This window comes from Labrenzia sp. ATLA3 (genome assembly GCF_057180185.1).
Map to the genome: position 1 here is coordinate 398,964 of NZ_JBXUKV010000003.1, position 111,334 is coordinate 510,297.

Below are 111,334 nucleotides of genomic sequence, written 5' to 3' on the forward strand. Positions count from 1 at the left end.
CCATAAGACGTATCGACATAGTCGATGAGGCCTTCATCGAGCGGCCAGGCGTTCACCTTGCCTTCCCAGTCGTCGACAATGGCATTGCCGAACCGGTAGGCTTCGGTCTGCTGATAGGGAACGCGCGCTTCCTTCCAGGCGGCGCGCGCCGCTTCCAGGTTTGCTTCGGTCGGCTCGGCCACCAGCTTGTCGATGGCGGTCTTGAGCGTCTTCGCCGTTGCCAGCGAGTCCGCATATTCTGCCTGTGCGATGTCGCCGTAGGTCGACAGGATATCGGAAGGCGTCGCGGCCAGTGCCGGTGTGACGAAAAGAGCGGAAGCCGCCAGAAGGCCAAGCTTGAAAGTATTCATAGATCCATCCCGTAAACTGTGCCGCCCCCGGTGCGCATGGACCTGCCCTGGGCGAAACCCGAATGATTTTGCGACGTGTAACCACGTCCAACATGGAGATGGAAAACATTTCATGAGGCAGAAAGTCAAGTTATAATTCCAAAAAAATCAATAGTTTAGAACAATTCCAAAAAGTTGACTTGGAAATGCCGGATTTTCTTCCCATGTCCGGAGGCCGAATGCCGACAACAACCCTTTGATGGAAAAGAGGGAATGGTATAGCAATAAAACGGGCCTGTTTGGGGGGCCATGCAACAGGAATGACAGACATGCTCAATGCGCTGAAAAGCTTTGTCCGGGAACTCACCTTAGGCGACAGCGGAGAAAAGACCTTCGCCGAAGACGACAAGCGTCTGGCCGCCGCGGCCCTGCTTTTTCACCTGATCGATATTGACGGCGTGATCGAGGAAAGCGAAAGCGCGAAGCTGCGCGAAATCCTTCGCAGCCATTATGATCTTTCAGACAAAGAGACCACCGAACTGATTGCCGCTGCCAAGCAGCGCGACGAGGAAGCGGTCGATCTTTACGGCTTTACCTCGGTACTGAAACGCACCACCGATGAGGAAGAGCGCCTCGGCATTGTCGAGATGATGTGGGAAATCGTTTATGCCGACGGCCACGTCCACGAGTTTGAGGACAACACCATCTGGCGGGTCGCCGAACTTCTGGGCGTCTCCACGCGCGACCGGATGAACTTGCGTCACAAGGTTGCCCAGACGGCTCCGGAAACCCACGAAGGCGACTGACCGCCCATGCTATAATCAGCAGGGATGCGTATTTATGCAGGATGATGAGGCAACGGGACTCGATTTTCACACCGACCTGCCTCATATTAAGTCCATGCTTTTTCAGTCCGATCCCTTGAAGAACCGACCGAAAGTTCTGATTGTCCTGCATCAGGAGCATTCCTCGCCCGGGCGGGTGGGTCTTGAGCTTGTAAAGCGCGGCTTCGCGCTCGACATTCGCAAGCCACGGTTCGGCGACCTGCTGCCCGACACGATGGAAAATCATGCCGGCGCCGTTATCTTCGGTGGCCCGATGAGTGCCAACGACCCGGATGCCTTCCTTCAAAAGGAAATCGACTGGATCGGCGTACCGCTTGCCGAAGGCAAACCCTTTCTCGGCATTTGCCTTGGCGCCCAGATGATGGTCAAGCATATGGGCGGCACGGTTTCCGGCCACCAGGAAAGTCTGGTGGAGATCGGTTACTACCCTCTGCAGCCGACCGAAGCCGGCAAATCCCTGATGGACTGGCCGAAAAAGGTTTATCAGTGGCATCGGGAAGGTTTTGACCTGCCCCGTGGTGCCGATCTGCTGGCGTCCGGACCGACTTACCCCAACCAGGCGATCCGCGTCGGCTCTTGCGCCTATGGTATCCAGTTTCACCCGGAACTGACCCACCAGATGATGGTCCGCTGGACGACCAAGGGCGCACCGCGCATGGAATTGCCCGGCGCACAGAAACGCCGAGATCATTTCGCCGGCCGCTTCGTCTACGATCCCGCCGTCAGAAAATGGCTCGACCGCTTTCTGAACCTCTGGATCGGCACGGCCGCCGCTCCGGTGCGCCATGATGTGATGAAGGCTGCGGAATAGCGCGCCTCGCTTGTACGGCCGACGACCTCCCGCTGCTGACAGCAGCCCTCCGCTTCGCATATCCGAATTTCACCTGAACCTGTCCGGAACAACCGATGACTGTTTTTGTCGCCCTGCTGCAGGCCGTGAATGTCGGCGGAACCGGCAAGCTGCCGATGGCGGACTTGCGGGCAATGGCCGAAAACATCGGCCTTCAGAACGCTGCCACCTATATCCAGAGCGGTAATCTCGTCTTCGAAACCGACATGACGGCGGTGGATGTTCTGGACCGGCTGACAGAAGCCCTTACCAGCTACTTCGGCAAGACGCCCGGCGTCGTTCTCAGAAGCCTCTCCGAGCTGGAAAGCCTTTACGCGCAAATGCCGTTTCCGGACGCAGAGCCAAACCGCGTTCTGGTGACCTTTCTTGCCAAAGACGCGCCGTCCGATGCGCTGGACGCCATGGTGGCACCTGATGGCGAGGAAGCCATCGTTCTTGGCCGTGAAATCATCGTCCATTATCCCAAAGGCTCCGGCCGCTCCAAACTGAAACTCCCCGCGCTGAAGCAGGGCACGGCCCGAAACCTCAACACCGTCCGCAAACTGCTGGATCTGGCACGGGAACGGGTGTGAGGCATGATATGGAACGCCCGGAAATTCTCATGCACGTTGCACGGCCCGAGGAAACGGAGCCTTTGGCGCGCATCGGCCTGGAGGCCTGGCTGCGCGGCATAGCGACCCTTGTCCCGCTGCACGTTCGACAGGAGATTGTCGATAACAACCCTTTCCTCCCTTTCCTGAAAACACTCGGCCCTGCAGCAATCGTCGCGACAATCAACGGCGACCCTGTCGGCATCGGCGCCTGCGAACACACAGACGACACTATTTCCGACATCTGGGTTGCTCCGGCGTTCGAAGGGCGCGGTGTTGGCTCTGCCCTGGTCAATGCGCTGGAAACAGAAATCCGCAGTCGCGGTCACACCGTCGCCCACATCCAGGTCGCCGCGCTCAACACCCGCGCCTTCAGGCTTTATCGTCACCTCGGATACCGGGAAGAGTCGCGGCAGATCAGTTTCGACCCGATCCTGAAGGTTGAACTCGAGAAGGTTGGACTGTCGAATCGGCTTTAGCCTTCGCTTGCCGAAATTCCGAACAACGTCCTCGACAAAATTCGAAGAAACTCCAGCGGCGCCTTGGGAAACGACGCGGCCGCATCCAAATCATCCTTGCCCGGTCGTCCTGGGTCCCGGGTCTGCGCTACGCTTCGCCCGGGATGACAAGTGGTATCTGCGGCCTTTCAAAGAGCGCGGCAAGAGATTGCCCAAATGCCGTCTCCCGCCACCTCCACCGTCATTCCGGACAAGTGCAGCATCGCTGCACGCCGATCCGGAATCCGGATATCAGCGTGAGCGCAGCGAACACCCGATTTAGAATAGGGCCGCGTTTGCAACACGGATCATGTTCGGGTTCCGGACCTGCGTTCGGCTGCAGCCTCACGTGTCCGGAATGACCGGCGAGAAGGAAACAAAAAACCGCCCGGAATGGCTCCGGGCGGCTTTTGGCCAATGCTATCGCCTGCGTCCTAGCTTTCGAAGACCACCAGAAGATCCTTGGCGTCGATCTGGGACCCCGTCGAAACCAGGACTTCCTTGATCTTGCCATCGCGTTCGGCGTGGAGCGCGGTTTCCATTTTCATGGCCTCGATGGAGACCAGCACATCGCCTGCGGTCACGTCCTGTCCGGCGGTGATCGCAACGGTGGAGATCACGCCCGGCATCGGCGCGCCGACATGGGCGGTGTTACCGTCCTCGGCCTTGCGCATCGTGGCAGCGCCGGTGGCGCCGTGGGCGCGGTCCGGCACCTTGATGATGCGCGGCTGGCCGTTGAGCTCGAAGAAGACCTTTTTCTCGCCCTTCACGTCGGTTTCGCCGATTGCCTGACAGCGGATCACCAGCGTCTTTCCCGCTTCCAGATCGACGGAGATCTCATCGCCCGGCTCCAGACCATAGAAGTAGACCGGGGTCGGCAAGACGGACGTCGGACCGTATTGCTGCTGGGCCTTGTCGAAGTCCGTGAACACCTTCGGATACATCAGATAGGAGGCAAGCTCGGTGTTGCTGACGTCCTGGCCGGTCTTCTCGGAAACAGCTTTGCGCTCCGCATCCAGATCGGCATCTTTCAGCAGCGAGCCGGGACGAACGGTAATCGGGGCCTCGCCCTTCAGCACCTTTTTCTGAAGCGCTTCCGGCCATCCGCCGGGAGACTGGCCGAGGTCGCCGTGAAGCATGTTGACGACGCTATCGGGGAACGCCACGTCCTTGGCCGGGTCCTTCACCTCTTCCACGCTCAGCCCCTGGCTGACCATCATCAGCGCCATGTCGCCAACAACCTTGGAGGACGGTGTCACCTTGACGATATCGCCGAACATCATGTTGACGTCGGCATAGGCCTGCGCCACCTCGTGCCAGCGGGTTTCCAGTCCGAGTGAACGGGCCTGTTCCTTGAGGTTGGTAAACTGGCCGCCCGGCATTTCGTGCAGATAGACCTCCGACGCACCGAAGCGCAGGTCGCTTTCGAAGGCCCGGTACTGGGTGCGCACGGCTTCCCAGTAGAACGAGATCTGGCGGATCGTCTTGGCGTCAAGACCGGTATCGCGCTCAGACCCGCGCAAGGCTTCCACGATCGAGCCGAGGCACGGCTGAGACGTCAGGCCGGACAGCGCGTCCATGGCCGCATCCACCGCATCGGCACCCGCTTCGACCGCCGCCAGAACAGTGGCCGCTGCAATGCCCGATGTATCGTGCGTGTGGAAATGGATCGGCAGGTCGACTTCCTGTTTCAACGTCCGGATCAGAACCCTGGCGGCTTCCGGCTTCAGGAGGCCGGCCATGTCCTTGAGGCCCAGGATATGCGCACCGGCAGCTTCCAGTTCCTTGGCAAGGCCGACATAGTACTTGAGGTCGTATTTCGGCCGGGCACTGTCCAGCATGTCGCCGGTGTAACACAGCACGCCTTCACAAAGCTTGCCCGCTTCCTGAACCGCGTCCATGGAAACGCGCATGTTCTCCACCCAGTTGAGGCAGTCGAACACGCGGAAGAGGTCAATGCCGTTTTCCGCAGCTTCCGCGACGAAATACTTGACCACATTGTCCGGATAGTTGGTGTAGCCGACACCGTTGGAGCCCCGCAGCAGCATCTGCAGCAGGATGTTCGGCGCCTTTTCGCGGATCTTGTGCAGGCGCTCCCACGGGCTTTCGGTCAGGAAGCGCATGGCGACGTCGAAGGTCGCCCCACCCCAGCATTCCAGCGAGAACAGGCTGGGCAGGCCGGCTGCATAGGCGTCTGCGATGTTGACGATGTCGTGGGTACGCATGCGGGTTGCCAGCAGCGACTGGTGCGCATCACGCATGGTCGTGTCGGTCACCAGCGTCCGTTTCTGGTCCTTCATCCAGCCGGCAAAGCCCTTCGGCCCCAGGTCGTCCAGCAACTGGCGTGTGCCGGAGGGCTTGTCATCGCCGAAAACCGGGATGACCGGCGCTGCCACATCCTTTGGCGGACGCGCGCGGTTCTTTGTTTCCGGGTGCCCGTTTACAGACACATCGGCGACATAGGTCAGGAGCTTGGTCGCCCGGTCCTGCCGCTTGGTCTGCTCGAACAGGGCAGGTGTCTCGTCGATGAAACGGGTCGTGTAGTTATTCGCCTGAAAGTCGGCGTGGGTGATGATGTTCTCCAGGAACACCAGGTTGGTGGCCACACCGCGGATACGGAACTCGCGCAAGGCGCGGTCCATGCGCTTGCGGGCATCTTCCGCTGTCGGGGCCCAGGCCGTGACCTTTTCCAGAAGCGGATCGTAGAAGCGGGTGATGACCGCACCGGAGTACGCCGTACCGCCGTCCAGACGGATGCCGAAGCCGGTCGCCCCGCGATAGGCAGTGATGCGGCCGTAATCCGGAATGAAGTTCTGCTCCGGGTCTTCGGTCGTGATACGGCACTGCAGGGCATGGCCGTGAAGTTGGATCTGGTCCTGGGAGGGAACGCCGCTTTCCGGCGTGCCGATTTTCTCGCCTTCGCAGATCTTGATCTGCGCCTGGACGATATCGATACCGGTGACCTCTTCCGTCACCGTGTGTTCCACCTGCACCCGAGGGTTCACCTCGATGAAGTAGACCTCACCGGTGTCGGCATCCATCAGAAATTCAACCGTTCCGGCACCGCGATAGTTCACCGCCCGGCCGATTTTCAGTCCGTATTCACAAAGCTCCGCCCGCTTTTCTGCCGACAGATACGGAGCGGGAGCGCGCTCGACCACTTTCTGGTGGCGGCGCTGAATGGAACAATCGCGCTCGAACAGATGAACCACGTTCTCGCCGTCGCCCAGGATCTGCACTTCGACGTGGCGTGCCCGCTGAACCAGCTTCTCCAGATAGATCTCGTCCTTGCCGAAAGCCGCCATGGCTTCGCGCTTGGCCGCCAGAACTTCCTTCGCCAGGGTCGCCTCGTCCGGAATGACCCGCATGCCGCGGCCGCCGCCGCCCCAGGACGCCTTGAGCATGACCGGATAGCCGATTTCGGCGGCCTTGCGCTTGATCTCTTCAACATCGTCCGGCAGCGGATCCGTTGCCGGCATCACCGGCACACCGGCCTCGATGGCCAGATTGCGGGCGGCAACCTTGTTGCCCAGACGGCGCATGGTTTCCGACTTCGGTCCGATGAAGGTGATGCCCGCTTCCTCGCAGGCATCCACGAACTCGGGGCTTTCGGACAAAAGGCCGTAACCCGGGTGAATGGCATCTGCGCCGGAGAGTTTGGCAACCCGGATAATCTCGTCGATGGAGAGGTAGGCTTCGATGGGGCCGAGCCCCTTGCCGACCTGATAGGCCTCGTCGGACTTGAACCGGTGCAATGCCAGTTTGTCCTGCTCGGCATAGATCGCAACGGTCTTCATGCCCAGTTCGTTGGCCGCACGGAACACCCGGATCGCGATTTCAGACCGGTTCGCAACGAGAATTTTTGTTATCGCCAAACGCCTTCTCCCCCATTTTTTGCGCAAAACAAAAGCCTGTTTCGGCAAGATTTCTACTTTGGTCGGAAGCTCTTGAAAAGAGCCGGACGCCATGTCCCGTTTTCAGCCTGGACAAAACTTTTGCGCCCGCACCCGTAACCGATGGAAAAGGAACATTAATTCGATTTAAATCCAGAGTCTTCCAACCTTTTCAAAAAATGTGCGGCGCAGCAATCGGACCGTCGAAACAGCGGCCGTTGCCAGCAAAAAACCCCTAACGGCAACCGCGAACCATTTCGGGACACATTCCTGTCAGACGCCACAAAAGCACCGACAGACGCGACGTCCGGTTAGACGGAAACCTTCAGCAAACCCACTAGATCTTGTGAGAACAAATCCGCAACCTGATTGAATCAGCGATTCGGACGGGATTCGTTCACCCTGTGTGCCCGGGTAAACGCCATGGGCCTGCAAGTGCGAGCGCGCATTTCCTGAAAATTAATCATTGACAGCGTTTCGACCCAAATCAGCACCGCACGGCCAAATCGACTCAACCTTTTGACCAGATTCAGGATTTGGTGTCTCGACCGACGCATGAAACCACATGTCGTAGGGAACAAATCCTGAATCGTCCGGAGTCGCCGATTCGGTTTCGGTTTGTTCCAGAGTCGTTCTCCACAACATTTTTCCAACCGTCAAAAACCCGGCCGCGGGCCAAAAGAATAAGGACATGCCCGCCCCGGCTGTGCTAGACACGCGGTACCAGATATAGGCGCCGCTCGTTTGCGCCGATCCGAAGAAAGCCGATCACAAGCCTCCCCATGCCCCGTCCCCAGACCCTGCCGCTGCCGCCGTCTGCCCGGTCCCGCACAGTGACGGCCGTGCTCGGACCGACCAACACCGGCAAGACCCACCTCGCTATCGAGCGCATGCTGGCCCAGCCTTCCGGGCTGATAGGGCTGCCGCTGCGCCTGCTCGCACGCGAAGTCTATAACCGTGTGGCGGACCGGGCCGGTCCGGACGCCGTTGCGCTGATCACCGGCGAGGAGAAGATCGTCCCGAAGAACCCGCGCTTCTGGGTGTCGACGGTTGAAGCCATGCCGCTGGACCTGAAGACGGATTTCGTCGCCATCGACGAGGTGCAACTTGCCGGGAACCTTGATCGCGGCCACGTCTTTACCGACCGCATCCTGAATGTGCGCGGCCAGTCGGAAACACTCCTGCTGGGTGCGGCGACCGCCCGCCCACTGCTGGAAAAGCTGCTACCCGGCCTCAACGTGGTTACACGGCCGCGCATGTCGGTGCTGGAATATGCGGGCTCCAAGAAAGTCTCACGCCTGCCGGCGCGCTCCGCCATCGTCGCCTTTTCATCGGATGAGGTCTATTCCATCGCGGAGCTCATCCGTCGCCAGCGCGGCGGTGCTGCCGTGGTGCTCGGCTCGCTGAGCCCACGCACCCGCAATGCGCAAGTGGAACTGTTCCAGAACGGCGATGTCGATCATCTGGTGGCGACCGACGCCATTGGCATGGGATTGAACCTCGACGTCCATCACATCGCCTTTGCCGGCAACCGCAAATACGACGGCTACCAGTACCGCCAGCTCACCGCTTCGGAGATGGGCCAGATCGCCGGACGGGCCGGCCGTCACACCAAGGACGGCACCTTCGGCGTGACCGGACGGGTCGATCCGCTGGACGACGATCTGGTCGAACAGATCGAAAGTCACCACTTCGAGAGCCTGAAAGTGCTGCAATGGCGCAACAGTGCGCTGGATTTTTCGTCGGCAAACACCTTGCGTGCCAGCCTCGACCTGGTGCCTCGGGAAGAGGGTCTCGCCAGGGCGCCCATCGGGGACGATATCACCGCTCTTGAACATTTATTGCGCGATCCCGCAATATCCGGCATGGCAAAGGGCGAAAAAGCGGTCGAATTGCTATGGGACGTGTGTCAGGTCCCCGACTATCGTAAGATCGCCCCGGCGAACCACGCAGAGTTGCTGAACACCATTTACACGCACCTGATGCAGGACAATGCGATTGCCAATGACTGGTTCTCGCGTCAATTGGCCTTCGCAGACCGCACAGATGGTGATATCGACACTCTCGCAAACCGGATTGCACATATCCGGACATGGACCTATGTCGCCAACCGTCCCGACTGGCTGGCCGATCCGGCTCACTGGCAGGGCGAGACGCGCGACATAGAAGACAAACTATCTGACGCCCTTCACGAGCGGCTCACGCAGCGGTTCGTGGATCGGCGTACAAGTGTATTGATGCGACGTTTGAGAGAGAACGCAATGCTGGAAGCGGAAATTACATCGAGCGGAGATGTGCTCGTGGAAGGTCAGCACATCGGAAATCTGCTTGGCTTCCGGTTTGCCCCTGACGCGGCAGCAGAAGGCCCGGACGGCAAGACCGTGCGTGCCGCCGCGCAAAAAGCCCTGACCACCGAAATCGAGTCCCGCGCGGACAAGCTCGGCAAGTCCGACAACTCCGATTTCGTGCTGACGTCCGAAGCCGTGATCCGCTGGCGCGGTGAACCCGTGGCAAAGCTTGTTGCCGGGGAAGAGGTGCTGGCACCGATTGTTCTGCTGCTGGCGGACGAACACCTGACCGGCCCGGCGCGCGACAACGTGCAGACGCGGCTGGACCTGTGGGTCAAGGCGCAGATCGATACACTGCTGAAACCGCTTGTGGACCTGAAAGCCGGCGAAGGGCTGGAAGGCCTTGCCCGCGGAATCGCGTTCCGCATCGTTGAAGGTCTCGGCATTCTGGAACGCCAGGAAGCCTCCGACGAAATCCGCCAGCTCGACCAGGACATGCGCGCCAGCCTGCGCAAGCACGGCATCCGCTTCGGCGCCTACACCGTGTTCGTGCCAGCCCTGCTGAAGCCGGCCCCGAGCCAGCTTCTGGCGCAGCTCTGGGCGCTGAAACACGGCTCGCTGGACATGAACGGCATGGCCGAGCTGCCGCAGCTCTCCGCCTCCGGCCGCACGTCCATCCCGGTAGACGAGACCATCGACAAGGCCCTTTACAAGGTTGTCGGTTTCCGTGTGTGCGGCCCGCGTGCCGTTCGCGTCGACATTCTGGAACGCCTGGCCGATCTGATCCGTCCGCTGATCGCCTGGAAGCCGCTTGATGCGGAAGTCAGCCCGCCGGAAGGCGCGGTTGCAACCGGAGGCGGCTTCACCGTCACCGTTGCCATGACCTCCCTGCTTGGATGCGCCGGCGAAGACTTTGCCGCCGTATTGAAGTCACTCGGCTACCGGTCCGAAACCAAGGAAGTGCAGCGGCCCGTCGCAGCCAAACCGGCGGCGGAAGCTGCCACGGAAACGCCGGCAGCAGAGACAGCTGCAACCGCAGAAGAGGCTCCTGCTGAAGCTGCTGCCCCCGCGGAGGCTGCCGCAGACGAGACGCCTGCTGCGGATGCAGTGGCCGAACCTGCCACGACGGAAAGCGCTGAAGCCCCCGCAGAAGAACCTGCCGCTGATGAAGCGCCTGCGACAGAGGCCGCAGAATCGGCTGACGGCGCGGCGGAAGCAACGGCCGAAGATGCACCCGCTGAAGCATCTGCGGACACCGCCACTGCGGAAGCAGCACCGGAAGCGAAGACAGACGGCGAAGCGGCCGAAGGCGAAGCAGAGCTGGAAACCGTGACCATCGAGATCTGGCGTCCGGGCCGGCACGACCGCCGTCCGCGCGGCCGTCAGGACCAGCGCCGCGGCGGTGACAATCGCCGGGGCCAGGGTCAAGGTCAGGGCCATGGCCCGAAAGGTGGTCAGGGCGAGAAGCGCCACGGCAAGGGCGGACCGAAAGGCGAGGGCCGGGGCCGCGGTGGTCATGGCGGCCAGAAGGGCTTTGACGGCGGCAACCGCCGCGACAAGGCCCCAAGGGACAAACCGATTGATCCGAACTCGCCCTTCGCGGCCCTGATGGCCCTGAAGGCGAACATGGACAACAAGGACAAGAAGTAATTCCTGCGCCTGACGACACTGCTGCCGGTGGCAGCCTGCGCATCGACAAGTGGCTCTGGTACGCCAGGGTCACAAAATCCCGTTCCCTTGCCCAGAAGCTGGCGACGTCCGGCCGTGTGCGGCTGAACAAGGACAAGATCGATTCCGCCAGCAAGACAGTGCGGACCGGCGATGTTCTGACAATTGGCCTTGAGCGCCGCATCCTCATTCTGAAGATCCTTGCCCTCGGCACCAGACGCGGCCCCTATGAAGAAGCCCGCAAGCTGTACGAGGACCTGTCGCCACCACCGCCGCCGAAGGATGCACCGCCGCCTCCAGCGCCCGCACGGCGCGACGCCGGTGCCGGCCGCCCGACCAAGCGTGAGCGGCGAAAAATAGACGCGTTCCGCAGCGGCGACTGACGCTGTTTCCCGCCAAAGGCGTGAAAACAGAAAAACTTTCTCTTTCCGGCCCGGACTGCGTCATCCAGAGCGCTTGCGCCCGTTTGACAAAAGCGATACCCAACATCTGCACCAGACGTTATACGTGCGCTTTCTTTGCAAGAGCGGCACGAAACTGACCGCCAGGGCCTTGCGCAAAACGGCTGCAGGCCGCCCGGCGCCGAATGAGGATAGCGATGACCTACGTCGTCACGGACAATTGCATCAAATGCAAATACACCGACTGTGTTGAAGTCTGCCCGGTAGACTGTTTCTACGAAGGCGAGAATTTCCTCGTCATCAACCCGGACGAATGTATCGACTGCGGTGTCTGCGAGCCGGAATGCCCGGCGGAGGCGATTTTGCCGGACACGGAGCCCGGCCTCGAAAAATGGATCGAGGTCAACGCCGAATACTCCGAGAAGTGGCCGAACATCACCGAGAAAAAAGATCCGTTGCCGGACGCTGAAGAATTTGACGGCAAGGAAAACAAGTTTGAAAAGTTCTTTTCGCCGAATCCTGCAGCTTGATTCGCGCAAACGGCTAGTGCGGCAGACTGCCGCAAGACAAACGAGAACTGCTTAAAACAGCGATTCTTCCATCATTTTCAGGCACCTGCCCGGGGCGATCGGGCAGGGCCATTGTGCTGTTTTAGCACCAGCAAAGCTCAGTACTTTAATTTTCCACAAAAGTGTGGTACACATGGAAGATAGTCGCCAACCACGAGAATAACCCCCAAAACGGAGTCTTCGAAAACTGTCCCGGACCTGAACAACCGGACAGGGCAAGCTCCACGCAGCTCATATGACTGATCAAGGTTCTAGAGTGGAAATCGTCGACTGACCAGCCCTGACACGCCGCATATCAACAGGCGTTCCATTGTGGATCGCACTGCGGGGTACGTGTCGCATAAGAACAGGGGACCGCACCGCGGTCCGTTTTCGGTCCGAACCCGGACCGCCAACTGCGCAGGAGAAAATACGAGTATGGCAACGAACACCAAAAAGACCGCGCAGCGCCAAGGTTTCAAAACAGGCGAGTACATTGTTTATCCGTCGCATGGCGTCGGCCAGATTACCGCCATTGAAGAGCAGAAGGTTGCAGGTCACTCTTTGGAGTTGCTCGTGATCGTTTTTGAACAGGACAAGATGACCCTTCGTGTCCCGGTGGCAAAGATTGCCTCCGTCGGCATGCGCAAGCTTGGCGACCCTGCGGCCGTCAAGAAGGCTCTTGAAACCGTTCGTGGCCGCCCGCGCGTGAAGCGGACGATGTGGAGCCGCCGCGCTCAGGAATATGAAGCCAAGATCAACTCCGGCGACCTGATCGCGATCTCTGAAGTGGTCCGCGATCTTTTCCGCTCCGACACGCAGCCGGAACAGTCCTACTCCGAACGCCAGCTCTACGAAGCTGCGCTCGACCGTATGGCCCGCGAAATCGCGGCAGTGAACAAATGTTCCGAAACCGAAGCGGTCAAGCAGATTGAGCAGAACCTGGCAAAATCTCCGAGCCGCATCAAGGCAGCTGAAGAAGCTGCAGCGGAAGAAGACGAGGACAAGGAAGAAGCCGCTTAAACCAGGCGCACCTTCCGAACGACGAAAACAACGAGGGCCCGGAGAAATCCGGGCCCTTTTTTCGCTTTAAAGCTGCATGTGATCACCTTGTTCACGCGAAAGTGTGCAAAAACTGTCCCAACGGAAACGATAAGTGATCTACCCTACGCTTCGGTACGTATTTCCCCCGATAACATATCGGAGCGTCGATCATGTCCCAGAGCGAAAAACGTCAACTGGTCAGAGCTGCAATGAAAGCGCCCTATCTCACGCGTGAGGAGGAACTGGAGCTGGCGATACGCTGGCGCCACCAAAGGGATGAAAAAGCGCTGGAGAAACTGTCTCTGTCGCACATGCGTCTCGTCATTGCCGTCGCCTCGCGCTTCCGCAACTTCGGTCTGTCACTGGGTGACCTGATCCAGGAAGGTCATGTGGGCCTGCTGGAGGCGGCCGCCAGATTCGAACCGGAACGGGAAGTCCGCTTTTCCACCTATGCCACGTGGTGGATCCGCGCCTCCATTCAGGATTACATCCTGCGCAACTGGTCGATCGTTCGCGGTGGCACCTCCTCCTCCCAGAAAGCTCTGTTCTTCAACTTGCGACGCTTGCGCGCAAAGCTCTCCGGCAATCAGACACCGCTTACCGACAGTGAACTCCACCAGAAGATCGCCGATGCCATCGGCGTCAAACAGTCCGACGTTGCGCTGATGAACGCCCGCCTGTCGGGCCCGGACACATCCCTGAACGCCCCGGTGGCCGACAGCGAAGGCTCCAGCGCCGACCGCCAGGACTTTCTCGTGTCCGACGCTCCGCTTCCGGACGAAATCGTGACGGTCAGCATCGATACCGAACGCCGCCAGCGCTGGCTCTCCTCCGCGCTGGAGGTTCTCAGCGAACGCGAACTGAAAATCGTGCGCGAACGGCGTCTGTCGGAAGATGGCGCCACACTGGAATCGCTTGGCGTGAAACTCGGCATTTCCAAGGAACGCGTGCGCCAGATCGAAAGCCGGGCCATGGAAAAACTGAAATCCGCCCTGTTGGCAGCACAGCCCGACCGGGCCGCCTACAGCACCTGACGACCTCCAACTCCTCCAAGTAACCTCTGACAGGCGGGCCTTTTGGTCCGCCTTTTTTTGAGGTGCACAAGCTGCCTGCCGGGCAGGACGTCAGTCGACGATCAGCTTGATGGCCGTGCCGGCCGGAATCGCCTGATTGGGGTTTAGGTCGTTCAGGATGGAGAAAAATTCCAGACGCCGTGACGGCTCGACACCGCTCATGCCGATGGCCAGTTTCCGCGGCGTGTCGCCCGGCTTGGAGTTGACGACCTTGATCCGGAGCGAACGCAGCCGGGCGCGCTCCGTGGGCGAAAGCTGCTTGAAGCTTTCCACCGTCTGGTGGAAATCACGGTCGAACGTGTCGTTGGGCGAACGGCTGGCGAAGATGAAGCGATACCCTGTCTTGCCGATCCGGACCACTGCAATGCGGAAGGACCAGCCCTGGGTGATGGCCGCCCCGGTCACCGCCGGCAGTCCGTTGATCGTCGTTTCGCGCACGCTTTCAGACAGAAGCCCGTTGATCCAGCCGGAGTTCATATACTCGCGCAGGCTGGAATAGCCGCTGACATCGGCACCGTCGAAGCGGATCGCCGTGCCGGAGCCATTGCTGGCCAGCACCGCTTCGGGCGTGTTTTCTAGAATGTAGCCGGATGGCACGGTGTAACTGATGCCAAGTGCCTTGTGCAGGAACGAACGGCCACGGACGAACCCTTCCAGCGGGTCATCACCGAACAACATGCCGTCAATCTGGCTGAGATAGCGGGTGCGGTCGCGCTCGCCGATGCCAGGGGCCCCGATCTGCCGGGCCGCGCGAATGGCGATCTGCAGCCGTTCCGGCGTAGAGGGGTGCGACGACAGGAAGTCCGGCGCAGCCGAGGCCGACTTGTCGGCGGACTGATACTGGGCAAAGGCCGCCATGGAACGCAGGAACCGGGCAGCGGCATAGGGATCGAACCCGGCTCTTGCCAGCGTCTTCACGCCAATATCGTCAGCCTCAAGCTCCTGCACCTGGCTGAAGCGGGCGAAGGAAAGCTGCGACGAGATGATTGCCTTGCGGGCTGCTTCGCTGTCCTGCACGACATCGGTCAGGATCTTGTTGGCAAGCTGCTTGGCTTCGGCGCGCTGCTGGCGTTTGATCGCGTGGTTGGCTGTCACATGGGCCATTTCGTGCGCCAGCACGGCGGCGACTTCCGACGTGTCGTTGGCAAGGGCCAGCAGCCCGCGCGTAACGTACAGATAGCCGCCCGGAAGTGCGAAGGCGTTGATGGCCGGGGAATTCAGGATGGTGATCTTGTAGCTTTGCGAGGGGTCTTCCGATGCCGCCACCAGCCGGCCGACAACGCTGGCAACAGCGCGCTCCGCCCCGGCGTCCTTGTAGACACCGCCATAGGTGGCCACCACGCGCGGATGTTCGCGCTCGCCGATATCGGCTGCAAGGTTGGGGCGCAGGGTACCCGGCGTCACCGTGCCGACGGTTGGGCCATCGCCAAGGAACTGGCAGGACGCCACCAGAAGCGCGGCCCCGCCTGCAACAAGGGTGCGCAGCCAGCCCCGGCGCAGGCCGCGCCGTGCGGGCAAACATGCCGGCTGACGGAAATCAGTTGCTGCTTTGGCCGTCACGTCCTGCCCTTTTGTCATTCAGTACCACCAGTTGCTCCGGATGCCGGAGCACCATAGACGGTCCGTCCCGGTCCTGGACGGAGCCGCGTATTTCGACAACCTGTCCTTCCAGGGTATCCAGCGTCCAGCCGGACCGCCCGAGGGCCGCGTTGACCTCATCCTCGTCCGAGGCCTTCAACGTAACCGTGAAATCCGTTTTCCAGTAATTGCCGAAGTTCAGATAACGGGTGCTGCGTGTTTTTCCAAGAGAAACAATTCGCCCTCTCGCAATAACATAGTGCCCGGAAGCGCCGCTGAAAGACTTCGGTGCGGCAGTGGAATAAACAAGACGCGGCGTGGTCTTCCCCCACAGGCCTTCCCGGGCCTGGCTGGCCTGTGCTTCTGCGGCCCGCAACGCATCCGCGCAGGCTGCACCTGCGTGATCCGGCGCGAAGATGGCAACACCGGCCCCCAAAAGCTCCGCCTGCAGAAGCGTGGTGCCGTCACCAGACACATCGAACACCCAACCGGGCGTCAGTCCCCAGCGGTTTTCCGGCCCTGCCGGTGCCGCCGTCAGTTCAAGGTCCGGTCGCCCTTCCAGATAGGCCTGCAAGCTGTCGTTGCCGTCATCCTGTCCGTCCGCCTGTTCTGACGCCGGCATCTGGATATCGCCTGCAAAAAAGCGCTCACCGGAAGCGGAGACAAACAGGGATTCCTCGCTGTCATATGTCACGGGAACAGCTTTTTCCGGCCCTCCGGCGCAGGCGGCCACCGTCTTCATCGGCTCCAACGGCGGCTGCGGTGCTTGCTCAGTGGCAAAGACTGTCGGTGCGGCCAAAGTGCTCGCAATACAGGCGCAAAACGCAACGCCCGCCGCGCGCAAGCTGTTCACCCGCACGGCCTTCATCCAACCAGCTGTCAGTCGCCCTCTCGGCACGTCCGATCCCTTCACCTGATGGCGCGAACGTCTCCCACGGCACCGCCTGCAAGCAGACGGGGCAAGATCCACCACCCGGCAGCATGCATGGCACCGGGCAAGGCTGAGAAAGCGGTCACGACGGACCAAACTGCTAAGCAGCGAATAAGGCAAGTCCAAGACAGGGGGATAAAACGGCAGTAAAAATAAGGAGACCAGCACGACGCTCCCCGCAGCGCAGCAGCGTTCCCCCTTGCCCCTGCCCGCACCTGAAACAATCCCCACCGGAGCCCACAGTCTGTTTCAGCCAGGGCTCGCCACGGACGTCAAATCGTGCTAATCGACCGCAATAAGGCCCCGTAGCTCAGCAGGATAGAGCATCAGATTCCTAATCTGAGGGTCGCGCGTTCGAATCGCGCCGGGGTCACCAGTTTTTCAAAAAGTCATCATGTGAGACGAAGACCGGCCGAGCATAGACCGCTCAAGGCCGGATAAAAGGCTGCGCGCAGGGAATGCAGCTGAAGCAACTTGTATAAAAACAGGTTCGCGCGCGCAGGCTTAAGGCGTCTGCGCTGCTAAAGTGTCGCTGGCCTTAGGGCGTGACCGGAGTGTACAGCGTCGTGACCGGGATGCCCGTGGCGACGGAACTGTCGGTCAGGGCCTGGCTTGGGTTCGTGGCCTTTGTAGCGGCGACGCCGGCGAGGATCATGGCGACGACGGCGATGCTCCAGAATTTCATGGCACTTCTCCCTAAAGTAAAAACCGCCTCTGCCAGTGCAGATTCAACTGCAGATGCGGGGCCTGTTCGGACCAGCGCACCCGGCCGGATGTGCCAGGGCGCACAAAAGCCGACCTTTTTGAAGAGTGGTGGATCCGGCGTCTGTTTCGGCAAACGCGGGAGGAAAACCCGCCACGATTCTAAATTCGACTTTCGTCTATATTAGACTTTAGGATGAGATCCGGCAATGCCGTAAAGTTACCTATGCGATAACCTTCTGACACTGCGACGTGTTCAGGCCGAAGGACCACTGAAACAGACGCCCGTTATGCACTGGCAAGGACAGGAAAGGCCTCAAACGGATGTTATGCGCTGCGCGGCTTGCGCCTTTGCGCTGCCAGTTCCCGCGTATAGGCTGACAGGGCGTCCAGGTGCTGCGCTGCCCCGGCGCTGTCTCGCGCTGCCAGCGCATCGGCCAGGGCCTGATGCAGGTCGGCAATCCGTTCGCGGTCGCGCAGCCGGTAAACCAGCATGTTCATGAGCGGCTGCATCGCCTCAAAGGCGGCAGACAACTGGAAGATCAGAATCGGGTTGTCCGTTGCTCTTGCGACGGCCGAGTGAAATGCGACGTCCGACGCGCAGAAATCCTCATCGCTCGTATCGTGATCTCTCTGGCGGGAAATTTCGCGGGCAAGCTCGGCAAGCTGTTCGTCGGTGCGTTTTTCCGCCGCCAGCGGCAGAGCGGCGGCTTCCAGTGCGAAGCGGGCCTCGATGGCGTCTTCCAGAGGAATGTTGTTCATGCCGATGAGAAGCCGCGTGGTCGTCATCAGGTTGTCCTGCGCCTCGGCCCAGGTCATCCGGTTGACGAAAGCCCCGCCGGAGGAGCCGCGTTCGCTGCGAATGAGGTTTTGCGCAGCAAGCCGTTTCAGCGCCTCGCGCACCGTTGAGCGCGATACGCCGAAGCGCTCAGCCAGGTCGGCTTCGCTCGGCAGGCGCTCTTCGCCCGCAAGACGGCCTTCCAGAATGGCATTGCGGATGGCATTGGCGATCTGGACCGAAAGGCCCTCTTTTTGAATCGTGTTGAATTCAATCGCCAACAGAACCTCCGCATTTTCGCCTGAACACCGGCAAACCTAAAGAGACGGCCCGACACGGTCAAACGAATTGTTTAAATGTCTGACAATTAAATGTTTGACTTTTACGAACCGCCCCCGCAGCCTAGGCGAAAATACATCGGGAGGATCGGGTGGACACCGTCGCGCGGCTCATGCCTGGCCACAGAGCGCTTTGGCTGACCTTTTACGCCGCCATTCTGGCGGCCTGGGCCGTGCTGTTCGCCATGCAGGCGGGGGCCTTGCGGGAAACGGCGGGCCTGCCGCTCACAGCGCCCTTCGGACAGCCGCTGGAGGCGTTCCTGTCGCTCTGCTCGGCGACGGCCGCCACGGCAGGCTTCAAAGCTGCCGTCCTCATGTGGGCCCTGATGACCCTGGCGATGATGGCGCCAACGGCCTTTCCCGCCTTTCGAACCTATGCGCAGCTCACGCAAACGGCCGACGCCGGCAGCCTGCCACTGGCTGCTCTGGTGGGCGGCTATCTGGCCGTCTGGCTTGGATTTTCCGTTCTGGCCGGAGCTCTTCAGGTCTGGCTGGCGGGGCAGACCCTGCTCGATCCGTCAGGCAAGTCCGTTTCCAGTTCGTTGAACGCAGCCCTGCTGCTGCTTGCGGGCGCCTATCAGTTCAGCCGGCTCAAGCAGGCCTGCCTCAGTTCCTGCCAGAACCCACTGACCTTCTTCTTCAGCCATTGGCAGCCGGGGCCCCGGGGCGGGCTGGTGCTTGGCCTCAGGCTTGGCGCCGTCTGCCTTGGCTGCTGCTGGGCCTTGATGCTGCTTGCCTTTGTCGCCGGCACCATGAACCTCGCCTTCATGGGGCTCGCCATGGTGCTGATGACGCTGGAAAAGCTTCCCGACATCGGCGCGAAACTAACCGCGCCCCTCGGCGTTTTCCTCATTCTGGCCGGACTGGTTGTTCTGGTTCTGCCGTTATTGCCAATAACCATATAGGGAGAAAACCATGTCTGGCTGGGCCATCCGCGGGGAGCTGATCCTCAACTGCAATTGCACCGTCTTCTGCCCCTGCGTGGTATCGCTCGGCCAGCATCCGCCCACTGAAGGCTATTGCCAGGCCTGGGCCGGGGTGCGCATCGACGAAGGCCATTACGAGGGTGAGGATCTGTCCGGCCTCAATGTTGGCCTGGTTCTGGAAATTCCCGGCCTGATGGCCCGTGGCAATTGGAAGGCCGCCGCCTATATCGACGAGCGCGCCAGCGAAGCGGCCTATGACGGCTTGATCAGGATCTTCTCCGGTCAGGCCAAGGGCACCACCGGCCTGTTCCGGGTTCTGGTCAGCGAGTTTCTGGGCGCCGAACGGGCCCCGGTCTCCTACACCAACGAAGGCAAGAAACGCCGCCTGATCGTCGGCAAGGCGATCAAGGGCGAGGTGGAGCCCGTGCGCGGTGCCAATCCCGACGAGGATATTGTCGTCAAGAACACCGAATACTGGATGGGTTCGGACATCACGGTGGCAACTGCCACGCAAGGGCGCGTGCGCGCTTACGGCAGGGTCTGGGATTTTGACGGCAGAAGTGCTGAAATCTGTCAGATCGACTGGTCCGGCCCGGCGGCGGAAGCCGCTGCCTGAAACCGCAGAGAAAAAGGAATATCTCATGACCTTCAAGGCACTGATTGTCGACAAGGACGAAGACGGCAAAACCCACGCCGCGATAGAGACCATCGACGTAAGCCGGTTGCCGGAAGCCGACGTTACCGTTGCCGTGGAATATTCCACGCTCAACTACAAGGACGGCCTGTGCCTTGGACCGGGCGGCGGTCTGGTCAGAAACTATCCGCATGTGCCCGGCATCGACTTTGCCGGCACGGTCGAGGAAAGCTCCGACGACTGGTACAAGCCGGGCGACAAGGTGGTGCTGACCGGCTGGCGCGTCGGCGAGGCCTGGTGGGGCGGCTATAGCCAGAAGGCGCGCGTCAAGGGCGAATGGCTGGTGCCCTTGCCCGAAGGCCTGACCACACGCAACGCCATGGCGATTGGTACAGCAGGCTTCACGGCCATGCTGGCGGTGATGGCGCTTGAGGAACACGGCCTGAAGCCGGAAAACGGCCCGGTGCTGGTCACCGGTGCGGCTGGTGGCGTCGGCTCCGTGGCAACCGCCATTCTGGCCAATCTTGGCTATGAAGTTGCCGCCGTCACCGGGCGGGAAAGCACCTGGGATTATCTGAAGTCCCTTGGCGCTGCCAGCGTGGTGCCGCGTGATGATGTGGCCGAAACGGTCAAGCGTCCGCTGGAAAGCGAAACCTGGGCAGGCTGCGTCGATGCCGTTGGCGGCCCGATGTTGGCGCGGGTTCTCGGCCAGATGAAATACGGCGCTTCGGTTGCCGCCGTCGGCCTTGCGGGCGGCGCCAATCTGCCGGCCACGGTCATTCCGTTCCTGCTGCGCGGTGTCAACCTTCTGGGCATCGACAGCGTCATGAAGCCTTATGACGGCCGCCTGAAAGCCTGGGAACGGCTGGCAAAGGACCTGCCGATGGACAAGCTGGAAGCGATGATCCATCCGGCAACCTTGGAAGACCTGCCGGCACTCGGCGCCGATATTCTGAAAGGCCAGGTCAAAGGCCGCGTCGTCGTCGATGTGAATGCCTGACACAGCTCGCGGCCCGGGTGGACAATGGGTCTGCCCGGGTTAGCATTTGGTGCGCCGCAGCCCGGTTTTGAAAAGTCGATCACCCCCGCACCTTCATTCGCCCTCCGGCCACGCACCTCCGTAGCTTCTGATTTGGTCGCGGGGCCACCCGGCCGATGCGTGGCTGAAACCACGATAAAGGCGCGGAAACCGGTTGCATTCGGGGGAAAGCTCCCATATAAGCGCCCGGTCCAGAGTCGTCCGGCTCGTCGTGGACTGGATTTCTGTGTTCTTGCACAGACCGTTTTCGACAACCAAGGGCATGCCGTGTCGGCTCTGAATGCACCAACAAAAGAGTATTCGTTCTGAACGGATGCACCAAGGAAAGGATGCAAAATGCCCAAGCTGAAGACGAAGTCCGGCGCCAAAAAGCGCTTCAAAGTGACCGCGACCGGCAAGGTGAAGACCGCGCAGGCCGGCAAGCGTCATGGCATGATCAAGCGCACGAACAAGTTCATCCGCAACGCCCGTGGCACCACCACGCTGAGCGATCAGGATGCAAAGATCGTGAAGCAGTTCCTGCCCTACGCTTAAAGCCAGCCCCGAAGGAGATCACCTAAATGTCACGCGTCAAACGGGGCGTTACCGCCCACGCTCGCCACAAAAAAGTAATCAAGGCAGCAAAAGGCTATTATGGCCGCCGCAAGAACACCATCCGCGTTGCCAAGCAGGCCGTCGAGAAGGCAGGACAATACGCCTATCGCGACCGCAAGGCCAAGAAGCGTAACTTCCGTTCGCTCTGGATCCAGCGCATCAACGCGGCAACCCGCCAGCACGGCATGACCTATGGCCGCTTCATCGACGGTCTGAACAAGGCCGGCATCGAAGTCGACCGCAAGGTTCTGTCCGACCTCGCCATCAACCAGCCGGATGCCTTCAAGGCCCTGGTTGATCAGGCACAGGGTGCTCTGGCCGCTTAAGGCTGACGTCCCTATCCGATCTGAAAAACGCGGTTCCTTCGAGCCGCGTTTTTTGTTGTCCGGCGCTTGCAGACCCATCCGGCAATCCAAAGCTGCAGATTCAGACCCTTCTCTTTTTTATTGCAAACGACGGAAATTGAAGCCTACCCTTTCACTTCTGGCGGGGCTGCCCGTTCGTCAGCCTTGCGGAACAAAAAAGGAGGGTTGGTTCCATGCAGTTTGTCGAGGCGATCTTCGCCCTTATCGGCGACCTGACATGGGGGTGGGCACTTATCCCATTTCTCGTTGTCATTGGCGTCTTTTTCTCGGTCGTTACCGGTTTCGTGCAACTCCGCTTCTTCTTGCGGATGTTCCGGGTGCTGTCTTCCAAGAACCAGTCCGGCGACCCCAATGCGATCTCAGCCCGTGAAGCGCTGCTTCTGTCCGTCGGCGGCCGGGTGGGCGGTGGCAACATTGCCGGGGTTGCGGTGGCCATTACGCTCGGTGGACCCGGCGCGGTTTTCTGGATGTGGGCCGTTGCCCTCGTCGGCATGGCAACCAGCCTGATCGAATGTTCCCTCGCCCAGCTTTACAAGCGGTCTACCGGTGACGGCACCTATCGCGGCGGTCCGGCCCGCACCATCATTCACGGCCTTGGTGCGGACTACCGCTGGCTCGCGGTGCTTTACGCCATCTGCCTGATGGCTTCCTTCGCCTTCGGCTTCAACGCCTTTCAGGGCAACACCGTGGCCGGTGCGGCGGAAGAAAGCCTCGGGATCGGCCGTCTCTGGACCGGCATAGGCCTGACGGTGATCACCGGCCTGATCGTCTTCGGCGGCATTCACCGCATTGCCAAGGTAGCGGACGTCATCGTGCCGATCATGGCCGTCGGCTATATCGGCATGGCGCTGCTGATCATCCTTCTGAACATTACCGAAGTGCCGAGTGTCATCGCAACAATCGTTTCGAACGCCTTCGGCCTGGAAGAAGTGGTCGGCGGGGGCATGGGCGCCGCGCTTGCGCAAGGGCTGCGGCGCGGGCTGTTCTCCAACGAGGCCGGCCTCGGCTCGGCTCCCAACGTCGCGGCGACGGCGGAAGTCCGCCATCCGATCAGCCAGGGCATCACCCAGTCATTCTCGGTCTTCATCGACACGATGATCATCTGTACCTGTACGGCGCTGATCATCCTGCTTGGCGATGTCTATGTGCCGGGCGCAGAAAATGTTGACGGTGTTGTTCTGACCCAGCAGTCGCTTGCCTTCCACCTGGGAGACTGGACGAGCTATTTCCTGACCGGTGCAGTGCTTCTCTTCGCCTTCAGCTCCATCATCTACAACTACTACCTCGGCGAGAATGCACTCAGCTCGATGACCTCCAGCACCATGGCACTGCATGTTCTCAGGGTTGCCGTCATGGGCGTTGTCTTCCTGGGGGCGACAGCGCCGAGCGCAACCTCGGTGTTCTTCTTCTCGGACCCGCTGATGGGGGTTCTGGCCGTGGTCAACCTGCTGGCGCTGATGATGCTGTTTCCAACGGCCAAGCGGATCCTGGACGACTTCAAGAGCCAGCTCCGGGAAGGCGTCGCCCGGCCTGTGCTGAACCCGGACAAGTTCGCGGATCTCGATATCGACCGCAGCGCCTGGACCGGCAAGGCACCGGACTGACAGGCCAAGAATATGATCCATCGGGAAGCGCGGCTGTCTGGCCGCGCTTCCCTTTTGAAGCCGGGTGTGGTCCCCTGCCTGTGTCGGCACAGCATCTGAAGGCAGCAGGATGCCCCTCACAGCGAAACAACATGGTGTCCTGAAGGGCATGATCGCAGCGGTGATCGTTGCGGCCACCGGGCTTGCCCTGGGCGCTTTTCAGTTTCCGCCAGAATGGCTGCCCGACGGCTCGCCACAGGCGCGCCTTGCCCTGGCCGCCAAATGCCTGCTTGCCTGCGTCTTCTGGCTGCTACTGTCGATCGGCATCTTGGCACGGCATCGCTTTTTTACCCCTGAAGACATCGATGGCAGCGGACTGACGTCTGGCACCACCAAGGCCAAGGTTCTACAGGCTGTACTGCAGAACACGCTGGAACAGACCGCCCTGGCCGCCTTTACCTATCTCGCCTTCGCGGCGCTGGCTCCGGCTGGCTATCTCGGCGCCTTGCCTGCCGCCGCTCTCCTGTTCTGGTGCGGGCGCGCACTGTTCTGGCGCGGCTACGCACAAGGGGCCGCTGCCAGATCCTTCGGCTTCGCACTCACCTTCTACTCAACCGTTCTGTTGTTTCTGGCAGCCCTGTTTTTCTCTTTTCCTTGACCCGGCGGATCCTTTTCCATGCATCAGGCGATCATTTACGACTGCGAATATCTGACCGCGCCCGGCGCCATGAGCCGGCAGTGGTGCGGCCCGCTGGATCCTGATCCGAACGTCGCCCAGATCGGCGCTGTAAAACTCTCCCTTCAGGACGGACATGATATTCTCGATACCTTCAAGGTGCTGATCAAACCGAGAGACAGGTTCGGCGCGCAGCCGACGGTGGACCCGTTTTTTACCGAACTGACCGGAATAACCCAGGCGGACATTGACCGTGAAGGCGTTGCACACAGCGACGCGCTGGCAAGATTTGCGGCCTTTTCCGATGGCGCGACTTTCTGGTCCTGGGGCAAGGATGAACTGACCCTTCTGGCCATCAGCTCCTATGTTGAAGGTGTTACCCCGCCGATCCCCGCCCATCGCTTCGGCAACGCGATCGGCCTCGTCTTGAATGCAGGCACTCCCGTTGCCGACATGAGCAGAATGACAAGCGGTCGGCTGTCGGAATATTTCGGCTTCTCGACGCCGGATGGGCGGCAGCACGACGCTCTCGATGACGCCATTTCGGTTGCCGTGAGCCTGCAGCATCTTCTGAGAACGCAAAAACTGAGTGCGGACGATTTCACTCTGCCATTGACGGTCCGGCCGCCGGAACTGCAGGCGCACCGCTCAGGCTGACTTTCACTCGCACCCCAGATCCGATTCCCCCGCGCGCTCAGGGATGCCCGCCGGCTGCAACTGGCTTGCCACGGTTACCACCGCTATCCCCGTTTCTCACTGAAAAGTGTCCGGTTTTGCGCCACCACGTTAACGATTATTAATGGGAAACGGCGGTTTTCTGCGGACAAAAAGTTAACAAGACGTTAACGTGGCACGGTGATTGCGACGTTTCAGGTGAGGCCGCCCAGCGCGTGCCATTCTGAAACAAAGAGGCGTTAAATCGTGCGAGTTAACCCGGTTTCATCTGCAGGTCGTGCCAAAGTGAGGCGTAAGCGTCCCTCCGTGGGAGAGACGGAATCCGAGCGTCAGGCTACCTATTCCGCGCAACTCCCCGTTCCAGTGGAACCGGAGCTTGAGCGCGAACAGATTACCTTCACCGAGCGCTACCGTCCGAACTCCATCTTTCTCGCCCACCTCATCGCGGCACGCGATGCAGAGCTTCACACAAGGTTGCGCAGGCAAACAGAACCTCTGACCGGCGTAAACTCCTATCGAGCCACCGCCGCGCTGCCACGCCTGCGGCCGGCCGGCCGGCTGCTCAAGACCGAGCGCTAGAGCAACCCGTTTTGTAATTCCAGATGTACCACTGGATACCTTCGGCCCGGGGCATAGCTCCGGGCATTTTTTTGAATTTGGCACCGCCAGCTTTAAGTGAGCGCGACTTGCCTTCTCGCTCGCCCCCTGCCTTCCCACCCGCTCTCTTTCCCATCAACCTCATCCTGAGGAGTGCGCTTGCGCGCGTCTCGAAGGATGGGCGGCAAATTCGGTCGCAGGTGGCCCATCCTTCGAGACAGCGCTTACGCGCTTCCTCAGGATGAGGGGAAGGAGGCTTGTCAGAGGGGAACTGCAGACACCCCGGATTGAAGCACCATGCCAAATGACGGCAGCCGGGAACAAAATCGGAATCCAGCCGTTATCCCTGAAGAGCAGCCAGCAAACAGCTCACTCGACAAGATGTGACGCGCGTCACGTTTTTCTGTTGCCGGGCACCCTATATTGGAGAACAGATCCGGACTCCCCGGACCTCCGAAAGACTGGCCACGGACTGGCCCACCCCGGAGACTGAAATGCAAATAAGACCCGTATCCGCCATCCATCCCATGCGCATCCGGCAGAAGCCGGTAACGGCACCTGCCGGGCAAAATGGGTCAGGGTCCGCCTCCTACGGCCTGTTCGGCGCATTGGATGCCGTCCCCGCACATATCGCTGCACAGGCCCCGGAGCGCGATGCCTATCACGGCGCACATGCAGAATACGCCACCCAGCTTCTGGCGGGTGACGTATATGATGAGGAAACCTGGCTGGAGCGCCGGCGGCACGTCGCGCAATATACATCCGCCGCCGACGATGGCGAAGAACGCGCCTATACCATTTCCCTGTCTGCCTGATCTGCCAGAAGGCACTCAGGCTTCAACACGCAGGAAACCGGCCAGGCCGGTTTTCTGGTGTTCGATCACGTGACAATGAAACGCCCAGTCGCCCGGATTGTCGGCGACGAGCGCCACTTCCATCGTTTCTTCTTCCAGAAGCAGCGCCGTATCCGTGATCAGCGGCGGCAGCTTTCGCTTGTTCGACCGCAGCAACTGAAACGACATTCCGTGAAGATGGATCGGGTGATCGTTCGGCGTCTCGTTTCTGAAACGCAGGATGTAGGACTTGCCATGGCGCAAGGTCGCCAGCGGATCGAACGGCCCCGGCACATCCCCACCCCAGGCAACCCGGTTGATCGACCAGAAGGTATAGCCAAGCGAACCGCAGATGCTTGCCTGCGGCGCATCCCCGCCCGGCGACCAGCCGAACACGAAATCCAGAACCTCGGCGTTGGCAAGATCCGCTACGGGCACAGGGTTCGGTGACAGGGATTTCAACTCGCGCAGGTCTCTGCCGGCGGACGCGCCTTTTGGCTGAAACGTTGCCAGCACCTTGTCCCCATTCGGTTTTTTCAGAACAAGCGTGGCGACCTGGTCTTCGCTGTCCGGCACACGCAGGGCAACGTCCGCGCGCTGGCCGGGTGCAAGCACGATTTCGTCCATCGCCACCGGTTGCGGCAACGGATTGCTGTCCAGCGCGATCACCAGAGCATCCGCACCGGAGATCTTGTAGGTGCCGACCCTTGTCAGGTCGGTGACAGCTAGACGCAGGCGCACGAGGCTGCCGGCGGCAAGCTCATAGACAGGTTGAGGCTGCCAGTTGACCGTCGAAACGGTGCCCAGCGTGCCACCCCTTGCCGCGTTCCGGGGCTTGTAGAAGGCGATAAACTGGCCGTCGCCTCCCAGCCGGAAATCGCGGATGTTGAGCGGCAAATCGCTGTCGAAACCCGCGTCTTCCTCGTCCTCCACCACGATCACGCCGGTCAGCCCCCGGGCAATCTGTTCCAACGTGTTGCAATGCGGGTGATACCAGAAGGTGCCCGCATCCGGTGGTGTGAACTCGTACCGGAAGGAGTTTCCGGCGTCGATCGGATATTGCGTCAGATAGGGAACGCCATCCATGTTGTTGGCGATTCTGAGCCCGTGCCAATGCACCGTCGATGCTTCATCAAGCGCGTTGTGAACGTCGATGGTGGTGGTCTGCCCTTTGCGAAATCGCAGGACAGGGGGCGCCCCACCGGGGTTGAAGCTCATCATGTCCGCGGTCACCGTTTCCGGCAGCACGGTATGACTGAGATTGGAAAGGGTCAGGCTGTGCTCGGCAGCCAGCGCCTGTCTGGCGCCAAGCCCGCCAGCCGCAAACGCGGTCAGCGCTCCGGCGCCGCCAAGCAGGATCTCCCGCCTCGAAAATCCGGGCATTTTGAAAACCTCATTTGATAGTCGGCGCGTCCAAGCGCACCAAACACCCGCGTGGCTGCAATCACAAGGTTCAAATTGACGCGGCCAGGTGGCCTGCCGACGACACCTCAATAGCCCGCGGCATGTCCATCCTTGCGCGGATCAGACCCCGCCGTGAGCAGATGCCGGGCCTTGTCGATCATGATCGCCTGAGATCCCCCGATCGGGCCGTTCGCAGTCACGACGGTATGGCCAAGGGCACGCAATCCGTCCAGCGTGGACGATGGCACGAGCCTTTCCGCCTGAAGCTCGTGGTTGGCGATATCGAAGAACATGCGCGGGAAATCGATGGCTGCCTGCACGTCCATGCCGTAATCGACGATGTTGGTCAGCACATGCGCATGGCCGCAGGCCTGGTAGTGGCCGCCCATCACACCGAAGGACAGGAACGGCGCGCCCTCCTTGAGCACCATCGCGGGAATGATCGTATGCATCGGCCGCTTGCCGCCGTCGATGGTATTGGCATGCCCGGGCTCAACCCGGAATGATTTGCCGCGGCAATGCAGCAACACACCGGTTTCCGGAGCGACGATGCCGCTGCCGAAATTGCTGAACAGCGAATTGATGAAGGACACCGCAAGACCATCCTTGTCGACAATCGTCAGATAGACCGTGTCGGTCTGCGGGGCCAGTGCGCTTGACGGAACGGAGGCCATCCGGCTGGTCGGTGAGACTTGCCGGGCAAGCTGATCGATATAGTCGGAACCGATCAGCCGTGTGTGACACACATCCATGTAACCCGGATCGGTGATGAACTGCTCCCGTACGCCATAGGCCAGACGCGCCGCTTCCATTTCCAGGTGGAAGCGTTCCGGGCCGAACGGATCGAGGGTTTCCAGGTCGAACCGCTCCAGAATGCCGAGCATGATCAACGCGACGACCCCCTGGCCGTTGGGCGGCAGTTCGGCCACCGTATGGCCCTTGTAGTCTCTCAAGACGGGCGATACGGCCGTCGTGTGGCAGGAGGCCAGATCGTCATGTGTCATCAGCCCGCCGCGAGACGCCAGCGCACTCACGATGTCATCGGCAATCGGGCCGGAGTAGAAGGCGTCTGCCCCGCCCTCTGCAACCGCCGACAGGGTGTCTGCAAGATGCGGATATTTGAGGATCGTGCCGGTTTTCGGCGCTTCACCCTTGATCAGGTAGCGCGCGGCCGAAATCTCGTCGGCCCGGAGCTTGTCAACCTCGCCCGCCCAGTCGCTGGCAACACGCGGCGCCACCGGAAAACCGTCCCGGGCATATTGAATGGCCCGTTTGAACAGGGACTTGAAGCTCTTGGTGCCATGGGCCTTCAGCAGCGTTTCCCAGGCTCGAACGGCGCCTGGAACGGTCACCGCGTGCGGCGAGCCGTCCGTGATCTCTTTCACGCCCAGTTCGGCCAGCTTTTGCGGCTTTGCGGCACGGGGAGCAGCGCCCGAGCCGTTGAACCCCGTCAGGCGGCCGTCCGGCTCCATGACGATGGCAAAACAGTCGCCACCGATACCGGTCATATGCGGTTCGACAACACATTGGACAGCAACCGCCGCGATGGCGGCATCAACTGCATTGCCGCCAGACTGAAGCACTTCCAGAGCCGCACTCGTCGCCAGGGGATGCGAGGTAGCGGCCGCAGCTTCTCGCGCAAAAACCGGGGACCGGCCCGGAGCCTGAAAATCACGCTTCACTGAATTTCTCCTGCCCGAAGTATGTTTCTTTCCGAATCGCACTAACAGCTTCTCGGGAATACCGGCTATGCCCCACTACAGCCTTCTGTTAGCAAATCGGTATCGCGGCCGGCACCTTAAGGAGAAGTAGGAAAATGCGCAAACTGACATTATCAACGGCAGAGACCATCATTTCAGCCGCGTTTGAAAAGGCGGCCGAGCTGTCCCTGAAGCCGCTGACCGTTGCTGTTCTCGATGCCGGTGGCCACGCAATCCTGCTCAAGCGCCAGGACGGATCCTCGATCATGCGTCCGCAGATTGCCACGGGCAAAGCCATTGGTGCGCTGGCGGTCGGCACCGGCACCCGGTGGCTGAATGCCAACGCGGAGTCCCGTCCGCATTTCGTCAATGCGCTGAACGGAGTATCTGGCGGAGCCATCGTTCCGGTGCCTGGCGGTGTTCTGGTGAAGAACGACGAAGGCGAAACCCTCGGTGCCGTCGGCATCACCGGAGACACCTCCGACAACGACGAAGCCTGCGCTGTGGCTGGTATTGCCGCCGTCGGCCTGGTCGCCGACTGCGGCTAGAAAAGCGCCTCCACTCAGCCTCATCCTGACAATTGACTGTGCGTTTCAGGATAAGGCTGGGTTGGTCGGTCTCTTCATTTCAGGCTGGGGGGCAATCGGCAGCCAGAACCTTGCGGTAGAGGCCCAAAGGCCCTGATTCCGGCTGCAGCGTTTCGACCAGCAGCCAACCCCGCTTGAGAACGAGCGAACGGGCAGTTGCCGTCGCAGTCAGAATTTCCGGAAACCCGAGCTGTTCTGCTTGTCTCTCGGCGGCGGCAATAAGCTCTCCGCCGATCCCGGCTTTCCGGAAATCGCGATGCACCAGCAGCGCGGTCAGCCAGACTCCGGGATAAAGGTCCGATCCTGGAGAGGTATCGCGAAGCGAAACCGTGCCCAACGGCCTGCCACCAGTGTCCAGCGCAACCAGACATCGCGGCAGCCGGGCAGCGGGCTGAAGGCATTGCTCCAGATCCTGCCGCGCTTCGCCTTGCCCATCAGGGCCATACCAGCCGGGCCATTCGTCGATGAACCAGGCTTCCAGAACGTCCAAAACCGCAGGTTCGTCGCCAAGCGCAACAATGGTGACGTTCCCAAAAGCGTGATCACGGCTCATGTCAGACGTCTTGAACGCCTCAGGGTTTTTCGCTGAGCTTGTTGATCTTCTTCTGCATGTCTTCCAGCTGGCGCTTCATCTCGTCGAGATCGCTGCCACCGGACTTTGCCGGTTTGGACGTGCTCGCCTGGTTGGAAGACGCAGCAGTTGCATCCGGGCTTCCGGCCGGAAAGGGCATGAACATCTTCATGGCCCGCTCGAACATTTCCGTGTTCCGCTTGACCTGATCCTCAATGGCCTCGAACGCCGTCGCGCCGAAAGCATCGCTCATTTGCGAGCGCAGCTTTTCCTGCTCCTTGGTGAGCGAGGTCATGGAATACTCCAGGAAGCTCGGCACGAGACCCTGCATGCTGTCGCCGTAAAAGCGGATCAGCTGACGCAGGAACGTGACCGGCAGAAGGTTCTGCCCCTTGCCTTCCTGTTCGAAAATGATCTGGGTCAGGACCGAGCGGGTGATGTCCTCACCGCTCTTTGCGTCATAGACGACAAAGTCCTCCTCCCCCTTCACCATCACCGCCAGGTCTTCAAGCGTGACATAGGTGCTGGTGCCGGTGTTATACAGCCGCCGGTTGGCGTATTTCTTGATGATTGTCGGCTCGTTGGTCTTGGCCATCCGTGAATTCCGCCTATCAGCCTTTTGGCTCGTTTCCCATTTGACGACAAGGCTTTCGCAGGCCTGTCATCTCCTCCGTGTTAGAGACTAAGCCAATCGTGTCGGATCGTGCCAGCCTTTTTATGTGCACTGACGAAAGGATGATGCCGCAAATGCGAAAACACGCCATCGATATGAAGTGTTACTGTTGACACAAATCCCACCACAGTTTCTAGTCCAAGCATAATAAGCTTCGACTGATGCCGTAACGGCACCAGTCCACTACGGTCAATTGACCACAAGTCTGGAGAGTATGATGAGCGCTTTCACCGATATCGTCATTGTCAGTGCGACCCGCACGCCCGTTGGGTCTTTCAATGGTGCTTTTGCCAATACCCCGGCGGATGACCTCGGTGCCATTGTTATGAAGGCAGCCATGGAAAAAGCCGGCGTCGACGGCGGTGACATCGACGAAGTCGTGTTCGGTCAGGTTCTGACGGCCGGTCAGGGCCAGAACCCGGCGCGCCAGGCAGCCATCAAGGCAGGCATCGCCGACAGCGCAACGGCCTGGACGCTCAACCAGGTCTGCGGTTCCGGCCTTCGCACCGTCGCCATTGCGGCGCAGCAGATCATTTCCGGCGACGCCACCATCATGATGGCAGGCGGCCAGGAAAACATGTCCTTGTCGCCGCACTGCGCTCACATGCGCTCCGGCTACAAGATGGGCGACTTCAAGATGATCGACACCATGATCAAGGACGGCCTGTGGGATGCCTTCAACGGCTACCATATGGGTCAGACCGCCGAGAACGTCGCCGAGAAGTGGCAGATCAACCGTGAGCAGCAGGACGAGTTCGCCGTTGCCTCCCAGAACAAGGCGGAAGCTGCACAGAAGGCCGGCAGGTTCAAGGATGAGATCACCCCGGTGACCGTCGTCGAACGCCGCTCGGAGCGTGTTGTGGAAGATGACGAATACATCCGCCACGGCGCGACGCTGGATAGTGTCACGAAGCTGCGCCCGGCCTTCGCCAAGGATGGGTCCGTGACCGCCGCCAACGCCTCCGGCATCAACGATGGCGCTGCCGCTATCCTGGTGATGAGCGCTGCCGAAGCCGAAAAGCGCGGCCTGACGCCGCTTGCCCGCATCGCCTCCTGGGCAACCGCAGGCGTCGACCCGGCCATCATGGGCTCCGGTCCGATCCCGGCATCGCGCAAGGCGCTTGAAAAAGCCGGCTGGTCCGCTGCCGATCTCGATCTCGTGGAAGCCAACGAAGCCTTTGCGGCCCAGGCCTGTGCGGTCAACAAGGACATGGGCTGGAACCCGGACATCGTCAACGTGAATGGTGGCGCGATTGCCATCGGCCACCCGATCGGCGCATCCGGCGCCCGCATCCTGACGACCCTGCTGCACGAAATGAACCGCCGCGACTCCAAGAAGGGCCTTGCAACCCTTTGCATCGGCGGCGGCATGGGTGTCGCAATGTGCCTGGAACGCTAATCGACCAGGAAAAATCATGGCCGGGTTACCCGGCCATGATCGGGAACAGCAAACACGACTGAATTGATCTCAAGGAGCCCTAAGGGCCCGGAATTGGAAGTCAGGAGGAACTGGAATGAGCAAGGTCGCATTGGTCACGGGTGGTACACGCGGTATCGGCGAAGCAATTTCGCAGGGATTGAAAGACGCAGGCTACACCGTGGCGGCCACATATGCCGGCAACACCGAAAAGGCAGAGGCTTTCAAGGCCGCAACCGGCATCCACGTCTTCAAGTGGGACGTCTCCGATCCTGACGCCTGCGCAGCAGGCATTGCCCAGGTGGAAAGCGAACTGGGTCCGGTGGAAGTGCTGGTCAACAATGCCGGCATCACCCGTGACGGCATGTTTCACAAGATGAGCTTCGAACAGTGGCGCGAAGTCCTGTCGACGAACCTCGATTCCATGTTCACCATGACCAAGCCGGTGATCAACGGCATGCGTGAACGCGCCTCGGGCCGCATCATCAACATCTCTTCCATCAACGGCCAGAAAGGCCAGATGGGCCAGGCGAACTATTCCGCCGCCAAGGCCGGCGTAATCGGTTTCACCAAGGCACTGGCACAGGAAAACGCCTTCAAGGGCATCACCGTCAACTGCGTCTGCCCGGGCTACATCAACACCGACATGGTTGCCGCCATGCCGGAAAAGGTGCTGCAGTCGATCATTTCCGGCATCCCGGTCGGCCGCCTTGGCCATCCGGAGGAAATCGCCCAGACGGTCGTCTACCTGGCGTCTGACGCAGCCGCCTTCATGACCGGCGCGGTGATGACCATCAACGGTGGCCAGTACATCGCCAACGGTTGAGGCTTCGGCAAAACCAGAACCACGGAAAGGCGCCCTCGGGCGCCTTTCTTTTTTGCTGTTTCAAGACCATTACTCTCCTTGATCCCGGACGAAACAGAGATGCTGGAGCCAGCCACGATTAGCCCTCTGATCGGGAACAAAGCCACGTTTATAATAGCTCCACTCCCAGGCTTTCTCTCGTGAAGCCAGGAAAAATTGCACCGGCAAACAGGCTTCCGACTTTCTATCCTCCGCGTAGTTCAGCCTGTCACCTCAGACGAACGAATTTCAGCGATCACGCGGCTATTCCAAAAAGCGCCCGTTACGGCGCCCGTTCATGGGTGCTTCCAGGAGTTTTCCGGAACCGGGCCCTTGAAGAATTTCCAGATCCGGCTCATCGGATTGGGGGCTGACTGTTCGTCCAGCCTTTGGGCACCGGTGACCTCCATCTCGAACGCCGCAACCATATCGACCTGACCGTCCAGGAGCGTGATTTCCTGGCGGGTTGTTTTCAGGGACAGGCGCCCGGTCAGCCGGACCGGTTCGTAGACGTATTCCGCCCGCCAGCCCGTCGACAGCCGGTAGCGGATCATCTGGTTGGGATCGGGCGCCGGCATGTGGCTGCACATGCCCTGTTCGGGAACCAGATAGCCGGCGACCACCTGATCGCTGCCGGGCTCCTGAACGGGGATCACGTAGCCGGTAATCTCAATGTCCTTTCCGGCCAGTGCCGAATTGCCGGCAAGCGCCGCTGCGGCCCGTTTTTTCGCAACCTCGAAGCGTTGCGACAACAACTGCTCCGTCGGCACTCCGGCAGCAGCAAGCAGCGCTTCTTCCTGCTGCAGACGCTGCTCCAGCGTCAAACGGTCCGCATCGGCCGCACCCAACTCGTCCAGCTGCTGGCGAAGCCGCAGCACCGTGCCGAGCGACCGCAGTTCCGAGCCGCTCAGCGCTGCATAAGGGTCCTCATAGCCTGCGGCCTTTGGATCCTTGAGCTGGTCCCAGCGGACAGGCATCGCCGCGAAGGCCGGCGCCGTAAACAGCAGCGCGGCGGCGAGGCACAGCATCCAGCGTTTCATATTCGCACTTCCCGGTTTCTCTGCACTGGCCCTGAAAATTTCCGGCTCTATTTTCCGAATCGGTCCGGGGTCCTTGACCCTGGCACCCTCCATCACCTATGTCCGGAATCAGACTTCCTGAACAGGATAACGTAAAAACATGGAATTCGAACACGCTCCGAACGACCCGACCCGCAAGGAACTCTCGCCGCTTCTGAAGCTGGCGCTGGAATTGGGACCGCTCGGCGTGTTCTTCCTGTTCAATGCCCGCGGCGAACAGATCGCCGCCGCCTTTCCCGTTCTGCAGGAAGTCGGCAAGCCGATTTTCCTGGCAACCGCAGCCTTCATGGTGGCCATCACCGTATCGCTGGTCGTGTCGCTGTGGCTGACGAAGCGGCTGCCGATCATGCCGCTCGTGTCCGGCGCGGTGGTTCTTGTCTTCGGCGCTCTGACGCTGTGGCTGCACGACGAACTTTTCATCAAGCTGAAGCCGACCATCGTCAACTGTCTGTTCGGCACGGTCCTGCTGGGCGGGTTGCTGTTCGGCAAGTCCCTGCTGGGCTACGTCTTCGACAGCGCATTCCACCTGACGGACGAGGGCTGGCGCAAGCTGACATTCCGCTGGGGCGTGTTCTTCTTCATTCTTGCCGCGATCAACGAGATCGTCTGGCGCAGTTTCTCGACCGATTTCTGGGTCAGCTTCAAGGTCTTCGGCATCATGCCGATCACCCTTATCTTCACCCTGACCCAGCTGCCATTGATCCAGAAACACGCGGTTGTCGACGACAACAAGGACGCCTGACCCTTCCGGTTTAGCGCTTCGCCTCTCAGTGCGGGCAAATGCGGCAGTCCGCTGCCCGCCGATCCGGAAACCGGATATCGGCGTGCGCGAAGCGACCCCATGTTCTGCAAGATTTCAGTGCGTCCAAGGCGCAAACCAGATCCGCATTCCGGATAAACGGTCGACTGCGTCTCACGTGTCCGGCATGACCGCGCAGCAGGTGACGTCCGCTTAGTGGATGTCCCCATGGCCGAAGGAAACGTCCCGCCGCGCACCGGTGATGGAGATCGAGAACCCGGCGATCACGTCGATCAGGGAAATCGCCATCAGGATGAAGAACAGCGACGTCGCCGCGGGCTGCACCACCAGAAACTCCACCAGATAGGCGACGAACACCAGCACCGAGAACATGTGGTCCAGCAAGGCTGTCGTGCCGATGCGGGTGGCCTTCAGAATTTCGATGAACAGAAACAAAAGTCCGACGGTGATGAGCAGATCGCTCGCCAGAAGCTCGAATGTCGCGCCGGAAACCATCTGAATGGTGATCACCGGCTGCGCCCAGAAACCAGGATCTCCCGCGCCTGCCGTGAAAGCAAGGGCGTTGTAGATCAGCAGCGAGAAGAGCGTGAAAGGAAGGGCGGAGAAAAGGCGCATGGACGGCTCCCGGTATCAAGGCCGCCCGAAGCGGGCGGAAATCGCAGCGAGCTGACACGATCTTGAAAGCCAATTCAAGGCGCAGAAAAGAAAAAGGCCGGCCCGTCGAAACAAGGCCAGCCTCAATCTTGTTTTGCCATGCGGCGATCCGATCCGGACGCAACCTGCATTCAAGAAGAATGCGGGTGTTATGCGTCGTCTTTCGCGGAAAGGATCTGACGGCCCCGGTACATGCCGGTCTTCAGGTCAACGTGATGCGGACGGCGCAGTTCGCCCGAATCCTTGTCCTCGACGTAAGTCGGCTGCTTGAGGGCGTCCGCGGAACGGCGAAAACCGCGCTTGGAGCGCGAGGTTTTTCTCTTTGGAACGGCCATTTTGTTTTTCTCCGTGGTCCATAACAGCGCGGCCCGGACCGGGTTAGCCCGGGGCGTGGCGTCACGCAGCGTGTTGGAATGCGCGGCGTTATACAGGCAACGCCAACGTTTTGCCACCCCATAGAGAAAAAATTCTTGGTCTCCATAGAACAGCCCGGATCAAAGCGCTATCCACCCCTGCTTATTTCCCCAGAACACAGCCGAAAATCGACCCTGCGCCCTTCACGCGCGCCAGATTCGTACCGGCCAGTCTGCGGTGTCCGGATCCGGGTTTAGCGGGGTTTCGGCCGCGCGGATTTGGCAAAGCTGTCGCCAATCTGGCAGCCTCGGTGCGCGTCAGGTCCTTGGCGCTCTTGCCGAACCAGGCCTGCGCAGCTGCTTCGGCGCCGAAAATACCCTCACCCCACTCGGCAATATTGAGGTAAATTTCCAGGATCCGCTTCTTGGACAGGATGGCATCCAGCATCAAGGCCAGCGGGAGCTCCAGCGCCTTGCGAATGTAGGACCGCTCGCCCCACAGAAACAGGTTCTTTGCGGTCTGCATGGTGATCGTGCTGGCTCCACGCGGTTTCTCGCCATCGCTCAGCGCTTCGACCTGATCCTGTAGCGCATCCCACTCGACACCATCATTTTCGCAAAAGCCGCTGTCTTCCGACGTGATCACCGAGCGAACGAGGTTCGGCGAGATCTGATCGAGCGGCACCCATTGCCGGTCGACCCACAGGAACTGGACGTACCGCCCGATCATCAGCGTCGAGACCGGCGGGACAACGGAATAGAGCACGGTAAGGACCGGCGGAAGCAGGACAAGAACCAGCAGCAACTGCAACAAGCGTCTGCGGATAACACCGAACATACCACGGCGGCGTCCGGACGGCCCTCCAGAGCCTGTCTTTCCTCCCGTTGCAGGTTTAACCCTTACCATTCAGTTCCCGCTCGTTATCGACAATGAAGTCGCGGACAATCGGAACGGCATCCCTCTCCTTCGACAGGAGGAGCTGGAAGACCATGTTGGAGCCGTGCAGGAACCCCAGTTCGACCGCACAGAGATAAAACTCCCACATACGGCAGAAAGTTTCGTCGTAAAGATCAGCGGCCATCGCCCTCTTGTTTTCGAAGCGAACGCGCCAGTCGCGAATGGTGTAGTAGTAGTGCAGTCGCAGGATTTCCGCATCGCAAACCCATAACCCGAGCCGTTCGGTAGACGCAAAGACTTCCGACAGCGCCGGAACGTAGCCCCCGGGAAAAATATACTTGCGAATAAACGGCCCCGTCGTGCCCGGAGGAGTCATGCGCCCGATGGAATGCACGACCGCATAGCCTTTTTCGGTCAGGCAATTGCGGATCTGGCCGAAATACTCATCGAGATGACCGATGCCGACATGTTCCATCATGCCGACCGAGATGATCCGGTCGAATTGGCCTTTGAATTCCCGGTAATCCTTCAGAACGAATGTCACCTGGTCCTGAAGACCGGCGGCACGCACCCGTTCCTCGGCAATTTTCACCTGCTCCGGCGAGACGTTGAGTGAGGTAACCTTTGCACCGGCCTGAGCCATGCGGATGGCGAGCGATCCCCAGCCGCCACCGATTTCCAGCACCTCCATCCCTGGTTTCAGGTCGAGCTTGGCGACCAGATGGTTCAGTTTGGCCGCCTGGGCTTGTTCCAGCGTGTCGTCCAGTGAGGTGTAATAGGCGCAGCTGTAGTTGAGGCCTTCATCCATGAACAGGCGGTAGAGGTCCGTCGAGAGGTCATAGTGATGCCGCGCCTGCGACTTTGCCCGCTCAACGCTGTTCTGCTGCTGGCGACGCCGCAAAAGCTTCCAGCCCTTGCGAAGCATACCCTGCACCGGGTTGGCCCCAAGCGGCGCCCTGTTGATGGAAAACAGGAACATGAAATCGTAGCAGGTCGATCCCTCCTCCATGGTCAGTGTGCCGTCCATATAGGCTTCGCCCGCGGCCAGCTCCGGATTGAGAAAGAGCGATCGGTAGAGCTTCTTGTCGTGCAGTCGGATGGTCACTGTCGGGCCATCCTCGCCCGATCCGAATTCGTGCACGGCGCCCGCAACATCGATCACACGCATACGCCCGCGTTTGATGAAGGACCGCAAAAGGCTCGACAGCAGTTTCATGAAAAATTCTCCAAAAGGGTCAGTTTAAAAAGATCGGCCAGGTCGCTCCGGCATTTTTTCAAATTCGAGCCTTGACGATACAGAGAATTGGTTTCAGGGAAACCCGGACTTTGAAAATGTTGCCGATCCGTCCCGGAGCCAATCGTGACCCTTGACCCAAACCAGCATCTGACTTTCCAGGCCAAGTTCGTGGAGGCCACGCTGGAAACGCTTCTGGCCGCCCAGGCTCTGCCGGCTGAAACCGTGCGCCCCCCACGACTGCTAGCCGCCATGCGCCATGGCGCGCTGAACGGCGGCAAGCGTCTGCGGCCGGTTCTGGTGATGGAGACGGCCAATCTGTTCGGACGGACAGATGACGGCATTCTGCAGGCTGCCTGTGCGCTGGAACTGATTCATTGTTATTCGCTGGTCCATGACGACCTGCCAGCCATGGACGACGACGATGTGCGCCGGGGCCAGCCAACCGTGCACAAGGCCTATGACGAGGCGACCGCTATCCTGGCCGGAGATGCGTTGCTGACGCTCGCCTTCGACGTGATCGCCGGCAAGGCTGTGCATACAGATGCAGCGGTGCGCCTGCGGCTCTCGCGCGAACTTGCCCGCGCTTCCGGCATCGGCGGCATGGCGGGCGGGCAGATGCTCGATCTGGAGTCGGAGCACCGCGAGCGCACCGAGGCGGAGATCCGCCAGCTGCAATCCATGAAAACCGGCGCGCTGCTGCGCTACGCCTGCCGGGCAGGCGCTATTCTGGCGGATGCACCGGAAGCGGATATCGACCGACTAACGCGTTTCGGCGAAGTGATCGGCCTTGCTTTCCAGCTGGCAGACGACCTTCTGGACGTGGAAGCCAGTGCGGAAACGATGGGCAAGGCCACCGGCAAGGATGCGGAAGCCGGCAAGGCAACGCTTGTAGGGCTCTGGGGCACTGACAGAACGCGTACTGAGCTTGGCCGGCTGGTCGAGGAAGCGGAAACGCTGCTCGCGCCCTATGGCAGCCGCGCGGCGATCCTGAGCGCCCTTGCTGGTTTTATCGTAAACCGAACGAATTGATCTGAACGCCAAGCGTCTGATAGCCCGCGACGTCGCAGGGCTGAAATCAATTGCAGGGACTATTGCCCGAATACGCCCTTCTCTGGACGTGTTCGGGCAAGCGCAACTACTCCGCAGGCGCGCCGGCCTTGTCCGTGGCATGACGGCCGAAGTCGGGCGCGTCGGTTTCCTGGCCGGCGTCGATGATCGAGCGGCGGATGCCCCGGGTGCGGGTGAACAGGTCGAACAGCATCTGGCCATCGCCCCAGCGGATCGCCCGCTGGAGAGCGGAAAGATCTTCAGAAAACCGCGCCAGCATTTCCAGGATCGCGTCCTTGTTGTGCAGGCAGACGTCCCGCCACATGGTCGGATCGGAGGCCGCCAGACGCGTGAAATCGCGGAAACCGGACGCCGAATACTTGATGACTTCCGACTTGGTGACCGTTTCCAGATCGTCTGCGGTGCCGACAATGTTGTAGGCAATCAGATGCGGCAGATGCGAAACGATGGCCAGCACCAGGTCGTGGTGTCTGGCGTCCATCGTGTCGACGTCCGAGCCGCAGGCACGCCAGAAGGCGCTGAGCTTTTCCAGAGCCTCGGGATCGGTGTCTTCTGACGGGGTCAGGATACACCAGCGCTGGTCGAACAGCGTCGGGAACCCGGCATCGGGCCCGGACTGCTCGGTCCCGGCAATCGGATGGCCCGGAATGAAATGCACGCCCTCGGGCACATGCGGATTGACCTGGTCGACGACGGACCCCTTGGTCGAGCCCACATCGGTCAGGATCGCGCCTTTCTTCAGCGCGGGTGCGATCCACTTGGCAATGGCCTCATTGGCCCCCACCGGTGCGCACAGGATCACCAGATCGGCCCCCTCCACAGCCACGGCGGCGTCGAGCGCATAACTGTCGCCCAGGTCCAGTTCTTTCGCCCTTTGCAGGGTATCCTCGGACCGGGTGGAAATTGCGATTTCCTTGACCAGGCCGCGCTGACGAGCGACCTGCGCAAGCGAGGAACCGATCAGGCCGATACCGATCAGGGCCATGCGCTCGAAAATGGGGGCAGCAGTCATGTGATTCTTATTTCTGTTCCAGAAAGTCCTTCAGGTGGCCAATGACGGCCCGGTTCGCTTCTTCGGAGCCAATGGTCATGCGGATCGAGTTCGGCAGTCCGTAATTGCCGACCATGCGCAGCACGCAGCCCCGTTCCAGCAGATAGGCGTCGGCATCCGCCGCGCGCTTGCCGTCCTCATCGGGGAAGTGAACCAGAACGAAATTGCCGACGCTCGGCGTCACCTTCAGACCCAGCTTCTCGAGTTCCGCGGTCACCCACGGCAACCATGTGTCGTTATGCTCGATCGACCGCGTGACGAAGTCACGATCGCGGACGGCGGCCATGCCCGCGGCAATCGCCATGCCGTTGACGTTGAACGGACCGCGGATGCGGTTGAGCGCGTCGATCACATGTGCCGGACCAAAGGCCCAGCCGAGCCGCAGATTGGCAAGGCCGTAAATCTTGGAGAAGGTCCGCGTCATGATGACGTTATCGGACGTCGCTGCCAGTTCGAGGCCGCTTTCATAGTCGTTGCGGCGGACGTATTCCGCATAGGCGGCATCCAGCACCAGCAGAACATTGGCCGGCAGGCCTTCATGTAGCCGCTTGACCTCTTCGAACGGCAGATAGGTGCCGGTCGGGTTGTTCGGATTGGCGATGAAGACCATCCGGGTCTTGTCCGTGACCCTGGCCAGGATCGCGTCGACGTCCGTTGTCAGGTCTTTTTCAGGCGCGATCACCGGCGTCGCGCCAGCCGCGCGGATGGCAATGTCGTAGACCAGGAAGCCGTGTTCGGAATAGATCGCCTCATCGCCCGGGCCGAGATAGCCATAGGCGATCAGGCTGAGAACCTCATCCGACCCGGAGCCGCAGATGATGCGATCCGCGTTGAGGCCGTAGACCTCGCCAATGGCGGCGCGCAGTTCGGCAGAGGATCCGTCCGGATAAAGCTCAAGATTCCGGGCAACGGCTTCAATGGCTGCACGTGCGGCGTCACTGGTACCGAGCGGTGTTTCGTTGGACGAGAGCTTGTGCACGGTCTTGCCGTGGCTGCCCTTGGACTTGCCGGGAACATATGCCGCAATATCCAGAACACCCGGCCGCGGCTGCGGACGGTTTGCGGTTGCCTTGCCAGCTTCGGTCACTGTCGTCATCTCGTTCATCCCTGAGGCTCCTCGTCCTCGGCAGCAAATGTGTCGTCCGGATCGCCATTGCCGTCGATCGGCGCGGCATAGCCGCCGACACGTCTCAAAACATCCGGTGCGGCGCCCGCCGCAAGGCAGGCAGCGCGCACGTCCTCTTCCGTGAGGTCGCCGGAAATCGCAAGCAGCGCGTCGACACCGCTGGCGGACCGGAAGAAACTGAGCACTTCAATGCCCTCGTCCATCAGGTTGCCCGGAAGAAGATCAGACCAGCGGGCGTCATAAACCGCCACATCCGCGTTGTCGATCATGCTGTCCGCCTTGGCCAGCACCAGCGCCGGAAGGTCGGCAGGCCGCTCGTCCAGAATGACGAAAGGCAGCCGTGCCCGCACAAGTGCGCCGGATTCGCTCAGGCCCCGCCACCAGGGCAGTTCCGCCCGGTCGATCAACGCCACCAGCCCCAGATCGCAGGCTGAAGCCGTCACGGCGCCGACCACGTCGGCAGCATCGCTTCCCGGGACCAGCTCCACGGAAAAGCCGAAATAGAAACGCGCCAGATCGAGCATCTCGATCAGATCGGCGCTGCCGTCCAGGTGAACGGCGGTGTCCGCCTGCAGGCTGGTGCAGGCGCAAATGAGGTCTCGCCAGATATGTTCGACGGTCGCAAGCGGCAGATCGCCCTCGTGACGCTCCACCATCTGGCGCATCAGATCGGCGTCGCGCTCGGGCTGAAAAAGGGCGGCCGCGGCCCCTGAGGCGCGGCTTGCTGCCTGGATGCCGGCTTCGGCCTGGGCGCGTTCCATCAGGGCGGTGTGGATGCGTGCATCGATCTCGTCGACCCTCGTCCTGAGGTCGTCCAGCGACAGCCCGCTGTCCGGCAAGTGAGACATGAGGTGGCTCCGGCCTTCGTTTGGGTTCAGCGGCGCATAGTCATAGGGATGTGATAGCGCAAAGGCAAAAGAAAACATTGACTCGGGCGTTCAGGCACGGCTAGGTCGCCAGTCTGGCCGCTCTGGCAGGCATCTGCCGTTTCCCGGCGGCGGACCGTCGCCCGCGCAAGCGGTGTGAAAATTTCCCAGCCTGGGACAACCGATAATTCTTTAGAGCCATGTCCGCAGACACATCACGTCCAGCCACCCCGGAGAATCTGAAGGCAACCGAAGCAGTCTGGCCGTCAAGCAAGCTCGTGCACTTTCCGGCGGAAGAACCGCTGGAACTCGATGCCGGCGCAAAGCTTGGCCCCTGGCAGGTCGCGTATGAGACCTATGGCGAACTGAACGCGGATAAGTCCAATGCCGTGATCGTGTGTCACGCACTGACAGGCGACCAGTATGCCGCCTCCACAAGCCCCGTGACGGGCAAGCCCGGCTGGTGGAGCCACATGGTCGGCCCCGGCAAGCCGATCGACACCAACCATTATTTCGTCATCTGCTCCAACGTCCTCGGCGGCTGCCTCGGCACCACCGGACCGGCTTCCATCAACGAGGAGACTGGACAGGCCTATGGTCTGGCGCTGCCCGTAATCACGATTCGCGACATGGTTCGGGCCCAGGCACGCCTGGTCGATCATCTGGGCATCGACACGCTGTTTGCGGTCATTGGCGGTTCCATGGGCGGCATGCAGGTACTGCAATGGGCAGCCAGCTATCCCGAGCGTGTGTTTGCGGCCGTGCCCATTGCTGCAGCAGCCCGGCACACCTCCCAGAACATCGCTTTTCACGAAGTCGGCCGACAGGCGATCATGGCTGACCCCAACTGGTGCGGCGGCAGTTACCTGCAGGAAGGGCAACGGCCGACCAAGGGTCTGGCGGTCGCCCGCATGGCAGCACATGTCACCTACATGTCGGACGAATCCCTGCATCAGAAATTCGGCCGCAACCTGCAGGACCGCGAAAATGTCACCTTCGGTTTCGACGCGGATTTCCAGATCGAGAGCTATCTGCGCCACCAGGGCATGACCTTCGTCGACCGGTTCGACGCCAATTCCTATCTCTATGTCACCCGGGCGATGGACTATTTCGACCTGGCGCATCAGTTCGGCGGCTCTCTGGCAAACGCCTTCAAGGGAACGAAGACGCGTTTCTGCGTCATGTCGTTTACCTCCGACTGGCTGTTCCCGACGACGGAAAGCCGGCGCGTGGTGAAGGCGCTCAACGCTGCGGCGGCCAATGTCTCCTTCGTCGAGATCGAGAGCGACTGGGGCCACGATTCGTTCCTGCTGGACGTGCCGGAGATGTTCCAGACCATTTCCGGCTTCATCACCGGTGCAGCACACGCCCGCGGCCTGCCCGCACCGGGCGAGGAGGTCTGATCCCGTGAACCTGGCTCCAAGACAGACCCTATCCGGCGCTGTGCGCGGCGACCACAAGGTCGTCGCCTCGCTGGTTCCGCACAATGCCCGCGTGCTCGACATCGGATCGGCCGATGGCGAACTGCTCGACCTTCTGGTGCGCGAGCGTCAGGTGGACGGGCGCGGCATCGAACTGTCGCAGGAAGGCGTCAACCGCTGCGTCGCCCGCGGCCTGTCGGTGATCCAGGGCGATGCCGACCAGGACCTCGCCGACTATCCGGACGGGGCTTTCGACGTCGTCATCCTGAGCCAGACCCTGCAGGCCACCCGCGAGCCGAAAAAGGTCGTCAGCGAGCTCTTGCGCATCGGCAACCAGGTCGTGATCTCGATCCCGAACTTCGCCCATTGGCGCAACCGGGCCCAGCTCCTGTTCCGCGGCCGTATGCCGGTGACCAAATACCTGCCTTACGAATGGTACGACACGCCGAACATCCACTTCTGCTCCCTGCGCGATTTCGTCGAACTCTGCCGGGAACTGGATGCGAAAGTCGAAAAGGCCGTTGCCCTCAGCGGCAGAGGCAACAAGATCCCGGTCAACGCCCCCTGGTGGGTGTGGAACATCGTTGCCGAACAGGCCGTTTTTCTGCTGAAGCGGTAAGCAGGCTGGATCAACTGGCAGCAGGCGGGGTTTCCGGACTTTCAGGGAAGATTTTGCGGAATTCAGACCCCCACCCCTAACCCCTCCCCACAAAGGGGAGGGGGACTAGACCTCATATGCGGTAAGGCCACAATTCAGCGGTTGATGTTGATTTAAAGGCCTTGTCTGCGGCAAGGCAGGATTCCCTTCCCCCTTGTGGGGAGGGGTTAGGGGTGGGGGTTCAGCCGACAATGCAAAACCGCACCCACAGCCAAACCACAAGCTCTAGTCCACCTTCACCTGCCGATGAACGGACCTGACAGGTTTCAATCCGGTGGCGACGCCTTCCGGTATGAACACCGGCCGCAGCACCCGGAAACGGCTTTTCTTGCCGTCTACAGGCAGGCTCTGGAAGACGACCTTTTCCGCTTCCACGATCAGCACACCGCCGAAAGCGGGCCAGATGCGCCGGCCAATGCCCTCCCAGGTTCGGGCTGCGCGCAGGATCGTGCGGGCGCGCGAGGGCGGCATGAAGAGGGCTTCCTTGTCCTCGGTCACATTGAACTGGCAGCTCTTCAGAAGGTCCTTTAGCTGGCTGCCCGAATAAGGCCGGCCATAGCCGAAGGGAGAAAGCTCGGACTGCGCCCACAGGCCGCGCCGGTTCGGCACGACGGCGATCAGCCGCCCGCCCGGAACCAGCACCCGCCAGGCTTCCCGGAGCACCGCTGCCGGATCCGAACAGTGATCGAGAGCATGCACCAGCATCACCCGGTCGAAATAGGCATCCGGAAACGGCAGATCCTGATCTTCCACCAAGGTGCACGAACTGTCCCGCTCGCGCGGCCAGTGAACGGCGCCCTGCGGGGCGGGCATGGCCGCGATGGCTCGGTCAACCGTGTCGAGATACGGCCGCATGAACGGGCCGGCATAGCCGATGCCGAGCAGTGCCTTGCCGGTGAGGTCCGGCCACATCTTGCGAATTGGCCCCCCGATCAGGCTGCGCAGCAGCCTGCCGAGCGGCAAATCGTAAAAGGCGCGCAAATGAACGACGTCGAGATACATTCAGCCTGACTCGATCAAGAAGGGTCGCGGCGATTGAACATGGAACGGTGTGTAAGCGCAAGATCTCTTGCCTTGCCCTTCGTCCCTGTCTTTGACAGTCTGCACTCCAACCAACAGATCTCAGCAGGGAGCCGTTTCATGGCCTTGAGCGACACCACCGAAATTCATCAGTTCACCTGTCTCGACGATAATTTCGGCGTGCTGATCCATGACACGGACAGCGGCACGACCATTGCCGTCGACGTGCCGGACGCCAACGCTTATGAAAAGGCGCTGGAGCAGACAGGGTGGTCGCTGACGCATATTCTGATCACCCATCACCATTGGGATCATGTTCAGGGTCTGGGCACGCTCAAGCAGCAGACCGGTGCGACCGTGATCGGACCCGAGCGCTCACGCCAGAAGATTGCCGAGCTGGACCGCACCGTGGAAGACGGTGACGATGTCCGCTGCGGGCCATACGAGATCAAGGCGATCTCGACCCCGGGCCACACCCTGGACCAGATTTCCTGGTACATCCCCTCGATCAAGGTGGCGCATACCGGCGATACGTTGTTTGCGCTCGGATGCGGCCGGGTGTTCGAGGGCGACAAGGAGATGATGTGGTCGTCACTTTCCAAGCTGATGCGCCAGCTTCCCGACGACACCACCATCTATTGCGGCCATGAGTACACTCTGGCCAATGCACGCTTTGCCCTGACCATCGACCCGGAAAACGCTGATCTGAAAGCCCGGGCTGAAGAGGTTGAAACCCTTCGCCAGGAAGGCGCCGCGACATTGCCGACGACCATGGCGAAAGAGAAAGCAACAAACCCGTTTTTGCGCGCGGGCGAAGCTTCTGTTGCAAAGGCTCTCGATATGGACGGAAAAAGTGCCGTCGAAGTCTTCACCGAAATCCGCACTCGCAAGGACAACGCCTGATCAAGCCAATGGCATTTTCTGCATAATTCTTGCAGCTTCCGGTTTTTCCTGGCCGGAAGGCTTATATCCTGGGTTGGTTGCCCCCATATGCACACTATCGTGATCATGAAGGGGCACTCACCATGACACCTGCGAGTTCCGAAGACCGTCTGACACGCTCCGCGGAGCTGCGGGCACGGGATGTGGTCAGCCGAATTGTCGGTCAGGCCGAACCGATACCGGGTCACCTGGGCGGCGGGCACAGGCTGGACATGCAACTGCTTTATGAGGAAGTGGTTGCGGCCCTGCGCGAAACCATTGATGATCTGGCCTTCTGCACCGGGTCGAAATCCTCCTGAGAGATTCTTCCCGGCGTATCCTCCTGTTGAGCTGTCCGGGACCTTTCATGACGCCATCCACCAGTCTGACCGCCGAAAAGATCGTCGATCTTCTCGACATGCAACCGCATCCCGAAGGCGGCTTTTATGCCGAAACCTTCCGTGACAGCGTGACCGATGATGACGGGCGGGCGGCCTCTACCCTGATCTATTTCCTGCTTCCCGAAGGTGTGTTGTCGCGCTGGCACAAGGTTGACGCGGTCGAAACCTGGCACTGGTATGCCGGCAGCCCGCTGGAGCTCTCCTTGAGCACGGACGGCAAGACGAAGGAAGTCCTGACCCTCGGGAACGATCTTCTGGCCGGCGAACGGCCGCAGGGCATCATCCCCCGCGACGGCTGGCAACAGGCCCGCTCGCTCGGTGCCTGGACCCTTGTCGGCTGTACCGTAGCACCGGGGTTCCGCTTCGAGGGGTTCGAGATGGCGCTGGAGGGATGGGAGCCGGGGACTTGATCCTGCCTTGCCCCTTCGGGCCGGATGCCGCCTAAAGCCGAACGGCCACGCCCAACTGGAATCAGCTGAAGGCTCAACATCGTGTCGGCCTGAAAGTGGCAGAGCGTCTCGTATGCGCCCTCCTGGCCGCACAATGATCTACGAGCACAAGCGCATGAGCTCTTGCACCAGTTCCTCCAGTTCTTCCTCCGTCAGGCTGCGCCGCATGGAGCACCCCAGGTAACAGTCGTAGATAAGGTTTGCCCGCGTACCGGCGCTACGCGAGGGAACGCCGTTGTCCAGAAGAAGCTGCTTCAGATAGGCAATGCGCATTTCGTCCACTTCGGCAACCGCGCGTCGCGGCAGCGGGTCGTTTTCCGCCCAGATGCGCATCTGCCGCTCCAGGCGCTCGCTGCTGCCGAAGGCGAGGCGCAACAGTTCGTGCAATGCCGCCCGTTTCGAGGGCAACTTGTCGATCTCGACAATCACATTTTGTGCGGCAAGCTGCTTCCAGCGATGAATGACGGCGGCATGATAATCGGTGACCGCCTTGAAGTAGTTGTAGAAGCTCCCGCGAGTCACGCCACGTGCCTTTGAAAGGCTGTCCGCCTTGAGCGCTTCAAACCCTTGATGGCGAAGCGCATCCAGACCGATTTCAACCCATTCCTCAACAGTCACCTTTGCGGGCCGGCTCATGCGATTCTCCAGTTTAATACACTTATGTATTTACAAGATCAGGAAGCTGTGTGAAAGTTAAATACACATATGTATCTAATCTTTGGTTCGCTGGCTCTGCCGACCCCTTTCCCGGCCTGCGAAACCTTCCGTGTTCAACCCAAGACCCGGAGCGGCGGGTGTTTTGAAAAACCTTCGCCAATCCGGGAAAACAATCGAAAGGAAGCCTAAATTGCCTGAAATCGAACAGGAGATTCTGAACCTTGCGCCCGGTCTGCAACTCGTCTCGGTCGCGACGGTGACCCCAAAAGGCGCCCCCTGGGTCCGGTTCGTGGCAGGCAGGATGCTGCCAGACTTGTCGGTCTGGTTCAGCACGTATCTCACGTCACGAAAGATCGCCCATATTCGAGCCAATCCAACGGTTCACGCGACACTGGGCGCCCAGGATTTCAAAGCTGAAAAATGGTTGCAGGTCGAAGGCCATGCCGAGATTTCAACCGAGGAGCAAGACCGGAAGGACTTCTGGTTCGACGGCCTGCGTGCCTATATTTCCGGTGTGGACGACCCGAATTATGCCGTCGTTAAAATCATTCCCGACCGCATTGAGATCGGGTCGATGACGACGCCGCCCGAGGTCTGGGTGTCACGCGCAACTGCGTGACTTTTGCGTCCTCGGGGCATTGTTCCCGGTGACGGCTGACAGCAGGGCCGGTCGCTCGGTGCGTGGACCCTTGTCGATTGCACTGACGCGCCCGGATTTCAGTTCCAGGACTTGCTCCCGGCACCGGAAGGCTGGGAACCGGGAAACTAATTTTCACACACCTGCACGATTTTGCGGAACCAATAGAGGCTTGGCGAGTTCTCTTTCCAACGAAAGGAGAGAGGCATGAACGGTATCATCTATCTGGTCGGTCTCGTCGTCGTAGTTGGCGCGATACTGTCCTTTATTGGTCTGATCTGACCTACTCCAGTTAAAACTGCCGCACCCCCGGCAGATGACCTCCAACTGTTTGGGCCGGACGCATGCCCCCGCCCATGAACGGCCGCCCCCCGTTCACCTGCGTCCGGCCCTTTTCCGTTTTTGGGAAGGATTACATCATGCATAACATCATTTATCTGGTCGGACTTATCGTCGTCGTCGTCGCCATCCTGTCCTTTCTCGGACTGGCCTGAGCCATCGTCAGAACGCTAGCCGCACAACCCTATCGGCCGTCGTGGTCAACGCTTCCCGGCTAGCCACCCCTTCAGCCTGCCAACAGCGGCACCCAGCTCACATCTGATCGTCAAAATGCCGGCATGGCGGAAAGACCAGGGTCATGAGACATTCGAACTGGTTACAAGCTGCCGCGCGCGCCGGATATCTTTCGCGCGGTGTCGTCTACGGCATCATTTCGGTCTTTGCCATTCTCGCCTCCGTCGGCGCAGGCAGCAGCAAAGGCACCAAAGGCGCACTTGTTACCCTGTTATCCCAACCATTCGGATCGGTTCTTGTAGCCGTACTCGTGGCAGGCCTGTTCGGCTTTGTCGTCTGGCGGCTGGTCCAGTCTGTTCTGGACGCCGACAACCATGGCTGGACAGCGCAAGGGATCGTCGTACGTCTCGCCCTTCTGGCCAGCGCTGCCACCTATAGCGCGCTCGCACTCTACGCCATCGGCCTGCTTGGATTAACGGGCTCGGGCGGCGGCAAGCTTCTCCCCAACCTGCTGAACACCATTTCGCAAGGACTTGGCCAGCGCCTGTTCGTGGCCGGTCTGTCGCTCGTCTTTCTGGGGATTGCGGCGGCGCATTGGTGGAAAGCCTGTTCAGGCAAATACTGCAAGCATTTCGATGAAAACGAGGCCCCCATGCGGCTCGTGCATGTCGTGTCGGTGCTTGGCCTTGGCGCACGCGGTGTCGTGTTTGCCCTGCTTTCGGCAATGGTCTGGCTTGGCATCGAGGGTGCCGCGTCTTCCGAAGGCGGCCTGCCGAGCACACTGGACGCACTCAGATACATTCAGGATTTGCCTTACGGACGGATCATGCTGTTCGTACTGGCCGTCGGCCTCATGATTTTTGCGATCTATTCACTTGTGGAATCCCGGTGGCGCAGGGTCAGCCTTTCCTGACCTGCACCTTTGTAAAACACCGCCGGATCGTCGCTCAGCCTCTGACACGCTTGGAAGGCTTGGCGGACTTCGCGCCGAATTCCTTCGGCGCATGCTCATCGAGAAGATCTTCCGACTGGGTGGCTATACGCTCCTGGTCAACCTGCTTTTCGAGGTCCCTGTCGGCTTCCGTATCGTTCGGCACCTCTTCCATCGTTTCGGGGAAGACTGTCTCCTTGCTGGCGATTTGTCTTTGGTCCCGATCCGGCTGCTCCCTGTCTGCCAGGAGGTTTTCCAGAGCGGGCGCATCGTCGAAGCGCAGCCGGTAGATGGGTTCGGGCAGGGAGAAGCCATTTGCTTCAAGCGCAAGCTTGACGAGGCGCATCGCCTCCGACCGGGCCTTCTGGAAATCGGTGCGCGTCTGGTCGATCCAGCCGACGAAGCTCAGAACGACGTTGGAGTCTCCCAGTGCCTCGATCCAGGCATCAGGAGAGGGCTCTCCAAGAATAAACCCCTGACGGCGAAGCGTGTTCAGCCCGACATCCAGCGCCTTGTCCAGATTGCTTTCCGCGTCCACGCCCAGTTCGAACACGAAGCGGCGCCGCGGATTTGTGGAGTAATTGATGAGCGTGCTCTTGAAGACGATCGCGTTGGGGATGCGAATATGGTTGCCATCCTTTTCCATCAGGATCGTGGCGCGCGACGTGAGACTGATGACATAGCCCTCATAGCCTTCAATCCTGACGAAATCCTTCGGATTGAACGGCTGCCGGATGCTGAGCATGATACTGGCGATGTAGTTTTCAACCGTGTCCCGGACGGCAAAACCAACCGCCAGGCCCACGATACCTGCCGCACCGAGCAAGGTACCAATGACCGCTGTTGCGCCAAGCACATCAAGCGCCAGCACGATGCCGATCGTGAAGAACAGGATCCTGATCAGCTGCCTGACAAGATCCGCGATGAAGGCATTTGGGGTCAGCCTGTTCCAGGGCCATTCAAGCCGCGCGATCAGCACACCGGCGGCACTGGCCAGCATCCAGACAAGCAAGGCAACCATGGCAAGCGGCAGATAATTCACGCCCTGCAACAGACGCGCGTGCAACCGTTCGTAAACCGGAACCAGGCGTTCCTCCAGTGCGGTTTCTTCGGTGAGATTGTTCTGGACCGCAACAACGCCGTCCACGCGGCTGGCAAGCTCTTCCGCTTTCGTGGCAAGAACGGCCTCGGTCACCGTACCGTTCAGATTGACCACACCCGATTTCACCGAGACGGAAATTCCGGCAAGCCCATCGAGTTCGTCAAAAATGTCGTTGATACGGTGCTCTATCGCCTGATCTTCACCGGCGCCGGGCACGGCGGTGATTGCGCCGGACTTGTTTTCCGTTTGTGACAGAACAGGCTGTGCGGCTGACAGGGACAGCACAAGGACGAGAAGGAAGGATTGCAACAGTCTGGAAATCATGACGGCCTTTCCGCGCTTGCGCTCGGTTGCCGTCATTACAAGGGTGTCCGCGCGCGATGGACTTCGACGCTAACACAACGCACCCGAGGTGTTGAGGTTCCCTGACCATGGGTCAGTAAATACAGAATCATGCGGCTGGGATCCATCGCCAGCCCCGGTCAGGTCTCCTACGGTTCCCGTGGCGGACCTGATGGCCGGTTAAGCCATCCCCGCAATCGCGCTGGCAAATTCCTTGGCCGAGAAGGGCTCAAGATCGGCAACCCCTTCGCCGACACCGATGAAATGCACCGGCAAAGCATATTTGGCGGAAATCGCGACCAGGATACCACCGCGCGCCGTGCCATCCAGCTTCGTCATCACTAGACCGTTCACGCCGGCAACCTTGCCGAAGATCTCGACCTGGTTGAGCGCGTTCTGTCCGGTCGTCGCATCCAGCGTCAGCAGAACCGTGTGCGGCGCCTCCGGATCGTGCTTCTTGATCACACGGATGACCTTTTCCAGCTCATCCATCAGCTCCGCCTTGTTCTGCAGTCGCCCGGCCGTATCGACCAGAAGCACATCGACGTCCTTGGCCTTCGCTTCCTTCATCGCGTCATAGGCAAGCCCGGCCGCATCGGCCCCGGTATCGCGGGAAATCACTTCAGCGCCGGTGCGCTCGCCCCAGATCTTCAACTGCTCCACCGCAGCGGCGCGGAAAGTATCGCCAGCGGCAAGCATGACGGTCTTGCCTTCGGAGCGCAGCTTCTGCGACAGCTTGCCGATGGTGGTGGTCTTGCCGGTGCCGTTGACCCCGACCATCAGAACCACATGCGGTTTCTTGCCGGTATCGAGATCCAGCGGCGTGGCAACGGGAGCCAGAACTTTCTCGACTTCCTCAGCCAGGATCTCCCGGACTTCCTCCGGCGAGATTTCCTTGTTGTAGCGCCCGTCGGACAGCCGCTCGGTAATCGCCATCGCCGTGTCGACGCCAAGGTCTGCCTGTATCAGAATATCCTCCAGCTCCTCCAGCATGGAGGCATCCAGCTTGCGCTTGGTGAAGATCGAGCTGATGCCTTCGGTCAGCGATGCGGAAGACCGGGACAGACCGGCCTTCAGCCGCTGAAACCAGGACAGCTTCGGTTCTTCGGCAGCAGGCTCTTCCACGGGCGTGGGCGTAATGACCGGATCCGGCACACTTGCGGTTTCAGGCGCATGTGCTTCTGGTGCAGGCGTTTCGGGCGCGGGTGCTTCCGGCTGAGAGGCTTCAGGTTCTTCCGCAGGCGGTTCAGGCGTTTCGGTCTCCAGAGGCTCGACGTCGGAACCGATATCAGTGGACACAATGTCTTCCGGCTGCAACGCCGGTGTCATCGGCGACAGCTCGGGAGCGATCCCCGGTGAAGCATCCATCGTAAACGGCTTGAACGGCTCGTTCAGCGCGGCAACGGGACGAACCTCCATCTCCACGTCAAGCGCCGGATCCTCGTCCTGCGGTTCTGCGGATGGTGCGTCCTGTGCCGCATCTTCAGCGGCCGGAATGGCCTCGTCTTCCGGTTTGCTTTTGCCACCGAAGAGACGCCCTAGAAAGCCGCGCTTTTTCTCGCTCATGAACCTGCCTTAAAAAATCTGCCCAACACTGCGTTCTTAAACTGTCGTAACAAAAGTGGCCACACATTCCGCCTCATCCTGAGGAGGTCCTACCGGACCGTCTCGAAGGATGGGCTACACCCCCGGAGCAAGCGGCCCATCCTTCGAGACAGCGCTTCGCGCCTCCTCAGGATGAGGCTGTTTGTCCAGCTTCAATCCAATCCGACACATTTCGCAGAAGAGCCTGTCATCAACCGATCCGTGAACCGCCCCTCAGGCAGCCTTGGAAAGGGCTTCGCCCAGAAGATGGCGGCCGGTATGGCCGATAATTCTCGTTTCGACGATCTCACCGGCAGCGCCGCCGCCAAGTTCGACCTGCGTGAACTGTTCTGTGCGGCCAAGGCCTTCCTTCTCGATCAGCACCGGGCGGGTCTTGCCGACCTCCGCCTGAAGATGCCGGACCAGCGCTTCCTCACCCTTGGCCCTGAGGCGCGCACCGCGCGCCTTCACGACGTCACGCGGCAGCTGCGGCATGCGCGCTGCCGGTGTGCCCTTGCGCGGCGAGAACGGGAAGACGTGCAGATGCGTGAGATCGCATTCGTCGACGATCCTCAGCGAATTCTGAAACATGTCCTCGGTTTCTGTCGGGAAACCGGCAATGATGTCAGCCCCGAAAACCATGTCAGGACGCAGGCGGCGAACGTCTTCGCAGAAGCGGATCGTGTCCGCACGTAAATGGCGACGCTTCATCCGCTTCAGGATCATGTCGTCGCCCGCCTGCAGGGACAGATGCAGATGCGGCATCAGCCGCTCGTCTTCCGCAATCACCCGCATCAGGTCGTCGTCCGCCTCGATGGAATCGATGGAAGACAGACGCAGGCGCTTCAGCTCCGGAACCATCTTCAGGATCTTGGCTGACAGCGTGCCCAGCTTCGGCGTTCCCGGCAGATCAGCGCCATAGGAGGTGATGTCCACACCGGTCAGCACGATCTCGTTATAGCCGTTGTCGACAAGGCGCTTGATCTGGTCGATGACCACGCCCATCGGCACGGAGCGGGAATTGCCCCGGCCATAGGGGATGATGCAGAAGGTGCAGCGGTGATCGCAGCCGTTCTGGACCTGCACGAACGCCCGGGCGCGGCCCGTCAGTCCGTCGATCAGGTGACCAGCGGTTTCCTCGACGCTCATGATGTCGTTGACGCGCACTTTCTCGGTTTCGGAAACGCCGAAGGCGGCAACGTCCTGGTAGGACTTGCGCTCCAGTTTTTCCGTGTTGCCGAGCACCAGATCCACCTCGTCCATGGCGGAGAAGGTCTCGCTCTCCGTCTGCGCAGCGCAGCCGGTGACAATCACTCTTGCGTTCGGGTTATCGCGCTTGGCCTTGCGCACGGCCTGGCGGGCCTGGCGAACGGCCTCACCGGTGACGGCGCAGGTGTTGATGAGAATGGCATCCTCAAGGCCCGCAGCCTCCGCCTCGCGCTTCATGACCTCCGACTCATACGCATTGAGCCGGCAGCCGAAGGTGACGACATCAATGCTCATGATGCGGCTCCAGCCTCCACCGGGGCGTCGCCCATGGCGGTCTTGCGCCAGTCCAGCGTATCGAGATCGACCTCGCCTTCAAATTCCACTTCCGTCAGACCGCTCATCAGCACGTGGTTGTCGCTCTCGCGCCATTCGATCCCGATGGGCCCGCCCGGCAGATGGATGGTGGTCTTGCGGCTTGTCCGGCCATCGCGCGCGGCGGCAACGCCAACCGCACAGGCAGCAGTGCCGCAGGCCAGCGTCAGGCCGACACCGCGTTCCCAGACCTTCACCCGGATCTGATCGGTGTCGAACACATGCGCCAGCGAAATATTGGCGTATTCCGGAAAGATCGGATGGTGTTCCAGCAAGGGGCCGACCCGCTCAAGCTCATAGGCTTCCACATCGTCGACCCAGAAGATCGCGTGCGGATTGCCCATGTTGACGACGGCCGGCGTGTGCAGGATCGGATCATCGATCGGCCCGATCTGAAGTTCGATCGCGCGGGTGTCGGCAAACTCTTCCGCCAGCGGAATTTCGTTCCAGGCAAGCCGCGGCAGCCCCATGTCGACAGTCACGCTGCGCGGACCTTCGGCATCGAACGCGTGCAGAAGCCCGGCGCCGGTCTCGATCGTGACGAGATCCTTGCCGGCTTCTTCCATCAGCAGACGGCCGATACAGCGCGTGGCGTTGCCACAGGCCGACACCTCACTGCCGTCGCGGTTATGAATACGCATGAAGGCATCGACACCCAGATTGGACCGTTCGACGGTGATCATCTGGTCGAAACCGATGCCCGTCTCCCGGTCGCCCAAGGTAGCAATGGCTTCGGGGGTCAGACGCAGCGGTTTTTCCCGCGCGTCCCAAACCACGAAATCATTGCCAAGGCCGTTCATCTTCAAAAAGGGTCTGGTTTCAGACGCCATACCGGTCGCACTTCTACAAAACTTCAAGGAAAAGCGTCCGCCATCTTGCGGACATTTGCCCTTATATGGCGGAAAACACGGCAAATTACCAGTGGGACAGGCCGTCATCGCAGGTATGCGTAAACGGCGGCCAGTCCGGCAATCCACTCGTTCGTCATTGCAGGGCATGACGCGATGTGTTGGTGCCCTCTACAGGCTCACCGCATTGAACGTGTCACAAGCATTGAGGTCGCCGGACTTAAAGCCCTTCCTGAACCAGCGGGCGCGCTGCGCCGAGGTGCCATGGTTGAAGCTTTCCGGCACGACGTAGCCCTGCGCCTGACGCTGCAAGGTGTCATCACCGATCCGGCTCGCCGCATTGAGAGCCTCGTCGATGTCGCCTTCTTCGACAAAGCCTTTCTGCCTGGCAGCGTAATGCGCCCAGATACCGGCATAACAATCGGCCTGCAATTCGACACGCACGGACAGGGCGTTGCCCTCCGCCTTGCTGAGCGTGCGCCGGGCCTTGTGGAACTCCGGGAGTACACCGAGCACGTTCTGGATGTGGTGGCCGACCTCATGCGCCAGCACATAGGCCTGCGCGAAATCGCCGGGTGCGTTGAGCTGGTTCGCCAGCTCCTGATAGAAGGACAGGTCGATATACAGCTTGCCGTCGGCGCCGCAGTAGAACGGACCTGTGGCCGCACTGGCATAACCGCAAGCCGAAGACACAGACCCGGAAAACAGAACCAGCGTCGGTTCGGGATAAGACGCGCCGCCATTTTCAAAGATCTGGCCCCAGGTGTTTTCCGTGTCCGCAAGAACAACGGACACAAATTGCGCGGTTTCCTCGTCGGCGGCACTGCGGGGTGCCTGGGTTTGGTAGGACTGGGTGTCGTATCCACCGCCACCGTCCAGCTGGCCGAGCAATGCCAGCGGATTGATGCCGGTCAGCCAGGCAATGCCAACCACGATCAAAAGGCCCGTCAAACCGAGGCCACCACCTGCTCTCATCCGGCGGCCACCGACGCGCATGCGCCGCCTCCCGCCCATCGAACGCCTGTCTTCAACGTTGCTGCTGCCGCGGCGGCCTTTCCAGCGCATGTCCTGATCATCCCCGTGAACCCGAGTTTCGGTCATAGCAGACAAGACAGCGGAAACCTATGCGGTTGGCCACGGCCCCTGCCTGTGAGACACTTTTTGAAAAACGCGGCAGGGCGCATTCGGTTGCCCCTTTTACCAGCGGAATCGTGATGCCGGTTACAGAGCTCACGGTCATGCAGGCCTAAGATTGCGTCCACGGGGCAGTTATAAAGGATAACGATGATGCCCGATGTAAACGCTCAACAGGCACAACGCCTGATCAATTTCGCCACCGAGAGACTTGGCCGTGTTGAAGGCGACGGCCAGTGCTGGACCCTGGTCAACAATGGCTTCACGCACCTCGGCTTCGACAAACCGGCCTCCACCTATGTCTGGGGGCGGGTGGTCGACAATCTGACCGATGCCCGACCGGGTGACGTCTTTCAGTTCACACGTTTCGAAGTCACCGTCCGCGTAACCCACCCCGACGGCAGTTGGGAGGAGCAGACCATGTCTCGCGGTGAACCGCGGCACACGGCAATCCTGGAAAGCGTCGACGGCAACAGGGCGACCTTTCTGGAGAGCAATGTCACGGACGACCAGACCGTCAAACGCAACAGTTTCGGCGTTCGCACGGCAACCACGACCGACGCTGCCGGCGTCAGGACCTCGATCACGGTCAGCGGCAGCTTCATCATCTACCGGCCGCAGGTGTCCGCCACTCCGTAAACCGCTTCTGAAACTCGGCTCAGGCGTGGATCACCATCTCCGCGCCAGGGCCGATGTTCTGAAGGATCATGCGCATGTGTTCCGGCGAGACCGCAACGCAGCCTTCCGTCGGCGAATAACCTTCCCGAGCGATGTGAAAGAAGATCGCGCTGCCTTTTCCCTTCACTGCAGGGGCGAGGTTGCAGTCCAGCACGACGACGATGTCGTAGAGCCTGTCGTCGCGCCACATCTTCTCGTGGCTGGCCGGAAAAGGCAGTTGCACCGGCCTGTTGTACCGATGATGGGCAGGATCGTCGCACCAGCCGGACGTCGGTGACAACGGTTCGGCCGGCAACAGCGTTGCCGGTGGCAGCCCCCGGTCCGGACGATAATAGACGTGCAGCAAGGCAAAACGGCCCACAGGCGTGCCGCCGTCGCCTTCGCGCTTGCGCGTGACGATACCGGACCGGCCAAGCGCACACGGAACCGTGATCCCCCCGAGACGGAGAACGCCTCGCCTTCGATTCAGTGGCGATGCGCAAACTTCCAGCTTTCTCGCCGATTTTTTCAAGGTTTTCATGCTTGTGCCTGTTCTTCCTGGCCGCTCCGCCGGTCTCCTTGATAAACCACCCCTAAACCCCGCGTGAAGAAGAATTGACGCGACGCCGCTTGTGCGCGAACAATTTCCCACGCACATAGGAGCAGGAACGCGCTTGTGTCCTTAGCACAAGTCGTCGTGAAAAGTTTTTGGATTTTGGCGAGGAACGCGACGATGACCGCTCGCACGATATTGATTGTCGATGACGATAATGAACTGCGTGAAGCGCTGGTGGAACAGCTTTCGCTTTACGATGAATTCGAGACGATCCAGGCGGATTCGGCCACGTCCGGAATTGCCATGGCCAAGGAAGAACACGTCGACCTGCTGCTGATGGACGTTGGCCTGCCCGACATAGACGGTCGGGAGGCGGTCAAACTGCTCCGCAAGAGCGGGTTCAAGGCGCCGATCATCATGCTGACCGGCCATGACGGTGACAGCGACACGATCCTGGGGCTTGAGGCCGGTGCCAACGACTACGTCACCAAACCCTTCAAGTTCGCCGTGCTTCTGGCTCGTGTGCGGGCGCACCTGCGCCAGCATGAACAGAGCGAAGACGCCACTTTCGCCATCGGCCGCTATTCCTTCCGGCCCGCGGCCAAGGTGATGCAGGACGACAACGGCTCCAAGGTCCGGCTGACGGAAAAGGAAACCTCCATCCTCAAGTTCCTCTACCGCGCCGGCGAAAAGCCGGTGACCCGCGATGTTCTGCTGCATGAGGTCTGGGGCTACAATTCCGGGGTGACCACCCACACGCTGGAAACCCACATTTACCGCCTCAGGCAGAAAATCGAGCGAGACCCGTCCAATGCAGAGCTTCTTGTCACAGAAGCCGGTGGATATAAGCTTGTGCCCTAACCGGTAATCGGCGTATTTCTTGGGCATGAGCCTTGCCCAAGACATTGCGATTCTCAAACAAATCCCGACGCTTTCGGATTTTCAGGACGATCAGCTTCGTTTGCTCGCCTTCAGCGCCGAAAGCATGGATTACAACCGCGGCCAGCGCCTGTTCGATCAGGGTGACCGCGCCGATGGTGGTTTGGTAATCACCAGCGGCACGGTTAGTCTGCAGATGCGCACCAAGGACGGCTACGAGGAAATCGAGCGTGTCGGTGAGGGTACGCTTCTGGGCGAGACTGCTCTTCTTGCTGAAAACAAGCGCCCCTGCCGGGCAGAAGCCGTCGACGGCGTGAGCATCATCCGCATTCGCCGCGCGTTGTTCAAACGCATGATCCTGGAATTTCCGGAACTCGCCCAACGCATGCTCGACCAGCGCGCCCAGCAGTTCCGCGAAACTGTCACGGCCCTGAAGCCTATTGGCGAGAAGATGGCCGAGCTGGAACAGATCAACGCCGAGCGCCGCGTGCGCGACGACGAGAAGCAGTCGTAAGGCGAAAGCCTGAGCGCAATATCTCAGGCACTTCAAACAAGTCAAGACAGCGCCTGATTGTCGGCAGATCTTCGAGTTTCTCCGAAAACCTATTCTCCCCCGCCATTGCCGCGACCAGGCCACACTGCCAAGCTCGTCAGAAGGTCAAGGCGATCGACGTGGATCCCATCATCAAGTCATGGGCGGACGAAGGCAGAGGAACGCTTCGTTACGCTTGATCAACAGGTCCGCCGATAGGTTTACGCCCGGTTCAACCGCAGCTTCGGGCCAAGCAATCCGCCAACCCATCGAACAATTGCCGCAGCGGCGACCCCGAGCCCGATGATCCCGACCCAGACCGCCGGGCGGATCGCAACGGAAACAGCGAAATTTGCCTGAAACACCCGGTCCGCCGGAATGCCTGTGGCGAGGGCGTACCAGGCATATTCGATCCCGGCCGTACCCGCCGCCGCCACACATGCGCATATCGCCAGAACCAACGGGTTGGCGAGACGGAAGCCAACCTTGACCGCCAGCCTGTAGACCATCAGCAGCACGAAGAGGCCCGCCATCAGGGTCGCCTCCGTGACGTCGGATTTGGACTGCAGGAAGAAATGGAACAGCATGAGGCCGCCGATCGGATAGATCACCAGGTGCAGCCGCTGCCAGTTCCGACCGAGTTTGCGGATGGCCGCATCGAAGGATGTCGCACCCAGAACCGAAAGTCCGCATAACGCGACAAAGCCTATTGTCAGATAAAAGCGCAGGAAAATCTCGGAAACGACCTTGGCGAGGTTCCAGTTTTCCTGCGCCGCATAAAGGCCCAGATGCAACAGGGCGTAGGCAAGCACTGTTATGCCCAGCATACGGCGCACGCCGACAATCCGGTTCCACGAAAAAATCCGCCTGAGCGGTGTGATGGCAAGCGTCACAAGCAGGAACCGGATCGCCCAGTCACCGCTGGCGTGAAGCTCCATCTCGAATGGCTCCGGCAACACCGGACCAAACGCAAGGCTGTAAAAGATCTGCAATGCCGGAAGCAACGCGGCGATGAAAACAGCCAATCGCAAAACGGACAGGTTGCCGCGCCGGTCGGTCCAGGGAGCGTAGGAGGCCAGTGTCGTCATAGTCATGCGCTCCGCAGTATCGCACGAAGCGATCAAAAGCAGCGAAAAGCTTTTCAAGCTTGCGTGAAGAAGACGAGAAGCAGTTGCCCCGCGTTGTCCACCCCGCTTCCTCGGCAAGCTCCTATCGCTCCAACCCGCATGCACCCAACGCAAACGGGAAATCCGAGTTGGAACCACTCAAACCCAAGTGCCTTGTCATCCCGGTTTGTCGCGTCAGCGGCAAGACCGGGATCCAGCACCCCGTGTGATCAGACGTAGAAAACCCTACGAACTCAATGAATACTGGATCCCCGCCTTCGCGGGGATGACAAGGTTCATAGGCTTCGGGGCGGGGCGGCTTGGCGCGATTGCCGCGATCAACCCCCGGTGGATCGCCCGACAAGAGGGACTCCGGCCGTTTCGACAAGCTGCGCACCAGCAAGTCCCACGCAGCGGATTTAGCGATTCGGATTTCGGCGGCCCCGCATGCACCAACCCAGACAATAAATCCGAGTTGGAACCACTCAAACACGTGTGGTTGTCATCCCGGTTTGTCGCGTCAGCGGCAAGACCGGGATCCGGTACCCCGTGTGATCAGACGTAGAAAACCCTACGAACTCAATGAATACTGGATCCCCGCCTTCGCGGGGATGACAAGGTTCATAGGCTTCGGGGCGGGGCGGCTTGGCGCGATTGCGGCGATCGACCCCCGGTGGATCACCCGACAAGAGGGACTATGGCCGTTTCGACAAGCTGCGCACCAGCAAGCCCAACGCAGCGAATTTGCCGATCCTGATTTCGGCGGCCCCGCATGCACCAATCCTGACAGACAGACCAAGGTTAGAGCCACTCAAACCCGCCTGGTTGTCATCCCGGTTTGTCGCGTCAGCGGCAAGACCGGGATCCAGTACGCCGTGAGGCAAGGATTGGAACACCTTGCGAACTCAATGAATACTGGATCCCTGCCTTCGCAGGGATGACAAGGTCCATAGGCTTCGGAGCGGGGTGGCTTGGTGCGATTGCCGTTATCACCGTCCTGAGGATCGACCCCTTGAGAAACAAGCTATTGCGAAGAGCCATGCGGCTTGAGCGGGCAAAAGCATGAAATACAAAAAAGCCGGGCCTCACGACCCGGCTTTCAAATGAGCTAGACGGCAGGGCTTAGACCCAGGGGCGGTCGTTGCCCATCTTGCTTTCGAAGGTGTCGATATCTCCGGCCTTGGCCATGGTCAGGCCGATGTCGTCGAGGCCGTTGGTCAGGCAATGCTTGCGGAAGCTGTCGATACTGAAGGCGATGGCGCCGCTTTCCAGGCCCTTGATCTCCTGGTTTTCCAGATCGATCGTCAGCGTGAAATTGGCGCCGCGTTCAGCGGCATGCATCAGCGTTTCGAGTTCGTCTTCGGAAACCTGGATCGGCAAAATGCCGTTTTTGAAGCAGTTGTTGTAGAAGATGTCCGCAAACGACGTGGAAATGACGCAGCGAATGCCGAAATCGAGAAGGGCCCAGGGAGCGTGCTCACGCGAGGAGCCACAGCCGAAATTGTCGCCGGCGATCAGGATCTTGGCATTGCGATAGGCTGCCTTGTTGAGAATGAAATTCTCGTTTTCCGAACCGTCGTCGTTGGTGCGCATTTCATGGAACAGCGCGGTGCCGAGGCCGGTGCGCTTGATCGTCTTCAGGAACTGCTTCGGAATGATCATGTCCGTGTCGATGTTGACGATCGGCAACGGTGCCGCGACACCGGTCAGGGTCTCAAATTTTTCCATTCTTCTTCTCTCCTGAAAGGCCTGAAAACGGATGCCCGCTCACGCAGCAAGGCTGGTGGTCTGGTCGACGCCGAGCATCAGATTGAGGTTCTGGACGGCCGCACCGGACGCGCCCTTGCCCAGGTTGTCGTAGACCGCAACGATGGCGGCCTGCGCCCTGGCGTCATTTGCAAAGACGTGCAGTTGCAGCTTGTTGGTGCCGTTGAGCGCCTGCGGGTTGAGGCTGTCGGATTTCTCCAGCCCTTCCAGCGGTGCCACTTCGACGAAACCATCGGCCGCGGCAGCGAAATGATCCGCGATGGCCGCGTGCAGCTGCTCGCCGGTCGGAATGGTCGCCAGACCGGCCAGGTTCAGCGGCACAACCGTCAGCATGCCATTGTAGAAGTTGCCAACGGTTGGCGTGAACAGCGGCGCTGCATCCAGCAGACCGTATTCGGTCATTTCCGGCAGGTGCTTGTGGTTGAAGCCAAGCGCGTAAGGCGCAACCGCGTTGACGCCCGTCCCTGCAGCTTCGTAATCGGCAATCATGCTTTTGCCGCCACCGGAATAGCCGGAGACGCCGAAATAGGTCAGGTTGAAATCCGACGGCAGCAGCTTTGCGGCGACCAGCGGACGCACCGCAGCGATAAGCCCCTGCGGCCAGCAGCCCGGATTGGTGACACGCATGGCGGCGGCGACGATGTCGGCCTGATCGAGATCCATTTCGGCAAAGCCGTAGGCCCAGCCCTCGGCAACGCGGTGGGCGCTGGAGGCATCGATCACGCGGGTGGTGTCGTTTTCGATCAGAGCCACGCTTTCCTTGGCCGCCGCATCCGGCAGGCAAAGAATGGCAACATCGGCCTTGTTGAGATAGTCAGCCCGGGCCGCCGGATCCTTCCGGCTGTCTTCCGGGATGGAGATCAGCTCAAGGTCGCGGCGCATGGCAAGGCGCTCGCGGATCTGCAGACCCGTCGTACCGGCTTCACCATCAATAAACACGCGCGCAACCATAGCCCGCTCCTCTCCTTCTCGGGATCGCCGTAACGTTCGAGCCGCAAGACACGAAAGTTTCCACGCCGATCAGTGTAAAATCGCAAGCGTCATACACCCAATCGCGCGGCTTGTCACCGCCGCGCGCCACTGCGTTATCTCAACGGGCCATTGAGTGATACTCATCATTCGGACGCATGTCGGAGGCGGCGGCCACCCGGTTGGTCATGTTGAAGAAGGCTGCCACCGAACCGATGTCCCAGATATCGCGATCCGTAAACCCGGCATCCCTCAGGGCCTGCCGGTCGCTTTCCACGATCTCTGCCGGCTTTTCCGTCAGCTTGACGGCAAAGTCGAGCATCGCCCGCTGCCGGGGCGAAAGATCTGCGACCCGGTAGTTCATCACCATCAGTTCACCCAGCACGGGATCCCCGGAAAGTTCGCGCACCGCGGCCCCATGGGCAGTCAGGCAATAAAAACATCGGTTGACCGCGGAAACCGCAACGGCAATCATCTCCCTTTCAAGCTTGGAGAGCGCACACTCGCCCAGCATGAGGTCGTTGTACATGTCAGTGAAGGCGCGCAGCTTCGTTTCGTCGAACGCATAGGCCTTGAGAACGTTGGGCACGAGCCCCAGTTTCTCTTGGCACAGATCGAAATAAGCCTGTGTCTTTTCACTCAATGTTACACTTGAATCGATTTGCAAGGCCGTGACTTTACTTGACAATTTGCTCCTCCCATCATGAAACCGTTTATGTCGTTGAAATACGAACTTAAGTCTTAAAACGAGCCAGCGACAGAGCCAAACCGTAAGATCGCCTAAGGGGATGGAAAATGCCGGACAAACACGACGTCGAGAAATTGAAGATCATCGACGCGGTCCAAGCAACCTTGAATCAGGAAGATCCGGCTCTCGCCGAGTTTTCAAGCGCCTTTTATGACCGGGGCGCCGCGGAAGACCTTGTGGCCTACACCGCGGAGGAACTGATCGGCTTTGCCCGTGAAGCCTGGCAGGATTTCCAGAATCACGAGCTCGGCACACATCGCGTCAGCATCGCCGACCCGGCGTTCAAGGCACAGGGCAGCAAGGTCAAGGGCGTCTCGGTCATCGAGGTCGTAAACGACAACATGCCGTTCCTGGTCGATTCCGTGATGGACGAGCTGCAGGACAGCAAGATTGAGGTGCACCTGGTCCTGCATCCGATTTTCATCGTGGAACGGGATGAAAACGGCAAGCTGACATCGGCCACGGCCCGCAAGAAGCCGCCGAAGCGGACCGACCGGCAGGAAAGCCTCATACATATTCACGTGACGCGGATCGATTCGCCCGAAGCCCGTGCGACCCTCAAGGCGCGGCTCGACAAGGTGCTGTCCGATGTCCGCGCCGTCGTGTCCGACTTCAAGCCGATGCAGGAACGCCTCGCTGAAGCCATCGACACCTACAAGACCACGCAGATTCCCGGCAGTAGCGACGAATTGTGGGAAGCGATCCATTTCCTGGAATGGATGGAGAACGACAACTTCATTTTCCTCGGTATGCGCGAATACATGTTCGAGGGCGGTGTCGAGGAGGGCGAGCTGTCGCCCCACGAAGGCACGGGCCTTGGTCTCTTGTCCGATCCGGACGTGCGCGTGCTGCGCCGTGGCACCGAGTTCGTCCAGATCACGCCCGAAATCCGCGAGTTCCTGAAGAAACCCGAACCGCTGATCATCGCCAAGGCCAATGTGAAGAGCACCGTGCACCGGCGCGTGCACATGGATTACGTCGGCGCCAAGCTCTATGACGACGACGGCAAGATGAACGGTGAACTGCGTATCGTCGGCCTGTTCGCCTCCACCGCCTACACGGAACCGACCAGCACCATCCCGTTCCTGCGCCGCAAGGTTGCCAGCGTGCTGGCCCGCGCCGGCTACGGCTCTGAAAGCCATTCCGGCCGGGCGCTGCGAAACGTTCTTGAAGCTTTCCCGCGCGATGAACTGTTCCAGATCGACCGCGACCGCCTGTTCGACTTTTCCATCGCCATTTTGCAGCTCGACGAGCGTCCGCGTATCCGTGTTCTCTCCCGCCCGGACAAGTTCGACCGCTATGTCTCCATTCTGGTGTTCGTTCCGCGTGACCGCTATTCCACCGAGGTGCGCCTGAATGTCGGCACCTATCTGGCCTCGGTCTACGAAGGGCGTGTCTCGGCCTGGTATGTCACCTATCCGGAAGGCCCGCTTGCGCGGGTTCACTACATCATCGGGCGTGACCGCGGGGAAACGCCGAAGCCGCTGCAGGAAGAGCTGGAAGCGGCCGTTGCCGACATGGTGCGCACCTGGTCCGACAGCGTACGCGACGCACTGAAGGACGAATTCGCACCGGCGCAGGCCCGCAAGCTGGCCGACCGCTACGCGCTGTCGTTTCATGGCGGCTACAAGGAAGTCTACAACGCCCAGTCCGCGCTGTTCGACATCGTCAAGCTGGAGACCCTGTCCGACACCAACGAAACAACGATTACCTTCTATCGCCAGTCGGGCACCAGTGAAAACCGCCTGTCGCTGAAGGTCTATCACCGCGGTTCGCCGATCCCATTGTCCGCGCGCGTGCCACTGCTGGAAAACATGGGCTTCCGGGTTATCAACGAGCGGACCTACCGCGTTACACCCGCCGACGCCCCCCTGTCCTATCTCCATGAGATGACGCTGGAATCACGCAGCGGCGAGGATTTTGTCTTCTCCGACCAGCTGCAATCCCGGCTGGAAAGCATGTTCATGGCGGTGTGGACCGCGCTGGCGGAGGACGACGGTTATAACCGCCTGGTGCTGACGGCGGATCTCGCCTGGCGCGACGTGGCGGTGATCCGCGCCCTGTCGCGGTATCTGCGCCAGGCCGGCATCCGCTTTTCCGAAGACTACATGTGGTCGACGCTCAACAACTATCCGAAGGTCACGGCCAAGCTGGTGGAACTGTTCCACCTGCGCTTCAACCCGGATGTCACCGCGAAAGACCGGGACCTCGGTACAGAACGGCTGGAAGGCGAACTGACCGCCGATCTGGAAGAGGTCGCCAGCCTTGACGATGACCGCATCCTGCGCCGGTTCCAGAATGCGATCGAATCGATCCTGCGCACCAACTTCTACCAGCTCGACGACGACGGTCAGCCCCAGCCGACGTTTGCCTTCAAGATCGACAGCCGCCGGATTGACGACCTGCCGCAACCGCGCCCGTTCCGGGAAATCTTCGTCTACAGCCCGCGCGTGGAAGGGGTGCATCTGCGCTTCGGCATGGTTGCCCGTGGCGGCCTGCGCTGGTCTGACCGGCCGCAGGATTTCCGCACCGAGGTGCTGGGCCTCGTCAAGGCGCAGCAGGTGAAGAACGCGGTGATCGTTCCGGTCGGCGCCAAGGGTGGTTTCGTGCCCAAGAACCTGCCGCCGATGAGCGATCGTGACGCCTGGTTCAAGGAAGGCACGGAAAGCTACAAGATCTTCATCAACGCCCTTCTGGACGTGACCGACAACCTGGACGAGGACACCGTCCTGCCGCCGCAGCGGGTGCAGCGCTACGACGGGGACGACCCCTATCTGGTGGTGGCCGCCGACAAGGGCACGGCCACGTTCTCCGATACGGCCAACAGCATTTCGGAAGGCCGGCACTTCTGGCTTGGCGACGCCTTCGCCTCCGGCGGATCCGCCGGCTACGATCACAAGAAGATGGGCATCACCGCACGCGGCGCCTGGGAAGCGGTCAAGCGGCACTTCCGCGAGATGAACCGCGACATCCAGAGCGAGCCCTTCACGGCGGCCGGTGTCGGCGACATGTCCGGCGACGTCTTCGGCAACGGCATGTTGCTGTCGAAGGCAACCCGGCTGATCGCCGCCTTCGACCACCGGGATATCTTCATTGATCCGGATCCGGACCCGGCAAAAACCTGGGAAGAACGCAAGCGGATGTTCGACCTCGGGCGTTCGTCCTGGAAGGATTACAACACCGACCTGATTTCCAAGGGCGGTGGCATCTTCTCACGCCAGCTGAAATCCATCCCGCTCTCGCCGGAAATGCAGGCCCTGCTCAAGCTGGGCAAGGCCAGCGCAACACCGCAGGAAGTGATGACGGCCATTTTGCGGATGGAAGTCGATCTCCTTTGGTTCGGCGGCATCGGCACCTACATCCGCGCCAAATCCGAAACGGACGCCGATGTGGGCGACCGCGCCAACGACCCGATCCGCATCACCGCGTCGGAAGTCGGCGCAAAGGTGATCGGCGAAGGCGCAAACCTCGGCCTGACCCAGCTTGCCCGTATCGCGTTCAACAAGAAGGGCGGGCGCTCCAACTCCGATGCGATCGACAATTCCGCCGGGGTGAACTCCTCGGATATGGAGGTCAACATCAAGATCGCCCTCGGGGCTGCGGTCAAATCCGGCAAGCTGACCATCGAGCAGCGCAACGAACTCCTGGCCGAAATGACCGACGAGGTCGCCGAGCTCGTGCTGCGGAACAACTATCTGCAGACCCTGGCCATCTCCATGACCGAACTGCGCGGCATGGAAGACTTCGGCTACCAGGTGCGCATGATGCGGCAACTGGAACAGGCCGGCCTTCTCGACCGGGTTGTCGAACAGTTGCCGGACGAGGCAACGCTCGACGAAATGCGCAAGGCCGGGTTGCTTCTCACCCGCGCCGAACTGGGCGTGCTGCTGGCCTATGCAAAGATCACGCTCTTTGACGCGCTTCTGGAAAGCTCGGTTCCCGATGATGATTATCTCGCTCGTGAACTGTTCCGCTATTTCCCGGACCAGATGGCCGATACCTACAAGGACGAGATCAGCGGCCACAGGCTGCGGCGCGAAATCATCGCCACGATGCTGGCCAACTCGATGATCAACCGGGGTGGCCCCACCTTCATCACCCGTCTGCGCGATCAGACCGACGCCACGGCGACCGAAATCGCGCAGGGCTTCGTCGCCGTGCGCAACAGCTATGACCTGACCGACCTCAACACGGAAATCGACCAGCTCGACACAAAGATCGACGGCGCCTTGCAGCTGGAACTCTACTCGGAAATCCAGTCGCTGCTTCTGGAACGGGTGGTCTGGTTCAAGCGCAACGTCTCCTTCGACAAGGGACTGTCCGCAGTCGTCGAACGGTTCCGCTCCGGCATTGCCGTGCTGCGCGGCCGTCTGGAGACGGTCTTGCCGGAAGAGCCCGCTGCAGTCCTGGCGGACCGCACCGCGGCCTATGTGAACCAGGGCGTTCCCGAAGGCCTGGCACGGCGGATCGCCTGGCTACCGGCGGAACGGGCCATTCCCGACATCGTCATCGTTTCGGAAGAAACGGAGGCCGATCTCGATACGGCGGCAAAAGCCTATTTCGAGGTCGCCCACCACTTCCAGCTCGGTGCGATCATCGAATTGGCCAACGATCTCGACGTCCGGGACTATTACGATGGCCTTGCACTCGACCGTGCACAGGCAACGCTGGTCTCCGCTCAGCGGGCGCTGGCCATCGCCGCAGTCCGGGCAGGCGGTTTCTCAAGCTGGCTGGAAGAACACGAGGCGGAAGTGGGCCGGCGCAAGCGCTCGGTCTCGGAAATCCTCGACGGCGGCCTCAGCGTGTCGAAATTCTCCGTGGCGGCCAGCCTGCTCGCAGAAATCTGCGGCACCGCGTAAACGCCAGCACACCAGACAAAAGGGCCGGCAGTTCCGCTGCCGGCCTTTTTCGATTTCCTTTAAGCACCCAGAGCAAGTGGCCCATCCTTCGAGACAGCGCTACGCGCTTCCTCAGGATGAGGTGATATGTGTTGCCAGGCTGGTGAGAGGCCTACCTTCCCACACCCTCATCCTGAGGAGCCGCGCAAGCGGCGTCTCGAAGGATGGGCCGCATACGCCAACCGAAACTCACTCCTGCAACAGACACCGGATTTTCGCAAACGGCTGTAGGCTTCAGGTCCTGGAAGCGATAGACAGGAATGAATTGGGCTCGTCCCGGTCTTGATCCTCCAGGTAGCGAGTTGCCCGTTCCATGACCCCCGTTTCAGACATTCCCTTTCAGGCATCCAACAGGCGCACCGTTCTTTCCTGGGCGCTGTTCGACTGGGCGGCGCAGCCGTTCTTCACGCTGATTACCACCTTCGTCTTTGCGCCCTATTTTGCCTCGACTCTGGCTGCGACGCCCGCCGAAGGCCAGTCGCTGTGGGGATACGCCACCGCGGCTGCCGGGCTGTGCATTGCCGTTGCCGCTCCCGTCCTGGGGTCCGTTGCGGATGCGACCGGACGGCGAAAACGCTGGATCCTTGTCTTCTCGCTGCCCTTCGTCATCTGCTGCTGGGCCTTCTGGTACGCTGCACCGGGAAGCCCGAACAGCATCGCCATAGCCCTCGTCGCCTTTGCCATCGGCACGCTGTCCATCGAAATCGCTACCGTCTTCAACAATGCCATGATGCCCTCGCTGGTGCCGCCGGAACGCATCGGGCGCCTGTCCAGCTTCGGCTGGGCGCTTGGCTATGCCAGCGGCCTGATCACCCTGGTGATCGCGCTTGGATTTTTCGCTGCCAGCCCCGAAACGGGCAAGACCCTGCTCGGTTTTCAGCCGGTCCTGGGACTCGATGCGGTGACACGGGAAGGCGACCGGGCCGTTGGTCCGTTCTCAGCGCTCTGGTATCTTGTTTTCGTCCTGCCGATGTTCCTGTTCGTGCCGGATGTGCCGCATCAATCGAAAATCGGCCCTGCCGTTCGCACTGGAGTGGCAACCCTGCTCACGAGCCTGGCTCAGGCACGCACCAACAAGAACATTTTCCTGTTCCTTCTCGCCAACATGATCTTCAAGGACGGTCTTGTCGCCCTCTTCGCCTTCGGCGGTATCTATGCCGCTGGCCAGCTCGGCTGGGGCTCCATCGAAATCGGCACCTTCGGCATCATCCTGACCGTCACCGGGACCCTTGGCCTGTTGCTCGGCGGGCCGATGGACGACCGCTTTGGAGCCAAGCCGGTGATCGTTTTCTCGCTTGTCGTTCTGATGGTCTGCGGCCTCGGCATCATCTCCATCGACAAGACAACGGTGTTCTTTGTCATCAAGACCGCCGCGGCCCCTGAAGGCGCGCTTTTCGCGTCTCTGCCGGAACAGGTCTTCATTGCCCTTGGCGGTGTCATAGGCGCGGTGTCCGGCCCCATGCAGGCTTCATGCCGCAGTCTTCTGGTCCGCATTACCCCGCCTCAGCACGCAACCCAATATTTCGGCCTTCTGGCCCTGTCCGGAAAAGTCACCAGCTTCCTCGCTCCGCTCACCGTTGGCGTGGTAACCGCGCTCACAGCCAGCCAACCGGCAGGCATGTCTGTTATCCTGGTGTTTTTCGGCATCGGCCTGATGTTGCTGCTGAAAGTGCGGGAGCGATAAAACGCGCACCGGGGTGGGTGTTGCCCAAACAAAAACGCGCCGGAAAAGTCCGGCGCGTCTGATGTTTGCTCTGGTGAGGTCTTGCGTCAGGCAACCTGGCGGACGTTGGCAAGGAAGCCTTCGACTTCCTGCTTGAGGCGGTCCGCTTCCGTTTGCAGAACGTTGGCGGAGGCCGAAACCTGACGGGCCGCGCTGCCGGTGTCGTCTGCCGAGGCAGCCACCTTGACGATGTTCTGCGCAACTTCCTGGGTGCCGTTGGAGGCTTCCTGGATGTTGCGGGCGATCTCGTCGGTGGCAAGACCCTGCTGTTCGACCGAAGACTGGATGGACGAAGAAATCTCGTTCATCTTTTCGATTGTTTCGGAGATGCCCTTGATGGCGTCCACAGAACCGGCGGTTTCCGTCTGGACAGACTGGATCTGCAGCGAGATTTCCTCGGTCGCCTTGGCGGTCTGGTTGGCCAGTTCCTTCACCTCGGCGGCCACAACGGCAAAGCCCTTGCCGGCTTCCCCGGCACGCGCCGCTTCGATGGTTGCGTTCAGCGCCAGAAGGTTTGTCTGCTCGGCGATGTCGGTGATCAACTTGACCACTTCGCTGATCCGGTTGGCAGCTTCCGCGAGCCCTTCGATCTTGCTGTTTGTCGACTTGGCCTGCTCCACGGCATGGGACGCAATCTCCGAGGACTGTGTCATCTGGCGGGAGATTTCGCCGACGGAAGCCATCAGCTCCTCTGCAGCGGACGCGACCGTTTCCACGTTCGACGAGGCTTCTTCGGAGGCGGCAGCCACTGCCGTACTCTTTTCGCTGGTGTCGTCGGCACCCGCCGTCAGCGTCACCGACGCCGCGTTGAGATCCTGCACCTGATGCATCACGGTCTGGGTCAGCTCGGAGATCTGGCGGTCGAAATTCTGCGACAGCTCGCTGATCCGGCTTGCGCGGGCCAGTTGCTGGCGCTGTGCTTCTTCCTGCTCGGCGGCCAGGGCTTCGGCCTGTTGCGCCTTTTCGCGGAACACTTCGAGAGCGTTGCTGATCTCGCCGATTTCGTCGTGGCGGTCCGTGTCCTGGATCGGCTCGTCATAGCGGCGGTCGATAAGTGCCTGAATGCTGCCAACGGCGCGTTCCAGCGGGCGGCGAACAATGGTGTTACCGACGAAGTAGATGGACAGCGCCACCGCGATGAGCAGCACGACACCCACGATGATAATCATGGTGGTGATCGAGGATGATGCCGCATTGAGGGTTGAAAGCGGCACGTTGACCACAACGGCCAGCTTTGCATCGGTACCGGTCACGCTGACCGGCATGACGATACGGTGCACATCGGTGCCGAGCGTGTTGGAGTATCCGTCATAGGCAAAGGGTTCGCCGTTCTTGACCGCTGCCAGAAGCTTGTCCTGCACGGCGAGATCGGCTTCAGACCGGCCTTCCGTCCACGGCTTGCCGAGAACCGCGGAATCCGGATGAGCGATCCAGACGCCGTTCTGAGACAGGAGGTGGACCGACCCCGTATCCAGCGGGCGCTGTTTGCCCAGCACTTCAGACAGCGGGGTCAGAAGAATGTCGCCACCAGCAACACCGATGACCGTGCCGCCGTCGCGGATTGGGGATGAGAACGACACGCCGGTCACGACCTTGCCGTCGGCATCCCAGTTATACGGTTCCGTCATGTAGTCCTTGCCGGACACATAGGCACCGTTGAACCAGAGGTCGCCGGCGTCACTCAAGTCTCCGACGGTGATTTCCTCAATCGGGCGGTAGGTCAGGGTTCCGTCCGGCTTGCGGAAATAATAGGGCTGCCACTGTCCGCCGACGGCCCATCTCTCGTTGCCCTTCAACTCCGCGTCCCTGCCGTCAAGCTTGTCACCGGCGATCACGCCCCAGGTGCCGGCAAGATCCATGTTGGTCAGCGTTGCGTTTTCAACAACAGAGTTCCAGGCTTCTCGATCAATCACACCGGCTTTTTTCATGCCGCTGAGGGAACTCGCCAAGGCCTGTGCGGACTTGAGACCGTTTTCCAGACCGTTCTGCACAAACTCGGCCTGCTCACGCGCCACGGCCTCGGCTTCCGAGCGCGCCAGGTCTCCTGTAATCCGGGAAGCTTCCCATGCGATAAAACTAATGCCGACCACCAGGGCGACAGTAAGGGTAGCCGCACTGGCTCCTATTAGCTTTGTTGTGACCTTCGCGCGTCCAAACACCGGCAATCTCCGTGAATCGCAAGAAAAAGGCAGGCCAATACCTGCCGAAACTTACGTCACACTACCCTACCGTGCGTTAACAAGGTCTTCAGCGAACCCAATTTTCCGTGTTGTTGCGGTATTTTTTAGATGAAATTTCAGATTAATATCTAGCTAATACGTAAAGCAGAAAGGTCTACCCAAAAAAGAAGGGCCGGTCCTCGCGGAAACCGACCCTTCAAATCGACGAATGTCAGAAATTAATGCCTGAAATGACGCATGCCGGTCATCACCATTGCAAGGCCTGCCTCGTCGGCTGCCGCAATCACATCCTCATCGCGCATGGACCCGCCCGGCTGGATCACGGCTGTCGCACCGGCTTCGGCTGCGGACAGAAGACCATCGGCAAACGGGAAGAAGGCATCGGAGGCGACCACACAGCCCTTTGTGAGCGGTTCGGAAAGGCCTGCAGCTTCGGTCGCGTCCAGCGCCTTGCGAGCGGCGATGCGTGCGGAATCCACACGGCTCATCTGGCCGGCGCCAACACCAACCGTCGCGCCGTCCTTGGCATAGACAATGGCGTTGGACTTCACATGCTTGGCGACCCGGAAGGCAAATTTCAGATCGGCCAGTTCCTGCTCGCTCGGAGCACGCTTAGTGACAACCTTGAGGTCAAGGTCGTCGACCACGCCATTATCGCGTGACTGGACGAGAAGACCGCCAGCGACGGATTTGACGAACAGGCCCTTGGCGCGCGCATCGGCAAGGCCACCGGTGACCAGAAGGCGCAGGTTCTTTTTCCCCGCGATGATTTCCCGTGCCGCATCATCGGCATCCGGCGCAATGATGACTTCGGTGAAGATCTTGACGATTTCTTCCGCCGCAGCAGCGTCCAGCGTCTGGTTCAGGGCAACAATGCCGCCAAAGGCGGAAACCGGGTCGCAGCGCAGGGCCAGCTCGTAAGCTTCCTTCAGGCTGGTGCCTTCGGCAACGCCGCAGGGGTTGGCATGCTTGATGATGGCGACGGCGCTCGTGCGGGCCGGATCGAACTCGCTCACCAGCTCGAACGCGGCGTCCGTGTCGTTGATGTTGTTGTAGGAAAGGGTCTTGCCCTGCAACTGCCTGGCCGTGGCCACACCCGGACGCTGCTCTCCGGTGGTGTAGAAACCGGCCGTCTGATGCGGGTTTTCGCCATAGCGCATGACTTCGGCAAGGCTGCCGCCAACCGCGCGGTGGGCGGGCGTTGCCTCGTCCAGTTGATCCGCCATCCAGTTGGAAACGGCGGCATCATAGGCAGCCGTCCGGGCAAATGCCTTCTGTGCCAGCTTCTTGCGCAGCGCCAGCGGTGCCTTGCCGTCGTTGGCATCAAGCTCGGAAATCACCGCATCGTAGTCGGCCGGGTCGGTGACGACGGTGACATAAGCATGGTTCTTGGCAGCCGCACGGGTCATCGCCGGACCGCCAATGTCAATGTTTTCGATACCGGTGGCATAGTCGGCACCGGAGGCGACAACGTCCTCGAACGGATAGAGATTGCCGCAGAAGAGGTCGATGCCGACGATGTCATGCTCGCTCATCGCCTTCTGGTGGTCCGCATCGTCACGGACCGACAACAGACCGCCATGCACCTTCGGATGCAGCGTCTTCACGCGGCCATCCATGATTTCCGGAAAGTCGGTGACTTCGGAAATATCCAGAACCGCAAGCCCGGCTTCCTTCAGCGCCTTGTAGGAACCGCCGGTGGAAACCAGCTCGACACCACGCTCGGACAGAGCTTTTGCAAAGTCGACAAGGCCGGTCTTGTCGAAGACGGACAGAAGCGCACGCTTGACGGAAACCAGCTCGGGAACGGGTACGGCTTTGGACACAATGGCCATGAATTTGCCTCGCAATAGGGGACGATCCGGGAATTGCCGTCGCCCTATCACGTCTTCAGCAAAAGCGGAAGGTCTCTATTCTTCCAGCGGCAGTTCGTCCGGCTCATCGAAATCGCTGGTGCCGCGTCGGCTGAGCTTCGCCGTCGCCGTCTTGCGGAACTGCCACCCAACCGAAGGGGCCTCGAGCACAGCACCGGTGATCACGATCTGCTCGCTCTTGCGATGACCGTAGACATCGGACAGATAGATGCTTTCTTCCAGCATGACTTCCGTACCCGGCGCCTCGAATTCCCACGCTTCGCCATCCCGGCAGACCAGCAGCACCGCCGATCCGCCCCGGATGAGCGAGCTGCGCAGGCCCGGGTGCAGGTGAAAACGGATCGCATAGTGGTTTTCCCGGTCAACCTGCGCGATTGCCGAGAACGTATCGATGCCATCCAGCACCGTGCCGTCGCCTGCAAGGCGGATGTCCCTTTCATGCAGGACGTGGAACTCGCTCGCATAGCCGTCATGGGAGGCGGTGATCCGGCTTCCGGCAGCATCGTCTTCCCGCTCCACCGGCACCTTGACCGGTCCGGACAGGATGGGAGCACCCAGAATATGCCCGAAAGGCCGGTCGGACAGGAACCGGCAGGAAGACGTATCCTCGATCACCGCTGTTGAATGGGCGGGCGTCGAGCGGCTGACCCGGCGCCAGGCCGGGTTGGACTTGGGTGAAACGCCGCAATTGACGACGATGCGGTTGCTGCCGGAGGAAAACTCGAAGGACAGGCAGCCTGCATGGGCGTCGCGGGAAACACCCACCGCAGGGGCAGGGCCGGTGTCGATCACGACGACGGATGTCCCGCCAATGAGACGCTGATAGCCCGAATGCGGCGCGTTGAGCGGCGGCGCGCCGCGTGCATCGTCATACGCCAGAATGGTCGCAACAAGATCGCTGGGCGTGGAGCCCATACCGTTGAAATGCGCCAGCGCCCCGTCACCATGACGGAAGAAGCGCAAGAGCGGCATCATCCGGTCCACCGACTGCACCATGGCCGGCGGCACTTCCAGCCCCTGGGCCACGAAGGCCTGACGAACCGGCAGCAGATCCGCCAGAATGTCGATCAGCGCCTTCGGATTGCGCGATATGTGGCCGCCATCCGGCAGGATCTGGCGCGTCAGCTCCTGATCCAGTCGCCGGATGCTCTGGCGCGCGAAGCGCCCTTGCCCGGCCATGGAGATACAGGCAGAGGCCATGGCCAGCGCCGCATGCAGGCGCTCAACGCCGTCTTCCGTTTCATTGATGGTCTGGCGCAGATAGCGCACCTGGCGGGCCAGCGACCGCACGAAACTGCGGTAGAACTCGTGGTCGCCATCTTGAAGAATGAAGGGCGAATGGGCCAGCCAGGACAGGATGCGGCGCGTGACGACCGACGCTTCCCAGCCGATGTCGTGCCAACGGCCGCAGAACCTGATCCAGTCTTCCACCAGAGCCCGGGCATTTTGCCGGGAGATCTGGCTGTCGGCGGCCCGAAGATCCCGCATCCAGCCGAAACTGTGCAACTCGCGCTGCCAGTCTTCATGAACGGCCTTCAGTTCGAACGGAGATCTGCCTTGCGTTTCCACGAGATGGCCGGAAAACAGAAAGCGACCGCCGTAGATATCGGCGGCATTTGTCGCGTCAGCAGTACGCAGATCCTGCGGCGCGAGGAGCAGGCGCGCAGGCACAGCCGAAAACGGACGCATGCGGAACAGCGGCCCGCCATGCATCCATTTCAAGGAGCGTTGCCAAATATGCAGAGCCAAGAGCCGCCAGACGCGGCTTCTTTCACTGAGGCTTGCAGTATTCACCAAACCATCTCCAAAACTGATGGTTTTTGCGCGTTTATGGGGTGTCTCCGGTATCTATTTCTGGAAACGAACCATTAAGGTTAGCATTTCATTTAAAGAATCATTGCAAGTGAACAGTTTATTCCGCGTTAAAACCGGCGGACTCTTGCGGCAAAAAAGCCGTCCATGCCCTTGTTCACAGGCTCCACGGCGGCGCTGTGGCAGGGCAGACAGCGAAGATAGCCTTCTTGCGTGACACAATCGGCAAGACCGCCCACCTCGCCGGCGTCGACCGGAACCAGCTCGATTTTCCCGCTCTGCCTGTCCAGAAAAGCTGACACCTGGGCTTCACCCTCGGCCGCTTCCAGCGAACAGGTGCAATAGACGATCAGGCCGCCCGGCTTCACCCAACTGATCACCCTGTCCAACAGCTCGCTCTGGATTTCCGTCAGCTTTTCAACGTCATACGGCTTCTTGATCCAGGGCACATCGGGGTGCCTGCGAATCGTTCCCGTTGCGCTGCAGGGCGCATCGAGCAGGATCGCGTCAAAGGGCTCTTCCGGCTCGAAGGCCCGAAGATCCGCCGCAACCGTTTCAACGCTCAAGCCAAGACGGCTCATGTTCTCTTCAAGGCGCTTCAAGCGCGCTTTCGAAATATCAACCGCGGTGACGGAGGCGCCGGCGGCTGCCAATTGCGCGGTCTTGCCGCCCGGCGCGGCACAAAGATCGGCAACACGCAGACCCTTCACGTCGCCCAGGAGACGAGCGGGAAGCGCCGCAGCAGCGTCCTGCACCCACCATTGCCCGTCGCCGTACCCTTCCAGTGCGTCGACCGCCCCCTTGCGAGCAACGCGGATGCTGCCTGCTCCCACGATCTGGCCGTCCAGCTTTTGGGCCCATCCTTCCGGATCCGCCTTTACAGACAGATCGAGCGCGGCTTCATTTTCGTGAGCCTGCGCAATCTCGCGCGCCGTCTCCGCTCCATAGGCCGCCTGCCAGCTTTCCATCATCCAGTCAGGCGTGTTCAGCACGGCAGCATCGAGATCGGCCGTTACGTCGTCCCGCTCGCGCCCAAGCCGCCGCAGCACGCCGTTGACCAGGCCCTTGTAGGGCCGGGCACGGCGGTCGAAGCCGGCATGGTCGACAGCAAGCGAGACCGCTGCGCGATCCGGAATGTCGAGAAAAAGCATCTGGGCAATGGCCACATGCAGAATATCCAGAACCCGCCCCGTCTTTTCCGGGATCGGCCGGTCGAGCAAGCGGTCCAGAATTTCGGCAATCTCCCCCCGATGGCGCAAGGCTGCACCGATGATCGCGCGCACCAGCGAGCGGTCGTTGGCAGCGAGCGCACGAAACCCGGAATGACCGGATGCGATGTCCAACTCGCCGTCGAGAGGCCGTTTCTTGTGAACGACGTTGCCAAGGATATCGGCAGCCACCTTGCGCGCGGCGAACCCCGGCTTTTCGGCCTGTTCCGTTGCCGGTTTGCCGGCTGGCTTCTGTTTGTTATTGGGCCGTTTGGTCAAGGGTCAATCCATTCACGCAGCCGGCCGTGCTGTTGCGGCCGGTATCAAAATCAAGCGCCGCAGACCGGTCTGCCGGTCGCGGCGCATCTGGTCATATTAGAGCCGGGCAGTGTTCCGGCAAAGCTGTTTTTGCCGTGGAGCCGGACCTTCCGGGGGACAGAAACCTATCCCCACGGTCCTTTCGGGCGGCGCGGTTCGCTGGATGGACCAGTCGAACCGGCGCTGCCCCAGGGGCCGGACTGCCGCGGAGCCTGGCGGGTAAACGACGTCGGACCGCTCCTGCCGCCGGTGCCCAGCCCCGCATCGGCCAGCTTGCGCAATTCGTTAATGCGGTTCTGGGTGTTCGGGTGGGTCGAGAACAGGTTGTCCATGCGCTCACCGGACAGCGGGTTCATGATGAACATGTGGGCCGTCGCCGGATTGGCTTCCGCATCCGGATTGTGGATGTGTTCGACGCCCCGCGAAATTTTCGCCAGCGCGGATGCGAGCGACATGGGTTCACCGCAGATCTCTGCCCCCCTCCGGTCGGCCGCATATTCGCGGGTCCGGGAAATCGCCATCTGCACCACCATCGCCGCCAGCGGCGCGACGACCATCATCAGAATGACCCCGACGATGCCGAGCGGATTGTTGCGGTTGCCGCCGAAGAAGAAGGCAAAATTGGCCAGCATGGAAATCGCACCGGCAATCGTCGCCGTGATCGTCATGATCAGCGTGTCGTGGTGCTTCACATGCGCCAGCTCATGCGCCATCACGCCGGCAATTTCATCGGGCGTCAGCATGTCGAGCAGCCCGGTTGTCGCGGCCACGGCGGCATTTTGCGGGTTCCGGCCGGTCGCAAAGGCGTTCGGCTGCGGATTGTTGATGATATAGACCTTGGGCATGGGCAGTTCGGCATTCTGTGCCAACCGCTGTATCATGCGGTAGAATTCGGGAGCTTCGCGCTCGTTCACCTCCCGCGCATGATGCATGCGCAGAACCATCTTGTCCGCGTTCCAGTAACTGAACAGGTTCATGGCGGCCGCAATGAGCAGCGCGATCAGCATGCCCGACTGACCGCCGATCATGAAACCGATCCCCATGAACAAGGCGGTCATCGCCGCCAGAAGCATTGCTGTGCGAATATAGTTCATCGCCGCGTGTTTCCGTTTCTGTTCCAATTACGACTGCTTGCAGAAGGGCACGTTTTGGCCTTTCTATCCTTTCAACAGATGGGGAGTGCTGCCATCCTTGGCAAGATTACCCTATATACGCCAGACGAGACCGCAGAACCGGACCACGAAGAGCCATGACAGAAACACCGGACAGCCCGACGAGCCGCTACAGCCAGAGCGACGCTCCTTCCCTGAAGACCTCGGTCGAGGAAGCTCCGAAGCGGACATTCGAAGACCTGCCGCCGGCCGCCCAGCGCGCTTTGCTGGAAGCCGAGGAACGGCGCAAGGAAATCGACGCCAGACAACAGAACCTGCCCGAAGAGATCAACGGACGTGGCGGGCTGGAACCCACCCGCTACGACGATTGGGAGATCAAGGGATTGACGTCGGACTTCTGAGGAGCCGGTCCTGGCCTGTTTGCTTGTTAAAGAACTTGACGCCTGGGACGGAAAAGACACCGCGTTTCTGGAAAAGCTCTTCCGCCAGAACGAAGGAAAGCATGACTTCCTGCGAAGTCTGATCACTTCCTGTGACACTCGGGATCTGCAACGCGGTGCCACTCGGCTGATAAAGACCAATCCGGTCTTCACCGTGACGGTGGCAATTCTGCCTCTTGAAGGGTAAGTTGCCGCCCCCACTTGAAAATTGCAGTTGATATCAATTGATTTTCTTAAGGACTGGCAGATGACGATCAGGTTTTACAGCATCAACGATGCCTATGGCTGCTTTTCCAATTTTTCACCGCATCCGATTCAGATCGGGCGGGTCTGGCCGACGTCAGAACACTATTTCCAGGCGCAAAAATTCAGTGACCTTGCGTTGCATGACAAGATTTGCCGTGACCCGTCACCCATGCGTGCGGCACAAATCGGCCGGAGCCGAAAGCACCCCCTCAGGCCCGACTGGGAAGACTTCAAACTCGACGTCATGAGAACGGCGCTTTTGGCAAAGTTCACGCAGCACGACGACCTGCGCACAATCCTGTTGGAAACAAAGGGGCAGGACCTCGTTGAACACACACCGCATGACCACTTCTAAGCTGACGGCGGCGATGGCTCCGGTAAGAATATGTTGGGGTCCTTGCTAATGGAGCTGCGCGCCGTCCTGGCCCCCGATGGCAGCTTGCAAGGCCCATTTAGCGGATACGAGGAAATCAAACTGGCTGAAACCGACTGATTTTACCGTGACAGGCAGCCTGATTTCTTCGCTGACCTCGGGACTGTCAGGACCATAGATTGCATGTCAAAGATAATTCTTGGCTTCGTTTCTAGACGAGCTTGCACACCTCCGCCGCGACAGCCTTTGCGAGATCTGCCTGCGGTTCCGCCTCGAAATGAACGGCATCGATCGGACTGGCCGAAATGACCGTGCCCGTATCGAAAAACGCCGCGCCATATTCCGCGGCCTTCTCACGGTAACAGTCTGCCAGGCGGTGAGATTCGGCGACACTCAGGTCGCTGAACTGTGCCGCGTAAGGCGTTCCTGCCAGAGGCGCCAGCGGCGGCGGCGCCATCAACAGCACTTTCGGCGCCCGTCCTTCGACATCGTCGGTCGGCCTGCGGGCAAAATCCAGAAGGCGTCCCATGGCAATCGCGATTGTTTCCGCGTTCATGCCGAAGCGCGCCTGAAGGTCGTTGGTGCCGAGCATAATGATCAGAATGTCTATGGGCATATGCGTCTTGCGGACGGTCGCCAGATGCGCAAGGCCGTTCTTGTCGCCCTTGACCGGATCCTCAAAGACCGTCGTTCGGCCGTTGACGCCTTCTTCCGCCACATAAAACCCGTCGCCAAGTTCCTTCTGCAAAAGCCGCGTCCAGCGGACATCTTGGCCATAGCGGGACTTGTCGACCGGGTTGAAGCCCCAGGTGAGGGAATCGCCGAAACAAACAACGGTGACGGGATTTTTTCTTGTTTCCGACATCATGGACCCTGCTCAGGTGTGCGCCCTGTTGAAAAAGCCGGCAGACTTCGTTTCTACCGAAAGTTCCGCAGCATTCATTTTCTACAGGGTCTTCGTTGGCGATCAAGGACTTCCGGGCAAAAGCCGTCAGGCAACCGCTGCAATTGTTGCCCCCTGCCCTCCTTGGTTAATAAGGGATTTACCACACCGGCTATAGGGTCTGAGCGAAGTTATGCGTAACGAATGCCGGATCATTCATGCTTGCCAGCAAAAAAGCCTATCAGCGCGGTGCGTCCCTGCCGAGCTCCAATCCGTTTCAACGCCTTGCCGACCTCCTGAGCGGCGAGACGCCCGGGCTCGAACCGATTGTGATGACGATTGGCGAACCGCAACATGCGATTCCAGACTTCACGGCCGAAGTTCTGGCGGAGAATATGGCCGGTTTCCGCCGTTATCCGCCAATTGACGGCTCGCCGGAATTCAGGACCACCGTCGCATCCTGGCTGGACCGCCGCTACAATCTTGGGGGTTTGATCGACGCCGAGCATGGCGTGCTGCCGCTGAACGGATCGCGTGAAGGCCTGTCCTTCGGCGCCATTGCCGCCCGTGACCAACTGAACAAGGGGCTGGACCATCCCGTGGTGATTCTGCCCAACCCGTTCTACCAGACCTACGCTGCCGCAGCGCATGTGGCCGATGCGGAAGCCGTGTTGCTGGATGCGGTTGCCGGCAACAACTTTTTGCCAGATCTCGACAATCTGGATGCGGACCTTCTGGAAAACACCGTCGCCTTTTATGTGGCCTCGCCCACCAATCCGGAAGGCTTTGTCGCCGATACCGCCTATTGGCAGCGCCTGATCGGACTGGCCCGCAAGCACCGCTTCTATATTTTCGCCGACGAATGCTATTCGGAAATCTACCGCGAGACGCCGCCCGTCGGCATTCTGGAAGCGGCAAGGGATCTGAACGAGGAGCAGGACGGAGGCTTTTCCAACATCATCGTCCTCAACTCCCTGTCCAAGCGCTCCAACCTGGCAGGCCTGCGCTGCGGTTTTGCCGCGGGCGATCCCGAGTTCCTGAAAAAATGGGTGAAGTTCCGGGGCCTTGCCGCACCGCAAGTCCCGCTGCCGGCACAGGCCGTTGCCGTGAGGGCCTATCAGGACGAAACCCATGTCGCTGAAAACCGCCGGCTCTACAACGAAAAATTCGAAGTTGCCGAAAAACACCTTGGCCCGATCCTCGGGCCGGTAACACCTGATGCCGGGTTCTTCCTGTGGCTGGATATCAGCCGCTGGGGCGACGCCGTTTCAGTCACCAAGGCCTTGTGGACGGAAATCGGGCTCAAGGTTCTGCCGGGCAGCTATCTGGCCACGGACCAGGAAGATGGCAGCAACCCCGGGCGGAACTACATTCGCATCAGCCTGACGGCGCCGCTGGAACAGACCGAGATCGCTCTGGAGCGACTGGCGAAATGGATGGGAGACAAGGCATGAGGCGGGCCAGCGCAATTCGCGGCAACGGCCGCAGATCTTCGGTTGATCTTCTGGACACCGAAAGCCCGCTGAAGCGGTTCATGCGGCGCAACCTCGTCGGGGCCGCCGGTCTTGGCATCATTGCGCTGACAGCCATGCTTGCAGCGAGCCTTGCAACCTGGTCCGTCAGCGATCCGAGCCTCAACCACGCCACCGGCGGCCAGGTGCGCAACGCGCTCGGCACGCCCGGTGCGATCCTCGCCGACATTTTGATGCAGACCATCGGTCTGGCAACCGCCGTGTTCCTGGTCCCGATGGTTCTGTGGGGCTGGCGGCTTCTGACCGGACACGTGCTTGGTATTGGCCGCAAACGCCTTGTTTTCTGGTTGCTCGGCACGAGCCTTGCCGCCGGAGCCCTGGCCTCGCTGCCGGTTCCCGAAAGCTGGCCGCTGCCCACCGGTCTCGGTGGTTTCTTCGGCGACACCGTTCACCACCTCCCGGCGCTCATCACGGACAACATGACAAGCGGTGCCGCGACGATTGTCGGCGCGCTTGGACTTGGCGTTCCTGCCGTCCTTTGCCTGCTGGCGGCTGCCGGATGGCTGGGCAAGGTCGGTGCGCCCTCCGAAAGGATCGAACCCGTCGCGGGTCCGGTCGGTCATGGCAAGGCAGCCGAACAGGAACTCGACTTCGATGACGACGATGGCGAATCGCGTATCGGGATCTTTTTCAGCGCCTTTGTCGGCCAGGTGGAGCATTACGGCTTTCTGGCCGCCGCACAGTTGCGCCGGTTGACCGGCCTGAAACGCAGCCAGCCCCAGGAAGAGGAAGAATACTGGGACGAGGGCGAGGACGACGATGTTGACCACGAACCGGAAGACACCCGTCAGGGCAGCCGCCTGAAAGCTTTCCGCAGGGCACTGGCTGGTCGTCTGATACCGGAAGATGACGACGGCCTGGACGATTTTTACCAGCGTGGCCGCCACGGGGACGACGCCGAAGAACCCTATGCGGAAGACTATTACGACGAGGAAGGCGACACCTTCGCGCCGGACGATCTGATGATCGACAAGGGGCCCGTGACCGGACGCTCCGCCGTCCCGGTTGGCATAGCCGCGCCGGACTCCGCGCCGCAGGCACCGGCTCAGCCGGCATCGAACGGCCGCGTCATCCCCCCGGCTCCGCGTCCGAAACAGAGCAAGCGGGCAATTTCAGAGGCGCAGCCCTCCTTCCTCGGCGCACCGGAAGAATATGAACTGCCGCCGCTGCGGCTTCTGGCCGAGCCGAAGGTCGCCGGCAAGGTGCCGGGCCTGTCCGCCGATGCGTTGGAACAGAATGCCCGCATTCTGGAAGGTGTGCTTGAGGACTTTGGCGTGCGCGGCGAAATCATCGAGGTGCGCCCGGGACCGGTCGTCACCCTCTATGAACTGGAACCCGCGCCTGGCATCAAATCCTCGCGCGTCATCGGCCTTGCCGACGACATTGCCCGCTCCATGAGCGCGATTTCCGCCCGCGTGGCCGTGATCCCGGGCAAGAATGCGATCGGGATCGAACTGCCGAACGCCCGCCGCGAGACCGTTTATCTGCGAGAACTGCTGGCTGCCCAGGACTTCGAAAAGTCCAAGGCCAAGCTTGCGCTGGCCCTCGGCAAGACCATCAACGGCGAAAGCGTCGTTGCGGATCTGGCCCGCATGCCGCACCTGCTGGTGGCCGGGACCACCGGTTCGGGCAAGTCGGTCTCGATCAACACCATGATCCTGTCGCTGCTCTACCGGCTGACGCCGGAAGAATGCAAGATGATCATGATCGACCCGAAGATGCTGGAACTGTCCATCTACGACGGTATTCCCCATCTGCTGACGCCGGTCGTGACCGATCCGAAAAAAGCCGTCGTCGCCTTGAAGTGGACCGTCCGCGAGATGGAGGACCGCTACAAGAAGATGTCCAAGATGGGCGTCCGCAACATCGACGGCTACAACACCCGCATCAAGCAGGCGCTGGAAAAGAACGAGACGTTCACCCGCACCGTCCAGACCGGTTTCGACCGCGACACCGGCCAGCCGATCTACGAGGACGAGGAACTGCCGCTCGAAGCGATGCCGTATATCGTCGTTGTCGTCGACGAAATGGCCGACCTGATGATGGTGGCCGGCAAGGACATCGAAGGCGCCATCCAGCGTCTGGCACAGATGGCCCGTGCCGCCGGCATCCACCTGATCATGGCAACGCAGCGCCCGTCGGTGGACGTCATCACCGGTACGATCAAGGCCAACTTCCCCACCCGTATTTCCTTCCAGGTGACGTCGAAGATCGACAGCCGCACCATTCTGGGCGAAATGGGCGCCGAGCAGCTGCTGGGCATGGGCGACATGCTTTACATGGCCGGTGGCGGCCGCATTCAGCGTGTGCACGGACCGTTCGTTTCCGATGACGAGGTCGAGGATATCGTCAAGCACCTGAAGGTTCAGGGCACGCCGCAATATCTGGAAGCCGTGACCGAGGAAGAAGACGAGGGCGAAAGCCCCTATGACGGTGGCGGTCTTGCCGGTGGTGACGAAGGGAACGACCTTTACGACAAGGCGGTTGCCATCGTGCTGCGCGACAAGAAGGCCTCGACCTCCTACGTCCAGCGGCGGCTTTCCATCGGCTACAACCGCGCCGCCTCGCTGATCGAGCGCATGGAAAACGAAGGCCTGATCAGTGCCGCGAACCACGCCGGAAAGCGCGAGATTCTCGTGCAGAACGGCGTGGAAGAAGATTTTTGATGGTAGACTGCCAAAGCTTTGCCACACACACTCCCTAGCTAAGGGAAAACGTGTCACAGAGAGACCGATTTAGGACATTGCAACATGCTGAAACGCTTCGCTTCCCGCCTGATCAAACCTCTGCTGGCAGTGGGCCTGGCCGCGGCACTGTCCCTGTCGGCACTGCTGCCTGCCGCAGCGCTGACCGAGCAGGAACAAAAGACCCTTACGGACCTGAACACCTATTTCAACTCGGTGAAGACCATGCATGGCGACTTCATCCAGTTCGGTCCTGACGGCAGCCAGTCCGACGGCAAGTTCTACATGGCCCGTCCGGGCAAGGTGCGCTTCTACTACAACAAGCCCTCGGTGCTCGACATCGTGGCCGACGGCAAGTCGGTGTCGGTTCGCGACCGCAAGCTGAACACCCAGGACATCTGGCCGCTCGGCCAGACGCCCCTGCGCTTTCTACTGTCCGACGACATCGACCTGCAAAAGGACACCAACGTCACCAACGTTCTGGTGGAAGAAGACCTGATCACGGTCACGATCTTCGACAAGACCAAGTTCAATTCCGGCACGCTGACGCTGATCTTCGATGCCAAGGACTACGCCCTGAAGCAATGGACGGTGACCGACCAGCAGGGTTACGACACCTCCGTTGCAGTCTACAACGTCGTCTCCAACGGCCCGACCAATCCGGACCTGTTCAAGATCGACTATCTGGCCAACGCCCGCCAGAACAAGAACTAACCGCCCGGCTGGCCGGAACATGACTGGAGAGGCCGGCCGGCGTGCACTCGTCTTCGATCTGCTTGAAACCTACTGCGCCCGCAAAGGCTACCGCCTGACAGCAGGCGATGATCACGGCCACGCCGGCCTGGTCGAAAGCCCGTCGGGCAGACGCTGGTTCTTCAAGGGCACCCGGTTCGACCTCAACACGCTCGGCGCAACGGAAATCGCCACCGACAAAGCCTATGCCGCCACCTTTCTGAAAGCGGCTGGCCTGGCAGTGCCGGAAGGCCACCTGCTGTTTGCACGGGACCTCCGCGAGCACAGCCAACCCTCGCAAGACCTATTGAATTTCGCCGAGCAGTACGGGTTTCCGCTTTACGTCAAACCCAATTGTGGCCGGGAAGGGCGAGACGTTGTGCGGGTTGATACCCTTCACGCGCTTCAAGATACCTTGCTCACCCTTGCCAAAAACAACGACCAGCTGCTGGTGCAGCCGGAAATTTGCGGACAGGAAGTGAGAATTGTCGTGCTGGACGGCGAAGTGCTGTGCGCCATTGAACGGCGCCCGCCACAGATCACCGGCGATGGCCTGCGCAGCATTGCCGCGTTGATCGGCGCTGATGCGCGTCTTGTGGCGGCCGATCCCCGCCTGCACGTCGAACTCTCGCAGCAGGGTCTGACGCTGGAAGCGATCCCCACGCCAGGGCAGACAGTCGCGCTCCTGCCGGTCGTCAATCTGTCCGCGGGTGGTACAGCCAGAATTGTGACCGGCTCCCTGGCTCCGGATCTTGCAGCCCTTGCCCGCAAGGCCGCGCAGGCGCTTGCCCTGCGCTATGCCGCCGTCGACCTGATCCTGCCGGACGCTGCCGGCGCCGAGTCGGACACCATCGTTCTGGAGGTCAACGCCGCACCCGGCCTTGGCAACCTTGCCCGGCAAGGCTCGGAAGAGAGCGCCGCCGTCCATCAGATCTACGACCGTGTCTTCGAGGCAATTTTCGCCGGCTAGATCCTCTCTGTCCGGTCGCAAAGCGGTTAAACGCCTGGAATGACTGTCCTGAAGAGGGGAGCCGACAAAACTTGACCTTGGCGGGAGAGTTTTCAGATCCTACATGGAGCTCCAACGGAGATATCCATGCAGCATTTTTCCCTTCTCGATCTTTCCCCTGTCCCGGAAGGCCAGACAGCCGCCGAAGCTCTGGCGAATACCGTCGATCTGGCGCGGGCCGCGGAGCAGGCAGGCTACCACCGCTATTGGCTGGCCGAACACCACAACATGCCGGGCATTGCCAGCGCCGCGACATCGCTCGTCATCGGGCAAGTGGCGGCGGCAACCTCCACCATGCGTGTCGGCGCGGGCGGCATCATGCTGCCCAACCACGCGCCGCTGGTTATCGCGGAACAGTTCGGCACGCTGGCAACGCTGTTTCCCGGCCGGATAGACCTCGGGCTGGGCCGCGCTCCGGGAACGGACATGGCGACGGCCAGGGCGCTTCGCCGCCACATGGCGGGAGAGGACAGCTTTCCCCAGGATGTGCAGGAACTGATGAGCTATTTCAGGCCCGCGTCTGACACCAGCAGGGTTCGGGCGATACCGGGTGAAGGCACGCAGGTTCCCATCTGGATCCTTGGTTCGAGCCTTTACGGAGCGCAGCTCGCGGCGGCCTTTGGGCTGCCCTACGCCTTTGCCTCTCATTTCGCACCGGACATGCTGGAAGAAGCACTTCAGATCTATCGCTCAACCTTCCAGCCGTCACCGCAGCTTGCCAGGCCGCATGTGATGGTGGCAGCCGGCGTGTTTGCCGCCGACACCGACAAGGAGGCCTATTACCTTCGTTCGTCCCAGCTTCTCGCTTTCGCCCGCTTGCGCATGGGCAGCCCGGGCAAATTGCCCTTGCCGGTGGAAGATGTCAGCGTTGAAATCCCGGCACCCGTTCTGGCCCAAGTGGAACATGCCCTGTCCTGCTCGGCAACGGGGTCTCCGGCGGCGATCCGTGACCAGTTGTCGGCAATCATCACCCGTTACCAGCCTGACGAGCTGATGATCACCGGCATGATCCACGATCACGCTGCCCGCGTGAAATCCTTCCAGCTCGCGGCCGACGTCCTCAGGGAACTGGCGACAGGTTAGGGTGTGGAGCCCTCGTCAGCCGTCAAAGGCGTGACGACAAATATGGGCGGTTTTTTCCAGCCAGTCTTGCCGCTGGGGATAGGAGCTGCCGACGACAGGCCTGAAAACGTGGCGCTCGTAGTCGAGAGCGCCACAATACGGCAGGACGCAGCGCCCCCAGATCAGCTCCAGCGGGTCTCCGAGATCAAGGCGTTCACGCTTGGCCTCAGTGTCGGACGTGTTGAACACGACCGCCTTTCGGATCGACAGCAGCCCTTCCGGCAGACCTTCGGCGGTCTGAAGCCGATAGGCCACACCCGGTACCAGCACACGGTCCATCCAGCCCGCCAGGATCGCCGGCGGTTTGCCCCACCAGTTTGGATGGACGACCAGCAGCCCTTCAGCCTCTGAAATACCTGCCCTGTGCCGGGAAACGACAGGATCCTCCGAACGGGAGAGCACGTCTTCCAGCGTATCTCCGATCGAGTAGGCTTCCTCGGCCGTCAGGCAGGGGTCAAATCCTTCGGCGTAAAGATCATGATGTTCGATCTGATGCCCTTCGGTTTCCAAGGCGGCTCGCGCCCGTTGGGAAAGAGCGTGACAGAAGCTGTTGGTTCTGGGATGCGCCAGAAGGGAAAAGATACGCAACGGTCGGTTTCCTTGAAGCAATGGCGCCGGTATCAGCGCAGGAGTATCGCCTGGGAAATTTCGTTCGGATGACTTCGCAAGTCAGATCATCGAATTCAAGCCCGGGCAGCCCAAATCACTTGGCCCCGCCGCCGAGAAACCCGCCGGAGACAGGAATCCGGCGCATAAGCAGGTGCTTACGGCCCCCGAAATCAGCAATCCGTCAATCGACCGGAGCCGGGTTCGCCGCCATTCAGGACCAAGACCGCCAACGGTCACAACCACCTGATGAAGGACTAATCCATGCTGAAGAAATCTCTCGCTGTTCTGTGCCTCTGCCTAGCTCCGGTCGCCGCTCAGGCCATGCCCGCTGTCGGCGACATGGTCGGCACCAATCCGGAAGAAGCAACTGCAGCGCTGGCCAAGGCGGGTTGCACCGTCAAGGATTTTGAAGCCGAGGACGGCAAGATCGAAGCGAAATGCACCGATGCGGAAAACAAGCTTTGGGAAGTCTATATCGACCCGAAATCCGGCAAGATCACCAACGTGAAAAACGAAGACTGATCATGGGTGTCCAGAACAACCCGCAATCGGCCGAGGGGGCGCAAAGCCCCCCCGATCTGTGGGACCCGCTGGTGCGCATCAGCCATTGGCTGATCGCCGCCGCAGTCATCGCCAATGGCCTCATCAACAAGGGCGGCGGCACAATCCATGTCTGGATAGGCTGGGGCGTTCTCGGATTGCTGATACTCCGCTTCGTGTGGGGTTTTCTCGGGCCGGCCGAAGCCAGGTTCTCCGCCTTTCCGCCCGACCCGCGCGCAGCAGTGTCTCACCTCATCGACCTTGTTCGCGGCAAGCCACGTCACTATCGCTCCCATAATCCCGCCGGAGCGATGATGGTCTACGCGCTCTGGGCCTGCCTTGTCGTGGTGACCGGAACGGGCCTTTACATGACCGGCGCCAAGAGCCCCATCACGATCGCAGAGGAAAAGGCGGCGGTTGCCGCCGGCGACTGGTCGGTGCTCGTCAAGGACGATGATGGGGAAGAGGATCACGATTCGGCACTGGGGGAAGCAGCAGAGGAAGTTCACGAGGTCGCCGCCAACCTGATGCTGATACTCGCCCTGATTCATGTCGCAGGTGTCGCAGTTGAAAGCCGTGCGATGAAGCGTAATCTGGTCCGGCCCATGCTGGTTGGCTGGAACAGGAAAAAATGACATTTTCAGGGATCAACTTGCGGCAGGGACGGCGGGAGCCAACCGCCCTTGCCGCCTTCATGCTGTTGCAATCCGTTGCCGCAATCTTCTTTGTCGGCGATGCCTTTACGGACCTGGTGATCGACGTCGACAGCCCGCATTCCGTATTCGAGTTCTTCGTCGCCTTTGTTTTGATCGTGGGCATTTTTCTGGCCGGATGGCAATTGCGGCTCACCCTGGAAAGGCTACGGCACCAGGAACGCGCCCTCGGTGCGGCACGAGGCGATCTTGCGCAAATTATCGACGCTCAATTTGCAGAATGGGGCCTCACCCCCGCCGAAAGCGATGTCGGCCTCCTGGCCCTGAAAGGCCTGGACCTGTCGGAGATCGCGCAGCTACGCGGTGCCGCACAGGGAACCGTGCGGGCCCAGTTGACCAGAATTTACGCCAAAGCCGGCGTTTCCGGCCGTCACCAGTTCGCGGCGTGGTTCGTTGAAGATCTGCTGCACGACGGACTTTCGGCAAAGCCAGAAACCGCACCGCCGGCGTGAAGCCGGCAGAAACGCTCTTTGACGAGCCTCACCTGCCGATGCTTCAAACAGACCCGGCGACGATCAATAGTCGCCGAGCTTTAGTTCACGCGAGTATTCGACGCCGTCGACCTCCTTGGTCACGGCCTGGCCGCAAATGGTCGCGCCGCGCGTGGCATCGTAGGTAAGCGACGGAGAGCCGGAAAGCTGCCAGCCCTTGTTGAGAGCCTGGGTAACCCGGTGGCAGAATTCGCTGTCGTCGATGCCGGTGATGAAGCGGTAGAGTTTCATGAAAGCTCTCTTGTGTGTCAGGTCCGGGCCGCGATGGCGTCGGCGATGGCGATCACCCGCTTGCCCATGTCCGCATGTAGCCTTTCAACCATCTTGCCGTCCACCTGGATTGCGCCCTTGCCCGCATTTTCCGGCTCGTCGAACAAGGCGTTGATCTTGCGCGCCCAGGCGACTTCCTCCTCCGACGGGCTGAAAGCCGCATGGCAGGGGGCGATCTGCTTCGGATGGATCAGCGTCTTGCCGTCCATGCCCATGTCGACACCCTGCGCACATTCGGCCGCAAAGCCTTCCTCGTCCTGAAACGCGTTGTAGACGCCGTCCAGAATGTCGATGCCGCCAGCGCGCGCTGCGGCAACACAGGTCATCAGCCAGGGCGTCATGGCGGCCCGGCCAGGCGTCAGGCGTGCCCGCGTTTCCTTGGCCAGATCGTTGGTGCCCATGACGAAACAGGACAGTCTCACGGCCGGATCCTGACCGCAGGCGCCGATGGCACCGGCATTCAGCATGGCCAGCGGCGTTTCCATCATCGCCCAGAGCTTCAGGTCCGCCGAAGCGCCCAGAAGCGAGAGCTTGTGCGCGGCCAGTTGCAGATCGGCGGGGCTGTTGACCTTGGGCACCAGAACGGCATCCGGATTGGCCTTGACCGCTGCCGCCAGATCGTCCTCTCCCCAGGGCGTCTCCAGCCCGTTGATGCGGATCACCACCTCGCGCTTGCCATAGGGGCGTGCTGAAACGGCTTCGACGATCTGCGTTCGCGCCATTTCCTTGGCATCAGGGGCGACCGCGTCTTCCAGGTCGAGCAGAAGGCAGTCCACATCCAGCGTCGCCGCCTTTTCCAGTGCGCGGGCGTTGGAGCCGGGCATATAGAGAGCGGAACGGCGGGGTCTTGGCTGTGCTGTCATGGGTAGATCCTGCGAACTGAGAAAACGGATTTCCGGTTAACTTAGTGGATCACATCAAGGAGGGGAATTCGCCGAAGGGGGAAAGGCAGTGTTTGAGCGCCGGACTGGCGATTAACGCAGCCCCAACCCCCAGCGGTCACAACAGTTCGTCCGCTGGCGCGCGCGCTGGTGCTTTTTGCCGGCGTTTGAAGAGCATGTCCTTTGCGGCAATCACCGCCCCCAGTGTAATCGCCAGACAGGCAATGCCGACCGAAGGCGTCAACGCCCCAAAGCCAAAGGCAATCAGCAAGAGGGTGGACAGAAGCGGTGCCGAATAGGCCGCCGCCCCCAGCACCTGGATATCGCCGCGCTTGACGCCAATGTCCCAGGTGAAGAACGCAAGCCCCACCGGAAAAGCCCCCAGCGCCAGCACAGATGCCCATTCCAGCGACGTTGCAGGCAGGATCGTTTCCTCAAGCGCCAGATGGCAAATCCCTGACAGGACCGCCGTCATGAGGCAGAAACCCGCAACGGCTTCGGTCGGGACCGCACCCAGTCTGCGCGACAGAACCGAGTAACTGGACCAGAATAGGCAAGAGGCCACCGCCGCCCCGTAGCCGAGCATGGAACCGGAGGAAAACCCGACACCTTCGCCACCGGTGATCAGAAGCACCGCACCGGCCAGACCAAGAACGGTGCCGATAACATGGTGCAGCCGCAACTGTTCGCCCGGCAAAAGGGCGGAAAACAGGACGATGAGCAAAGGCCAGGTGTAATTGATGAGATTGGCTTCGACGGGTGGTGCGTTGCGGATCGCGGTAAAATAGAAAAAATGGAATCCGAACAGGCCGAAGGTGCCAAAAGCCCAGACGCCGAGCGGTTGCCGGAGCAGCCGGGTCTTGCCGGTCACGACCAGCCAGACCAGCGCCGCGAGGCCGGAAAAGCCGAAACACAGCGTATTGAGCAGAAAAGGCGGCACATTGCCGGAACCGGCACCGAACAGGCCGAGGGTCGCCCACATCAGCACGGCGGTAAGCCCGATCAGCGTCGCCTTCAACTTCTGCCTGTCTGTCATCTCCACTTCCCGCCTTTTTCCTTCCATCGCTCATGGCATGAAAACACGGCCGGCGAAAGTCTGCACACCGCGGACATGACCCGGGTTGTCCGCCTGAACAGATGCCGCAGCCATTAATTCATCGAAATCCTTGATCACGGTGCCTGTTTCAGGACATGGTGGAGTAAAGACACACACTCAATCGACTTGCTTTCCGGGGAAAACATGACGACAACGCAAATCAGAGCCCTTCGGCTGGATGATGCCCATCAGCTTGCGCCGCTTATTGCGGAAAACGCGCAGGCCTTGAAGCGCGGAGCACCGCGCCGTCCGGACGCCTATTACGCCGAACGCATTCTAAATGACAAAACCGCCGAGGTTCTGGGTGCTTTCGAAGGCGAAAAGCTGGTCGGCTTCGCAGTTTTCTTCGACCTGCCGGAACTCATCACCGGCCTCAGGATCGGCCAGTTGGACGACATTTACGTCCATCCCGACCACCGCAACAAGGGCACCGGCCGCAAGATGATCGAAACGCTGGTCACCGAGGGCCAGAGCCGCGGATGGTTGCATCTGCGCTGGATCGTGCCGGGCAAGAACACCCCGGCAGTTGCGCTCTATGAAAAGATCGCCGAACCCGACCATCGCAAGAGTTACCTGATCCCGATCGACCGCATCGCAGGCGACTGACCGGTCACCCCCTTTCAGACAGGCCTCAGCCCGCACATCCTTGATGAAGCGCGGGCTGAGGCCTTCGATTGTTCAGGATCCTGCGGGAAACAACGGCGGGATTTTGCCGAGCGGCAGGAATCCGATGCGTACGTCGCCACGGTCAATGGAGATCGGCAGGGCGATGGTCCGCACACCGTCGATTTCCTTTGCCGCGGGCGCAAGGCTCTTCACCACATTCTGCAGCAGTGAGAAGGTCTGGTCATCGGGCGGGAACAAAGGCTTCACGCTGTCCAGAAGTGCCTCCGGGTTGCCGAGGCTCAGCTCCAGAAACCCGCTCAGCGTGCCGTCGCCTGCGATCACCAGATCGCCAGCAGCCGACGCCTTTCCGGTCCCGAGCGTGACTTCAGCGAGCACGAGTTCCACCGGCAATTCACCACCTTGCACCTGCACAAGCGAAACGAGATCGACCCCCGCGAGCAGCGCAGTCCCGCCTTCGATACGGGTGTGGGCACGCAGGGAAATCGTCTGCTGCAGCTCCGGCAAGGACTTGAGGCTGAGATCCTGAACAGTGACAAAGGTTTCCAGCGTCGCAGTGCTTTCGGGCTGCTTGCGCAGATGCACCTCGGTTTTTTCGGCCGCAAACAGGCCCTGGGCGAGGGCGGTATCGAATGCGGCTTCCGGCTTGTCGATCACCGCATCAAGTGAACTGATTGCGTTCTCGCCGAACTTCACGCTGGCGCGGGCCGTCTGCCACGTCAGGCCGCCCTCCAGACCGTTCACCGGCACCGACATGGCGGCGGGAGACGTTGCCTCGAAAATGACGTGCCACGGATTGTAGATCAGAGCGACCGCATTGAGGCCGCCAAGCGACGCCGCTGTTCCCCAGCTGTCGGCCGAACGCATGTTCGCGCAGGACACCTCATACCGGAACGGATAGCCGGCAATGGCGAGTTCCGCACAACTCACATCGAGACCCTGATCCGCCATGCGGACGATCTGCCGGTCAAGTTGCTCCCGAAGGACGGATTGTCCGTAAAACCAGGCAACCGTCCAGCCGAAGACAACAAGAACGATGGCTCCGGCCAGCAGGATATATCCGCGTCTGGAAGGTTTCGGCGGCTTGGTCTTGGTATCGGACACTGGGAGACACCCTCTTCTGGTTCGGTCGGTTTCCGGACCGCGCACACTGCCAACAAAAGCCACCCGCAGGACAGGCGGCGGCCGGAGTGCCATTGAAACGGCCGGTGCAGCTTGCTATCTCCGCAGCTGCGGTAACACAAGACAGGTCGATATGAGCGATTTTTGGGTCTTTGGCTATGGTTCTTTGATGTGGAACCCCGGATTTGATCACCAGCGCGCCGAACCGGCACTGCTGCGCGGCGCACATCGCTCGCTTTGCGTCTATTCGTGGGTTCACCGGGGCACCCAGCAACGACCCGGACTGGTCTTCGGTCTAGACAACGGCGGCGCCTGCCGGGGGATCGCCTATCAGGTTTCCGGGGACATCTGGCCGCAAGTGCTGGAATATCTGCGCGCCCGCGAACAGACGACGATGGTCTACAAGGAACACCATCATCACGTCGAACTGGACAGCGGCGAGACGGTTGAGGCGCTTGTCTACATGGTCGATCACGGCCACGCTCAATATGCAGGGGCCTTGCCGCTGGAAGAGCAGCTTGAGATCGTGAGAGGGGCTGTCGGCAAATCCGGCGCCAATCCGGACTATGTCATCAACACGGCAGCTCATCTGCAGGAAATGGGCATTCCGGATACGGGTCTGGCCTGGCTGGCAGAACGGCTGAAACCCTGATCAGACGTTCAGAGGCGTTTGCCCGGCCGCTTCAGGGAACGCCCCACCAGCGCAGCGTCTGCTCGCAGTGATACTTCAGCGCCTGCACCGCATCGGCCTCATTGCGCGCTTCCAGCGCATCGATCACCTTCAGATGCTCGTCCATCGCCGAGGCAATCCGGTCGGCAAGAAACGGCCGCGCATGCTGGATAACTGCGATCCGGACGCGGTTTGCCGCATAAGCTGCCGACAAAAGCGAGTTTCCAAGACCTTCGCCAAGGTAGGCGTGCAGGGACAGATCGACTTCGATGGCTTGGGGCGGCAGACCGGCGGCAGGGCCCGTCCTTGCCGCGTCCCGCATGATCTCGTGCCGGCGCCGCAAGGCTTCCAGTCCGTCGAGATTACCCTGTGAAATGCGCCGCCGCGCGCCCTCCTGATCCAGCACCAGTCGCTCGTCCAGACATTCCCGGATGTTGTCGGGGCTGGCTTCCATCACCTGAAGACCGCGCTTGGGCACCGTCGTCAGGAACCCTTGCGAACTGGCGTATTTGACGGCTTCGCGTACAGGCGCGATCGGATATTGCAAAAGGTCGACAAGCTGGGACATGGACAGAAACTGTCCGTTGCGCAACGAACCGCTGCGCAAGGATTCGACAAGTGCCTGAAAAGCCTTGTCGTTCAGCAATTCGCCCTTGTTCGCGTCCTTCATAGCAGCTCCGTCGATCCGGTCTGGATGATCGCAGGTTGTCGCCACAGGCATTTCCAAGCAAAACCGAAAGGACCTGCTTGAAATTCCGCATAGTCTGTTACCTAACATGCTTTGTAAAATGTTAGATGCAAGCACAAACTTTTTGCAATGCACAGCCAAGCGCTTCCTGCGTCCGGGAGAACGCAAGAAGTCACGCGAACGTCCGGAAATAGATCAAGGCCGCCGGGGATGTGGCCGCAAGGAGGAGACTATGGCGAATTCAACTGGCAAATCGGGTCCACGAGACGGGGGTCTCTACAACGAAGACCTCGCGCCGATCCCGGCTTCGGAGCGCAAGTGGGGCGCATTCGAAATCTTCAACGTCTGGAACAACGATATCCAGAGCCTGTTCGGCTACACCCTGGCCGCATCGCTGTTCATCACCTACGGCCTCAACGGCTGGATGGTCTTCGCGGCCATCGTGCTGGCCGGTTTCTTCGTCATGGTGCTGGTCAATCTCACCGGCCGTCCTTCGGTCAAACATGGCGTGCCCTATCCGGTGATGGCTCGTGCCTCGATGGGTGTTTACGGCGCCCGTTTTCCGGCGCTGGTGCGCGGCATCGTCGCCATCTTCTGGTACGGCGTGCAGACCTATTTCGCCTCTACCGCGGTTGCCTTGCTGTTCAACACGCTGATCGGCAGTGAAGGCGGAGCGGAATTCCTCGGCATGACAACTGTCGGCTGGATTTCCTATCTCATTGTCTGCGTCTTCCAGGTTGCCCTGTTCATGAAGGGCATCGACTGGGTCGGCAAGTTCCTGAACTGGGCGGGGCCCTTCGTCTACATCGTCATGATCGCGCTGTGCCTTGTGATCTGGTGGAAAGCCGGCAACGGCATCTTCTCGGCCCTTGGCACCATCTTCGAAGGCAGCGAAGCGACCGATCCGCGCGGGCCAGTCGCCGCTTTTGTCGCGGTTATCGGCACGATGATCGCCTATTTTGCCGCTGTCGTGATCAACTTCGGTGACTTTTCCCGCTTCGTGTCGGATGAGCGCGCCATGAAGCGCGGCAACTTCTGGGGACTGCCGGTCTCCATGGCCTTCTTCTCGTTCATCGCCCTGTTCGTGACAGCCGGCACCGTCGTGCTGTTCGGAGAGAAACTGGTGAACCCGGCCGACATCGTTGATCGTGTCGACAACGTTGTCCTGACGCTGGTCGCCGCCGTCACCTTCTTCGCGGCAACGGTGGGTATCAACCTGGTGGCAAACTTCATTCCGCCGGCTTACGACATTGCCAACCTCAACCCGGAGAAGATCTCGGCCAGGACCGGCGGCATCATCACCGCCGTCATCGCCTTCTTCATCGGTGCGCTCTGGGTGTCGGTCATCTCGAACATCGGCATTGCCGCGTTTGTCGACACGCTTGGCGCGTTCCTGGCGCCGCTGTACGGCATTCTGGTCGCTGACTACTATCTCGTGCGCAAGCAGAACATCGATGTCGAGGCGCTGTTTTCCTCCGATCCGAACGCCCGCTACCACTACAACAACGGCTGGAACATGAAGGCGATCTTCGCCTTCGCAATCGCCGCACTGTTCTCGGTGGCAACTGTGTGGGTTCCGGCCCTGTCGGAACTGTCCGGCTACGGCTGGATCATCGGCGCGGTTCTGGGCGGTGTGCTGCATCTGGTCCTGATGCGCCTGCAATCGGCAGAAGCCGGCAAGGCAGCCTGAGCAGCTTCAGGCGATCTTCGCGATTGAACCAGCTTCAAACAGAAAGGCCGTCCCGGTTCGCCGGGGCGGCCTTTTTTTGTCAGGCCGGTTGTGCCTTGCGGCGCGCGTTGACGTCTTCAAGCACCGGCGAGGGCTTGCGGGCCCCGCGGGCTTCCTCGATCAACCGGTCACTGGCCGCTTCGATATCGGTGACCATTCTTTCGTAAAAGGCATTCGGTGTCAGGCCGGGTTCGATCGGCGGCAGGATCTCGACGATCACCGTGCCCGGATAGACCTTCCAGGAGGCACGGGGCCAGTAGAGGCCGGCATTGTGGGCAATCGGCACCACCGGGCACTTCAGATCACGGTAGAGATGAGCGATCCCGAACTTGTACTTCGGCTCGGCCCCGGCGGGCCGGCGTGTGCCTTCCGGAAAGATCAGGATCTGGCGCTTTTCGGCAATCGCTTGCTTGGCCGCCTGCATCATCGCAACCAGAGCTTCGGACCGTTTGCCACGGTTGATCGGGATCTGCTTGAACTTGGCCGTGTACCAGCCGAAAATCGGGATCCAGCGCAGCTCGCGCTTCAGAATGAAGGTGGGACTTCTGAAAAGCGGTATCATCGCCACAGTTTCCCACGCGGACTGATGCTTCATGGCAGCGATGAAACCGCCCTCAGGCAGGTTTTCCCGTCCCCGGACTTCCACCTTGATGCCCGCAAAAACGCGCATCAGCAGCTGCAGCACCCGCGACCAGGTCGGCACCACCCACCAGCCCCAGCGGCGCGGCAGCAGCATGACCGGTGCGAACAGGATCATCAGCACCAGGGTGACGGAATAAAACAGGATCTGGAAAAGGGTAGAGCGCAGAAAAACCATGGCACCATAGAGACTGGTCGTGGGTGAAGCCACCGCTCGGCCGTGATCCGACAGCTGTCAGCGCACACCCTGCACGGTAATCCGGAGTCGGGCGAGGATATACTTCACATATTCGCGCATGAGAAGCCGCATCGTTGCAGGCTCCCTGTACCAGTGATCCAGCTTCAGGTCCTTGGAGAAGACCGGGTACTCTATCAGGGCCACGTCCGGCAGGGCTCCGGCCAGCTCCACCTTGGCCCGTGGAAGATGGTAGGCACTGGTGACGACCAGCAAGGAGGAGAACCCGTTTTTCCTGACCCAATTGGCGGTTTCCACCGCATTGCCCGCTGTATTCAGCGCGACGCGGTCAAGATCAACGCTGTTCTTTTCCAGCGGCATATTGGACGCGGTAACAGCAGCAAGCTGTTCGCGCGTGGTGCCGGGATGAACGCCGGAAATCAGCAATCGGTTGGCGCGTCCTTCTTCCAGAAGGCGCACCGCCTCGTTGACGCGGGCATGCCCCCCCGTCAGCACCACGATGGCATCCGCATTGGCAGCGACCGGCACCCTGGCGTTGGCGACCTTCTGGGCGAACATGGCAAACTGCCCGGCGGTTCCGGCCACAAGAGCCGTGACGACCGCGACGAACAGAACCCTGAGGCCAAAGCGCTTCTTGCGCTTGTCGCCCTTGACGGCGCTCCCGCGTGCTGTGCGCTGGTCCTGCGATACGGACACACGTCGTTCGTCAGCGACGGAGCTTCTGTCGTCCAAAACAGGGTCTAACACTGTGTCAGCATGAGTCATATCGCGACTATGATAAGTGATTCGGCCAATTTCACGGCATTGTGCGAGAAAATCAATCCACTTTCGCCAGATGGGCCTTGACCGCGAGTCCCGAAGTGAGGGCTGTCAGGATCGCCACGAGGAACACGACGCCGAACACCCCGAGGTAGCCGGGCAGGCTGACGGAGACACCGCCGAAGAGCGCCGACATCTGATCGGAGCCCGCCTGGCCGGAGCCCTGCCGGGTGAGCATGTCGACGATGAGAAAACTCAAGATCGCCGCAACACCGCCGGAAACACCGCCCTTCAGCCCCAGCATCAGGAAGTGCCGCTGGAATTCCCGCGCGATGAAGCCATCCTCGGCACCGACGAAATGCAGAACGGAGACGACGTCCTTGTTTCCGGCCATCGCCGCCTGGGTCGCGAACACGACGCTCAAGACCATCGAGCTGAGCACGAGCACCATGATGGCAAAGCCTCCTAGCACCACGGCCCCGGCCATGGCTGACAGCCTTGACGTCCAGACCGAGTGATCGTCGACACTCGCACCGGTCACGCTTCGGGAAACCATTTCGCGCAATTGCGACAGGTTCAGGAGTTCCGGATCTCCGACGGTGATCTGGATGAGACGCGGCACCGGCAGACCGTCAAGCTGGAGGCCTTCGCCGAGCCAGGGTTCCAGCAAGGCCTTGGTTTCGGCATCGGATAGGGCCCGAACGGAATCGATGCCCGGAAACTCCTGCGCGAGCGCAACTGCCTTGTCGATTTCCCGCAGCATGTCGACGCCTTCGGCCGGGCGGATCTGGATGGTGATCTCGCGCACCAGATCGTTCTGCCAGGCATCGGCAGCGTCCCACACCACCGAAACCGCACCAACCGTCAGACAGGCCAGAAAGCTCATGATGGCAACCACAAGCGTAAGTGCCCGCCCCGCAACGGCCTGCGGCGGCACGATCGCCGCGGCAGGACGCAATTTGGCATGGTCACCCTGGGGGGCCTCGTTCTTCGGCTTGGGCGCAGCCTTGCGGGCCGGTTTGCGGCCACGCTTCGACCGTAACATCCGCTTGGGCGTGCGGACGCTGGAATCGCTCGCCTGTTTTTTGCTGGTGTCGTCGGACTGAACCATTATGCCGCCTAATCGAAAATTGAGAGGCGCCCGTCCGCAAGCACCATGCGCCGGGCGTCCACCTGTTCCAGCAGCGCGATATCGTGGGTCGCGATGACGACAGAAGTGCCGAGTTTGTTCAATTCAATGAAAAGGCGCAACAGACGACGTGCAAGCGGCGGGTCCACGTTACCGGTCGGCTCGTCGGCAAGCAGCATCTCCGGCCGCGTGATCAGCGCGCGCGCAATCGCGGCACGCTGCTTTTCACCACCCGAAAGCACCGGCGGCAGAACATGCATGCGGTCGCCAAGCCCGACCCATCGCAACAGATCGATCACGTCGGACCGGTATTCGGATTCATCCTTGCCCACCACGCGCAGCGGCAGGGCCACATTTTCATATGTCGTCAGATGGTCCAGCAGCCGGAAATCCTGAAACACCACACCGATCTTGCGCCGGAGTTTGGGCAATTCCTGCTTGTCGATCACACTCAGGTCGCGGTTGAACACCTTGATCAGGCCACGGGTCGGACGCAGGGACATGAACAAGAGCCGGATCAGGCTGGTCTTGCCCGCCCCGGAAGGCCCGGTCAGAAACTGAAACGACTGCGGCTCGATCTGAAATGTCAGATCGCGCAGGATTTCCGGTCCCATTCCGTATCTCAATCCGACATTTTCGAAGCGGATCACAAAATTACTCCTGTTGATGGCCCGAACGCTATAGCCTGGCCGTTAACGGTGCATTAATCATATAAAGGTCCATTAAGGACCTGAAAGTCCGTCAACAGATTTGCTTGGCCCTTGTCCAACATTTCGTGCCGGATTTCGACCCCCGGGTTCAAAAGTGAACCGATAGAGCGTGCCATGGCGAAAGGTCTTCGCGCATGAAGATCAAATGTCCGGACTGCAGTACCTCCTACGAGATTAAGGTAGAGGCCCTTGGCCCGGAAGGGCGCAGTGTCAAATGCGCCAAGTGTGGCAACCGCTGGTTCGTTTCGCCTGACGATGACGAAGAAGGCGACGTCGCGTTCGACGCCAAGACCGACAGCGATACTGAAACTCCCTCGGTCGCGGAAGATCCCGAACAGGATGAAGCCGAGTGGGCTGCCGACGCCGAAGAAGAAACCTTCGACGCAGAGCCTGACGAAGAGGACGACGAACCCGCAACCGCCGTTCCCGAACCGGACCCTGTCCGCACTGCCAGCGACGAGGCGAAATTTGCCGCGGACCTTGATGAGGATGCGCGGGCCGGCGGATCGGAGAACAACGCCGACATTGAATCCCAGGCCAAGCGGCCGAAAATCATCGTCAACCCGAACAAGTTCCGCAGAGACCAGATCGGGGTGATCCTGAACTGGCTGGTCCGGCGCAACTACCGGCGCATCGGCGGCATAGCGCTGTTCGGCGTCGCCATAGCGGTCTGTGTCATGTTCGTTCTGATGCGCGACACGCTGGTGAAGCAGTCACCCGACCTGGCAAGCCTGTTCCGGATGGTCGGCTTTGAGGTCAACCTGCGCGGACTGGAATTCCGCAACCTGCGCATCTTCACCGAAGTCGAGGACGGCAAGAAGGTCCTCGTGGTCGAGGGCTCGATCCGCAACCTGCTTGATGAGCTGAACTCCGTTCCCGCCGTGCGCCTGTCGATCCGCGGCGCCGACATGCAGGAAGTTTATGCCTGGACAGTGGAACCCAGAACAAAAACGCTAAATGCACTGGACGAAACCCGGTTCAGGACGATATTAGCCGACCCTCCCAAAGCCGCGTCGGATATCCAGGTGCGGTTTGTTGAACGCGGCCAACGCCAGGTAGTTCTAGAGTGACCATGACATCACATATTCTTACTCTGTTTGATGAAGACGCCATTGCCCAGCGTGTTGGCGCACTCGCAGAGGAAATCGCCGAAGGCAAACCGCAGAATCTGCTGGTCGTCGCCGTGCTGAAAGGCAGCTTCATTTTTGCGGCCGATCTCGTGCGGGCAATGCATCGGGCCGCGCTTCAGCCGGAAATGGAGTTCATGCATCTGTCCTCCTACGGGGCCGGTACCGAAGGCTCGGAAAACATCCGTATTTTGCGCGATGTTGAAAGTGACGTTAACGAGCGCGATATAATTTTAGTGGATGATATCCTGGAATCTGGCCGCACACTCGCCTTCGCGCGGGAGCGGCTGCTGAACAGAGGCGCACGCTCGGTAAAGATCGCAGCTTTGCTGGATAAACCCGAGCGCCGCAAAGCTGCCATATCTGCCGATTACGTTGGCTTTGCCTGTCCTGATAAGTTTGTCGTCGGATATGGTATGGATATGGGCCACGCTTGGCGGCAGTTGCCCTATATTGGATACGTTGTCGCCCCGGAGGACGGAGCGTCAGACGGCAACACGGGAGAGTGAGCATGGCTCGCATTCTTCTTACTGAAGACGATGAAGCGGTACGCAGCTTCGTAAAGCGTGCTCTGGAGCTTGACGGTCATTCCGTTGAAGCGGCAGAGGATGGCGGCGAAGCCGTCGAGGTTCTGACCCGCGAGAAGGGCGGCTTCGATCTGCTGCTGTCCGACATCAAGATGCCGGTCATGGACGGCATTGCCCTTGCCTTGCAGACGGCCCGCGACTACCCGCGGCTGCCGATCCTCCTCATGACCGGCTTTGCCGACCAGCGCGAACGGGCCAACGGCCTTGAAGCCCTGGTGCATGACGTCGTCACCAAGCCGTTTTCGCTGGCCGACATCCGCAAGGCCGTACGCAACGCCATTTCCGGCAATCTGCCCAGCGAGACCCGCCGCTACGCGTAAGGCTCCTGGCTGCAGTCCCGAAAACCAAGACCCCGCTTCGGCGGGGTTTTTGTTTGCCCTGTGCCGCGCAGGTAACCCCACTTTTTTTGCCAAGGCCGCAGGAAGACCGAGCAAGTGGCCCATCCTTCGAGACAACGCTCCGCGCTTCCTCAGGATGAGGGTGATCCTTGGATACTGTGAGAGTTGAATGTGGCTGGGCACTCGGTCTGATGAACAATCGCCTTCACCACAAAGACAATCTCATCCTGAGGAGCGCACGTGTGCGCGTCTCGAAGGATGGGCCAGATATTCAAACACCACCCTCAAAACAACTGACCCCGCCGAAGCGGGGTCATGAAGCTTTGTCTGGGAGGATCTAGTACCGCTTCAGCAGTCGTTCCAGATAATCCAGCTCGAGCTGTGGCCGGGACGGGTCGGAGAAGCGGCGGCGGAGCTCTTCGAGGATCCGGCGGGCCCGCTGCACGTCGATCTCGTCGGGGATGCGCACCCGGTTGTTGAAATCCGGACCTTCGGTACGCCGCGGACGGCCAAGCGGGTCTTCGTCCATCGGCGAGGGGCCGTTGGGCGACCCGGCACCTTCACCCTGGCCCATCATCTGCTCGGTCAGGCCCTGTGCGCCACGCCGCAGGGCATCAAGAGCATTTCCTTGCTCGCCGAGCGCCTGCTGGCCCTGACCTTCGCCAAGAGACTCCTGCGCCTCGCCCATGGATTCGCCAGCCTCGCCGAGCGCCTGGTTCTGGCCCACGCCATTCTGGCTCAGCTGGTCCATGAGTTCCTGAAGCTGCTGTGCCAGCTCACCCTGGCCCTCCTGCAACTGCTGCAGCATCTGCTCAAGCTGTTCCTGGGTCATCTGCTGGCCCTGGCCTTGCTGCTGCTCTCCGCGCTGCTGTTGCTGGCCCCGGCGCTGTTGCTGCTGGTCCTGATTGAACTTGTGGGTCTCGTCCATCAACTGCTGTTGCCGCTGGATCATCTCACCCAGCTCGTTGAGCATTTCCATCATTTCGCTGGACATGCTGTTGGGCATCATCTGTGGACGTCCGGCCTGCAGGTTTTCCAGCATCTGCTGCATTTGAGACAGCAGCTCGCGGGCTGCATCACGTGAACCGGTGCGCGCCAGTTCCTCGATGCGATCCAGCATGTCGGTCAGATCCTGCTCGCTCAAGGTCTGCTGGTTGCCGTCGAAGGGCTGCATGGCCTGCGGGTTCTGGCGCATCTGCTCGGCAAGCGCCTGCATAAATTCGTTCAACGCTTCGCGCAGTTGCTGGGTCAGTTTGGCGATTTCCTCATCGCTCGCCCCTTCCTCCAGCGCCTTGCGCAGGGCTTCCTGGGCGTCGCGCAGCTTGCGTTCAGCGGCCGACAGGTCTCCGTCCTCGATCGACAGGGCCAGATCCCACAGAAGAGGCAACAGGGCTTTCAGGTCTTCATCGGTCCTGGCATTCACAAGCGCCCCATAGGCAAAGCGCATGCCCAGGTAGTTGCGCGGCTTGAAGTCGAACATCTCCGGCGCCAGCATCAGGGAGTCGAACGCGATGATGACCTGGCTCTGGCTTTCGGCATCAAGCGCCAGGTTGCGGCGCTGTTCAACGACAGCGCGCGCCAGGGGCTTGCCGAAGCGGCGCTGGGGCAGAGTGATGCGATAGGCCGGCGACAGTCCTTCCTGACCAGCCTGATCACGCGCAAGCAGCGTCAGGTTGACCTCTGACCCTGCCCAGGGGTGTGACGTCAGATCCCGGATGGTTTCAGCCGTCTTGGCCGTTCCGGCGCGCGCCGGCAGCGACAATGGGAACTGGGGAGCATCCACAAGGGGTCGGGGCACCCGGTTGTTGTGATCCGGATCGGGCAGCGGTGCGATGCGCGCCTCGGCGGACACGACGCCATAGTCGTCATTGACCAGATAGGAAAACTTGAGCGCGCCGCTGAGCTGTTCTTCAGGGTCGTCCGTCAACCGGATACTCGGCGCATCGTCCGGCTTCACCGCAAAGACGTAGCTCAGGAGACGCTCTTCCCCGGTGTGCAACTCGACGATACCCGTGGTTTCCAGTTCAAGCCGGCGTTCAACCGGCAGAAGCGCCTTCAGGTCCGGGTCTTCCGTCTCTGTGCCAAGTTCGGGTTCGATCACCTGTGGCTCGGCGTCTTCCGCCCGGGCATAGGTCATCTTGAGATCGCGCGCGCCCTGGGTACGGACCACGAGTACGGAGCCTTCCGGCACCGAGATCGGCGCACCGGGATCACGCAACTGGGCACTTTCGCCCGTCAGATAAATCGGTGGTTCGCTGGTGTAGAGCGGCGGTGTGACCCAGGCATCAAGACGACTGGGCGGTTCCACGGTCTTGAACGGGTTCTGAAAAGCCGAGACCAGACGGCCGAAATGATCGCCACTGGCTGTCGAAAACCCGATTACAAGCACGCTGGCGGCCAGAACGCGAAGCGCCCATGGATCGCGGCGGAAGGCTTGTGGGTTCGGCGCCTTGGAGCGGATGGCGGCAACGGCTTCTGCCGTACGCCGCTGGTGCAGCGCCCAGATGGCCTGGCTTTCACGGTCGCGCGCGCCGACCGACAACTCGTCTTCCAGCGCGGTTAGCGGACGGTGGGTACGGCCGGAGGATTTCTCGACGCGGGCAAGCGCGTCCTCGCGGGTCGGCCAGGTCAGGTGGAAGAGATCACGCGCGGCCCAGATGACTCCGGCAGCAAAAACGAGAAGTCCGAGCGGTCCTGCCCAGGCGGGCAACACCAGCCACAGGCCAAGCCACGATACCCCGACGAACAGGCCGAGCACCACGAGCACCGGAAGCAGGGCACGCCATAGGCGTTCGATGAAGAGGGCACGGCGGCTCTGGCTCACCAGCTTGTCCAGCCGGGCCTGCGTCATGGCCCGCCAGCGATTGGCTTCGGGAGAAATCTGACGGTCTTGATCGGGGTCGCTGTCGCTCGCGCTCAATGGCACCTCCGGTTTTGCCCCCCGAACTGCCCGTTTCGCCGGAAACGCAGCCCGCTGGACCTGCACGCCTTATAGTAAGGTGAGGCATAGCGGGCTGTCCGGCAACCTGTCGGTTCAACTAATTGTCAGCCGATCTGTTCACGAACCCTTGAGCCAGTCCGGAATCCGGTCCAGGCCGAGCAGGTCTTCATAGCTTGTCCGCGGCCGGATAACGGCGAATTGGTCTGCATTTACGAGCACTTCGGGCACCAGCAGGCGCGTGTTGTAGGTGCAGGACTGAACCGCGCCATAAGCGCCAGCCGAATAGACCGCCAGCATTTCCCCAGCCTCTACACTGGGCATATCCCGGTTCTGGGCCAGAAAATCACCGGTTTCACACACCGGACCGACAATATCGGCCTTGATTCGGTCTGTTTCTTCCGTCGGTTCACGCACCGGGCGCACCTCGTGATAGGCTTCGTAGAGCGTCGGCCGGATCAGATCGTTCATGGCAGCATCGACAATAACGAATTTCTTGTCGGCACCATCCTTTACGTAAATGACTTCGGTCACCAGGATACCGGCATTGCCTGCGATCATGCGGCCCGGCTCGAACATGACCGTGCAATCCAGCTCGCGTACATGCTTCTTCACCACCTCGGCGTAGGCATCGGGATGCGGCGGCGGATTGTTGTCGGTGATATAGGGAATGCCCAGACCACCGCCGAGATCGACATGATCAATCGTATGGCCCTGCGAGCGCAGATCCGTGATCAGCTCACCCAGGCGCGCGAACGCATTGTCGAAAGGCTCCAGCTCCGTGATCTGCGAGCCGATGTGCATGTCGATACCGGTCACCTTGATGCCGGGCAGAGCCGCGGCCTCCGCATAAACCTCCCGGGCGCGCTGCCAGGGAATGCCGAACTTGTTCTCGGCCTTGCCGGTCGCAATCTTGGCGTGGGTCTTGGCATCGACATCCGGGTTGATGCGCATGGACACCCGCGCGGTCTTGCCCATTTCGCTGGCCACCCTGGAAAGCTGGCGCAATTCGGGTTCGGACTCGACGTTGAAGCACAGGATGTCTTCCTGCAGCGCATAGGCTTGTTCGGCCTCGGTCTTGCCGACACCGGAAAAGACGATCTTCGACGCCGGCACGCCAGCGGCCCGCGCACGGCGCAATTCGCCTTCCGAGACCACGTCCATACCGGCCCCCAGCTGCGCAAGCGTCTTCAGGACAGCCTGGTTGGAATTTGCCTTCATCGCATAGCAGACCAGCGACGAGATATCGCTGAAAGCGGAGGCAAACACCTGGTAGTGACGGGTCAGCGTCGCCGTGGAGTAGCAATAGAACGGTGTACCGACTTCACGCGCGATCGTTTCGATCGCCACGTCTTCGGCAAACAATTCGCCATTCTTGTAATCGAAGTGATGCAAGGGAGGGCCCTCATGCGGCTGGATCAGGTTCGATGGCCGGTGGCGTAACCTGACCGTGCGATAGCTGATCGGCATTGAAACAACGGAGCCCCCGGGTGCTCGGCACATCCGGCTTGGCTCCAGAGCGCAGCTGGTTGTCCCGCTGCGCCTGTGGTTTATTGGATCAGAAAATCCAGGAAAAAGGACTTGTCGCTTTCCGGTGCCTCGGGCTGAACCGGAGCTGCAACGGCTGGATCAGCAACGGTATCCGCCTGCTGAACAGGGGTCCGCGGATCGCTCAGCCCGCCCTTGCGGCCGCACCCTGCCAGGGTCACGCTCAGGCAAAGACCGACCAGAGCCAGGGTTTTGAACCGCATTGTCATCACCATTATGCCTTTTTGGATCGACTCCCCCGCGCGCTGGCGGACACGGGAGTTTTTACAAAGTCACACGCTGATCTTTCTCCTCGCATGACACGGCGCATTCGGCAAGACCAGTTCGCGCCGTGCCCTGTCGGGAGAGGGGGCCTTCAGCCGGCCGTCAGGCCTTGGCCAGGTCCTTCAGCCAGCGGCGCGCCTGCTTGCGCACATTCACCGGCGATGTACCGCCATAGCTGGTGCGGCTGCGCACGGATTTGTCGACAGACAGCACCTGGAAGATCTCGTTGGTGATCTTCGGCTCCACCGCCTGCATCTCTTCCAGAGAGACCTTGTGAAGCTCGACGCCCTTCTCCACGGCAATTGCCACAATGCGGCCGGTTACGTGATGGGCATCGCGGAAAGGCAGGCCGAGAACGCGCACCAGCCAGTCGGCCAGATCCGTCGCGGTCGAATAGCCCGAGCCTGCGGCTTTTTTCAGGGCCTTGGTGACGGGTTCCAGATCGCCGATCATGCCGGTCATGGCTGCAAGAGCCAGGGAAACGCTGGCCAGACCATCGAAAGCCTGTTCCTTGTCTTCCTGCATGTCCTTGGAATAGGCCAGCGGCAAACCCTTCATCATCACCAGAAGCGCCTGCAGCGAACCGTAGATACGGCCCGACTTGGCACGCACCAGCTCTGCCGCATCCGGGTTTTTCTTCTGCGGCATGATCGAGGAGCCCGTCGAGAACTTGTCGGACAGTTTGACGAAGCCGAACTGTGCCGAGCACCAGATGACGATTTCTTCGGCAAGGCGCGACAGATGCATGGCCGTAAGCGAGGCTGTTGCCAGCGCCTCGATGACGAAATCACGGTCGGACACGGCATCGAGCGAATTTGCCGCAGGCCGGTCGAAACCCAGCGCCTTGGCAGTCATGTGCCGGTCGATCGGGAAGGACGTGCCGGCCAGCGCGGCTGCCCCAAGGGGGCATTCGTTCATACGCTTGCGGGCGTCGCGCACGCGGCTGCGATCACGGCCGAACATTTCGACATAGGCCAGCATGTGGTGGCCAAAGGTCACCGGCTGGGCGGACTGCAAGTGCGTGAAACCGGGCATGACGTCTGCGGCATGGGTTTCCGCCTTTTCCGCAAGCACCTGCATCAGCTCACCGAGCTGATCATCCAGTGTGTCGAGCGTGTCGCGCACCCACAGACGAAAATCCGTCGCCACCTGGTCGTTGCGCGAGCGTGCGGTGTGCAGGCGCCCGGCCGCCGGACCGATGAGCTCGGCAAGGCGCGCTTCGATGTTCATGTGAATGTCTTCAAGCGCACGGGAGAACTTGAACTCGCCGCTTTCGATCTCTGACAGGATTGTGTCTAGACCTTGAACAATCTTGTCGGCATCGTCCCGCGTCACGATGTCTTTTTCCGCCAGCATGCGCACATGGGCTTTCGAGCCGTCGATGTCCTGCTTATATAGCTTACGGTCGAAGTCGATGGAGGCGTTGATCTCCTCCATGATGGCGTCCGGTCCCTCAGCGAACCGGCCTCCCCACATGCGATTGCTCATGTCCTGTCCCTTAGAAGGCGCCCCCTTGCGGGGTGTGAACGAATGACAAAGCCAACCGAACCAGCAAAAACCAACAGACGCGGCATTGTTGCCGCCGGGCTTGCGGGCGCAGTGGCCGCCGTAGCGGCTCTATACGTGATCGCTGGACCGAATGGCAACATCGCCGGAGCGCAAAGCTGTTCGGCGGCACTCGATTTGGCAGCCGCGGCCAAGCCTTTTGCCACGGGTGAGGTCGCCGCCTTCCTGCCGGCAAGCCAGCCGCTGGACCTTCAGCACCTCACCTTCAAGGGCCCGGACGACCAGCAGATGGCGCTTTCGGATTTCGGCGACAAGACCATTCTCCTCAACCTTTGGGCAACCTGGTGCGCGCCGTGCCGGAAGGAAATGCCGGCGCTGGACGCGCTTCAGGCGGAAATGGGTGACGAAACGTTCGAGGTGGTTGCGGTCAATCTCGACCGGGGCGGACCGGAAAAGCCGAAGGCCTTTCTCGAAGAGGTGGGCGTCAAAAATCTGAACTTCTATCAGGACAGCTCGAACGATCTTCTGAAGGATCTGCGCAAGGTTGCCCGGGCAACCGGATTGCCAACAACCATTCTGGTAAGTCCGAAGGGCTGCGAGATCGGCACGATGTACGGCCCGGCCGAATGGGCCTCAGGTGAGGCCAAGGCGCTTATCAATAACGCGAGGGCGGCCCCGGACGCCTGACGTCCGGCTGCCGCCACAATTGAGGGGGGTTGGGGAAAGTCGCGGAACCGCTAGACGCGATCAGACGCTGATATCGACCGCGTTGCCCAGACCCGGAATACGGCGAGACTCGCGCCGGTCTTCTTCCTGCGTCGCCTGAGCCTGCTCCAGCCGTTCGGCAACCTGCCGCTCCTGCTGGTTCTGGTCTTTTACTGCATTGGCAGCAAGTTCGCTGCGCACATTTGCAGCGCTGTAGGCGGCCGAGGAAGAGGAACTGTCGATAGCACTCGGCATGATGGGTTACTCCTTCGCCGTGGTGATGGGGCTTGTCCGTAGCCGAAGTTCGCCCGTCATCCTGACATTCGGGTGCTTCAGCTTTTTGTTCGTTCGTCTTGTGCTTCCAGATGACCCATTCAGGTCACGCGTCGCATCAGGCCAGGATGTTGACCTTTACGCCGACGCCGTTTTCCAGCTGGCGCGTTTCGGCGCGATCTTCGAGTTGTTCAGCCTGCTGGCTCAAGAACTCTGCCCGGCTGGTGCTGAAGCTCGCCTGGCGCTGTGCAATCTCGGCAGCCGCTTCGGAGCGCTTCGTCTTGAACGCTTCGGCTTGCTCTGCAACCTGGTTCGCACGCGCATTGGACGTGTTCGGCTGAAACGCCGGAGATGATCCATATCCTATTGCATCTGGCATGGTCGCTCCAATCCTTGGATACGATTTCAAAGTCTACCTTGCATGAAATAGCTGAATTCAAAGGTAAATTTCCAAAAGAACTCGTACAGTTGCTAACTATTTTGCTGATTTAATCAGAACAATTTACTTAAAACTTTACGTAATTCAAAATAACTATATGAAGGATCGAGACTTTCCGTAGCAACTTTGGAAAGACGATTTTCCGGCGCTGTTCGAAAAAAGAGTCTTCGCAGACAAACGAAAACGGCCCGCGTGGAGCAATTCCGCACGGGCCGTTAAGAAAATCGGAAAGGAAAAGATCAGGCGCTGACGTCCACCTGGCCGCCAAGACCGGGAGGGGGTGCGGCCTGCTGAGCCTGAAGATTGTCGGCACCCTGCTGCAGCAGCGCCACCAGATTGGCATCCTGCTGCGCGGCCATCTTCATCATCTTCGACTGAAGCGCCTGGGCTGTCTGTGCCTGTTGCTGGGCCACGAAAGTGGTGGCTATTCCAACACTGTCCATCATTAACTCCTGAGGTTGTGGCCAACCTAACCCCCTACCCTTAAGCAGGTATTAACAATGCCTCAGTCTCCCTTGCGCAGAACACTGCGCCGAACCTTGCCGGACGGTGTGCGAGGCAATTGCTCGAGCACCTTGTAAACCTTGGGACGCTTGTATTCCGCCAGGTTTTCCGCCGCGA

The 111,334-nt window shown here is 60.6% G+C and carries 109 protein-coding genes and 1 tRNA gene (2 of these 110 only partly in view); 56 read left to right on the plus strand and 54 right to left on the minus strand.

Annotation, left to right across the window (positions count from 1 at the left end; all coding sequences use genetic code 11):
* Positions 1 to 350 carry the beginning of an imelysin family protein gene (locus AC2A6O_RS09770; RefSeq protein WP_498926641.1) on the minus strand. Its footprint begins 913 nt before the window's first position, so the window shows 350 of its 1,263 coding nt (coding positions 1-350); the start codon lies at positions 348 to 350; its stop codon lies beyond the left edge, outside the window.
* Between the two features lie 308 nt (positions 351 to 658).
* On the opposite strand from AC2A6O_RS09770, the gene AC2A6O_RS09775 reads away from it, so the two are divergent.
* The 4 genes from AC2A6O_RS09775 (at position 659) to AC2A6O_RS09790 (ending at position 3,093) form a co-directional block, all read left to right on the plus strand.
* A complete protein-coding gene (locus tag AC2A6O_RS09775) occupies positions 659 to 1,135 on the plus strand; it encodes a tellurite resistance TerB family protein (RefSeq protein WP_148585695.1) in 477 nt (158 codons plus the stop codon).
* A gap of 94 nt (positions 1,136 to 1,229) precedes the next feature.
* On the plus strand, positions 1,230 to 1,985 hold the full coding sequence (locus AC2A6O_RS09780; RefSeq protein ID WP_498927086.1) for a glutamine amidotransferase: 756 nt from the start codon (positions 1,230 to 1,232) through the stop codon (positions 1,983 to 1,985).
* A 95-nt stretch (positions 1,986 to 2,080) separates the two neighbouring features.
* Positions 2,081 to 2,596 carry a DUF1697 domain-containing protein gene (locus tag AC2A6O_RS09785; protein ID WP_498926642.1) on the plus strand — a complete coding sequence of 172 codons (516 nt, stop codon included), beginning with the start codon at positions 2,081 to 2,083 and terminating at the stop codon, positions 2,594 to 2,596.
* Positions 2,597 to 2,625: 29 nt separating this feature from the next.
* Positions 2,626 to 3,093, plus strand: coding sequence for a GNAT family N-acetyltransferase (locus AC2A6O_RS09790; protein ID WP_498926643.1), 468 nt, complete (start codon positions 2,626 to 2,628; stop codon positions 3,091 to 3,093).
* A gap of 452 nt (positions 3,094 to 3,545) precedes the next feature.
* Here the strand turns inward: AC2A6O_RS09790 and pyc are convergent, their stop codons facing one another.
* Positions 3,546 to 6,986 (minus strand): pyruvate carboxylase, encoded by a 3,441-nt coding sequence (pyc, locus tag AC2A6O_RS09795; RefSeq protein WP_498926644.1) that lies wholly within the window; start codon positions 6,984 to 6,986, stop codon positions 3,546 to 3,548.
* A gap of 800 nt (positions 6,987 to 7,786) precedes the next feature.
* On the opposite strand from pyc, the gene AC2A6O_RS09800 reads away from it, so the two are divergent.
* The 5 genes from AC2A6O_RS09800 (at position 7,787) to AC2A6O_RS09820 (ending at position 13,987) form a co-directional block, all read left to right on the plus strand.
* Complete coding sequence (locus tag AC2A6O_RS09800; RefSeq protein WP_498926645.1) at positions 7,787 to 10,942, plus strand: helicase-related protein; 3,156 nt, start codon at positions 7,787 to 7,789, stop codon at positions 10,940 to 10,942.
* Between the two features lie 35 nt (positions 10,943 to 10,977).
* Positions 10,978 to 11,343 (plus strand): RNA-binding S4 domain-containing protein, encoded by a 366-nt coding sequence (locus tag AC2A6O_RS09805; RefSeq protein ID WP_498927088.1) that lies wholly within the window; start codon positions 10,978 to 10,980, stop codon positions 11,341 to 11,343.
* A 215-nt stretch (positions 11,344 to 11,558) separates the two neighbouring features.
* Positions 11,559 to 11,891, plus strand: coding sequence for a ferredoxin FdxA (gene fdxA, locus AC2A6O_RS09810; protein WP_148585700.1), 333 nt, complete (start codon positions 11,559 to 11,561; stop codon positions 11,889 to 11,891).
* 456 nt (positions 11,892 to 12,347) lie between these two features.
* Positions 12,348 to 12,932: a CarD family transcriptional regulator gene (locus tag AC2A6O_RS09815; RefSeq protein WP_148585701.1), complete on the plus strand. Its 585-nt coding sequence runs from the start codon at positions 12,348 to 12,350 to the stop codon at positions 12,930 to 12,932.
* 191 nt (positions 12,933 to 13,123) lie between these two features.
* Positions 13,124 to 13,987: an RNA polymerase factor sigma-32 gene (locus AC2A6O_RS09820; RefSeq protein WP_148585702.1), complete on the plus strand. Its 864-nt coding sequence runs from the start codon at positions 13,124 to 13,126 to the stop codon at positions 13,985 to 13,987.
* Positions 13,988 to 14,077: 90 nt separating this feature from the next.
* Here the strand turns inward: AC2A6O_RS09820 and AC2A6O_RS09825 are convergent, their stop codons facing one another.
* Together AC2A6O_RS09825 and AC2A6O_RS09830 are read right to left on the minus strand one after the other, a co-directional pair.
* Positions 14,078 to 15,604 (minus strand): M48 family metalloprotease, encoded by a 1,527-nt coding sequence (locus AC2A6O_RS09825; RefSeq protein ID WP_498926646.1) that lies wholly within the window; start codon positions 15,602 to 15,604, stop codon positions 14,078 to 14,080.
* The gene (locus AC2A6O_RS09830) at positions 15,564 to 16,346 is read right to left on the minus strand and encodes a hypothetical protein (RefSeq protein WP_498926647.1); all 783 of its coding nucleotides are present in this window, start codon (positions 16,344 to 16,346) and stop codon (positions 15,564 to 15,566) included. The genes AC2A6O_RS09825 and AC2A6O_RS09830 overlap by 41 nt, the downstream gene beginning before the upstream one ends.
* A gap of 31 nt (positions 16,347 to 16,377) precedes the next feature.
* Here AC2A6O_RS09830 and AC2A6O_RS09835 point away from each other — a divergent pair, with 31 nt between their 5' ends.
* Both AC2A6O_RS09835 and AC2A6O_RS09840 read left to right on the plus strand, forming a co-directional pair.
* A complete protein-coding gene (locus AC2A6O_RS09835; RefSeq protein ID WP_498926648.1) occupies positions 16,378 to 16,521 on the plus strand; it encodes a hypothetical protein in 144 nt (47 codons plus the stop codon).
* Positions 16,522 to 16,834: 313 nt separating this feature from the next.
* Positions 16,835 to 16,911 (plus strand) — tRNA-Arg (locus tag AC2A6O_RS09840).
* Positions 16,912 to 17,073: 162 nt separating this feature from the next.
* Here the strand turns inward: AC2A6O_RS09840 and AC2A6O_RS09845 are convergent.
* Positions 17,074 to 17,220 (minus strand): hypothetical protein, encoded by a 147-nt coding sequence (locus AC2A6O_RS09845; RefSeq protein WP_153297102.1) that lies wholly within the window; start codon positions 17,218 to 17,220, stop codon positions 17,074 to 17,076.
* A 344-nt stretch (positions 17,221 to 17,564) separates the two neighbouring features.
* Positions 17,565 to 18,296: a FadR/GntR family transcriptional regulator gene (locus AC2A6O_RS09850; protein WP_148585704.1), complete on the minus strand. Its 732-nt coding sequence runs from the start codon at positions 18,294 to 18,296 to the stop codon at positions 17,565 to 17,567.
* A gap of 149 nt (positions 18,297 to 18,445) precedes the next feature.
* Between AC2A6O_RS09850 and AC2A6O_RS09855 the strand changes: the two genes are divergently transcribed.
* The 10 genes from AC2A6O_RS09855 (at position 18,446) to AC2A6O_RS09900 (ending at position 26,257) form a co-directional block, all read left to right on the plus strand.
* On the plus strand, positions 18,446 to 19,258 hold the full coding sequence (locus tag AC2A6O_RS09855) for a DUF2182 domain-containing protein (protein ID WP_498926651.1): 813 nt from the start codon (positions 18,446 to 18,448) through the stop codon (positions 19,256 to 19,258).
* 10 nt (positions 19,259 to 19,268) lie between these two features.
* Positions 19,269 to 19,895: a DUF1326 domain-containing protein gene (locus AC2A6O_RS09860; protein ID WP_148585705.1), complete on the plus strand. Its 627-nt coding sequence runs from the start codon at positions 19,269 to 19,271 to the stop codon at positions 19,893 to 19,895.
* A 25-nt stretch (positions 19,896 to 19,920) separates the two neighbouring features.
* Entirely contained in the window at positions 19,921 to 20,913 is a 993-nt protein-coding gene (gene acuI, locus AC2A6O_RS09865; RefSeq protein WP_148585706.1) for an acryloyl-CoA reductase, read from the plus strand.
* Between the two features lie 375 nt (positions 20,914 to 21,288).
* Complete coding sequence (gene rpmI, locus AC2A6O_RS09870) at positions 21,289 to 21,486, plus strand: 50S ribosomal protein L35 (protein WP_023002610.1); 198 nt, start codon at positions 21,289 to 21,291, stop codon at positions 21,484 to 21,486.
* A 26-nt stretch (positions 21,487 to 21,512) separates the two neighbouring features.
* Positions 21,513 to 21,872, plus strand: a complete 360-nt coding sequence (rplT, locus tag AC2A6O_RS09875; protein WP_023002609.1) for a 50S ribosomal protein L20 — start codon at positions 21,513 to 21,515, stop codon at positions 21,870 to 21,872.
* Positions 21,873 to 22,084: 212 nt separating this feature from the next.
* Complete coding sequence (locus AC2A6O_RS09880) at positions 22,085 to 23,515, plus strand: alanine/glycine:cation symporter family protein (RefSeq protein WP_498926654.1); 1,431 nt, start codon at positions 22,085 to 22,087, stop codon at positions 23,513 to 23,515.
* 109 nt (positions 23,516 to 23,624) lie between these two features.
* A complete protein-coding gene (locus tag AC2A6O_RS09885) occupies positions 23,625 to 24,152 on the plus strand; it encodes an MAPEG family protein (RefSeq protein ID WP_498926656.1) in 528 nt (175 codons plus the stop codon).
* A gap of 18 nt (positions 24,153 to 24,170) precedes the next feature.
* Complete coding sequence (locus AC2A6O_RS09890; RefSeq protein WP_498926658.1) at positions 24,171 to 24,827, plus strand: 3'-5' exonuclease; 657 nt, start codon at positions 24,171 to 24,173, stop codon at positions 24,825 to 24,827.
* Between the two features lie 324 nt (positions 24,828 to 25,151).
* Positions 25,152 to 25,424, plus strand: coding sequence for a hypothetical protein (locus AC2A6O_RS09895; protein WP_148585736.1), 273 nt, complete (start codon positions 25,152 to 25,154; stop codon positions 25,422 to 25,424).
* A gap of 512 nt (positions 25,425 to 25,936) precedes the next feature.
* Positions 25,937 to 26,257 (plus strand): hypothetical protein, encoded by a 321-nt coding sequence (locus AC2A6O_RS09900; RefSeq protein WP_498926660.1) that lies wholly within the window; start codon positions 25,937 to 25,939, stop codon positions 26,255 to 26,257.
* A 15-nt stretch (positions 26,258 to 26,272) separates the two neighbouring features.
* On the opposite strand, the gene AC2A6O_RS09905 is transcribed toward AC2A6O_RS09900, so the two are convergent.
* A complete protein-coding gene (locus AC2A6O_RS09905; RefSeq protein ID WP_498926662.1) occupies positions 26,273 to 27,658 on the minus strand; it encodes a multicopper oxidase family protein in 1,386 nt (461 codons plus the stop codon).
* A 107-nt stretch (positions 27,659 to 27,765) separates the two neighbouring features.
* Entirely contained in the window at positions 27,766 to 29,361 is a 1,596-nt protein-coding gene (gene ggt, locus AC2A6O_RS09910; protein WP_148585711.1) for a gamma-glutamyltransferase, read from the minus strand.
* A gap of 134 nt (positions 29,362 to 29,495) precedes the next feature.
* On the opposite strand from ggt, the gene AC2A6O_RS09915 reads away from it, so the two are divergent.
* Positions 29,496 to 29,927 carry a GlcG/HbpS family heme-binding protein gene (locus tag AC2A6O_RS09915; RefSeq protein WP_148585712.1) on the plus strand — a complete coding sequence of 144 codons (432 nt, stop codon included), beginning with the start codon at positions 29,496 to 29,498 and terminating at the stop codon, positions 29,925 to 29,927.
* A 79-nt stretch (positions 29,928 to 30,006) separates the two neighbouring features.
* Here AC2A6O_RS09915 and AC2A6O_RS09920 read toward each other — a convergent pair whose 3' ends face one another.
* A complete protein-coding gene (locus AC2A6O_RS09920; RefSeq protein ID WP_498926665.1) occupies positions 30,007 to 30,519 on the minus strand; it encodes a GNAT family N-acetyltransferase in 513 nt (170 codons plus the stop codon).
* Between the two features lie 19 nt (positions 30,520 to 30,538).
* Positions 30,539 to 31,132 (minus strand): polyhydroxyalkanoate synthesis repressor PhaR, encoded by a 594-nt coding sequence (gene phaR, locus AC2A6O_RS09925; RefSeq protein ID WP_148585714.1) that lies wholly within the window; start codon positions 31,130 to 31,132, stop codon positions 30,539 to 30,541.
* A gap of 295 nt (positions 31,133 to 31,427) precedes the next feature.
* Between phaR and AC2A6O_RS09930 the strand changes: the two genes are divergently transcribed.
* Entirely contained in the window at positions 31,428 to 32,609 is a 1,182-nt protein-coding gene (locus AC2A6O_RS09930; RefSeq protein ID WP_148585715.1) for an acetyl-CoA C-acetyltransferase, read from the plus strand.
* 115 nt (positions 32,610 to 32,724) lie between these two features.
* Positions 32,725 to 33,453 (plus strand): acetoacetyl-CoA reductase, encoded by a 729-nt coding sequence (gene phbB / locus AC2A6O_RS09935; RefSeq protein ID WP_148585716.1) that lies wholly within the window; start codon positions 32,725 to 32,727, stop codon positions 33,451 to 33,453.
* A gap of 314 nt (positions 33,454 to 33,767) precedes the next feature.
* Here the strand turns inward: phbB and AC2A6O_RS09940 are convergent, their stop codons facing one another.
* Positions 33,768 to 34,511 carry a DUF3299 domain-containing protein gene (locus AC2A6O_RS09940; RefSeq protein WP_498926668.1) on the minus strand — a complete coding sequence of 248 codons (744 nt, stop codon included), beginning with the start codon at positions 34,509 to 34,511 and terminating at the stop codon, positions 33,768 to 33,770.
* Positions 34,512 to 34,650: 139 nt separating this feature from the next.
* Here AC2A6O_RS09940 and AC2A6O_RS09945 point away from each other — a divergent pair, with 139 nt between their 5' ends.
* Entirely contained in the window at positions 34,651 to 35,292 is a 642-nt protein-coding gene (locus AC2A6O_RS09945) for a septation protein A (protein ID WP_148585718.1), read from the plus strand.
* A gap of 210 nt (positions 35,293 to 35,502) precedes the next feature.
* On the opposite strand, the gene AC2A6O_RS09950 is transcribed toward AC2A6O_RS09945, so the two are convergent.
* The 4 genes from AC2A6O_RS09950 to AC2A6O_RS09965 all read right to left on the minus strand — a co-directional run bounded on the left by AC2A6O_RS09950 (position 35,503) and on the right by AC2A6O_RS09965 (position 38,431).
* On the minus strand, positions 35,503 to 35,925 hold the full coding sequence (locus AC2A6O_RS09950; protein WP_148585719.1) for a hypothetical protein: 423 nt from the start codon (positions 35,923 to 35,925) through the stop codon (positions 35,503 to 35,505).
* Between the two features lie 188 nt (positions 35,926 to 36,113).
* The gene (gene rpmF / locus AC2A6O_RS09955) at positions 36,114 to 36,299 is read right to left on the minus strand and encodes a 50S ribosomal protein L32 (protein WP_006936667.1); all 186 of its coding nucleotides are present in this window, start codon (positions 36,297 to 36,299) and stop codon (positions 36,114 to 36,116) included.
* Positions 36,300 to 36,480: 181 nt separating this feature from the next.
* Positions 36,481 to 37,155 (minus strand): monofunctional biosynthetic peptidoglycan transglycosylase, encoded by a 675-nt coding sequence (mtgA, locus tag AC2A6O_RS09960; RefSeq protein WP_209001236.1) that lies wholly within the window; start codon positions 37,153 to 37,155, stop codon positions 36,481 to 36,483.
* Positions 37,156 to 37,210: 55 nt separating this feature from the next.
* Positions 37,211 to 38,431 carry a class I SAM-dependent methyltransferase gene (locus AC2A6O_RS09965; RefSeq protein WP_498926671.1) on the minus strand — a complete coding sequence of 407 codons (1,221 nt, stop codon included), beginning with the start codon at positions 38,429 to 38,431 and terminating at the stop codon, positions 37,211 to 37,213.
* Positions 38,432 to 38,575: 144 nt separating this feature from the next.
* On the opposite strand from AC2A6O_RS09965, the gene AC2A6O_RS09970 reads away from it, so the two are divergent.
* Positions 38,576 to 39,481 carry a polyprenyl synthetase family protein gene (locus tag AC2A6O_RS09970; protein ID WP_498926673.1) on the plus strand — a complete coding sequence of 302 codons (906 nt, stop codon included), beginning with the start codon at positions 38,576 to 38,578 and terminating at the stop codon, positions 39,479 to 39,481.
* A gap of 106 nt (positions 39,482 to 39,587) precedes the next feature.
* Here the strand turns inward: AC2A6O_RS09970 and AC2A6O_RS09975 are convergent, their stop codons facing one another.
* Genes AC2A6O_RS09975 through AC2A6O_RS09985 form a run of 3 tightly spaced genes read right to left on the minus strand, consistent with a single transcriptional unit; the run spans position 39,588 to position 42,545 of the window.
* Entirely contained in the window at positions 39,588 to 40,532 is a 945-nt protein-coding gene (locus AC2A6O_RS09975) for a prephenate/arogenate dehydrogenase family protein (protein ID WP_498926675.1), read from the minus strand.
* Positions 40,533 to 40,539: 7 nt separating this feature from the next.
* On the minus strand, positions 40,540 to 41,676 hold the full coding sequence (hisC, locus tag AC2A6O_RS09980) for a histidinol-phosphate transaminase (RefSeq protein ID WP_498926677.1): 1,137 nt from the start codon (positions 41,674 to 41,676) through the stop codon (positions 40,540 to 40,542).
* Positions 41,673 to 42,545: a chorismate mutase gene (locus AC2A6O_RS09985; RefSeq protein ID WP_498926679.1), complete on the minus strand. Its 873-nt coding sequence runs from the start codon at positions 42,543 to 42,545 to the stop codon at positions 41,673 to 41,675. Before AC2A6O_RS09985 ends, hisC begins: the two co-directional genes overlap by 4 nt.
* A gap of 218 nt (positions 42,546 to 42,763) precedes the next feature.
* On the opposite strand from AC2A6O_RS09985, the gene metX reads away from it, so the two are divergent.
* Together metX and metW are read left to right on the plus strand one after the other, a co-directional pair.
* Complete coding sequence (metX, locus tag AC2A6O_RS09990; protein ID WP_148585726.1) at positions 42,764 to 43,966, plus strand: homoserine O-acetyltransferase MetX; 1,203 nt, start codon at positions 42,764 to 42,766, stop codon at positions 43,964 to 43,966.
* A 4-nt stretch (positions 43,967 to 43,970) separates the two neighbouring features.
* Entirely contained in the window at positions 43,971 to 44,603 is a 633-nt protein-coding gene (gene metW / locus AC2A6O_RS09995; RefSeq protein ID WP_148585727.1) for a methionine biosynthesis protein MetW, read from the plus strand.
* A gap of 264 nt (positions 44,604 to 44,867) precedes the next feature.
* On the opposite strand, the gene AC2A6O_RS10000 is transcribed toward metW, so the two are convergent.
* A complete protein-coding gene (locus tag AC2A6O_RS10000; protein WP_498926682.1) occupies positions 44,868 to 45,644 on the minus strand; it encodes a methyltransferase domain-containing protein in 777 nt (258 codons plus the stop codon).
* 138 nt (positions 45,645 to 45,782) lie between these two features.
* On the opposite strand from AC2A6O_RS10000, the gene gloB reads away from it, so the two are divergent.
* The 3 genes from gloB to AC2A6O_RS10015 all read left to right on the plus strand — a co-directional run bounded on the left by gloB (position 45,783) and on the right by AC2A6O_RS10015 (position 47,394).
* Positions 45,783 to 46,565 (plus strand): hydroxyacylglutathione hydrolase, encoded by a 783-nt coding sequence (gloB, locus tag AC2A6O_RS10005; RefSeq protein WP_498926684.1) that lies wholly within the window; start codon positions 45,783 to 45,785, stop codon positions 46,563 to 46,565.
* Between the two features lie 122 nt (positions 46,566 to 46,687).
* Entirely contained in the window at positions 46,688 to 46,903 is a 216-nt protein-coding gene (locus tag AC2A6O_RS10010; protein ID WP_498926686.1) for a hypothetical protein, read from the plus strand.
* A gap of 47 nt (positions 46,904 to 46,950) precedes the next feature.
* Positions 46,951 to 47,394, plus strand: coding sequence for a cupin domain-containing protein (locus tag AC2A6O_RS10015; RefSeq protein WP_498926688.1), 444 nt, complete (start codon positions 46,951 to 46,953; stop codon positions 47,392 to 47,394).
* 138 nt (positions 47,395 to 47,532) lie between these two features.
* On the opposite strand, the gene AC2A6O_RS10020 is transcribed toward AC2A6O_RS10015, so the two are convergent.
* Entirely contained in the window at positions 47,533 to 48,069 is a 537-nt protein-coding gene (locus AC2A6O_RS10020) for a TetR/AcrR family transcriptional regulator (RefSeq protein WP_498926690.1), read from the minus strand.
* 211 nt (positions 48,070 to 48,280) lie between these two features.
* Between AC2A6O_RS10020 and AC2A6O_RS10025 the strand changes: the two genes are divergently transcribed.
* The 3 genes from AC2A6O_RS10025 to AC2A6O_RS10035 all read left to right on the plus strand — a co-directional run bounded on the left by AC2A6O_RS10025 (position 48,281) and on the right by AC2A6O_RS10035 (position 50,153).
* Positions 48,281 to 48,709, plus strand: a complete 429-nt coding sequence (locus AC2A6O_RS10025; RefSeq protein WP_498926692.1) for a pyridoxamine 5'-phosphate oxidase family protein — start codon at positions 48,281 to 48,283, stop codon at positions 48,707 to 48,709.
* 374 nt (positions 48,710 to 49,083) lie between these two features.
* A complete protein-coding gene (locus AC2A6O_RS10030) occupies positions 49,084 to 49,221 on the plus strand; it encodes a hypothetical protein (protein WP_498926694.1) in 138 nt (45 codons plus the stop codon).
* Positions 49,222 to 49,364: 143 nt separating this feature from the next.
* Complete coding sequence (locus tag AC2A6O_RS10035; protein ID WP_148583435.1) at positions 49,365 to 50,153, plus strand: DUF1206 domain-containing protein; 789 nt, start codon at positions 49,365 to 49,367, stop codon at positions 50,151 to 50,153.
* A 34-nt stretch (positions 50,154 to 50,187) separates the two neighbouring features.
* Here AC2A6O_RS10035 and AC2A6O_RS10040 read toward each other — a convergent pair whose 3' ends face one another.
* The 5 genes from AC2A6O_RS10040 to ypfJ all read right to left on the minus strand — a co-directional run bounded on the left by AC2A6O_RS10040 (position 50,188) and on the right by ypfJ (position 56,693).
* Complete coding sequence (locus AC2A6O_RS10040; RefSeq protein ID WP_498926697.1) at positions 50,188 to 51,633, minus strand: mechanosensitive ion channel domain-containing protein; 1,446 nt, start codon at positions 51,631 to 51,633, stop codon at positions 50,188 to 50,190.
* 162 nt (positions 51,634 to 51,795) lie between these two features.
* Positions 51,796 to 53,181 carry a signal recognition particle-docking protein FtsY gene (gene ftsY, locus AC2A6O_RS10045; RefSeq protein WP_498926699.1) on the minus strand — a complete coding sequence of 462 codons (1,386 nt, stop codon included), beginning with the start codon at positions 53,179 to 53,181 and terminating at the stop codon, positions 51,796 to 51,798.
* Positions 53,182 to 53,433: 252 nt separating this feature from the next.
* Entirely contained in the window at positions 53,434 to 54,702 is a 1,269-nt protein-coding gene (gene mtaB / locus AC2A6O_RS10050; protein WP_498926701.1) for a tRNA (N(6)-L-threonylcarbamoyladenosine(37)-C(2))-methylthiotransferase MtaB, read from the minus strand.
* A complete protein-coding gene (dapF, locus tag AC2A6O_RS10055; RefSeq protein ID WP_498926703.1) occupies positions 54,699 to 55,610 on the minus strand; it encodes a diaminopimelate epimerase in 912 nt (303 codons plus the stop codon). Before dapF ends, mtaB begins: the two co-directional genes overlap by 4 nt.
* Before the next feature lie 189 nt (positions 55,611 to 55,799).
* On the minus strand, positions 55,800 to 56,693 hold the full coding sequence (gene ypfJ, locus AC2A6O_RS10060) for a KPN_02809 family neutral zinc metallopeptidase (RefSeq protein ID WP_498926705.1): 894 nt from the start codon (positions 56,691 to 56,693) through the stop codon (positions 55,800 to 55,802).
* Between the two features lie 222 nt (positions 56,694 to 56,915).
* Here ypfJ and AC2A6O_RS10065 point away from each other — a divergent pair, with 222 nt between their 5' ends.
* A complete protein-coding gene (locus tag AC2A6O_RS10065; RefSeq protein ID WP_498926707.1) occupies positions 56,916 to 57,401 on the plus strand; it encodes a hypothetical protein in 486 nt (161 codons plus the stop codon).
* Positions 57,402 to 57,420: 19 nt separating this feature from the next.
* Here the strand turns inward: AC2A6O_RS10065 and AC2A6O_RS10070 are convergent, their stop codons facing one another.
* Entirely contained in the window at positions 57,421 to 57,960 is a 540-nt protein-coding gene (locus AC2A6O_RS10070; RefSeq protein WP_498926710.1) for a L,D-transpeptidase family protein, read from the minus strand.
* 192 nt (positions 57,961 to 58,152) lie between these two features.
* Here AC2A6O_RS10070 and AC2A6O_RS10075 point away from each other — a divergent pair, with 192 nt between their 5' ends.
* Both AC2A6O_RS10075 and AC2A6O_RS10080 read left to right on the plus strand, forming a co-directional pair.
* Positions 58,153 to 58,836, plus strand: a complete 684-nt coding sequence (locus AC2A6O_RS10075) for a response regulator transcription factor (protein ID WP_148583427.1) — start codon at positions 58,153 to 58,155, stop codon at positions 58,834 to 58,836.
* A 25-nt stretch (positions 58,837 to 58,861) separates the two neighbouring features.
* Positions 58,862 to 59,368: a Crp/Fnr family transcriptional regulator gene (locus tag AC2A6O_RS10080; RefSeq protein ID WP_148583426.1), complete on the plus strand. Its 507-nt coding sequence runs from the start codon at positions 58,862 to 58,864 to the stop codon at positions 59,366 to 59,368.
* A 239-nt stretch (positions 59,369 to 59,607) separates the two neighbouring features.
* Here the strand turns inward: AC2A6O_RS10080 and msrQ are convergent, their stop codons facing one another.
* The 4 genes from msrQ to AC2A6O_RS10100 form a co-directional block, all read right to left on the minus strand.
* The gene (gene msrQ / locus AC2A6O_RS10085; RefSeq protein WP_498926713.1) at positions 59,608 to 60,474 is read right to left on the minus strand and encodes a protein-methionine-sulfoxide reductase heme-binding subunit MsrQ; all 867 of its coding nucleotides are present in this window, start codon (positions 60,472 to 60,474) and stop codon (positions 59,608 to 59,610) included.
* A 1,140-nt stretch (positions 60,475 to 61,614) separates the two neighbouring features.
* Entirely contained in the window at positions 61,615 to 62,220 is a 606-nt protein-coding gene (gene leuD, locus AC2A6O_RS10090; protein WP_498926715.1) for a 3-isopropylmalate dehydratase small subunit, read from the minus strand.
* 39 nt (positions 62,221 to 62,259) lie between these two features.
* Positions 62,260 to 63,210 carry an N-acetyl-gamma-glutamyl-phosphate reductase gene (argC, locus tag AC2A6O_RS10095; RefSeq protein ID WP_498926717.1) on the minus strand — a complete coding sequence of 317 codons (951 nt, stop codon included), beginning with the start codon at positions 63,208 to 63,210 and terminating at the stop codon, positions 62,260 to 62,262.
* A 139-nt stretch (positions 63,211 to 63,349) separates the two neighbouring features.
* Entirely contained in the window at positions 63,350 to 63,916 is a 567-nt protein-coding gene (locus AC2A6O_RS10100; RefSeq protein WP_148583422.1) for a peroxidase-related enzyme, read from the minus strand.
* 107 nt (positions 63,917 to 64,023) lie between these two features.
* Here AC2A6O_RS10100 and AC2A6O_RS10105 point away from each other — a divergent pair, with 107 nt between their 5' ends.
* Both AC2A6O_RS10105 and AC2A6O_RS10110 read left to right on the plus strand, forming a co-directional pair.
* Positions 64,024 to 68,835 (plus strand): NAD-glutamate dehydrogenase, encoded by a 4,812-nt coding sequence (locus tag AC2A6O_RS10105; protein ID WP_498926719.1) that lies wholly within the window; start codon positions 64,024 to 64,026, stop codon positions 68,833 to 68,835.
* 352 nt (positions 68,836 to 69,187) lie between these two features.
* Positions 69,188 to 70,558, plus strand: coding sequence for an MFS transporter (locus tag AC2A6O_RS10110; RefSeq protein ID WP_498926721.1), 1,371 nt, complete (start codon positions 69,188 to 69,190; stop codon positions 70,556 to 70,558).
* 86 nt (positions 70,559 to 70,644) lie between these two features.
* Here the strand turns inward: AC2A6O_RS10110 and AC2A6O_RS10115 are convergent, their stop codons facing one another.
* The 5 genes from AC2A6O_RS10115 to htpX all read right to left on the minus strand — a co-directional run bounded on the left by AC2A6O_RS10115 (position 70,645) and on the right by htpX (position 79,083).
* Positions 70,645 to 72,756, minus strand: a complete 2,112-nt coding sequence (locus tag AC2A6O_RS10115) for a methyl-accepting chemotaxis protein (protein ID WP_498926723.1) — start codon at positions 72,754 to 72,756, stop codon at positions 70,645 to 70,647.
* Between the two features lie 239 nt (positions 72,757 to 72,995).
* Entirely contained in the window at positions 72,996 to 74,612 is a 1,617-nt protein-coding gene (gene purH / locus AC2A6O_RS10120) for a bifunctional phosphoribosylaminoimidazolecarboxamide formyltransferase/IMP cyclohydrolase (RefSeq protein ID WP_498926725.1), read from the minus strand.
* A 75-nt stretch (positions 74,613 to 74,687) separates the two neighbouring features.
* Positions 74,688 to 76,364, minus strand: coding sequence for a heparinase II/III family protein (locus AC2A6O_RS10125; protein WP_148583469.1), 1,677 nt, complete (start codon positions 76,362 to 76,364; stop codon positions 74,688 to 74,690).
* 209 nt (positions 76,365 to 76,573) lie between these two features.
* Positions 76,574 to 77,950, minus strand: a complete 1,377-nt coding sequence (locus tag AC2A6O_RS10130; protein ID WP_498926727.1) for an RsmB/NOP family class I SAM-dependent RNA methyltransferase — start codon at positions 77,948 to 77,950, stop codon at positions 76,574 to 76,576.
* A 164-nt stretch (positions 77,951 to 78,114) separates the two neighbouring features.
* On the minus strand, positions 78,115 to 79,083 hold the full coding sequence (htpX, locus tag AC2A6O_RS10135; protein ID WP_148583416.1) for a zinc metalloprotease HtpX: 969 nt from the start codon (positions 79,081 to 79,083) through the stop codon (positions 78,115 to 78,117).
* 155 nt (positions 79,084 to 79,238) lie between these two features.
* On the opposite strand from htpX, the gene AC2A6O_RS10140 reads away from it, so the two are divergent.
* On the plus strand, positions 79,239 to 79,502 hold the full coding sequence (locus AC2A6O_RS10140; RefSeq protein WP_205513911.1) for a DUF1674 domain-containing protein: 264 nt from the start codon (positions 79,239 to 79,241) through the stop codon (positions 79,500 to 79,502).
* 286 nt (positions 79,503 to 79,788) lie between these two features.
* Positions 79,789 to 80,142: a riboflavin biosynthesis intermediates N-glycosidase gene (gene ybiA, locus AC2A6O_RS10145; protein WP_498926729.1), complete on the plus strand. Its 354-nt coding sequence runs from the start codon at positions 79,789 to 79,791 to the stop codon at positions 80,140 to 80,142.
* 229 nt (positions 80,143 to 80,371) lie between these two features.
* On the opposite strand, the gene AC2A6O_RS10150 is transcribed toward ybiA, so the two are convergent.
* A complete protein-coding gene (locus AC2A6O_RS10150; RefSeq protein WP_498926731.1) occupies positions 80,372 to 81,025 on the minus strand; it encodes an SGNH/GDSL hydrolase family protein in 654 nt (217 codons plus the stop codon).
* A gap of 236 nt (positions 81,026 to 81,261) precedes the next feature.
* Between AC2A6O_RS10150 and AC2A6O_RS10155 the strand changes: the two genes are divergently transcribed.
* The 5 genes from AC2A6O_RS10155 (at position 81,262) to AC2A6O_RS10175 (ending at position 88,083) form a co-directional block, all read left to right on the plus strand.
* Positions 81,262 to 82,497 (plus strand): aminotransferase class I/II-fold pyridoxal phosphate-dependent enzyme, encoded by a 1,236-nt coding sequence (locus tag AC2A6O_RS10155; RefSeq protein WP_148583413.1) that lies wholly within the window; start codon positions 81,262 to 81,264, stop codon positions 82,495 to 82,497.
* On the plus strand, positions 82,494 to 85,241 hold the full coding sequence (locus tag AC2A6O_RS10160) for a DNA translocase FtsK (protein ID WP_498926733.1): 2,748 nt from the start codon (positions 82,494 to 82,496) through the stop codon (positions 85,239 to 85,241). The genes AC2A6O_RS10155 and AC2A6O_RS10160 overlap by 4 nt, the downstream gene beginning before the upstream one ends.
* A gap of 84 nt (positions 85,242 to 85,325) precedes the next feature.
* Positions 85,326 to 85,973, plus strand: a complete 648-nt coding sequence (locus tag AC2A6O_RS10165) for an outer membrane lipoprotein carrier protein LolA (protein WP_148583411.1) — start codon at positions 85,326 to 85,328, stop codon at positions 85,971 to 85,973.
* 19 nt (positions 85,974 to 85,992) lie between these two features.
* Complete coding sequence (locus AC2A6O_RS10170; protein ID WP_498926735.1) at positions 85,993 to 86,961, plus strand: ATP-dependent carboxylate-amine ligase; 969 nt, start codon at positions 85,993 to 85,995, stop codon at positions 86,959 to 86,961.
* Positions 86,962 to 87,087: 126 nt separating this feature from the next.
* Positions 87,088 to 88,083, plus strand: a complete 996-nt coding sequence (locus tag AC2A6O_RS10175) for an LLM class flavin-dependent oxidoreductase (RefSeq protein ID WP_498926737.1) — start codon at positions 87,088 to 87,090, stop codon at positions 88,081 to 88,083.
* Between the two features lie 15 nt (positions 88,084 to 88,098).
* Here AC2A6O_RS10175 and AC2A6O_RS10180 read toward each other — a convergent pair whose 3' ends face one another.
* Positions 88,099 to 88,710 carry an NAD(P)H-dependent oxidoreductase gene (locus AC2A6O_RS10180; protein ID WP_498926739.1) on the minus strand — a complete coding sequence of 204 codons (612 nt, stop codon included), beginning with the start codon at positions 88,708 to 88,710 and terminating at the stop codon, positions 88,099 to 88,101.
* 282 nt (positions 88,711 to 88,992) lie between these two features.
* Between AC2A6O_RS10180 and AC2A6O_RS10185 the strand changes: the two genes are divergently transcribed.
* From AC2A6O_RS10185 to AC2A6O_RS10195, 3 genes are read left to right on the plus strand one after another with little or no spacing between them, the layout of a single operon-like run.
* A complete protein-coding gene (locus tag AC2A6O_RS10185) occupies positions 88,993 to 89,253 on the plus strand; it encodes a PepSY domain-containing protein (RefSeq protein WP_498926741.1) in 261 nt (86 codons plus the stop codon).
* Between the two features lie 2 nt (positions 89,254 to 89,255).
* The gene (locus AC2A6O_RS10190) at positions 89,256 to 89,906 is read left to right on the plus strand and encodes a cytochrome b/b6 domain-containing protein (RefSeq protein WP_498926743.1); all 651 of its coding nucleotides are present in this window, start codon (positions 89,256 to 89,258) and stop codon (positions 89,904 to 89,906) included.
* Entirely contained in the window at positions 89,903 to 90,436 is a 534-nt protein-coding gene (locus tag AC2A6O_RS10195; RefSeq protein WP_498926744.1) for a helix-turn-helix transcriptional regulator, read from the plus strand. The genes AC2A6O_RS10190 and AC2A6O_RS10195 overlap by 4 nt, the downstream gene beginning before the upstream one ends.
* A 63-nt stretch (positions 90,437 to 90,499) precedes the next feature.
* Here AC2A6O_RS10195 and AC2A6O_RS10200 read toward each other — a convergent pair whose 3' ends face one another.
* The 3 genes from AC2A6O_RS10200 to yddG all read right to left on the minus strand — a co-directional run bounded on the left by AC2A6O_RS10200 (position 90,500) and on the right by yddG (position 92,662).
* A complete protein-coding gene (locus AC2A6O_RS10200; RefSeq protein ID WP_498926745.1) occupies positions 90,500 to 90,706 on the minus strand; it encodes a DUF1737 domain-containing protein in 207 nt (68 codons plus the stop codon).
* 17 nt (positions 90,707 to 90,723) lie between these two features.
* Positions 90,724 to 91,608 (minus strand): HpcH/HpaI aldolase/citrate lyase family protein, encoded by an 885-nt coding sequence (locus tag AC2A6O_RS10205; protein ID WP_148583403.1) that lies wholly within the window; start codon positions 91,606 to 91,608, stop codon positions 90,724 to 90,726.
* A 136-nt stretch (positions 91,609 to 91,744) separates the two neighbouring features.
* Positions 91,745 to 92,662: an aromatic amino acid exporter YddG gene (gene yddG, locus AC2A6O_RS10210; protein ID WP_498926747.1), complete on the minus strand. Its 918-nt coding sequence runs from the start codon at positions 92,660 to 92,662 to the stop codon at positions 91,745 to 91,747.
* A 204-nt stretch (positions 92,663 to 92,866) separates the two neighbouring features.
* Between yddG and AC2A6O_RS10215 the strand changes: the two genes are divergently transcribed.
* A complete protein-coding gene (locus AC2A6O_RS10215; RefSeq protein WP_498926749.1) occupies positions 92,867 to 93,328 on the plus strand; it encodes a GNAT family N-acetyltransferase in 462 nt (153 codons plus the stop codon).
* A gap of 72 nt (positions 93,329 to 93,400) precedes the next feature.
* Here the strand turns inward: AC2A6O_RS10215 and AC2A6O_RS10220 are convergent, their stop codons facing one another.
* Positions 93,401 to 94,450 (minus strand): DUF2125 domain-containing protein, encoded by a 1,050-nt coding sequence (locus tag AC2A6O_RS10220; protein ID WP_498926751.1) that lies wholly within the window; start codon positions 94,448 to 94,450, stop codon positions 93,401 to 93,403.
* Between the two features lie 151 nt (positions 94,451 to 94,601).
* On the opposite strand from AC2A6O_RS10220, the gene AC2A6O_RS10225 reads away from it, so the two are divergent.
* Positions 94,602 to 95,120: a gamma-glutamylcyclotransferase gene (locus AC2A6O_RS10225; protein ID WP_498926753.1), complete on the plus strand. Its 519-nt coding sequence runs from the start codon at positions 94,602 to 94,604 to the stop codon at positions 95,118 to 95,120.
* A 31-nt stretch (positions 95,121 to 95,151) separates the two neighbouring features.
* Here the strand turns inward: AC2A6O_RS10225 and AC2A6O_RS10230 are convergent, their stop codons facing one another.
* Positions 95,152 to 95,859, minus strand: a complete 708-nt coding sequence (locus AC2A6O_RS10230; protein ID WP_498926755.1) for a GntR family transcriptional regulator — start codon at positions 95,857 to 95,859, stop codon at positions 95,152 to 95,154.
* A 199-nt stretch (positions 95,860 to 96,058) separates the two neighbouring features.
* Here AC2A6O_RS10230 and AC2A6O_RS10235 point away from each other — a divergent pair, with 199 nt between their 5' ends.
* Positions 96,059 to 97,516 carry an NCS1 family nucleobase:cation symporter-1 gene (locus AC2A6O_RS10235; protein ID WP_148583398.1) on the plus strand — a complete coding sequence of 486 codons (1,458 nt, stop codon included), beginning with the start codon at positions 96,059 to 96,061 and terminating at the stop codon, positions 97,514 to 97,516.
* A gap of 79 nt (positions 97,517 to 97,595) precedes the next feature.
* Here the strand turns inward: AC2A6O_RS10235 and AC2A6O_RS10240 are convergent, their stop codons facing one another.
* The 4 genes from AC2A6O_RS10240 to ftsE all read right to left on the minus strand — a co-directional run bounded on the left by AC2A6O_RS10240 (position 97,596) and on the right by ftsE (position 100,928).
* Complete coding sequence (locus AC2A6O_RS10240; RefSeq protein ID WP_498927091.1) at positions 97,596 to 98,372, minus strand: lysophospholipid acyltransferase family protein; 777 nt, start codon at positions 98,370 to 98,372, stop codon at positions 97,596 to 97,598.
* A gap of 57 nt (positions 98,373 to 98,429) precedes the next feature.
* Positions 98,430 to 99,122 (minus strand): YdcF family protein, encoded by a 693-nt coding sequence (locus tag AC2A6O_RS10245; protein ID WP_498926757.1) that lies wholly within the window; start codon positions 99,120 to 99,122, stop codon positions 98,430 to 98,432.
* A gap of 85 nt (positions 99,123 to 99,207) precedes the next feature.
* Positions 99,208 to 100,260: a cell division protein FtsX gene (locus AC2A6O_RS10250; RefSeq protein WP_498926759.1), complete on the minus strand. Its 1,053-nt coding sequence runs from the start codon at positions 100,258 to 100,260 to the stop codon at positions 99,208 to 99,210.
* Between the two features lie 8 nt (positions 100,261 to 100,268).
* Positions 100,269 to 100,928, minus strand: a complete 660-nt coding sequence (gene ftsE, locus AC2A6O_RS10255) for a cell division ATP-binding protein FtsE (protein WP_006936783.1) — start codon at positions 100,926 to 100,928, stop codon at positions 100,269 to 100,271.
* A gap of 194 nt (positions 100,929 to 101,122) precedes the next feature.
* Here ftsE and AC2A6O_RS10260 point away from each other — a divergent pair, with 194 nt between their 5' ends.
* The 3 genes from AC2A6O_RS10260 to AC2A6O_RS10270 are packed head-to-tail and all read left to right on the plus strand — an operon-like array spanning position 101,123 to position 103,022.
* Positions 101,123 to 102,058 carry a zinc-ribbon domain-containing protein gene (locus AC2A6O_RS10260; protein ID WP_148583395.1) on the plus strand — a complete coding sequence of 312 codons (936 nt, stop codon included), beginning with the start codon at positions 101,123 to 101,125 and terminating at the stop codon, positions 102,056 to 102,058.
* 2 nt (positions 102,059 to 102,060) lie between these two features.
* Positions 102,061 to 102,624 carry a hypoxanthine phosphoribosyltransferase gene (gene hpt, locus AC2A6O_RS10265; RefSeq protein ID WP_148583394.1) on the plus strand — a complete coding sequence of 188 codons (564 nt, stop codon included), beginning with the start codon at positions 102,061 to 102,063 and terminating at the stop codon, positions 102,622 to 102,624.
* Between the two features lie 2 nt (positions 102,625 to 102,626).
* Positions 102,627 to 103,022: a response regulator gene (locus tag AC2A6O_RS10270; protein WP_498926762.1), complete on the plus strand. Its 396-nt coding sequence runs from the start codon at positions 102,627 to 102,629 to the stop codon at positions 103,020 to 103,022.
* Positions 103,023 to 103,377: 355 nt separating this feature from the next.
* Here AC2A6O_RS10270 and AC2A6O_RS10275 read toward each other — a convergent pair whose 3' ends face one another.
* The 4 genes from AC2A6O_RS10275 to argH form a co-directional block, all read right to left on the minus strand.
* Positions 103,378 to 105,960 carry a TIGR02302 family protein gene (locus AC2A6O_RS10275; protein ID WP_498926764.1) on the minus strand — a complete coding sequence of 861 codons (2,583 nt, stop codon included), beginning with the start codon at positions 105,958 to 105,960 and terminating at the stop codon, positions 103,378 to 103,380.
* 138 nt (positions 105,961 to 106,098) lie between these two features.
* A complete protein-coding gene (lysA, locus tag AC2A6O_RS10280; protein ID WP_148583464.1) occupies positions 106,099 to 107,373 on the minus strand; it encodes a diaminopimelate decarboxylase in 1,275 nt (424 codons plus the stop codon).
* A 155-nt stretch (positions 107,374 to 107,528) separates the two neighbouring features.
* Positions 107,529 to 107,729: a lipoprotein gene (locus AC2A6O_RS10285; protein WP_205513909.1), complete on the minus strand. Its 201-nt coding sequence runs from the start codon at positions 107,727 to 107,729 to the stop codon at positions 107,529 to 107,531.
* Positions 107,730 to 107,892: 163 nt separating this feature from the next.
* On the minus strand, positions 107,893 to 109,278 hold the full coding sequence (gene argH, locus AC2A6O_RS10290) for an argininosuccinate lyase (protein WP_498926766.1): 1,386 nt from the start codon (positions 109,276 to 109,278) through the stop codon (positions 107,893 to 107,895).
* 42 nt (positions 109,279 to 109,320) lie between these two features.
* On the opposite strand from argH, the gene tlpA reads away from it, so the two are divergent.
* Complete coding sequence (tlpA, locus tag AC2A6O_RS10295; protein WP_498926768.1) at positions 109,321 to 109,983, plus strand: thiol:disulfide interchange protein TlpA; 663 nt, start codon at positions 109,321 to 109,323, stop codon at positions 109,981 to 109,983.
* A 60-nt stretch (positions 109,984 to 110,043) separates the two neighbouring features.
* On the opposite strand, the gene AC2A6O_RS10300 is transcribed toward tlpA, so the two are convergent.
* The 4 genes from AC2A6O_RS10300 to AC2A6O_RS10315 form a co-directional block, all read right to left on the minus strand.
* Positions 110,044 to 110,256, minus strand: a complete 213-nt coding sequence (locus AC2A6O_RS10300) for a hypothetical protein (protein ID WP_148583389.1) — start codon at positions 110,254 to 110,256, stop codon at positions 110,044 to 110,046.
* A 136-nt stretch (positions 110,257 to 110,392) separates the two neighbouring features.
* Complete coding sequence (locus AC2A6O_RS10305) at positions 110,393 to 110,653, minus strand: hypothetical protein (protein ID WP_148583388.1); 261 nt, start codon at positions 110,651 to 110,653, stop codon at positions 110,393 to 110,395.
* Between the two features lie 299 nt (positions 110,654 to 110,952).
* Entirely contained in the window at positions 110,953 to 111,156 is a 204-nt protein-coding gene (locus tag AC2A6O_RS10310) for a hypothetical protein (protein ID WP_209001002.1), read from the minus strand.
* Positions 111,157 to 111,218: 62 nt separating this feature from the next.
* Positions 111,219 to 111,334, minus strand: partial view of an acetate--CoA ligase gene (locus tag AC2A6O_RS10315; protein ID WP_498926772.1) — the 3' portion only. It continues 1,375 nt past the right edge of the window; only the last 116 of its 1,491 coding nucleotides appear in the window; the start codon falls outside the window, past its right edge — the gene reads right to left on this strand; the stop codon is at positions 111,219 to 111,221.

What these genes read in the sequence shown, in the direction of transcription:
- AC2A6O_RS10285 (WP_205513909.1), bottom strand. Translation starts at nt 107,729, where the DNA reads ATGCGGTTCAAAACCCTGGCTCTGGTCGGTCTTTGCCTGAGCGTGACC.
- AC2A6O_RS10215 (WP_498926749.1), top strand. Translation starts at nt 92,867, where the DNA reads ATGACGACAACGCAAATCAGAGCCCTTCGGCTGGATGATGCCCATCAG.
- AC2A6O_RS10300 (WP_148583389.1), bottom strand. Translation starts at nt 110,256, where the DNA reads ATGCCGAGTGCTATCGACAGTTCCTCTTCCTCGGCCGCCTACAGCGCT.
- AC2A6O_RS10150 (WP_498926731.1), bottom strand. Translation starts at nt 81,025, where the DNA reads ATGTCGGAAACAAGAAAAAATCCCGTCACCGTTGTTTGTTTCGGCGAT.
- AC2A6O_RS10190 (WP_498926743.1), top strand. Translation starts at nt 89,256, where the DNA reads ATGGGTGTCCAGAACAACCCGCAATCGGCCGAGGGGGCGCAAAGCCCC.
- AC2A6O_RS10065 (WP_498926707.1), top strand. Translation starts at nt 56,916, where the DNA reads ATGCCCGATGTAAACGCTCAACAGGCACAACGCCTGATCAATTTCGCC.
- rpmF (WP_006936667.1), bottom strand. Translation starts at nt 36,299, where the DNA reads ATGGCCGTTCCAAAGAGAAAAACCTCGCGCTCCAAGCGCGGTTTTCGC.
- hpt (WP_148583394.1), top strand. Translation starts at nt 102,061, where the DNA reads ATGACATCACATATTCTTACTCTGTTTGATGAAGACGCCATTGCCCAG.
- AC2A6O_RS09920 (WP_498926665.1), bottom strand. Translation starts at nt 30,519, where the DNA reads ATGAGCCGTGATCACGCTTTTGGGAACGTCACCATTGTTGCGCTTGGC.
- AC2A6O_RS10155 (WP_148583413.1), top strand. Translation starts at nt 81,262, where the DNA reads ATGCTTGCCAGCAAAAAAGCCTATCAGCGCGGTGCGTCCCTGCCGAGC.
- argH (WP_498926766.1), bottom strand. Translation starts at nt 109,278, where the DNA reads ATGAGCAATCGCATGTGGGGAGGCCGGTTCGCTGAGGGACCGGACGCC.
- mtaB (WP_498926701.1), bottom strand. Translation starts at nt 54,702, where the DNA reads ATGAGCATTGATGTCGTCACCTTCGGCTGCCGGCTCAATGCGTATGAG.
- AC2A6O_RS10080 (WP_148583426.1), top strand. Translation starts at nt 58,862, where the DNA reads ATGAGCCTTGCCCAAGACATTGCGATTCTCAAACAAATCCCGACGCTT.
- ybiA (WP_498926729.1), top strand. Translation starts at nt 79,789, where the DNA reads ATGACGATCAGGTTTTACAGCATCAACGATGCCTATGGCTGCTTTTCC.
- AC2A6O_RS09780 (WP_498927086.1), top strand. Translation starts at nt 1,230, where the DNA reads ATGCTTTTTCAGTCCGATCCCTTGAAGAACCGACCGAAAGTTCTGATT.
- AC2A6O_RS10070 (WP_498926710.1), bottom strand. Translation starts at nt 57,960, where the DNA reads ATGAAAACCTTGAAAAAATCGGCGAGAAAGCTGGAAGTTTGCGCATCG.
- AC2A6O_RS10270 (WP_498926762.1), top strand. Translation starts at nt 102,627, where the DNA reads ATGGCTCGCATTCTTCTTACTGAAGACGATGAAGCGGTACGCAGCTTC.
- AC2A6O_RS10000 (WP_498926682.1), bottom strand. Translation starts at nt 45,644, where the DNA reads ATGTATCTCGACGTCGTTCATTTGCGCGCCTTTTACGATTTGCCGCTC.
- acuI (WP_148585706.1), top strand. Translation starts at nt 19,921, where the DNA reads ATGACCTTCAAGGCACTGATTGTCGACAAGGACGAAGACGGCAAAACC.
- AC2A6O_RS09940 (WP_498926668.1), bottom strand. Translation starts at nt 34,511, where the DNA reads ATGAAACGCTGGATGCTGTGCCTCGCCGCCGCGCTGCTGTTTACGGCG.
- AC2A6O_RS10015 (WP_498926688.1), top strand. Translation starts at nt 46,951, where the DNA reads ATGACGCCATCCACCAGTCTGACCGCCGAAAAGATCGTCGATCTTCTC.
- AC2A6O_RS09860 (WP_148585705.1), top strand. Translation starts at nt 19,269, where the DNA reads ATGTCTGGCTGGGCCATCCGCGGGGAGCTGATCCTCAACTGCAATTGC.
- ftsY (WP_498926699.1), bottom strand. Translation starts at nt 53,181, where the DNA reads ATGAGCGAGAAAAAGCGCGGCTTTCTAGGGCGTCTCTTCGGTGGCAAA.
- ypfJ (WP_498926705.1), bottom strand. Translation starts at nt 56,693, where the DNA reads ATGCGCTGGAAAGGCCGCCGCGGCAGCAGCAACGTTGAAGACAGGCGT.
- AC2A6O_RS09845 (WP_153297102.1), bottom strand. Translation starts at nt 17,220, where the DNA reads ATGAAATTCTGGAGCATCGCCGTCGTCGCCATGATCCTCGCCGGCGTC.
- AC2A6O_RS09885 (WP_498926656.1), top strand. Translation starts at nt 23,625, where the DNA reads ATGCCCCTCACAGCGAAACAACATGGTGTCCTGAAGGGCATGATCGCA.
- rpmI (WP_023002610.1), top strand. Translation starts at nt 21,289, where the DNA reads ATGCCCAAGCTGAAGACGAAGTCCGGCGCCAAAAAGCGCTTCAAAGTG.
- AC2A6O_RS09945 (WP_148585718.1), top strand. Translation starts at nt 34,651, where the DNA reads ATGGAATTCGAACACGCTCCGAACGACCCGACCCGCAAGGAACTCTCG.
- phbB (WP_148585716.1), top strand. Translation starts at nt 32,725, where the DNA reads ATGAGCAAGGTCGCATTGGTCACGGGTGGTACACGCGGTATCGGCGAA.
- AC2A6O_RS09820 (WP_148585702.1), top strand. Translation starts at nt 13,124, where the DNA reads ATGTCCCAGAGCGAAAAACGTCAACTGGTCAGAGCTGCAATGAAAGCG.
- msrQ (WP_498926713.1), bottom strand. Translation starts at nt 60,474, where the DNA reads ATGACGACACTGGCCTCCTACGCTCCCTGGACCGACCGGCGCGGCAAC.
- AC2A6O_RS10105 (WP_498926719.1), top strand. Translation starts at nt 64,024, where the DNA reads ATGCCGGACAAACACGACGTCGAGAAATTGAAGATCATCGACGCGGTC.
- hisC (WP_498926677.1), bottom strand. Translation starts at nt 41,676, where the DNA reads ATGAACGAGATGACGACAGTGACCGAAGCTGGCAAGGCAACCGCAAAC.
- purH (WP_498926725.1), bottom strand. Translation starts at nt 74,612, where the DNA reads ATGGCCATTGTGTCCAAAGCCGTACCCGTTCCCGAGCTGGTTTCCGTC.
- AC2A6O_RS09915 (WP_148585712.1), top strand. Translation starts at nt 29,496, where the DNA reads ATGCGCAAACTGACATTATCAACGGCAGAGACCATCATTTCAGCCGCG.
- AC2A6O_RS09930 (WP_148585715.1), top strand. Translation starts at nt 31,428, where the DNA reads ATGAGCGCTTTCACCGATATCGTCATTGTCAGTGCGACCCGCACGCCC.
- AC2A6O_RS09890 (WP_498926658.1), top strand. Translation starts at nt 24,171, where the DNA reads ATGCATCAGGCGATCATTTACGACTGCGAATATCTGACCGCGCCCGGC.
- AC2A6O_RS09815 (WP_148585701.1), top strand. Translation starts at nt 12,348, where the DNA reads ATGGCAACGAACACCAAAAAGACCGCGCAGCGCCAAGGTTTCAAAACA.
- AC2A6O_RS10310 (WP_209001002.1), bottom strand. Translation starts at nt 111,156, where the DNA reads ATGGACAGTGTTGGAATAGCCACCACTTTCGTGGCCCAGCAACAGGCA.
- AC2A6O_RS10195 (WP_498926744.1), top strand. Translation starts at nt 89,903, where the DNA reads ATGACATTTTCAGGGATCAACTTGCGGCAGGGACGGCGGGAGCCAACC.
- AC2A6O_RS10185 (WP_498926741.1), top strand. Translation starts at nt 88,993, where the DNA reads ATGCTGAAGAAATCTCTCGCTGTTCTGTGCCTCTGCCTAGCTCCGGTC.
- leuD (WP_498926715.1), bottom strand. Translation starts at nt 62,220, where the DNA reads ATGGAAAAATTTGAGACCCTGACCGGTGTCGCGGCACCGTTGCCGATC.
- AC2A6O_RS10035 (WP_148583435.1), top strand. Translation starts at nt 49,365, where the DNA reads ATGAGACATTCGAACTGGTTACAAGCTGCCGCGCGCGCCGGATATCTT.
- AC2A6O_RS10030 (WP_498926694.1), top strand. Translation starts at nt 49,084, where the DNA reads ATGAACGGCCGCCCCCCGTTCACCTGCGTCCGGCCCTTTTCCGTTTTT.
- htpX (WP_148583416.1), bottom strand. Translation starts at nt 79,083, where the DNA reads ATGAACTATATTCGCACAGCAATGCTTCTGGCGGCGATGACCGCCTTG.
- metX (WP_148585726.1), top strand. Translation starts at nt 42,764, where the DNA reads ATGTCCGCAGACACATCACGTCCAGCCACCCCGGAGAATCTGAAGGCA.
- AC2A6O_RS10205 (WP_148583403.1), bottom strand. Translation starts at nt 91,608, where the DNA reads ATGACAGCACAGCCAAGACCCCGCCGTTCCGCTCTCTATATGCCCGGC.
- AC2A6O_RS10170 (WP_498926735.1), top strand. Translation starts at nt 85,993, where the DNA reads ATGACTGGAGAGGCCGGCCGGCGTGCACTCGTCTTCGATCTGCTTGAA.
- AC2A6O_RS10200 (WP_498926745.1), bottom strand. Translation starts at nt 90,706, where the DNA reads ATGAAACTCTACCGCTTCATCACCGGCATCGACGACAGCGAATTCTGC.
- AC2A6O_RS10125 (WP_148583469.1), bottom strand. Translation starts at nt 76,364, where the DNA reads ATGCATGGCGGGCCGCTGTTCCGCATGCGTCCGTTTTCGGCTGTGCCT.
- fdxA (WP_148585700.1), top strand. Translation starts at nt 11,559, where the DNA reads ATGACCTACGTCGTCACGGACAATTGCATCAAATGCAAATACACCGAC.
- mtgA (WP_209001236.1), bottom strand. Translation starts at nt 37,155, where the DNA reads ATGTTCGGTGTTATCCGCAGACGCTTGTTGCAGTTGCTGCTGGTTCTT.
- tlpA (WP_498926768.1), top strand. Translation starts at nt 109,321, where the DNA reads ATGACAAAGCCAACCGAACCAGCAAAAACCAACAGACGCGGCATTGTT.
- AC2A6O_RS10010 (WP_498926686.1), top strand. Translation starts at nt 46,688, where the DNA reads ATGACACCTGCGAGTTCCGAAGACCGTCTGACACGCTCCGCGGAGCTG.
- AC2A6O_RS09775 (WP_148585695.1), top strand. Translation starts at nt 659, where the DNA reads ATGCTCAATGCGCTGAAAAGCTTTGTCCGGGAACTCACCTTAGGCGAC.
- AC2A6O_RS09905 (WP_498926662.1), bottom strand. Translation starts at nt 27,658, where the DNA reads ATGCCCGGATTTTCGAGGCGGGAGATCCTGCTTGGCGGCGCCGGAGCG.
- AC2A6O_RS10110 (WP_498926721.1), top strand. Translation starts at nt 69,188, where the DNA reads ATGACCCCCGTTTCAGACATTCCCTTTCAGGCATCCAACAGGCGCACC.
- AC2A6O_RS10160 (WP_498926733.1), top strand. Translation starts at nt 82,494, where the DNA reads ATGAGGCGGGCCAGCGCAATTCGCGGCAACGGCCGCAGATCTTCGGTT.
- AC2A6O_RS09965 (WP_498926671.1), bottom strand. Translation starts at nt 38,431, where the DNA reads ATGAAACTGCTGTCGAGCCTTTTGCGGTCCTTCATCAAACGCGGGCGT.
- AC2A6O_RS09825 (WP_498926646.1), bottom strand. Translation starts at nt 15,604, where the DNA reads ATGACAAAAGGGCAGGACGTGACGGCCAAAGCAGCAACTGATTTCCGT.
- AC2A6O_RS09975 (WP_498926675.1), bottom strand. Translation starts at nt 40,532, where the DNA reads ATGACTGCTGCCCCCATTTTCGAGCGCATGGCCCTGATCGGTATCGGC.
- AC2A6O_RS09790 (WP_498926643.1), top strand. Translation starts at nt 2,626, where the DNA reads ATGCACGTTGCACGGCCCGAGGAAACGGAGCCTTTGGCGCGCATCGGC.
- AC2A6O_RS10305 (WP_148583388.1), bottom strand. Translation starts at nt 110,653, where the DNA reads ATGCCAGATGCAATAGGATATGGATCATCTCCGGCGTTTCAGCCGAAC.
- gloB (WP_498926684.1), top strand. Translation starts at nt 45,783, where the DNA reads ATGGCCTTGAGCGACACCACCGAAATTCATCAGTTCACCTGTCTCGAC.
- AC2A6O_RS10075 (WP_148583427.1), top strand. Translation starts at nt 58,153, where the DNA reads ATGACCGCTCGCACGATATTGATTGTCGATGACGATAATGAACTGCGT.
- AC2A6O_RS10140 (WP_205513911.1), top strand. Translation starts at nt 79,239, where the DNA reads ATGACAGAAACACCGGACAGCCCGACGAGCCGCTACAGCCAGAGCGAC.
- AC2A6O_RS10235 (WP_148583398.1), top strand. Translation starts at nt 96,059, where the DNA reads ATGGCGAATTCAACTGGCAAATCGGGTCCACGAGACGGGGGTCTCTAC.
- AC2A6O_RS10040 (WP_498926697.1), bottom strand. Translation starts at nt 51,633, where the DNA reads ATGACGGCAACCGAGCGCAAGCGCGGAAAGGCCGTCATGATTTCCAGA.
- dapF (WP_498926703.1), bottom strand. Translation starts at nt 55,610, where the DNA reads ATGGCGTCTGAAACCAGACCCTTTTTGAAGATGAACGGCCTTGGCAAT.
- AC2A6O_RS09785 (WP_498926642.1), top strand. Translation starts at nt 2,081, where the DNA reads ATGACTGTTTTTGTCGCCCTGCTGCAGGCCGTGAATGTCGGCGGAACC.
- AC2A6O_RS09800 (WP_498926645.1), top strand. Translation starts at nt 7,787, where the DNA reads ATGCCCCGTCCCCAGACCCTGCCGCTGCCGCCGTCTGCCCGGTCCCGC.
- AC2A6O_RS10225 (WP_498926753.1), top strand. Translation starts at nt 94,602, where the DNA reads ATGAGCGATTTTTGGGTCTTTGGCTATGGTTCTTTGATGTGGAACCCC.
- phaR (WP_148585714.1), bottom strand. Translation starts at nt 31,132, where the DNA reads ATGGCCAAGACCAACGAGCCGACAATCATCAAGAAATACGCCAACCGG.
- AC2A6O_RS09830 (WP_498926647.1), bottom strand. Translation starts at nt 16,346, where the DNA reads ATGAAGACGGTGGCCGCCTGCGCCGGAGGGCCGGAAAAAGCTGTTCCC.
- AC2A6O_RS10250 (WP_498926759.1), bottom strand. Translation starts at nt 100,260, where the DNA reads ATGGTTCAGTCCGACGACACCAGCAAAAAACAGGCGAGCGATTCCAGC.
- AC2A6O_RS10240 (WP_498927091.1), bottom strand. Translation starts at nt 98,372, where the DNA reads ATGGTTTTTCTGCGCTCTACCCTTTTCCAGATCCTGTTTTATTCCGTC.
- rplT (WP_023002609.1), top strand. Translation starts at nt 21,513, where the DNA reads ATGTCACGCGTCAAACGGGGCGTTACCGCCCACGCTCGCCACAAAAAA.
- AC2A6O_RS10165 (WP_148583411.1), top strand. Translation starts at nt 85,326, where the DNA reads ATGCTGAAACGCTTCGCTTCCCGCCTGATCAAACCTCTGCTGGCAGTG.
- AC2A6O_RS10230 (WP_498926755.1), bottom strand. Translation starts at nt 95,859, where the DNA reads ATGCCTGTGGCGACAACCTGCGATCATCCAGACCGGATCGACGGAGCT.
- AC2A6O_RS09900 (WP_498926660.1), top strand. Translation starts at nt 25,937, where the DNA reads ATGCAAATAAGACCCGTATCCGCCATCCATCCCATGCGCATCCGGCAG.
- AC2A6O_RS09985 (WP_498926679.1), bottom strand. Translation starts at nt 42,545, where the DNA reads ATGTCTCACTTGCCGGACAGCGGGCTGTCGCTGGACGACCTCAGGACG.
- AC2A6O_RS10260 (WP_148583395.1), top strand. Translation starts at nt 101,123, where the DNA reads ATGAAGATCAAATGTCCGGACTGCAGTACCTCCTACGAGATTAAGGTA.
- AC2A6O_RS10175 (WP_498926737.1), top strand. Translation starts at nt 87,088, where the DNA reads ATGCAGCATTTTTCCCTTCTCGATCTTTCCCCTGTCCCGGAAGGCCAG.
- AC2A6O_RS09950 (WP_148585719.1), bottom strand. Translation starts at nt 35,925, where the DNA reads ATGCGCCTTTTCTCCGCCCTTCCTTTCACGCTCTTCTCGCTGCTGATC.
- AC2A6O_RS09880 (WP_498926654.1), top strand. Translation starts at nt 22,085, where the DNA reads ATGCAGTTTGTCGAGGCGATCTTCGCCCTTATCGGCGACCTGACATGG.
- yddG (WP_498926747.1), bottom strand. Translation starts at nt 92,662, where the DNA reads ATGACAGACAGGCAGAAGTTGAAGGCGACGCTGATCGGGCTTACCGCC.
- argC (WP_498926717.1), bottom strand. Translation starts at nt 63,210, where the DNA reads ATGGTTGCGCGCGTGTTTATTGATGGTGAAGCCGGTACGACGGGTCTG.
- AC2A6O_RS10020 (WP_498926690.1), bottom strand. Translation starts at nt 48,069, where the DNA reads ATGAGCCGGCCCGCAAAGGTGACTGTTGAGGAATGGGTTGAAATCGGT.